Source organism: Bifidobacterium sp. ESL0825 (genome assembly GCF_052606465.1).
Genome location: NZ_CP199589.1, coordinates 173,014 through 288,356, shown reverse-complemented (window position 1 = coordinate 288,356; position 115,343 = coordinate 173,014). Strand labels below are relative to the sequence as shown.

Genomic DNA, 115,343 nt, shown 5'->3' with positions numbered 1-115,343 from the left:
AGCAGTTCCTTCATGTCAGGTGTATCCAGACCCATACAACCCATTCAAGCACGGTCAGGCCCCAGGCCGACACCGCATCCCTGCTGTCAATGCTTTGGCGGACCGTCCGGTTATCATAAGGCGGAACATGAAGGAGCAGGAGCTGGAGCATGGCAACTCATCGCAGGAGCAAGGCGGCGGGGTACGACCCCCGGCAGGTCAAGGAGCACATCGTCGAAACCCCTCTGAACGAGGAGATGAGCAAGTCCTTCCTGGAATACGCCTACTCGGTCATCTACGCCAGGGCCCTGCCCGATGCCCGTGACGGACTCAAGCCGGTCCAGCGGCGGATCATCTACCAGATGGGCCAGATGAACCTCAACCCCGACCGCCCTTATATGAAGTCCGCCAGGGCCGTGGGCGAGGTCATGGGCAAGCTGCACCCCCATGGCGACTCATCCATCTACGAGGCCATGGTGCGCCTGGCCCAGCCCTTTGCCATGCGCCTGCCCCTGGTCGACGGCCACGGCAACTTCGGATCCCTGGACGACGGCCCGGCTGCCTCCCGCTACACCGAGGCCAGGCTGGCTCCTGCGGCCCTGGGCATGAACGCCGACATCGACCAGGACACGGTGGACTTCTCCCCCAACTACGACAACAAGCTCAAGGAGCCCCAGGTCCTGCCCTCGGCCATCCCCAACCTGCTGGTCAACGGGGCCTCAGGCATCGCCGTGGGCATGGCCACCAACATGATCACCCACAACCTGGGCGAGGTGGTGGCCGCCGCCAAATATCTGATGGCCCACCCGGACGCGGGGCTGGACGAGCTCATGCGCTACGTGCCCGGCCCGGATCTGCCCGGCGGCGGAGTCATCGTGGGACGGGACGGCATCCGCAAGGCCTACGAGCACGGCCGGGGGGCCTTCGTGACCAGGTCCGTCACCCACCTGGAGAACGTGACCGCCCGCAAGAAGGCCATCGTGGTCACCGAGCTGCCCTTCATGGTGGGCCCTGAGCGGGTTCTGGAACGCATCTCGGATGGGGTGCGCAACCACAAGCTGGAGGGCATCTCCAGCGCCATCGACCTGACCGACCGGCACAACGGGACCCGCCTGGTCATCGAGATCAAGACGGGATTCGACCCAGGCAAGGTCCTGGGCAAGCTCTTCAAGTACACGCCCCTGGAGGACTCCTTCACCATCAACAACGTGGCCCTGGTCCACGGACGGCCCAGAACCATGGGGCTCAAGGAACTGCTGCAAGTCTGGGTGGAGCACCGGCGCACGGTCATCCATCGGCGCAGCGAGTTCCGCCGCAAGAAGGCCCTGGAGCGTCTGCACCTGGTCGAGGGGCTCCTGCTGGCCCTGGTCGACATCGACGAGGTCATCCAGGTCATCCGCAGCTCGGACGACGCGGATGCGGCCAAGACCAGGCTGATGGCGGTCTTCGATCTGGATCAGACCCAGGCCCAGTACATTCTTGACCTGCGGCTGCGGCGGCTGACCAAGATGAGCCGGATCGAGCTGGAGGGCGAACGAGACGACCTCAACAAGCAGCTGGAGGAGCTGGAGCGGATTCTGGGCTCATCGGCCGAACTGGACCGGGTGGTCATCCAGGAGATGGACCAGGCAGCGGCCCAGTGGGGCACGCCCAGGCGCACGGTCATCCTGGACCAGGAGCCCTCCGGCGACCTGGCCCCCGTGCAGTCGGCAGCCGGCGACCAGCAAACCGCTCAGCAGACCTCGGGCAAGGTCGCTGCTGGCTCCCAGGCTGCATTGCTGGCCAGCGGAGGAACCAGCCGCGGCGGCGACCTGCACATGGAGGACAAGCCCTGCACGGTCATGATGAGCGCCACCGGACTGCTGGCACGCAGCACCCCGGGCGCCCTGGATGCCTGGCGGTCCCGGCCGCGCAACCAGGACCGGGGGCATGACGACCAGGTCATCGCCATATTCGCCACCACTACCCTGGCCACCTACGGCCTGGTGACCACGGCTGGAAGGCTGATCACCGCCCCCGTGGCCGACCTGCCGCTGATCCCGGCCACCGCCAACCCCAACCTGAGCGGGGGCATCGTGGCTGACGAGCTCCTGGGCGGGACCGCCAGCACCGAACCCCAGGCCGACGAGCACGCCGTCACCGTCATCGACATGAACGACTCCGCGCCTCTGGCCTTGGGCACCCGGCTGGGCACGGTCAAGCGCTGGAACCGCGAATCCCCGACCACCATGGACTCCTGGTCGGTCATCGACCTCAAGGGCGACGACCAGGTGGTCTTCGCAGCCCCCTGCCAGGACGGGGACCGGATGGTGCTCATCTCCTCGGATGCCAGCCTGCTGACCCTCACCGGGGACAAGGTTCGCCCCCAGGGCCGCAATGCGGCCGGCATGGCGGGCATCCGGCTGGCCCAGGGCTGCCAGGTCGCCGCCTTCGCGGTCGTGCCGGCCGGAGAGATCGGCTGGACCTATCAGGAGACCGGCGAGGATGGCATGAGCACCCAGGCCGGGGCCGTGGTCCTGACTGTGGCCGGCAACTCCGAGGCCCTGCCCGGCACCGAGAACGGGTCGGCCAAGCTGACCCCGCTGGAGATGTATCCGGTCAAGGGCCGCGGCACGAAAGGCGTGCGCTCCCAACGCTTCCTCAAGGGTCAGGATACCCTGCTGCTGGCCCGGGTGGGCGCCTGGCCCCTGCACGCCAGCACCGCCGCCGGCTCTCCGGTCGAACTGCCCGAAGTGGACATGCGCCGGGACGCCTCCGGCCAGGAGCTGGCAGCGCCCATCGCCTTCGTGGCCTGAGGGCGCTCAGCAAGGGCTCAGTAGAGTGCCATGCCGCCCGGACCGGCCGTGAACCCGGCTGCGGACAGGGCCATGCCCACCGGTTCGCGCATGGTCAGAGGCCGGCCATTGGCATCACTGAAGAGGATGCGTCCCTGTCCGTCCCGGCTCAGCCATGAGGCCAGCTGGGCGAAGGCGGCCTCCAGCAATCCACGCTCGGGCTCACCGAAGACCAGCAGATGATGCCCCTTGGGCGCCGCGTAGACCAGGGCGCGGCCATGATTCTGCACCAGGAGGTTCCCTATCCGCCGAATGGGCCGTCCGCCGCCATCCCCTGATGTGGTCGGCCAGGCAAGAGCCGTGCCATAGAGGTTGGCGGGATCGGTCACGTCCATGACCACGGGTTCGGCAGGTCGCTGCCCCGATCCGCCTTCGCCATCGCTTTTGCGCTCATCCTCTTGGAAGTCCCTGAGCTGGTTGATCACCTCTCTGGGGGCGAACTGGGCGCCGCCGAAGCCGTCGACGATGACCCCTCGCGTCAGCCGGCCGGCCTCCTCCATGCGCCTGCAGACCTGATAGAGGGCCGAGAATCCGCCGGGCAGGGACCGCACCTCAGGCAGCACCGGAGCCAGGAGCCCATAACGGTCCAGGATGGCCTGCTCCTCGTGGACCAGGCTGACGGTCCGCTGGCGGTCACCGTCCTGGATGCCTCTCGATTTGTCGATTGGATCGGGCATGCCCGTCCCCGCTGCAACTGCTGCTGCTCCGCGCTCATCCGCAACCAGGGTCCAGAATCCCTCCGCCGCCGCTGACAAGGCAGATGAGCCGGCCGCCCGCGTCAAAGCCGCGCGTCCCAAGGACCTGCCGCGCCCACGCAGACCATGGGGCAAACGGCGGGCCCTCCCCGAAGGCTGCGGCCCTGATCCCCGGACCAGCCGCCGAACAGGAGCCAGGGAGGCGTTGGTGACCAGCCCACGCCTGACCAGGCCCCAGAGCGAACGGGCCAGGGCCTCCTGGTCGGGGGCCTGAGAATCAGGGGACTCCATGCCATCCCCGCCCCGGCTGGCGCAGGCGCGCAGAAGGCGATCGAAGCGGTAGGCTCCCCCATCGGCCAGCACACCCAGCAGGACCTTTTCCAGATCGCCCGCGTTGCCCGGGTGGCTCGGCTTGCCGATCCCATTTGTGGCTGACGGAGAACCGGCGGACTGTGCTGGAAGCTCTTCATCCAGGTCCTCGGCCAGGTAGAAGGTCATGGCGCCCAGCGGGCCCTCCCCCTGGTCGGACCCCACCCAGACCACCTGGCCCGAGGCCAGCAGATCGTCCATCAATGCGGGACCGTAATCACGCACCCTGGCCGGGAAGATGGCCGACTCCCAGAGTTCAGGCGGCAGAGCCAGCCCCTCCAGCTGCCCGACCACCTCCAGCAGTCCTTCGGCGCCCATCAAGGGCTCCTGGCCCAGGGGTGCCAGACCCTGCCGATGAAGAAGAAAGTCGCTGTAGACATGGCCGGGGACGGGACTGGCCGCCTTGCTGGCCTTGGCCAGGGACCGCGAGCGCAGCCGGCGGAAGACCTCGGGATCCAGCCACCCTCGGCGGGGTTGACCCCCCTTCCATCCAGGCTCGCCGTAGGCACGCAGGTCGGGCCGGGGAAAGACCCCAGTCGTGAGCATTTCGCGAGCGGCCAGGGAACGCAGTCTGTCCTCCAAGAGAGCGCTGCCCAGGCCCAGGTGCCCGGCCAGATCCTCGGTGGTGAATGGCCCATGGACTGCGGCGTATTGCCTGACCAGCTGTTCGAAGGCCTCGCTGTCTGATTCCGATTCCTTTGTCGGCTGGGCGGATGGCTGGATGATGCCAGGGCCCAGAACCGCCGTCAGCCGCCCTGCCTGACCGGCCCATATCCAGCAGTCGCGAGCGCCTAACCTGACCGGAACCACCCTGGACTGGGTCCGCAGCTCCTCCAGCATGGCCCGGACCTGTGCCGGCGTCACCGGTTCGTCCTCCTGCCCGCGCATGCGCCGGCGAATCCCGGCCGGATCCATGGGGCCCAGGGTGCGCAGCAGGTCGGCCAGCCCCTCGGCCCCCCTGGCCCGGGTCCTGGGCGAAAGCCGCTGCAGATCAGCGGTCACCTGGTCGACGGTCTCCTGGTCCAGGAGGTCAGCCATGTCCACCTGGCCGACCATCTGCTCCAGCAGATCGGAGTCGATGGCCAGCATGGCGGCGTCGCGCTCGGCCTTGGGCATGTCGTACTGGTACATGAAGGTCCCCAGGTAGCCGAAGAGCAGCCCTGAGGCCATGGGCGAGGGGGTCCGGGTGGAGGCCGGGACCAGACGGGCGCTCCCCTGCTCCAGGTCGGCCATGAGCTCGCGCAGGGCAGGCATGTCGTAGACGTCCTGGAGGCACTCGCGCATGGTCTCCAGAACCAGGGGGAAGTCATCCTCCTTCAGGGCCGCGTCCAGCAGACGGGAGGCTCGAAGACGCTGCTGCCAGAGCGGCACCCTGCGGCCGGGCTCCATCCTGGGCATGTAGAGCGAGCGGGCTGCGCACTGGCGGAAGCGGGCCTGGAAGAGCGCCGAGCCGACCAGATGACGTCGGACCTCGCGCTCCACCTGATCGGGGGTGAATCCGAATATTCGCTGGTCTTCCAGGAAGGCATCTGTGCCCGGGATCTGCACGACGATGCCGTCCTCCCCCGCCCAGACGGATCCGTCGTATCCGCGCTCGCGGGAGAGCCGGGCGGCGATGGCCAGGGCCCAGGGCTCGTTGACCCTGCGGCCGTATGGCGAATGGAGGATCAGCCTCAGATCGCCCTCCTCGTTGGGGCAGCGCTCGACTACCAGGTGACGGTCGTCGGGCACCCGGCCGGTGGAGGCCTGCTGCTCGGCCAGAAAGGCGGCCAGATTGTTGATGGCTGGACGGTCCAGGCCGTCCTCCAGCAGACGAGAACAGACGGGTTGAGTGAAGCCCGGCCGACCGGAGGCAGTCTGGACCGCCGGTATCAGGCCCTGGGACAGTTCCCTGGCCAGCCTGCCCAGACGACGGCCGAATGCGGGGTCACGGCCGGTGCCCTCCCCGTGCCAGAAGGGCAGTCTGGCGGAGCGTCCCGGAGCGGGTACCACCACCACACGGTCGCGGGTGATCTGCTGGATCCTCCAGGAGGTGGTGCCCAGGGTGATCACGTCCCCCTTGCGGGACTCGTAGACCATCTCTTCGTCCAGTTCCCCCACTCGGCGGGGCTTGCCGCCGGCGGCCTCGGAGGGCATGACCACACTGTAGGAGCCGCGGTCGGGAATGGTGCCTCCGGAGGTCACCGCCAGTCGTTGTGCGCCGGGGCGGGCCGTCAGCGTGCCGGTCTGGTGGTCCCAGACCAGGATGGGGCGGAAGGCGGTGAAATCCTGGGAGGTGTAGGCGCCGCTGAGCATGCCCAGCACCGCCCGGTAGACCTGCTGGTCCAGATGGGCGAAGGGCGCGGCCCGTCTGACCGTGGCCAGCCAGTCCTGCTCCCTGAGCGGTCCCATGGCGGCTGCGGCCACCGTCTGCTGGGCCAGAACATCCAAGGGGCTGCTGGGCATGATGGTGGGTTCGATGTCGCCCTGGGCCATGCTCTCCATGCTGGCCGTGCACTCCAGGATCTGCTCGCGGGTCAGGGGGAAAAGCCTGGCTTGGGATACCCGACCGACCTGGTGATCGGCCCGGCCCACCCGCTGCAGTCCCGAGGCGGTCGACAGCGGGGCGTTGACCTGGATGACCAGATCGACCGAGCCCATATCGATGCCCAGCTCCAGGCTGGAAGTGGCCACCACACAGCGCAGTCTGCCGGCCTTGAGGTCGTCCTCCACCTGGCGCCGGCGTTCCTTGGACACCGACCCATGGTGGGCCATGGCAATGGGTTGGTCGACGCTCTGGCCGGAAGTCCTCTCGGAAGTGGAACCGGTGGCCGAATCGTAGTGGGCGGGCTCCCTGGACTCATCTGTCTCATCGGAGAAACCCGGCTGGTCATGACCTGAGGCCTGCAGATCGGCTTGGTGCAGGTCGTTGAGCCGGGCGGTCAGGCGCTCGGCGAGCCCTCGCGAGTTGACGAAGACCAGGGTGGTGCGGTGGGACAGAACCTGGTCCAGAATGGCCCGCTCGATTGCTGGCCAGATGGATCCGCTTCTTTGGTCGCCCTCCTGACCTGACTCACCTGACTGACCGGGCGGCGCGGCCAGATCGCCCATGTCCTCCAGGGGCTCGATCAGGCGCAGGTCCATGGCTGTGGACGACTTGGGCTGGATCAGACTGACAGGACGGCTGCCACCCAGGAAACGTGCCACCTGCTCGGGCGGCCGGACCGTAGCCGACAGGCCGATCCGCTGCACGGGCCCTCCGACCAGGTCGTCCAGCCGCTCCAGACTCAGGGCCAGATGAGCCCCGCGCTTGTTGCCCGCCAAAACGTGGATTTCGTCCACAATAACGGTTTGCACGTTCTTCAGCGTGCTAGCCGTTTTGGAGGTCAGCATCAGATAGAGGGATTCAGGGGTGGTGACCAGAATGTCCGGCGGATGGGCGGCCAGGGCTCTGCGGCCGCGGGCATCGGTGTCTCCGGTGCGGATGCCCGTCCGGACCTTGGGCGCTTTGCCTCCCTGCTGTTCAAACCGCTCGGCGATGCCTTCCAGCGGAGCCTGCAGGTTGCGGGCCACATCCGTCCCCAGGGCCTTCATGGGCGAGATGTAGAGCACGGCGACCCCAGGCTTCCGGGAGCGCCGGGGCCTGGTCATGAGCTCGTCGATGGCCCAAAGAAAGGCGGCCAGGGTCTTGCCCGAACCGGTGGGCGAAATGATCAGCGCATCGCCGCCTGCGCGGATGGCCGGCCAGGCCTGCACCTGGGTCGGCGTGGGACCCTCGGTGAAGGCCTGACGAAACCAGTCGGCCGTCTGCGGGGAGAAACTGCCCAAGGGATCGCCCATGTGCGTCACACTCCTCTCCCCGCCCTTTCGGGCCTTGCCGAAGGCAGATCAGGTGTCGATCTTGCTCCGGTCGAAGTCGTCGGCATTGTCCACGATGAACTGCTTGCGGGGCGGCACGTCGTCCCCCATGAGCAGAGGGAAGATGCCGGCTGCCTGAGCGGCATCCTCCATGCGGATGCGGCGCAGCATGCGGGTCCTGGGATCCATGGTGGTGTCGGCCAGCTGGTCGGCGTCCATCTCGCCCAGACCCTTGTAGCGCTGCACATCGGGATTGTAGTCGATGTGCTTGGCATGCAGGTCGGCCAGCTTGCCCTCCAGCTCATCGTCCGAATAGGTGTAGATGAACTTCCCCTTGTTCTTGCCTGCCAGGGCGATTCGATGCAGGGGCGGCACGGCTGCGTAGACCCGCCCGTTCTCTATCAGGGGCCGCATATAGCGGTAGAAGAGGGTCAGCAGGAGGATGCGGATGTGGGCGCCGTCCACGTCGGCGTCGGTCATCATGATGACCTTGTTGTAGCGGGCCTGGTCGATGTCGAAGCTGGCCCCCGAGCCGGCGCCGACCACCTGGATGATGGAGGCGCACTCCTTGTTGGTCAGCATCTGGGACAGGGAGGCCTTCTGCACGTTGAGGATCTTGCCGCGGATGGGCAGCAGGGCCTGGAACATGGAGTTTCGGGCGGCCTTGGCCGTACCCAGGGCGGAGTCGCCCTCGACGATGAACAGCTCGGCGATGTCGTCGTTGCCGGGCATGGAATCCGAGAGCTTGGAGGGCATGGAGGCCGATTCCAGGGCGTTCTTGCGCCTGGTGACCTCCTTGGTCTTCCGGGCCTGGACGCGGGCATGCATCTCGCCCACGATCTTCTCCAGCACCTGGCCGGACTGCTCCTTGAAGCCGCGCTTGGAGCCGCTGATCATCTGGCCGAACTGGTCGTCGGTCATCCGGGTGACGATGGGTTTGACCTGGGCCGTGCCCAGCACGTCCTTGGTCTGGCCCTGGAACTGCGGCTCGGCAATGCGCACCGTGACCACGGCCACGAGCCCGGCCAGGACGTCGTCGCGCTCCACCTTGGTATGGGAGTCCTTGAGGTTGACCTTGAGACGGCGGGCGTTGGCCTCCACGGCCTTGCGCACCTGGCGGGTCATGGCGTTCATGAACCCGTCCACGTGCATGCCTCCGCCGGGCGTCTCCACCACATTGACGAAGCTGCGGACGACTGAATCGTAGTCGTTGACCCAGCGCAGGGCGATATCCACCCCGCAGACACGTTCCACCTGCTCGGCGTGCAGCTCGCCATCGGGGCCCACCCGCTGGGTCTCCTCCTGGTAGGTGTCCTGGCCGCTGATCCGCCAGATGTCGCTGACCGGCTCGCCCTTGGACAGGAAGTCCACGAAGTCCGTCACCCCGCCGGTGTGCAGGAACTCCTCCACCCGCTGATGGCCGGACTCGTCCTCCGGCTGCAGCATGGCCCGGTCGGCCCGCTCGGTGGCCGAAAGGTCGGCATCATCCGCCTGCGCATCCTCGGCAGGTTGGTCTTCGGCGCCTTCTTCTGGCCAGTCCCCGCTGTCAGACGGTTCACCAAGGTTCCCCTGAACGTCCTGATCGTCCGGTTCCGCAGCAGGTTCGCCGTCAACCTCCAGGCGCAGGTCCTGCTCGGCGCTTCCTGTGGCGGGGATGCGCTCGTCGATCACGGTGATCTTGAGGCCGGGCACCAGGAAGCTGGTCTGACGCACCCGGTCGATCAGCTGGGCGTAGCTGAACCGGGCCGTCGAGTTGAAAATTTCCGGGTCGGCCCAGTAACGCACCCTGGTGCCGGTCCGGGACTTGGGCACGCTGCCCACCACTTCCAGAGGCGTAGGCCGGTTCTTCCTGGTGCGCTTGAAGGGCGAATCAGGCGAGGGATGCTCCGGATCCGGGTCCTGGTAGGTGCCGGGATGGCCCTGGTGGAAGCGCATCCGGTGGGTCTTGCCGTCCCTGTCCACCTCCACGTCCAGTCGGGAGCTCAGAGCGTTGACCACCGAAGAGCCCACGCCGTGCAGACCGCCCACGGCCGTATAGGAGGAGTTGCCGAACTTGGCGCCGGCATGAAGCTTGGTCAGGACCACCTCCACGCCGGTCAGCCCCGTGCGAGGCTCAATATCGACGGGGATGCCTCGTCCATTGTCGTCCACCTCGATGGAGCCGTCCTGGTGCAGGATGACCTTGATGTGGTCGCACTGGCCGGCCAGAGCCTCGTCCACGGCGTTGTCGATGATCTCCCAAAGGCAGTGCATGAGCCCCTGGCTGTCCGTGGTCCCGATGTACATGCCTGGACGCTTGCGCACTGCGTCCAGCCCATCCAGAACCGTCAGACTGCCGGCACCATAGGACTTTCCCTTATCAGGCTTTTTCGCCACCATTTACCTCGCCGTTCACCTCATGGCGCCCACGGGGACAGGAGTCCTCGCATGGGCGGTCGCTTACGCACCGATGACCATTTCTAGCAAGGAGGCCTCGACAGCATCAGGACCTCCCCGCCGGGCGCAGAGGTCACTGATCCAGGAAGTCCCGCAGGGTCTGCGAGCGCGAGGGATGCCGCAGCTTGGACATGGTCTTGGACTCGATCTGGCGGATGCGCTCACGGGTGACCCCGTAGACGCGGCCGATGTCGTCCAGGGTCTTGGGCTGTCCATCCTCCAGGCCGTAGCGCATCTTGATGACGCCGGCCTCACGGGGGCTCAGGGTCTCGAGAACCTGCTGGAACTGCTCCTGCAGCAGGGAGAAGGCCACGGCATCCGAGGGGGCGATGGCGTCGGTGTCCTCAATCAGGTCGCCGAACTCCGAGTCGCCGTCCTCACCCAGAGGGGTGTGCAGGGAGATGGGCTCGCGGCCGTACTTCTGGACCTCCTGGACCTTCTCGACGGGCATGTCCAGTTCCCTGGCCAGCTCGTCGGGGGTGGGTTCGCGGCCCAGGTCCTGCAGCATCTGACGCTGGACGCGGGAAAGCTTGTTGATGACCTCGACCATGTGGACGGGCACGCGGATGGTGCGGGCCTGGTCGGCCATGGCCCTGGTAATGGCCTGACGAATCCACCAGGTAGCGTAGGTGGAGAACTTGTAGCCCTTGGTGTAGTCGAACTTCTCCACGGCACGAATCAGACCCAGGTTGCCTTCCTGGATCAAGTCCAGGAAGAGCATGCCCCTGCCGGTGTAGCGCTTGGCCAGGGAGACCACCAGTCGCAGGTTGGCCTCCAACAGATGGTCCTTGGCCTTCTTCCCGTCGTTGGCGGCCCACTTGAGCTCGCGGCGACGCTTGAAGTCCATGTCCTCGCCCTCGGTATCCAGCAGATGCTGGGCGTAGAGGCCGGCCTCGATGCGCTCCGAGAGGTCCACCTCCTGCTCGGCGTTCAGCAGGCTGACGCGGCCGATCTGCTTGAGGTAGTCCTTGACAGGATCGGCAGTGGCGCCGGCGGTGACCACACGACGCTTGGGATTGCCTGAGGGGGTGACATTCTCGTCGTCATCGGAATCGTCGACGACAAAGGCGCCCTTGACCTTGGCTGCGAGGGCATGGGCGGCCTTGCGGTCCTCTTCGGCCTCGTCCTGGACCTGGGAGGCCTCATCCTCCTCCTGATCGTCCTCGTCGGGCTCGTCCTCCAGCTGATCCTCGCTCTTGTCCAGCTGGTCGTCGTCCTCCTGATCCTCGAGCAGGTCCTCGTCGGGCTCCTGCTCCTCCTGCTGGAGGATGGGCTTCTCTTCGACCTTCTTGGCGGTCTTGGAGGCCGGACGGCGGTTCGTCTTGGTCGCCGAGGTGCTAGTGGCGGCGCTCTTGCGGGACGCGGTCTTGCGGGACGCCTTGCTGCTGGTCTTGGACCTGGTGGCGGTCTTGGTCTTGCCGGCAGTTGAACTGGTCCGGCCCTTTTCGGTATCCACTGCGGCTGTCTTGGCTGACTTGGTGTCCTTCGTGGCCAAATTCTCCTCCTGGATCATCCCACCCGCCGACACTGCTTTTAGGGCACAGCTCTGGCAAGGTCAAATCGTAGACTCATTAAAGTGAACCACCCCAGGGGGACGATTATTCCCGATTCAGCCCAATTGCCTCCAAGCCGGGTCGATGCCGCGGCCTATCAAGGCCAGGACGATGGCGGCCAGGCTGCAGGAGCGGTCGTCTGCCAGAGCTTTCTGCGCAAACCCCGATGCTCGGGATCCCCCACTCCACCAGTCGACATAAGCCGCGACCGCCAGTGGCTGGGACCGAAACCCCGGCGGAACCTGATCTGCCATAGCTTCAAGCATGGCAAGCCCAGCACGGCAACGGGGCTGGTCCGGCCGTGTTGCGGTGTCCTTGAAGACCGCATCCAGGATGCTGCAGAGCGCCGTCACATTCGATGGATCGTTGGGACGAACGCAAAGATCCATCAGCCGATCGCTGTCCAGGCCAGGCCCGGGTGCCAGAATGGACAAAATAAGCCCGTCGCGTATGGCCAGCGTCTCCTTAATGGCCACGGCCAGGCAGTCGGCCGAGTCGGAGTCCAACCGCTGGCACGCCTGCGGCCCTTTCAAACCAGCGGTCCAGTCTGTCAGAGGTTGCTGGAGCCATCGTCTGTCGGCCTCTTCCACACCCCATCGTCGTCGGCCCTCTCGGTAGTGCTCCACCAGGTCTTTCATGCCGTATTCATGCGCATCGTCCATGCCGTCATCGCCTCCCATCCGCTCCCGGTATGAGCACCGGGAGCCTTGGCACCATCCTGATCCAGCTGGAATCGCGAGGAAAGCCACAACCGATCATGTGGTCAAGTGGTGTCATCCATCCACCATGGTCCTGGCAGCCTGTTCGCTGGGCAGATATGCGGATAGGCTCTAAGGCATGAAAAGCGTGACTGCAGCACGGGTCGAACAGCGCATGGAGGAACTGCTCCAGCGCCGTTGCGACCATCTGATTGCTCCAGAGTCCGGACCGGACCAACCCCTGGATCAGAACCCCTCCCAGGAGGCTTTGCAGGAAGTCATCCTCCAGGCAATCGAGGCTGGCCGCGGCGGCAAACGCCTGCGCGCCCTGCTGCTCTGCGACGTCTGGCGGGCTCTGGAGTCCGAGCAGAATCCTGACCGTGAACAGGCGGTAGTTGACCTTGCCTGCGCCTTGGAGGTCTATCAGACCAGCGCGCTGGTCCACGACGACATCATCGACGGCTCCCCCCGTCGTCGGGGCCGCCCTGCCGCCCATCTGGCCCTGAGTCGGGCGGCTGCCGGAAACGATTCGAGCGGCCGGGCGCCCGCAAAACCTGATGCCCGCGGCGCCGGCCTAGGCATCCTCCTTGGCGACCTGCTGGCATCGCTGAGCACGGACATGGCCCTCCAGGCGGCTGCCAAGCTCCCTCAGGGGGCGGCCATCGGCAGGGCCTTTCAAGCCATGCAGACGGCTGTGGTCACCGGCCAGGTCCTGGACATGGGCATGGAGGAGGCCTGTCTGGACGATCCGGGACGCCTGCGCCGCCAGGCCCTGCACACCATGGCCTGGAAGACCGCCTCCTACACCACCCTGGCCCCGCTGGCTCTGGGCCTGCTGGCCTCTGGAGCAGACCTGGAAGAGCATAAAGAGTCCGTGCGCGCCCTGGGTCTGGATCTGGGTCTGGCCTACCAGCTGGCGGATGATCTGCTGGATGTAACAGGCGACGATCGACGTACCGGCAAACCTGTGGGTGGCGATATCCGCGAGGGCAAGCGGACCGTCCTCCTGGCCGACACCCTGGCCATGGCCGATCCTGACCAGGCCAAGGAAATCCGCCGGCTGTACAGTTGCACCTCCCAAGTCCGCAACCAGACCCAGGTGAATATGGTCCGTGACCTGATGCAGTCCTGCGGGGCCGTAGAGGCCAGCCGTCGACGCATGGCTGACCTGTCCGTCCGGGCCCAGGCCCGAGCCCAGGCCCTGGCCGATCGTCTGCATCTGTCGACAGGGGGCCGAACCATATTCCTCAAGGCCTGCCGACGCTTCCTGCCGCTTGCCACCACCGCCGGGTATCATGAACGTGTATCTTCCATTGATGCCGAGGCCGGTCAGGCCTCCGAGGTGCAGAGGGCCGGACAAGACGAGCATGAGTGAAGCGGACGAGAGGACCAGCGACCGGATTATCGACGGGCGCTACCGCATTCTGCGTGAGATCGCACAGGGTGGCATGGCCACGGTCTACGAGGCCTTGGACCAGCGGCTGTCCAGGCATGTGGCGGTCAAGATCATGCACACCATGCTGGCCCAGGGGCCGCACAGGGCCCAGTTCGAGGAGCGCTTCCGCCGGGAGGCCAGGTCCGCGGCTGCCATCGCCAACCCCCACATCGTCCAGGTCTACGACACGGGCGTCGATCAGGGGCTGGATTACCTGGTCATGGAGTATGTCCACGGCATCAGCCTGCGGCGGGACATGGCCCGGCAGGGCGTCTATCCCCTGAAGGAGACCCTGCGCATCCTGGGCGAGGTCCTGGACGGCCTGGCCTCCGCCCACCGAGCCGGTGTCATCCACCGCGACATCAAGCCGGAAAACATCCTCATCAACGACCGCGGCCACGTGGAGATCACCGACTTCGGCCTGGCCCGCGCCGCCGCCCAGGCCACCCTGTCCTCGACGGGCATGCTCATGGGCACGGCCGCCTACCTGGCACCCGAGACCATCGAGAACAATGAGGCCTCCCCCCAGAGCGACCTCTACGCCGTGGGCATTATCGCCTACGAGATGCTGACCGGCACGGTTCCCTTCGCCAGCGACAATCCGGTGACCATCGTCTTCAAGCACGTCCACGAGGACGTCCCCTCCCTGGCTAGGGTCTGCCCGGGAATCGACCCGTCTGTGGCCGCCCTGGTCTCAGAGATGACCGACCGCTCCCCCAAGCATCGCCCGGATGACGCAGGCAAGGCCCTGGAGAGCCTGAGGAAGGTGGTCAAGGGACTGGACCGACAGGCCATGGACTACGTGCTGCCTGCAGGGGCCGCCGCAGCCGCAGCCAGTGGACAGCCCGAGTCCGCCATCGCCGGAACCTCTGAGCACGCGGCTGCGGCACCCAGCGACGGCGCCGAAGAGGCAGCCACAGACCCGGAGAATTCGGACACGGTTCCGTCTGTGCCCGCCCCGCCGGAAACCGATGCGGAGGCAGCGACCAGACGCTATCGGCTCAACGATGTGGACACCCCCTCCCGAGCCGAGACCACGACCGTTCTGCAGCCTCAGGATCCGACAGCATCTTCCGCCGATGCGAAGATCATGCAGCCAGGCGCTGAAACGGCTCAACCCAAGCACCGGCATCGGGGCTTGATCATCGTGTTGGTGGTTCTGCTGGTCCTGGCCCTGGCAGGAGGCGGCGGTGGCGCCTGGTGGTACTTCCTGGGTCCGGGCAGCTATGTCGCCCTGCCCAAGCCGGATGACGTCTCCTGCTCCGAGAGCCAGGAGTGCAAGGTCGTCGGCGCCGACTTCGCCAAGTACGCCCGCACACTCAAGGTCGCCGGCATCCAGGTCGATACCGCCTATGACTTCAGCGACCAGGTGGCCAAGGGAGCCGTCATGGCCGCGGATCCCGATACGGTCGGAGCCCATATCAGCAAGAGGGGCGGCAGGCTCAAATTGACCGTCTCCAAGGGGGTGCGCCAGGCCACGGTGCCCAAGGACATCCTCACGCCGGAAACACCCAATGGCAAGGATCCGGTGCAGGCTCTGAAGGCAGCCGGGTTCGACAGGATAGACCACGACACCTCCAAGGACCAGTACTCCATGGACATCCCCGAGGGAGCGGCCATTTCAGTGGATCCGGCACCAGGGACCAAGACCCGCCACGATGCCAAGGTCAGCCTGGTCCTGTCCAAGGGTCGCATGCCCGTGGCCATGCCCGATATCGTCGGCAAGGCCAGGGATGAGGCCAAGGCGGCCCTGGAAGCCCTTCGGCTCAAGGTCAGCTACAGCGAGGACTGGTCTGACAAGGTGCCACGCAACCAGGTGATCTCCGCCTCCCACCAGGCCCAGGAGCAGCTGCACTGGGGCGATGTGGTCAACGTGGTGATCTCCAAGGGGCCGCAGTCCATCACCATGCCCGACGTGAAAGGCAAGAGCCAGGACGAGGCCACCAGGATCCTGGAGGGATACGGGCTCAAGGTCAACATCTCCGCTCCCTTGGGCAACCTGACCCACACGGTGCGCATCCAGGACCCCAATCCCGGCAGTCAGGTCAAGGTGCTCAACGATGACGGCTCGCCGGCCGTCGTGACCCTGACTGTGGTCTGAACTGCCGGGAAGTCAGTCCAGTTCCTGGTTGTTCTCATGGTTTTCATGCGCCTTGATGACCTGGGCATACACGTCCACGTAGCGTTGCCCGCTCATCTCCTGGATCTCCTGCATGATCCGGTCGGTCAGGTTGCGAATCTCCTCGTGGGTGAGGCTGTTGACCGGAACGTAGGGCACGGTGATGGGCTTGCCGTAGATGACCTTGGTCCGGCCCTTATGCGGAATCACATGGCCGGGCTCCTGAAGCTGCCTGGTGCCGATGATGGCTGCTGGCACCACCGTCGTCCCGGTCTCGAAAGCCAGCCGCGCCGCCCCGGTGTGCCCCCGGTAAAGCCTGCCGTCAGGGCTGCGCGTGCCCTCCGGATGGATGCCGAAGATGTGCCCGTGCTCAAGGATGGAACGAGCCGTTTCCATGGCGCCCAGCGACTTGGAGCCGCCTGACCTGTCCACGGGAAAGACACCGACCGAGCTGAACCACCACTTCTTGAACTTGCCCTTGATCCCCTTGCCGTTGAAATACTCGGCCTTGCCCATGAAGTGGATCATCCGAGGGCAGGTGATGGGCAGGAGGGCGTCGTCGATGACGGCCAGATGGTTGGAGGCGATGATGGCAGCCCCCTGCTTGGGAATGTTCTCCGTGCCTTCAACGGTCGGTTTGAACCAGGTACGCGCCAACGGACCGAGCAGTTTGACGAAGAACCAGTACAGCACAGAGACTCCTTGGTAGCGAATGCGTGCGGCCGAGGTTACGATGGTTCTATGACCGAGCACAAGCATAACGACGCCGGGAAACAGTATAACAGCGAGGCGGGAACCGGGTCCCCACAGGGGGACGAGGAATGGGCGGACTTCCTGAACTCGCACGCTGACGAGCTGGGTTCCCTGGAATCGTCCAGGACGGCCAAGGAATTCGAGAAGAAGGCTCGAAAGTCCGAGAAAAAGGCAGCGCTGAGGGCCGAGGACCTGAAGCGCGACTCCTTCGTCGGCGGCTCCGGGCCTCGCGATTTCCAAGGCAGCAGCTGGCTGGACACCGACGAGGTCATGGACCAGTCGTCGAACTTTGTGCCGCCCAACCCCGACCTGAGCGACCTGGGCAAAAGGCGGGTGGCCTTCATGATCATGACGGCGCTGGGCCTGGTCTGCTTCTTCCTGACCATCTTCATCCCCCGCTGGTCCGGCTTGACCGGCCTGCTGGCGGGACTGCTCCTGCTGATAGGCATCGCAGGACTGATCATCGACCGGAAGAATTTCCGCGACGATTCAAGCGGGCTCTTCGATGACGACCAACGGCACTACCGGCGATAATGCCGTGTGCCGCCGTATACAAGCCTCCAAAACAGTCGGGCCTCGCTGGCAGAGAGATCAGCCAGCGAGGCCCGAACAGGCTTGGCAGCCGCGAACCTAGACTAAGACCGGACGGGATGCCCGATTCTCTTGCTGGCAGCGGGACTGCGCTTCCTGGGCTCCGTGGATCCAGGCTGCCAGCAGGTCGGCGGCCCTGCCCTGGTCCACAACCTCGGTAGCCAGTTGATAGGCCTGGGCAAACCGCACGTTCAGATCAGCCTCGGGACCGGCGTCGATCTTTGTGCCGTCAGCCACGATGGCCGAGGCCGCATTGAGCAGGGCCGTGGAACGGGAGGGAACCGACTTTCCAGCCAGAAAGTCCCTGACGACGCTGGCGTTGAAGGCCGGATCGCCGCCGCGCAGGTCACCCAAATCCACCGGGTCGAGGCCCAGTTCACGGGTCGGGTCGAAGGAGCGTTCCTCCACCTTGCCCTGGTGGATCTCCCAAATGGAGACCGGACCGGTCGGGGCCATCTCGTCCAGGCCCTCGACCGAGGTGTAGACCATGCCCTCCTGGCCGCGTGAGGCATAGACCTGGGCCATCATGGGGCTCAGCTGACGTTGCGCGCATCCGATGGCCACATAGCGGGGGTTGACCGGATTGGTCAGGGGTCCCAGGAGGTTGAAGACGGTCGGAATCCCTAGCGACGAGCGAACAGGCCCGGCAAACCGCATGGCAGGGTGGAAGGTCTTGGCGAAGACGAAGGTGATGCCGTAGCGGTCTGCCATGGCAGCCACCTCCTGCGGCGGCAGATCCAAGGGCAGGCCCAGCTGCTCCAGGCAGTCGGCGGTGCCGCTCTTGCTGGATGCGGCCCGGTTGCCGTGCTTGACGATTCTGACCCCTGCTGCGGCAGCCACGATGGCACCCATGGTCGACAGGTTGACCGTCGCTGCCCCATCGCCGCCGGTGCCGACGATGTCGGTCACGTCACCCCTGACCTTCAGCGGCACAGCATGGCCCACCATGGCCTTGGCGGCCCCTTCGACCTCCGGGCTGGTCAGCCCTAGGGTGGACTGCATGGACAGGGCGGCGCCCACCTGCACCGGGTCGGCATTGCCGTCCATCAGGTCGTTCATGCACCACTCGGCCTCATCCGCGCTCAGGTGTCGACCGGACACCAAGGAGTTCAGGACGGATTTCCAGCTAAGTGGCCGCATGATGACTCTTTTCCCTTTGAAGAAGCGGGGCCGGATGCCCCGCTGTTTGCTCTAGGTTTACTGCCCTGCCCCTCCCCTGCACAAGGTCATCCCATATTTTGGTCACTTTGCTACCAATATATGGATGCTGGCAATCCAATATATGAAAGCGGCCACCGCCCTTGCGAGCGATGGCCGTCAACCAGATCAGCAACCCTATCTGCAGAAGCCGCTAATGCTTACGCGTACCTGTCATTTCTTCTCGTTCTGACCGTGGCACATCTTGTACTTGCGTCCGGAACCGCAGGGGCAAGGTGCGTTGCGGGGCGTGCCCGGGAAGGTGCGGCCGTCGGCCCAGGGCGAGTGGTCCTCTACGGCCTTGGGCCTCTTATTGGCAGGAACCTTGCCCTCGGCATGGCTGATGGGCGCAGGCCCGACCGGAGCCGGGGCCGAATCCTCGGGAGCCTCAGAGTCCTCGGCGGACGTGCTCAGACCCGACCGGGCGTCAGCAGCATCCTCGTCGGAGTCCTCCTGGAGGCTGCCTGCCGGAGCATCTTCATCACGCTCCTCGGCCGTCTCGTCGATGTCGGTGGTCTCATCCTCGGCGTCAGGCTCTTCAGGCGCCTGGTAGTTGACCTCTTCGGACTGGCTCCCCTCGTTTTCTTCGCGTTCTTCGCGGGCCCGCCGCTCGTTCTCCTGGCTGGCGGCAATTTGCTTGAGGTCCACGTTGAAGAGCAGCTGCACGGTCTGCTCCTTGATGGCGTCGATCATGGAGTTGTACATCTGGTAGCCCTCGCGCTGGTACTCGACCAGGGGGTCGCGCTGACCCATGCCACGCAGGCCGATGCCGTCCTTGAGGTAGTCCATCTCGTAGAGGTGCTCGCGCCACTTGCTGTCCAGGACGGAGAGGACCACCTGGCGCTCCAGCTGCCTTGAGCCCTTCTCGCCCAGTTCATCCTCGCGATCCTGATAGATGGACTCGGCATCCTCCACGATCTTGTCCGCCAGGGCCTTGACGGCCTTGTCACCCTTCAGACCCTCCAGGGAGTCCATGGTCTCGTCCTGGTCGAGACTGATCGGATAGACGGAGGCCAGCGCCTTCCAGAGCCCGTCGGCATCCCATTCCTGAGGCTTGTCCGAGCCGTTCTGCGCCCCATGGATGTATGAAGTCACGGTCTCGCGGATGAAGCGAAGGATGTTCTGGTGGATGTCCTCGCCCTTGAGCACGGCCTGACGCTCGCCGTAGATGACCTGGCGCTGCTTGTTCATCACATCGTCGTACTTGAGCACGTTCTTGCGGATCTCGTAGTTGCGGGATTCAACGGACTTCTGCGCATTGCGCACACCCTTGGAGACGCTCTTGGTGCCGATGGGCTGACCTTCGGGCAGGCTCTTGGAGGACATCATTCGGGCCACCAGCTGGGTGTTGAACAGGCGCATCAGGTCATCCTCCAGGCTCAGGTAGAACCTGGACTCACCGGGGTCGCCCTGACGGCCGGAACGGCCGCGCAGCTGGTTGTCGATGCGGCGGGACTCGTGCCGTTCGGTGCCCAGCACGTAGAGGCCACCCAGCTTGACAACCTCCTCATGCTCATCCTTGACCTGTTCCTTGACGGAATCCAGCATCTTGGGCCAGCGCTTCTCATACTCCTCGGGGGTGTCGTCGGGCGAGTAGCCCTGCTCCTTGAGCTTCTGATCGGCGAGGAACTCCACGTTCCCGCCCAGCATGATGTCGGTGCCGCGCCCGGCCATGTTGGTGGCCACGGTCACGGCCCCCTTGCGCCCTGCCACGGCTACGACGGCAGCCTCGCGCGCATGCTGCTTGGCGTTGAGCACCTGGTGGTCGATGCCGGCCACGTCCAGCAGGGAGGAGACCACCTCGGAGGACTCCACGGATGCGGTGCCCAGCAGGATGGGCTGGCCCTTGGCATGCCGCTTGGCTACGTCCCGGACGATGGCGGCCAGCTTCTCCTTCTTGGAGCGGTAGATCAGATCGTCCTGATCCTTGCGGATCATGGGCTTGTTGGTGGGGATGGGCAGCACGCCCAGCTTGTAGGTGTTCATGAACTCGGCGGCCTCGGTCTCGGCCGTGCCGGTCATGCCCGCCAGCTTGTCGTACATGCGGAAGTAGTTCTGCAGGGTGATGGTGGCGAAGGTCTGGTTCTCGGCCTTGACCTCCACGCCCTCCTTGGCCTCGATGGCCTGGTGGAGGCCCTCGTTGTAGCGGCGGCCCTTGAGCAGACGGCCGGTGTGCTCGTCCACGATCAGGACCTCGCCGTTCTGGACCACGTAGTCGCGGTCGCGCAGGAAGAGCTCCTTGGCCTTGATGGCGTTGTTCAGGTACCCGATCAGGGCGGTGTTGGCAGGCTCGTAGAGGTTGTCGATGCCCAGGTAGTCCTCCACCTTGGTGATGCCCGGATCCAGGATGCCGACGACCTTCTTCTTCTCGTCGACCTCGTAGTCCTCGTCCCTGGTCAGCTTGGGGACCAGCTTGGCAAACTGCCGGTACCATCGGGTCACGTCGCCCTCGGCGGGTCCGGAGATGATCAGAGGAGTCCGTGCCTCGTCGATCAGGATGGAATCCACCTCGTCCACGATGGCGAAATGGTGGCCGCGCTGGACCAGCTCGTCCTTGTCCCAGGCCATGTTGTCGCGCAGGTAGTCGAAGCCGAATTCGTTGTTGGTGCCGTAGGTGATGTCCGCCTGGTACTGCTTGCGGCGCTCGTTGGGGCGCTGGTCGGTGATGATGCAGCCCACGCTCATGCCCAGGAAGCGGAAGATGCGCCCCATGAGCTCGCTCTGGTAGGAGGCCAGGTAGTCGTTGACCGTGACCACGTGCACGCCCTTGCCCTCCAGGGCATTCAGATAGCTGGGCAGGGTGGCCACCAGGGTCTTGCCCTCGCCGGTCTTCATCTCGGCGATGTTGCCCCAGTGCAGGGCCGCGCCGCCCATCAGCTGGACGTCGAAGTGCCGCTGGCCCAGGGTGCGCTTGGAAACCTCGCGAACCGTGGCGAAGGCTTCGGGCATCAGGGAATCGAGGGATTCGCCGTTCTCCAGTCGCTGCTTGAACTTGGGCGTCTGCGCCTTGAGCTCCTCATCGCTCATGGCCGAGATCTGATCCTCGAAGGCGTTGGTCGCCTTGGCCACCCCCTGAAGCTTGCGAATCTGACGACCCTCGCCCATACGGAGGACCTTGTCCAAGACTGCTACCACGTTGCGCTCCCTACCGTTCTTTTATGGCCTTCGCACGCCCTCAGCTGACGTAGGCCCAGACCTTGATTATCTTACGCGAATGCACCGATTTTCTCGAAACCGATTATTCCATAAACCCAACTGCGGCCTTGGCAGCCGGACAAGGCATTGAAGAAGGGCGATTCTCCGCGCGTCAGGCCAATTTGCCGCCGGGGAATCGCCCCACAGTTCAATATCCGCTCGTCTATCCGTTTTGCTGTTACTTCTTCTGGCCTACATGCTCAGGCGTATCGATCTCGAAGACGCCGTAGCTCCATCCGTGCCGGCGATAGACCACCGACGGCCGCTGGGTCTCCTTGTTGACGAAGAGGAAGAAGTCGTGGCCGATCAGCTCCATCTCGTAGAGGGCCTCGTCGATGCTCATGGGCTCGGCGATGTGCAGCTTGCGGCGGATGACGATGGGGGTGTCCCCCACCTGCACCTCGACCGACTGGCCCGGAGCCAGGTCCGAGGCCACGGCGCTCTGAGCGCTGTTGTCGGGGTTGGACTCCTGGCCCTGGTCTCCCTGATCGCCCTCATCGCCTGTCTGATCCTCCACGGGCAGGTCGGCGGGCAGGGGCGGATGCTCAAGTCCCCGGCGGTGGTCCTTGCGGCGGTCGCGGACCCGGCGCAGACGCTGGGTCAGCTTGTCCAGGGCCATGTCCAGTGCGCTGAACTCGTCGGCGCTGGAGGCCTCGGCGCGGATCACGGTCTTGCCGGCCTGGACCGTGAGCTCCACCCTCTTGGCGCTGTCAGCCTGGCGGGGATTGCCTTCATGTGTCAGAACGACCTGGATGCGCTGGGCATCGGGGGCGATGGCCGTCACCCTGTTCATCTTGCTGTCCACAACATCGCGGAACCGCTGCTTGATTTGGGTATGTCGACCGGTAATGACGATCTCCATGGGAATCTCCTTGCACTTGTGAGCGGACGAACCGCTGGTGCGATGGCGGACTTGGTCACCATCGACTGTGCTTCCGATTGTATCCGAAGAGCAGGGCTGACTCACTGATTGAGCTTGAGGCCAGAGCGGGATCCTGGCCGTTGGTCCGGTCGTTCAGTTCCGCTATGCTGAATCCCCGAGACCTCTCGGATGGCCGCGGCCCCTCCTCCTGGGAAGGGCTGAGGAACTTCCGGGCTCCACAGAGCACGATGGCGGATAACGTCCGCCCAGGGCGACCTGAGAGATAGCGCAACAGAGAACAGACCGCTCGCCTGGCAAAGGCGGGCAAGGGTGAAACGGCGGTGTAAGAGACCACCGGGTCGACGGTAACGCCGACCGCATGGCAAGCCTCATCGGGAGCAAGGCCAAGCAGAAGGCATTCAGGGGCTGCTCGTCCCGCCTTCGGGTAGGCCGCTAGAGCCTGGCGGCAACGTCAGGTCGAGATGGATGGCCATCCGTCGTCCGGATTTTCATCCGGTCGATGACAGAACCCGGGGTATATGAGAGGTCTCATCTTCTTCCCCTCAGCTGCTTTGATGCTTGCGATCAGCATAGGGCAGCTAAGGCAGCTATCGAGTCCGTTCTGAAACCAAAATGCAGACGACGTCGCTAATGACGGATCCTTGGGAAATCACCGTTCAACGCATCTCCTCCATGGACACCATCCCCTTGTATAGTGATCGCCATTAATGAAGTCTTTAAGCAAACTAGGCCCAAGCGATTTGATGAAGGATTCGTCTGCTATGCGAGTTACGCAGTAGATGGATACGCGGGAGGCACTTGCCTCTTTGAGACAGATGCTAGCTGATTGTGCTGTACTTCCCGTCACCCAGGAGTCATCGATCAGAAGCACGTGGTGTAAGCAGCTTGCTCGAACAGGACTTGCAATTGAGAAGGCTTCACCATCTAGACTACGGGTCTTGGCCTTGTTGGCCCGCAGCCTCACCTCAGGTAAGAAAGGAATTAGCTTTGCCACTAACTGATGGAGTGGATGATCCTGACCATATCGTTTTGAATTCTTCGTCGAAGGAATCACAGCCCATGCCGTTACAGGTGTGTTCGCCTGAACACCTATGCAAGACAGGTGCCCAAGAATATGCAGAGCAAGTATAGAAGTGACGATTGTTCGGTGCTCCTTGGCAGAAGGCAATTGCTCTTTGTAGTCACGGATGACTTTGTATGTCTGTTCCCAATCTTCAACTGCATAAAAGCCACAAGCAATTTGGTCAGCTAACTGATTCTGGCATTGCTGCCTTTGTGCTTCACGCAAGGTCTGGTTACAGGACCAGCACCTATCATATTGATTTTGCTTGAAACCCCCACAGATTGCACATACATTATCATGCTTTGACTGATAAACGACAGGCTTTAAATAGCTGCCAGCTTTCCCTCGCAGCAACTGATCAAGTCTGATTTTCTGGTTATCCACGTTGATTACCCCATGCCAACATAATTGGCATAAGCGCTTGCTTGGGCAACTATGCCGTTTATTGCGTCTTGCAGGTCACTGTTGACCTCTTGTATCGAGTTGATGGCGTTGGCTACCTCATCCACATTAGATACGACGTAGACATTGGGCTTGTCAACCAAGCGCTTGCCCCATTCAGTATGGTCAACCACGGCGTCGCGCATAATGATCGGGCGGCCATGATGCTGGGCCTGCCGAGCCTGAACACGGGTGCCGGAATATTCATGAGCTTCAACGATAACCGTAGCGATCCCGTAGCCGCTCATGGTGGCATTACGCGCAGGAAAGGTCCACTTCGTGGGCCCCTGCCAGGGCCAGAACTGCGAAAACACTTGGCCGTTATGTTCGATGAGCTCCTGAAGATGACGATTTTTTGCGGGGTAGTACTTCCCTATGCCCGTACCGATGAAAGCCACCGTACGACCATGCTCCTGCAGAGCACGATGATGGGCCTCAGCATCCACACCCAGGGCCAGGCCGGCGATGACAGTCAGACCTTTACTCACGAGCATTGTCGCGACATCAGAAGCGAAATGCAAAGCCTCCTGTCCTGCATTGCGCGAACCGACGACGCTGACACCCAAATCCTGTTGATTGGGGCTGAGGAAACGCCCCTTGGAAAACAGAAACGGAGGCATATCGACGACTTCACGCAGGCTCAACGGATACCGTTCGTCAAGGACCGACACCATATCCAAACCCTGCTTTTCCCAGTTCCGAACCAGAGTTTCAGCCTCTTCGTGGGCCTGCAAGAGCTGCACACGACGTTGCGTGGTAACCGGTACGTCATCCTCTCCCAACAACATCATCTGAGTGCGGTCATCATACTCATCATCCTCATCGGGGTCATCCAGCCGATGATGCTGCGGGTCAAGCTCATGCTCAAAGACTTGGATAGCGCTACCCTGGCGTACAACCTTTTCAGCGATGGAGCTCCAGGTGTCACGAGATTTGTCAATGGTTCTGAGCAGGGCTACAAGTGCTGCATTTTCCTGCAGAAGTTCACTCTTTTCGAGCATCCGACACCTCACCTTCTAGCAAATTCAAAGCAGCAATTGTCCGCTACATCAAGCCTAGACGCTGTTTGTGAAAGCGAGACCAAAGGTCTTGAGACGTGATTCACGCATACGGACTGGAATGGTTCGAATGGCAGACATCCAGCCGGAGCAGCTCGGGAATACAACCATAGCCGCATATTGCTTTGCTTTCCTTCACTGTGAAAACCGATAAGTCCATGGCACACCTCAATCGAGAGGGTCGTCAGAAACGAAAAGGTCGGCTGCCACCTGGTTGAGGAGGCCGGGAGAGTGGCCCTTGCGCGATCCAGCACTCCAGAATCGCCGTTTACGCACTTTGAGATCAAGTCCGGCTGTCTTCCGGGCCACCTTGCGACCGAGCTCGTAGGCGGAGTCGACGAAGAGTCCCTCACGAGAGGCCTGAGCGACTACCTGCGCAGCCAGCCCCCGATCCAAACCCTTGCGGGTCATCTCCGAGAGCACACCCCGCTCCCCCATGGTGCGATGCAGACAGGAACGCAGAAGATCCTGGGCATAGTCCCGGTCATCCAACAGGCCCAACTTGGTCAGCCGGTCGATCACCTGATCGACCACGTTCGTATCAAACCCCTTGTCGACCAGACGGCGGGCCAGAGCCCCGCTTGAACGGGCCGCCGCATCCAGCAGGGTCAGAGCAACCTCCCGGCAAGCATCCGCATCATCGGCATCTGCTCGCGGAGCTACAGGCGCGGACCCACCGCCAAAGCCGCCGGCACGTGGGCGACGGCCACGACGGCGGGTTCTTCTATCGGAACTACGGGCAGAACGGCGACCACGAGAATGGCGACCTGCCAGGGATTCATCACCCATATCGGCATTGGCAGCACTGTCTGCATCTTCCAGACTGCCTCCGAATCGGGCGCCATGCCCAAGACCCAGGACAGGAGACTGCACCAGGCGGCTGTCCTCCTTGAAGCTGTCATCCTTCTGCTCAAGGGCAGGATCAAGGACTGACACCGACTCTGCTGGAACAGGCGCACCCGCAGAGTCTGGCTGCAACTGGTCCGACCGAGGATTCTTCGACTCTGTGCTGGAGCCGGCAGGATCCTCGGTCTGCGCCAGTCGGACTGGATTTTCCTTGAGGAAGTCCTCGGCCGAGATCATCAGGTCATGCAGCCTGGGCCGTGGGCACAGTGCTGTTGATGTCGACGGGAGCCGAGTCGTCTTCCTTGCTGTCTTGGCCAGCATCAGCCTGGTCGGCCTTGTCGTCCTCGGAGGGAGCGGGAATAAGGCCGAAGGCGACCTTGACCTTATCTTCGATCTCCTTGGTCAGGCCGGGGTTGTCCTTGAGGAACTGACGGACGTTCTCCCTGCCCTGACCCAGCTGATCGCCCTCATAGGTGAACCAGGAGCCCGACTTCTTGACAATGTTGGTCTGCAGGGCCATGTCCAGAACCGAACCCTCCTTGGAGATGCCCTCTCCGTAGAGAATGTCGAATTCGGCCACCTTGAAGGGCGGGGCCATCTTGTTCTTGACCACCTTGACCTTGGTGCGGTTGCCCACTGCCTCGTCGCCGTTCTTCAGCGTCTGGATGCGGCGGATGTCCAGGCGGACCGAGGCGTAGAACTTCAGGGCCTTGCCGCCGGTGGTGGTCTCCGGGCTGCCGAAGAAGACGCCGATCTTCTCCCTGAGCTGGTTGATGAAGATGGCTGTGGTGTTGGCCTGGGACAGGGCGCCGGTCATCTTGCGCAGGGCCTGGCTCATCAGCCTGGCCTGCAGACCCACATGGCTGTCGCCCATGTCGCCCTCGATCTCGGCCTTGGGCACCAGGGCGGCCACCGAGTCGATGACGATGACATCCAGGGCGCCCGACCGGATCAGCATGTCGGCGATCTCCAGCGCCTGCTCGCCGTTGTCCGGCTGGGAGACGATCAGGGAGTCCGTGTCCACACCCAGCTTCTTGGCGTACTCGGGATCCAGAGCGTGCTCGGCATCGATGAAGGCCGCCACTCCACCGCCGGCCTGTGCATTGGCCACCGCATGCAGGGCCAGGGTGGTCTTGCCCGAGGATTCCGGACCGTAGATCTCGACGATGCGGCCGCGGGGCAGTCCGCCGATGCCCAGGGCCATGTCCAAGGCCAGGGACCCGGTGGGAATGACCTCCACATCCTGGGCAGGCTTGTCGCCCAGACGCATGGCCGAACCCTTGCCGAAGCTCTTCTCCACCTGCGCGAGGGCCGTGTTCAAGGCTGCCTGGCGACGGGGGTCGATCCCGCCCTCTTCTTCCTTCTTCGCCTTGCCACTGTTGCTCTGACGTGCCATATGGCTCTCCTTCTTCGTAACCGACCTCACGATGACGACATCCTGATTGACGACCTCACGATTGACAGCCTATCCGCCGTCGGAACCTGTCTGCGGTCCCGGCGCCCGATGTGGTCGAACGTGCCGATGGTCACCGGACCATGGGTATCAGTATACCCGACCATGCGAACAAATGTTCGAAAATCGCCTGGAATGGAAAATAAATTCGCGGAGGATAAAACCCGCCGATCAGGCTGCCGGCAGGGGCGGCGCATTGTGGTCCTTTCCCCAGCGCCGGGAGTCGGGAATCTCCATCTGATCGCAGAGCACGTTCCAGACCACGCGCGGCTCCACACCCGCATCCAGGGCCTCTATTACGGTCATGGCATCCAGGGCGGTCAGCCTTTGGTCACGGGCCAGACTGCGTCCGTAGACCCGGCCGAAGACCTCCTCCAGCAGCTGCCAGAATTCCCGTTCACGCACCCGACATCACCTTTCGTCCAAAACCCACCCTGTCACACCCCTTCTACGGTAGCAACCGACAGTCAGCAGAAGAGGGCGCCTGGTTCCTCAGAACCGGACGCCCTCAAGAACGGTCCGCCGGGTCAGCCGACCGGACCTGACATGCTTACTCCTGAGTGGACTCCAGGTAGTCCGCCACCATCCGCAGTGTCTGCGGCACACCCAGGCCCAGCGCGTCGGCGATGGAGCTCAGCAGTTCGGAGCTGGCCTCCTTCTGGCCGCGTTCCACCTCGGACAGGTAGCCCAGGGACACGCCGGCCTTCTCGCTGACCTCACGCAGGGTCTTGTGATCGTTGGTCCTCAGCTCGCGCAGCACGTGGCCCAGGGCCTCGCGCAGGGAGACGGTATGGGTGACGGCCCGGCCGTCATTGGTGGAGGCTGCCCGCTGACGGCTGGCTTCCATGCCGTCCTCCTCCATCCACATCTTGTTCAGGTTGGCCTGGCGCTCCTCCTTGGCCTTCTTGGCGGCCTTGGCACGGATCACCTGCTGCTGGGCGAAGACGACGGCACGACGCTGGGCGGGCGTCAGATCACGAACCCGCGCATTGCGCTCCACTCCGGGTGCGGCCGGCTTGACATCATAGGTATCGTTGGTTCGAGTCATCACGGTCTCGGTGCTGGCCATAGCAGCCCCTTTCGCCATTATCGTGTTCAACTTCTTACACACTGACCAACAGACGAGTCGTTGAATTATTCCAGGGGAGGAACCCGAAAGGCCCGCTTTGTGACCAAGGTCACGTATACACAAGGTCCGGTATCGGTTAGGAGAAGCGACCTATCGCATCAGGCCGTCAGCCGCGCGAGTGCAGGGCCCGATCCAGCTGGTCCAGAATCCGCATGACCGTGCCCCGGCGCACCTGTTCGCGGTCGCCATCCAGATGCAGCTCGTAGGCATAGGTCCGGTAGGCGTGGGACTGCAGGCCGGTCTCGATACGCCGACCCATCACCCGGACGGGCAGGGCCAGACCGATGTAGACCAGCCCGGCGGGATCATCCCCGTCAGGGCCCGGCCCGGCCACGCCTGTAGTGGCCATGCCGATGACCGTATCCTCATGACCCGGCCTGGTGTAGAGCCTGGCCGTGCCCTCGGCCATCTCCTGGGCGACCCGTGGATGGACCGCACCCTGGGTGGCCAGCAGGTCCTGGTCCACCTTGAGGATGGCGGCCTTGGCGGCGATGTCGTAGGTGACGGCCGACCCAAGGAAAACGTCTGAGGCCCCGGGAATCCTGACGAAGGCATCGGCCAGCAGCCCCCCGGTCAGCGATTCGGCGGCGGCCAGCAGCAGGCCCGAGTCACGGCAGGTGTCGATGATCCGTCCAGCCAGGTCGTCGCAACGGCCCTGCACGCTCTTGCCGATCATCGCCGCATCCCTATCACGTATTCCGCCCCCGAGTAGAGGCAGAGGGCCAGGGCCACCAGGATGACCACGCGTGTAGTCACCAGATACCAGGGCCAGACCGGCGACAGGGGCACCATCAGCATGCCCAGGCCGATGCATTCAAACAGGGTCTTGTACTTACCGGCCCGAGAGGCGGCGATGACCCGGCCCTGCTTGTTGATGACCAGGACCCGCAGCAGGGTGATGCCCAGTTCCCGCACCAGGAAGAGCACGGTGACCCACCACCAGAGCTCGCCGAAGACGGAGGCCACAATCAGCGCCGAGCAGATCAGCAGCTTGTCGGCAATGGGATCCATGAGCTTGCCTAGCTCGGTCACCTGGTTGTACCGGCGGGCCAGCCACCCGTCCAGCTTATCGGTCGAGGCGGCGAGGATGAAGAGCACGGCGGCGGTCCACCGCAAGCCGGGCCTGCGCTCGCCCCAGGGACCGGCCATCAGGTCCAGGGCGATGAAGACCAGGACCAGGAGGATACGGGTGTAAGTGACCAGGTTTGGGGGTGAATTCCATCCTTCGAGAAGCCTGCGCCTCTCACGACCGGTCTCTGACTCGGCATGCTCCTGCATTGCCACTCCTTATACGCGATACTCGTGCGCTCGGGCCGTCCAGCAAGAGATGCCAGGCGGCAGTTTCATCATAACGGTAGACCAGGCCCAGCTTTTTGGGCCGATGTTCAGCCCTGCGCTTGCTCATCCGGGGCGGGATCCATGGAGGGGGCGTCGCCTCGGATGAAGGCCAGGGCCTGCTGCAGCTGCGGCGGCTGGATGAGCACCTCGCGGGCCTTGGAACCCTCCGATGGCCCTACGATTCCCCTCGACTCCAGCAGATCCATCAGCCTTCCCGCCCTGGCGAAGCCCACACGCAGCTTGCGCTGGAGCATGGAGGTGGATCCGAACTGGGTGGTCACCACCAGCTCGGCCGCCTGGAGCAGCTCGTCCATATCGTCGCCGATCTCCTCCTGGATCTCGTTCTTGTGGTCGGCCTTGTCGGCCATCTGCTCGATGTCCTCGCGGTAGTGGGGCTTGCGCTGGGTGCGCACATAATCCACCGCCTTGCGGATCTCGGACTCGGAGACCCAGGCCCCCTGGACGCGGGTGGGCTTGGCCTGGCCCATGGGCAGGAAGAGGGCGTCGCCCTGGCCGATCAGGGTCTCGGCGCCGGTGGCATCCAGAATGACCCGGGAATCCGTTGAGGACGATGTGGCGAAGGCCAGCCTGGAGGGGATGTTGGCCTTGATCAGGCCGGTGACCACATCCACCGAGGGCCGCTGGGTGGCCAGGACCAGGTGGACGCCGGCGGCACGCGCCAGCTGGGTGATCCGCTGGATGGAGCTCTCCACGTCGTTCTTGGCCACCATCATCAGGTCGGCCATCTCGTCGACCACCACGACCAGGTAGGGATAAGGGGCCACCTTGCGGTTGGAGCCGGCCGGGGCGTGGACCTTGCCCTCGCGCACGGCCTTGTTGAAGTCCTTGATGTGCCGGAATCCGAAGAACTGCAGGTCGTCGTAGCGGGCGTCCATCTCCTTGACCACCCACTCCAGGGCCTGGGCGGCCTTCTTGGGCTCGGTGATGATGGGCGTGAGCAGGTGGGGGATGCCGGCGTAGGCGCTCAGCTCCACGCGCTTGGGGTCCACCATGATCAAGCGGACCTGTTCCGGCGTGGCCCGCATGATCAGCGAAACCAGCATGGAGTTGATGAAGCTGGACTTGCCCGAACCCGTGGCGCCGGCCACCAGCAGGTGGGGCATCTTGGTCAAGTCGGCGGTCACATAGTGGCCTTCCACGTCCTTGCCCACGGCGGTCATCATGGGGTTGTCGTCCTGCTTGGCCTTGTCGGAGCGCAGCACGTCGCCCAGGTGGACGATCTCGCGGTCCACGTTGGGAATCTCGATGCCGATGGCCGACTTGCCGGGGATGGGCGACAGGATGCGCACGTCCGAGCTGGCCACCGCGTAAGCGATGTTGCGCTGAAGGTTGGTGACCTTCTCCACCTTGACGCCCGGCCCCAGCTCCACCTCGTACTGGGTGACGGAGGGGCCGCGCAGGAAACCGACCACCTTGGCGTCCACGTCGAACTGCTGGAAGGTCGATTGCAGGGCCTTGATGACCGCGTCGTTTGCCGAGGTCCTGACCGCGTGGGGCTTGCCCTTGACCAGCAGGTCCGTGCTGGGCAGCACATAGGGCCGGCTCTCGTCCACCTGCCGGTCATCGGAGGCACCTGACGCGTCTGCAGCCTGGGCTCCGGCCGTATGATCGCCTGCTTCCGGAGCGGGCTGGGCGTCCATCTGCACGGTGTCGGCAGCAGCTGCGGCAGCGGCCCATGGATCCGAGGCCCCCACGCCGGACAGCGCGGCCGGATCCACCTTGGGATGCCCCTGCTCCCTGGCATCCAAGAGCGCAGCCGTGGCCGGGGCCTCTACAGCGGGCATGTTCTGTGTGGACACCTGGTCACCCTGGTCAGCCCCCTCCAGCGAGGCCGCCTGGGAGAAGGGCTCGTCAGCCTCGTAACGCTCGAGATGGGTGTCCGTGTCCTTGCCGATGCGGCCATGCAGCAGGCGGCTGAACCAGCCGGCTACCCCGCCACGGCCGGAATCCTGGGCATCCTCCTGGTCCGACTCCTGATGGGCGGGCACGCCGGGCGCCAGAGGCAGGGTGTCATCCCCCAGCCTGACCTCGTTGGGAGCGGTCTGCGCCGGAGCCGAGTCGGAGGCATGGGTCCTCTTGCCGCGCAGCAAGGCGACCAGGTCGCTCATATGGAATCTGAAGGTGATGAAGAGGCCGAAAATAGCCACGAGGACGAAGATGATGACGGCGAAGACCTTGGACAGCCCCCAGGCCAGCGGCGAACCCAGGAAGAACCCCAGAAGGCCGCCTGAGCCGCTGATGGCCCTCATGTCGAAGCCTCGATGGTCCGAAGCCATGAGCACGTCCAGAATGGAGCAGACCGACCAGAGCACCACCATGAGGCCGCCTACCACAGGCAGGTTGCCGGCCTCGCGCCCGGTGTAGCAGACCAGCCGGAAGGCCGCAAAGAGCAGGACCACCGGCAGGATGATGCTGCAGAGCCCCAGAACGCCCGCAGCCAGGGCATGCAGCCCCCGCCCCAGGAAGCCATTCACGCGGAACCATTCGCTGGCACTGAAGAGTACGGCCAGGATGACCAGCACGAAGCAGAGCCCGTCCTTGCGGTAGGCGGAGTTGTCGCCGTTTTTGCCGGCCACGGCACGCACCAGGGATCCCAGGCCCCGGGGCAGGGCCAGCAAGGCCTTGTGCCAGAAGGGTTCCGGGTCTTGGCTGTCCTTGGCTGCGGTCCGGCCGCGACCGCGTGCGTCTGCTTGCTGCTTACGTGTCATAACCCTTTCAGCCTACCCAGAACCCCGGTCCGCGCCGGGCCCGACGGGTCAGTGTGCACAACTCTTTCAGACGGTGGGCCGCCAGGGCTAGCATCGTTGGCATGACACCAGCCGAACGTCAGAGCGCCGTGGCCTTCGCCCTGCGCAACCTGCTTCTGGATGACCGTCAGCCCGGCCCTTCGGCCCTTCAGACGGCCAGCGACTTTGTGGCGGGCAGAAGGCAGGCCGAGGCTCTGGCCGACCAGGCCCGGCGCTTGGAGGCCAAGGCGGCTGCCCTGACGGATGCCCTCTTTCTGCGGACCATCCTGGTCTGTCAGCGACCCTGGGCGACCGAGGGCGATCTTGCGGAGCTGCGGGCCATCCATCGCCGACTGCTTCCCGGCCTGCCGGAAGAGCGAGCGCTGCGCCGACCCCAACCGGGGGACGACGCCAGCCTGTATCCGGCGACCATGCTGGAGCAGGGAGCTGCGGCCATCGGCCAGGAGCTGGCAGCCGAACGCAACCTGACCAGCCTGGACCGTCCGGTCTTCGTGAAGCGCCTGGCCCACTACTACGACGAGCTCTCCTGCCTGCACCCCTTCGCCGACTGCGACGGCATGACCCTGCGCATCTTCCTCTCACGCCTGTCCCACGATGCCGGGTGGGACCTGGACTGGGGACATGCTGATCCGACCGCCCACCGCCGGGCCATCCAGCGAGCGCTCCGAGGCAGCACCGATGACCTGCAGGCCCTGATTGCGGGCATGGTCCGCCCGGTCAACCCAACCCGAATATTTCTGATCGCCGGATGGGACCAGGGCCCAGCCCACTGAATTGGCAGCCTCAGCCCGGCAGCCTCAGCTTGGCAGCCGCTCGTTGCCGCTGCGCTTGGCGGCCTCGATGATCTGGGCACTCTGATTGATCAGTTCTGTCGCCCCGGCCTGGTCGTGGTCGCGGACGCGCCCCCAGTATCGTATTTTGAGCTGCACATACCGCTTCCGTGCCCGCAGGCCGGCCATCCGCTGGTCCAGCCGCCGTCCCTGCTCGGCCAGGAGCTCGATCTGCCGTCCGGCGGCCTCGGCTCCCGCCGCACGGTTGCCCAGATACTCCCGCATGTGCTCCAGGGACATACCCGTGGCGCTCAGGCAGGAGATGGTCTCCAGCAGGTCCAGATCCTCCTGGCTGTAGCAGCGGTGGCCGCTCGAGGGGTCCCTGGCGATGGGCGGAATGATGCCGATGGTCTCGTAGTAGCGCAGGGTGGTCTCCGGCATCCCCGACATGAGCGAGGCCTGGCGGATGGTGTACCAGGGCCCGGATTCCAGGTCGGCCTGGGGCTGCGTGATGGTGGTCATACCCGTTCAGCCTAGGAACTTCAAGTACTTGAAGTCAAAGCGCGCCCAAATGGTGTCTGGTCACCCTCTCCTGATCCGACTGGTCGGCCTGGGCGTCCGCCTGGTCGAAGCGGCCTTGGTCGGCCTGGTCCACCAGGTCCAGGGCCTGCCGGGCCAGGTCCGGGGCCAGGGCATTCAGCCAGTGGATGCGCGGGTCCCGGCCGAACCAGCCCATCTGCTTGCGGGCCAGACGCTTGGTCTTCTGCGCTATCAGACCGAAGGCGGCATCCAGGTCGGTGCGGCCGTCCAGGTAGTCCAGAATCTGTTGATAGCCCAGGGCGCGTGAGGCCGTGGTCCCCAGGCGGTTCCGCAGCCCCCGCACCTCGTCAACAAGCCCCTGGTCCCGCATGGCCTGGGTGCGCTGGTCGATTCTGCGGTCCAGCTCCTCCCGGGGCAGGTCCAGTCCCAGCTGCAGGGCGGGCAGCAGGTAGCGGTACCGGGGCAGGCTGGCCGAATAGGGCCGTCCGGTAATCTCCATGACCTCCAGAGCCCGCACGGTCCGCCGCACATTCCGAGGGTCCATCCGCTCCGCAGCCTCCGGGTCCCGCTCCTGCAGCTGGCGGAAGAGCAGACCGGGTCCCTCCTCTTGCGCGCGCTCCTCCAGCCTGGCCCTGACCGCCGGGTCGGTGCCGGGGAAGGACAGATCGTCGATGACCGCCCGGGTATAGAGCCCTGAGCCACCGACCAAGATCGGCCGGATTCCCTGGGCCCGCAGGTCGGCTATCAGGGACCGGGCCATGGCCTGGAAGCGGGCCACGCTCATGGCCTCTTCCGGCTCGATGATGTCGATCAGGTGGTGGACCACCGCCTGCCGCTCCCCTACCGAAGGCTTGGCCGTGCCCACATCCATCCCCCGGTACATCTGGTAGGCATCGGCATTGACGATATGTGCCTCCTGGCCGCGCTCCTGGAGTGCCTGTGCCAGGGCCACGCCCAGGGCGGTCTTGCCCGAGGCTGTGGGACCCACGATGGAGACGATGCGGGGTTCAGCGGACGTCATAGACCTGCCCCGCCCGGGGATCCGGGTCAGCGATCAGATAGTGGGGCCCGGCCTGGGTGACGGTGCAGGTGACCAGGTCCCCGGGCTTTGGCGCAGGCATCCCCTGGGGCACGCCGACGTGGACCAGCACCCCGGTGCGCTCGTGCCCGGTCACCCGATGGGTGCTGCCGTCGTGCCGGCCGTGCCCGTCGCCGATCAGCACCTCCACCTCTTTGCCCAGGAAGGCCTGCATGTGCTCCATGGTGATGGACTCCTGCAGGGCCTGCAGCCGCTCGAACCGGTCCTGGACCACGGCCTTGGGCAGCTGGGGCATGCGCGCGGCAGGCGTGCCCGGACGCGGCGAATACTCAAAGATAAAGGCCGACGAGAAGCGCGCCCGGCGCACTACATCCATGGTGGCCTGGAAGTCTTCCTCGGTCTCCCCGGGGAAGCCCACGATGATGTCGGTGGTGATCAGGGCATCGGGCATGGCGGCCCGCACCTTGTCCAGTATCTGCAAAAAGCGCTGGGACCGGTAGGAGCGCCGCATGGCCCGCAGAATCCGGTCGGAGCCCGACTGCAGGGGCATGTGCAGCTGGTGCATGACCGTGGGTGTCTCGGCCATGGCGGCGATCACATCGTCGGTGAAGGCCGCCGGATGGGGCGAGGTGAAGCGGATCCGCTCCAGCCCAGGCACCCGGCCGCAGGCCCGCAGGAGCCGGGCGAAGGCGTAGCGGTCCCCCGTGGACCAGCCGTAGGAGTTGACGTTCTGCCCCAGCAGGGTCACCTGGCGGGCCCCGGAGCGCACGCAGTCCTCAACCTCCTGCAGGATGTCTTCCATGGACCGGTCCCGCTCCCGCCCCCGCACCGAGGGCACGATGCAGAAGGTGCAGGTGTTGTTGCAGCCGACCGATATGGACACCCAGGCCTGCGAGCGCGAGGCCCTGACCGCCGGCAGCCGCCCGGGCAGATCCCGCAGCTCCTGCGTAACCCCCACTTGGGGCCGCCCGTCCTTGCGGGCCTTGTCCAAAAGGCCGGGCAGCGAGCCGATGTCCCTGGTGCCGAAGACCGCATCCACCCAGGGCGCCGCCTTCACGATCCGCTCCCGGTCCTTCTGGGCCATGCAGCCGCCCACGGCGATGCGCGTGTCGGGCTTGTGCTGCTTGAACCTGTGCCAGCGCCCGATGGTCCCGTACATGCGCTGGGTGGCGTTGTCGCGCACGGCGCAGGTGTTGAGCACCATCACGTCCACCTCGCGCGCGCGGACCTGCTCGGGCGTGGCCTGCTGGTAGCCCTGGGCCCGGAGCACCCCGGCGATCCGCTCGGAATCGTGCTCGTTCATCTGGCAGCCCAGGGTCCGCACATAGTAGACGCCCCTGCTGTCCTTACGCTGAGCGGTCGCGCTCATGCCCTCGCCTGCTTCCATAAGCCATGATTGTATGCGCAGGTCGGGTCCCGCGGCCATCGGGGCCTGTGCGTACCATGAGTCATGGTTACGAACGGCGGCATGGGAGGTTCATGTGATACTCGACCGTAACAGTGCCATGAGCGCATCCGAAATGAAGCAGCGACTGTCCGACCTGGACGAAAAGGACCGTCCCAAGCTGGACATCGACGAGATAACGGAATTCGTCAATCTCATGCAGACCTACGAGGGGGCCATGTACGAGATTTCGACCAAGCTGGACGTGCTGGACACCGAATTCCAGGTCCGGTTCAGCCACAACCCCATCCACCACATGGAGCGCCGGCTCAAGAGCGTGGACTCCCTGATCGGCAAGCTGCACCGCAAGAACCTTCCCGTCACCATCCCCTCGGTGCGCGATCACATCTTCGACGTGGCCGGCGTGCGCGTCATCTGCAACTACCGGGACGACGTCTACTCGGTCTCCCGCTACCTCTCCGACCAGTCGGACATCCAGGTGCTGAGGGTCAAGGACTACATCCGCAACCCCAAGATGAACGGCTACCGCAGCCTTCACGTCATCTACGCCGTGCCGGTCTTCCTGACCTCGGGCCCCCACTACACGCCGGTCGAGGTGCAGTTCCGCACCATCGCCATGGACTACTGGGCCTCCCTGGAGCACCAGCTGCGCTACAAGTCCGACCTGCCCGACGCCCGCCTGGCCGAGCATTCGCAGACCCTGCTGGACTGCGCCCGCTCCCTGCAGAACATCGAGGTGCAGATGCAGTCCATCCACCGCGACATCTCAGGTTCGCCCCAGGAGCAGGAGGCCGACGACGAAGCCATCAGCGGCAATGCCGATTAGCTGAATCGTCACAAATCCTTTACCATAGAGACCAGGCCAGGTGGAAGGGTTGGGGCTTCCGCCGGGTCCCAGGAGGAGGCCCCGCCTTCAAGGTCGGGTCTCCTCCTGTACCACCATCCCTCAGAAGTCGAAGTTGTCGGGATCCGCACCGGTGCGCTCGTCCCTGTTCATGGCGGTGATGGCCTTCATGTCCTCATCGCTCAGCTCGAAGTCGAAGACCTGCGCGTTCTGCTCGATCCGCTCCTTGTGGGTGGACTTGGGGATGACGATGACCCCGCGCTGCAGGTGCCAGCGCAGCACGATCTGTGCCGGGGAGCGGTCGTAGCGCTCGGCCATGGCCTTGAGCCTGGGGTCGGCCAGCAGGTTGCCGCCGGTGCCGCCCAGGGGGCTGTAGGCCTCCACATCCACGCGCAGGGTGCCATGGCAGTAGTCGATCAGGTCGTCGTTGACGAACTGGGGCGAGGACTCGATCTGGTCGACCGCCGGCTTGGTGCCGCTGATGGTATGCAGCTCGTCCAGGTGGTGCTTCTGGAAGTTGCAGACCCCGATGGCCCGCACCCGCCGCTGGGTGTAGAGCTCCTCCATGTCCTCCCAGGCCTGCTGCCAGCCCTTGGCGGGCCAGTGGATCAGGTAGAGGTCCAGGTAGTCCACGCCCAGCCGGTCCAGGCTCTCCTTGAAGGCCTCCTTGGCCCGCCCTGCACGGATGTCGTCATTCCAGAGCTTGGTGGTCAAAAAGACATCCCGCCGGTCAACCCCGGAGCGGCGCAGCCCCTCCCCGACGGACTGCTCGTTGCCGTAGATCATGGCGGTGTCGATGTGGCGATAGCCCGCCTGCAGGGCCCAGGTGACGGCCTGGCTGGTGGCCTCGCCATCAGGTGTTTGGAAGACCCCGAGACCCAGCTGGGGAATGCTGACCCCATTGTTGAGGGTAATGACGGTGTCGGTGACGTTTCCGGTCATATAGTCATGCTCCTTATCGGCCGATCAGCGGCCGTGACGTGTTGTCTGTTCATTCTATCTGCCAGGCAAGATGGGAGGAGTTGTTGCTTAAGGCCTGCCGCCGTGCATTTGCATCTCGTGTGTTGTCGGCGGGCTGGGTGGTAGGGTGAAAGGCGGGGGATGTCGAGAAGACGGCTGGCTTCGCCATTGGCTCCTGCGATTTGATGCAGGGTTGGTGCTGGCAGGCAGAACTTGAGTAGGCAAACGGAATTGATTCCGTTTGGTGTTTGGTGAAGGGGTTTGGTTTGATGCATCTGGTTTCCCGTCTGCGCCGCATCCTGGCGATGGCTGTCGTCCTGCTGGGAATGCTGGCGGGCCTGGGCGTCGCATCCGCCCAGGCGGCGGATGCTCCTGTCCTCACCGGGGGGGGGTCGTCAGACCCCTCGCGTAGCTAACGGAACCCCCGGCATTCTCCCCAGCAGCGCACCAGAAACTCCACTGCCCTCGCCATCGCCAATACAAGCCACCACACCGTTAAGCCCCGCAACACCGAGTCCAAGCGCTCCATCATCGACGACAAACAATACAGACGGCACAGACTCCGCTCCGGCTAAATCAGCCGAAAAGACAGATAATCAAGCTTCTCGTATAGTGCGCTTCGACCCTGTCAACGGCAGCAAGATAACACAATCGACTGTGAAGACCGGCACTCTCGCCACTCCCCCGCAACAGAACCCAGTGCGCGAGGGCTTCCGGTTCGACGGGTGGACGCTTGACAACCAGCCCTTCGACTTGCAGACCCCCGTCCTCCAGGACACGACCCTGAAAGCCCAATGGACGAAGACCACGGACTGGACACTGAGCCCTGATCATGGGCCCGCCTCCGGCGCCCGGCTGACCATCAGCCCGCCCAACCTGCAGGAGCCTCAGTTCGCCAGCATCCAAGCCGCAGGCGGCCAGATCCTCGGCCTGGCCGGCGACGGGCGGATCTACACATGGACGCAGGACAGCACGCCCAAACAGGTGCCCTCCCCTGCTCAAGCATCCGACCGGTTCCGCTACCTGCAGGTTGCAGCCGGCAGCCGATCGCAGGCCGCCCTGGGATCCGACCAGCAGATATACATCTGGACCAGCGGACAAGCGGCACCCACGATTATCAACTCCAATCAGAATGCCAGGTTCACCAGCATCAGCCTGAACGACGACCTCCTGCTGGCGGTGGACCGGCAGGGCCGGGTCCACGCCTATCAGGCCAGCAATGCCGACAGCCAGAACCCGGAACTTATACAGCAGGCCGCCATCAGCCTGCCCGGAAAAGCGCAGGCCGTCACCGCCGTCGCCTCCGCCAGCCGGATCCTCATCGTGGACGCTGACGGGCAAGCCTGGACCTGGGAGATGAGCAAGACCGGCAAAACCAAACCCGAACGCATCAAGCAGGACCCGGGCATGCGCATCGTCCAGGCCCAGGCCCTCAGCCAGGGGTTCCTCCTCCTGGACGCGGACGGGCAGGCCCGGTACCTGCCAGACGGCACTGCCGCCATGATCCAGCTCAGCCTGCCGGACGGCGCGCAGGCCAGCTCGACCGCCGCCAACAAGGACCAGGCCGTCATCACTGATGCGGACGGCCATGTCTGGGCCTGGCAGCCCGGCAAGACCCCTAAGCGCGCGGACAGCAGGAACCAAGCCTACGTGCAGGCCGCCGCTGCCGGCAGCAGGATCGCCGCCATCAGCAGGCAGGGCGGCATGCTCGCATGGAGCCTGGACGGGCAGGGCCAGCCCGGCAAACCCGACAGGCTCGACACCACTGCTGCGCCCATCCTGGAATCAGCCAGCCTGGACGGCCACGCATTGCCGCTCAGCAGCAGCAACGGCTCCTGGCAGGCCGACATGCCCGCCCGCAAGCCTGGGCCAGCTGTCATCCTCATCACCGGCAGGCAGGATGGGCAGCCTTTCGCCAGGAGCCTTGCGTACACGGTCGACCAGCCGTCGGCACGGGCTGCCGAACCAGGATCCGCGTTCACTGTCCGCTTCGACACGGGCGGCGGAAACCCCATACCAGCGGACCAGCATGTCTCCGCCCCGTACGGGAGGGCGAAACGCCCCTCACCCGACCCGGCGCGGGAGGGCTACCTGTTCGACGGATGGTTCACCGGGGATGTCGCCTACGATTTCAGCAGGCCCGTCGACAAGGACCTGACCCTGACCGCCCACTGGACGCCCGCAGGCATGAACACCAAGTGGAGCATCAGCCCTGATAAGGGCAGCCAGCTGGGCAGGGAACCCGCCACCATCACCCCGCCAGACAACGCCAGCCGTGGCATCAGATTCAGCCAGATCAGCGCATCAACAAACGGCGGTTTTTCCTTGGCGGTGGGCAGCGACGGGAACGCCTACGCCTGGGGATACAACTACTATGGCCAACTCGGCGACGGGACGAGAGACGACAAGCATGCGCCGGTCATGGTGAGGACGCCCGACCGGAAGACGTACCCGGACCTGCCAGCGGACTTCACCTACCTGCAGGTCAGCGCCGGAGCCCAGCATTCCTTGGCCGTGGGCAGCGACGGCAACGCCTACGCCTGGGGATACAACTACAGTGGCCAGCTCGGCGACGGGACAAGCAGCAACCGGAATACGCCGGTCAGGGTGAAGACGCCCGACCGGAAGACGTACCCGGACCTGCCAGAGGACTTCACCTACCTGCAGGTCAGCGCCGGAGTCTATCATTCCCTGGCCCTGGGCAGCGACGGCAACGTTTACGCCTGGGGAAACAACGGCAATGGCCAGCTCGGCGACGGGACAAGCAGCAGCCGGAATACGCCGGTCAGGGTGAAGACACCCGACCGCAGCACGTACCCGGACCTGCCAGCGGACATCACCTACCTGCAGGTCAGCGCCGGAGTCGATCATTCACTGGCCGTGGGCAGCGACGGGTACGCCTGGGCATGGGGATGCAATTTGTATGGCAACCTCGGCAACAGCAGCAGCTCCACTTTTAATCCTGTCCCTGTGCGCGTGCGTGACCCCGCCAGCCCCGGGGACGCGAGCAAAGGACTGCAAGCCACGCAGGTCAGCGCCGGATACCATCTTTCGCTGGCCGTGGGCAGCGACGGCAACGCTTGGGCCTGGGGATACAACGGCTATGGCCAGCTCGGCGACGGGACAACCACCACACGGTATGCGCCGGTCAGGGTGAAGACGCCCGACCGGAAGACGTACCCGGACCTGCCCAAGGATTTCACCTACATGCAGGTCAGCGCCGGATGGCAGCATTCGCTGGCCCTGGGCAGCGACGGCAACGCCTACGCCTGGGGAGTCAACGGCAATGGCCAGCTCGGCAACAACAGCAGCGCCGGCTCTTCGTCTGTTCCTGTGCGCGTGCGCGACCCCGCCAACCCCACCGACAAGAGCCAAGAACTCAAAGCCGCACAGGTCAGCGCCGGATACGCTCATTCGCTGGCCATGGGCAGCGATGGCAACGCCTGGGCATGGGGATACAACTACTATGGCCAGCTCGGCGACGGCACCAGAAACACCAGGTTGGTTCCTGTGCCGGTGTCGTTCAACCTTGCTCTGGTGATTACCGGCGTCAGGTTCGACCAGAACCCCGTGTCAGAACTGACGCGCGGCGATGGCGGCAGCGTCAGCGTGACAACGCCCGCACACGCGCCGGGCATGGTCACGGTCAGCGTGGACTACACGCTGGGCGGCGCACCCCAAACGCCGGACACATCCCTCAGGTACACGTACCTGCCTGCAGGCGTGCTCCCCAAGGCAGGAGGGGAAGGCATCCTGCTCGCCCTGGCCACGGGCATGACCGGCATGGGCGGGATCCTCGCCTCGCGCCGCCACCGCAGGGAAACACACCAATTGCTTCACGCTTCGCACGAGTAAGAGCGGCCGGGCGGCGTATCAATCCCCCCGCCCCCGGCCCTACATAGGGGGAGCAGGGAGGAACGTGTCACTGAAGGCTCAACCCCAAGAGAGCCGACACTTCCCTCCCGCGCCCCCACCACACTCCGCCCAGCCTGCAAAGTCTGGACGGCACATCAGGAGAGGGGCAACCGCCATGGCGGGATACGGGCATGCAACCACCCCGCCATGGCGGCCATCCCCGCCCGATCCTAGCCAGCCCCTTTCATGCAATCTCATAATTGCCCTAAACAGCCGACTATACCCAATTACTGCAATCACAGCCGTCGGGCGTTTGGATCCGGCTTGTGTGTTGCTTGTCAAACCGGTGGTATGGTGAAAAACAGGGGTAACGGGAAGACGGCTGGCTTCCGCCACAGTTCCTGCAATCCGGTGCAGGGTAGGCGTTGAAAGACAGGACAGCTTTCCGGCAAACAAGACGCTTTTAAGCGAGCCGCTGGCTCCGCTTGGTGTTGGTGAAGGGGTTTACGAGTCATGCATCTGGTTTCCCGTCTGCGTCGCGCGTTGGCGATGATGACCGTCCTGCTGGGCCTGCTGGCAGGCCTGGGTGTCGCGTCCGCAAACGCGGAGGACGCTCCTGTACTCACCGGGGGGGGGGGTCGTCAGACCCCTCGCGTAACTAAGCAAACCCCCGGCATTCTCCCCAGCAACGCAAAAAACACTCCACTGCCCTCGCCATCACCGCTGACACTTTCCTCGCCACTGAGCTCCACGACACCAAGCCCAAATACCCCGCAATCGTCAACAAGCAGTCCGGACAACACAGGATCCGCTTCAACCAAGCCATCCGATACCGATGATCACACTTCACACATAGTGCGCTTCGACCCAGCTGACGGGAACGCGCCTACTCAATCAACCGTGAAAACCGGCACGCTCGCCGCTCCCCCGCAACAGAACCCAGTGCGCGAGGGCTTCCGGTTCGACGGATGGACACACGACAACCAGCCTTATGACTTCCAGACCCCCATCCTCCAGGACACGACCCTGAAAGCCCAATGGTCGAAGACCACGGACTGGACGCTGAACCCTGATCATGGGCCCGCCTCCGGCGCCCGGCTGACCATCAACCCGCCCAGCCCGCAGGAACCCTACTACGTCAGCGTCCAAGCCGCAGGAGACCAGACTGTCGGCCTGACCGGCGACGGCCGCATCTACACATGGACGCAGGACAGCACACCAAAACAGGTGCCCTCCCCCGCCCAGGCCCCCGACGGGTTCCACTACCTGCAGGCCACGGTCGGCAGCCGATCGCAGGCCGCATTAGGATCCGACCAGCACATCTACACCTGGAACAGCCAACAAGCAACACCCGTGATCCTCGACACCAGCCAGAGCAGCAGGTTCACCAGCATCAGGATGAACGATGACCGGCTCCTGGCCGTGGACTGGCAGGGCCAGGTCCACACCTTCCAAGACAGCCAGACCGGCAGCCAGAATCCGCACCAGAAGCCCGTCGAGCAAACCACAACCAGGCTGCCGGGGCAGGCGCAGGCCGTCCTCGCCGCAGCCTCCGCCAGCCGGATCCTCGCCCTGGACGCAGACGGGCAAGCCTGGACCTGGGACAAGAACAACACCGGAAAAGCCGAACCCGCACGCATCAAACAGCAGCCCGGCATGCGCACCGTCCAAGCCCAAGCCCTCAACCAGGGGTTTCTCCTTCTGAACGCGGACGGGCAAGCCCGGTACCTGGCCAACACCGCAGCCGATTCCACTGCCGTCAACCTGCCAGAAGGCATGAAAGCCAGCTCGGCCGCCACCAACAATGACCAGGCCATGATCGTCGGCAAAGGTGGCCGCCTCTGGGCCTGGAAGCCCGGCAAGGCGCCCATGCGCACGGACAACGGGGACCAGCAGTTTGTGCAGGCAACAGCTGCAGGCAACAGGATCATTGCTATCAGCAGGCAGGGCGACATATACAAATGGAGCCTGGACGAGCAGGGTCAGCCCGGCAAGCCAGCCAGACTCGACACCAGCACCGACCCCACCCTGGAATCAGCCAGCATGGACGGCCAGCCACTCAAACTCAGCAAGACCAGCAGCATCTGGCAGGCGGAAATCCCTGCACGCAAGCCGGGTCCAGCCGCCATCACCATCACCGGCAGGCAGGACGGCCAGCCCTTCACCAGAAGCCTCAACTACACGGTCGACCAGCCGCTGACACGAGACGACCAGCAGAGCACGACCCACACCGTCACCTTCAATGCGGACGGAGGAAGCCCCGAACCCGCAGACCAGAACATCTCAGACCCCTACGGCAGGGTAAAGCGCCCCACCCCCGACCCGGCGCGCGAAGGCTACCAGTTCGACGGATGGTTCATCGGGGAAGTCGCCTACGACTTCAGCAAGCCCGTCACCAAGGACCTCGCCCTGACCGCCAAGTGGACCGAAAGCGGGAACGACAAGTGGAGCATCAGCCCTGACAAGGGCAGTCAACTGGGCAACGAATCCACCACTATCGCCCCGCCAAACACCAGCCGGGGCATCAGGTTCAGTCAGATCAGCGGATCAAAATACGACGGTTATTACTCCTATGGTTTTTCCTTGGCTGTGGGCAGCGACGGGAACGCCTACGCATGGGGAAACAACGAATATGGCCAGCTCGGCGACGGGACGAAAACCAACCGGACCACACCGGTCATGGTGAAGATGCCCGATCGCAAAACGTATCCTGACCTGCCGGCGGACTTCACCTATGTGCAGGTCAGTGCCGGATACTACCATTCCCTGGCCGTGGGCAGCGATGGATACGCCTACGCATGGGGAAACAACGACAATGGCCAGCTCGGCAATAAGACCAGCGGCGGGTATTCGACTGTTCCTGTGCGCGTGCGCGACCCCGACAGCCCCTACGATAAGAGTAAAGGACTGCAAGCCGTACAGGTGAGCTGTGGAACCTATCATTCGCTGGCCGTGGGCGCCGACGGGAACACCTACGCGTGGGGATACAACAGCTCTGGTCAGCTCGGCGACGGGACGAGCAACAACTATCGGTATACGCCGGTCAGGGTGAAGACGCCCGATCGCAAAACGTATCCTGACCTGCCGGCGGACTTCACATACGTGCAGGTCAGTGCCGGATACGAGCACTCGCTAGCCGTGGGCAGCGACGGATACGCCTACGCATGGGGAAACAACGAATATGGCCGGCTTGGCAACAATAGCAACGATTACTATGCAGATTCGTCTGTTCCTGTGCGCGTACGCGACCCCGCCAACCCCACCGATACGAGCAAAGGACTGCAAGCCGTACAGGTGAGCTGTGGAACCTATCATTCGTTGGCCGTGGGCAGCGACGGATACGCCTACGCATGGGGAGACAGCAGCAATGGCTCCCTCGGCAACAACAGCAGCGTTCATTATCCGAATCCTGTTCCTTTGCGCGTGCACGACCCCGCCAACCCCTACGATACGAGCAAAGGACTGCAAGCCGTACAAGTGAGCGGCGGATACTATCATTCACTGGCCGTTGGCAGCGACGGATACGCCTACGCCTGGGGATACAACGCCTTTGGCCAGCTTGGCAACAGCACCAGCAACTCTTCAACTGTTCCTGTGCACGTGCGCGACCCCGCCAACCCCACCGACTCGAGCAAAGGACTAAAAGCCACACAGTTCATTGCCGGAGACCATCATTCGCTGGCTGTGAGCCCAAACGGATACACATACGCCTGTGGATACAACGCCTTTGGCCAGATCGGCGACCGCTCCACCTATAATGCATATGTTCCTGTGCCGGTGGTGTTCAACCTGCAGCTGGTGATCACCGGCGTCAAATTCGACCGGACTGTCGTATCAGGCCTGTCGCATGGCAAAGACAATAGCGTCAGCGTGCTCACGCCAATACACGTGCCGGGCACGGTCACGGTCAGTGTGGACTACACGGTGGGCGGCATACACCAGCAGCCCGATACTTCCCTCAGATATACATACCTGCCTGCAGGCGTGCTCCCAAGGGCCGGCGGGGAAGGCATCCTGCTCGCCCTGGCCACCGGCATGACCGGCATGGGCGGGGTCCTGGCCTCGCGCCGCCACAGGAGAGAACGGCACAGGCTATTGCACACTTCACACGAGTAAGACAGGCCGGAGGCGGATCAATCCCCCCACCCCCGGCTTACAACGGGGGCGCACGAAGGAATGCCACATGCAAGGCTCATCCCCAAGAGAGCCGGCACTCCTCTTGCGCCCCCACCACCACAATACTGACCGATTACTGCGGTCAGGAACTGAGAGCAGATGCACGCCCTGCCTCTGCAATGGGAAGAAGGAAACTTGGGCAAACCGATCAAGCGGCACAGAACTCCAAGTCCGCTCGGTCTTCGTCCGTGCTCTCAGTTCCAGATAACTGTTGTTAACAACTACTTTTGCTCAACCAAAAAATTCATTGTCGTCGATGACTGACCCGGCTCGTTTGTGTTGTCTGTGGGTCGGGTGGTAGGGTGACAAAGGGGGATGTCCAAAAGACAACTGGCTTCTGTCAAGATTCGCGCAATCTGTTGCACGGACTGACGTTGAGCATTGGGCAACTTTCCGACAGGAGAACGTTAAGGCTATAGGCAAGCGGTGTTTACTCTGCTTGTGTTTGGTGAAGGGGTTTTGGTTTCATGCATCTGGTTTCCCGTCTGCGTCGCATCCTGGCGATGATGACCGTCCTGCTAAGCCTGCTGGCAGGCATGGGCGTCGCATCCGCCCAGGCGGACGCTCCTGCCCTCACCGGGGGGGGGGTCGTCAGAGACCCCTCGCGTAGCTAAGCAAACTTCCGGCATTTCCTCCAGCAACGCAACCAGCACACCACTACCATCACCAATACAAACCACCACACCATTAAACCCAACAGCAAGTCCAGAAACCACGTCATCGACGACGGGAACACCCGGCAGCACAGGCTCCGCCCAGGCCAGACCAGCCGAAAAGAGGGATGGTCAGGCTTCGCACACAGTGCGCTTCGACCCGGCCGACGGCAGCAAGCCCACCCAGGCGACCGTGAAGACCGGCACCCTCGCCGATCCCCCGCAGCAGAATCCTCAACGTGAGGGCTTCCGGTTCGACGGGTGGACATACGACAACCAGCCTTTCGACTTGCAGACGCCCATCCTCCAGGACACGACCCTGAAAGCCCAGTGGTCGAAGACCACGGACTGGACGCTGAACCCTGATCATGGGCCCGTCTCCGGCGCCCGGCTGACCATCAGCCCGCCCAACCTGCAGGAGCCTCAGTTCGCCAGCATCCACGCCTCAGGAGACCAGTTCCTCGGCCTGACCGGCGACGGCCGCATCTACACATGGATGCAGGACAGTACACCCAAGCAGGTTCCCGCCCCCGCCCAGGCTCCCGACGGGTTCCGCTACCTGCAGGCCGCAGCCGGCAGCCGCCGGCAGGCCGCCCTGGGATCCGACCAGCGGATCTACACCTGGAACAGTCGGCAGGCCACACCCACAATGCTTGACACCGGCCGAAACACCAGGTTCACCAGTATCAGCCTGACCGGCGAGCGTCTCCTGGCGGTGGACCGGCAGGGACAGGTCCACGCTTTCCGAGACAGCCAGAGCACGAGCCCGAAGCCCGACAAACAGGAAACAATCAGTCTGCCCGGAAAGGCGCAAGCCGTCACCGCCGTCGCCTCCGCCAGCCAGGCGCTCATCGTGGACGAGGACGGGCAAGCCTGGACCTGGGACACGAGCAAGACCGGAAGCGTCAAACCCGAACGCATCAAGCAGCAGACGGAAACCCGTATCGTCCAGGCCCAGGCCCTCAACCAGGGGTTCCTGCTCTTGGATGCAAAGGGACAGGCCCGGTACCTGGTCGACGGCACAACCAGCCCCATAGCCTCCGGCCTGCCGGACGGCGTGCAGGCCAGCCGGATCACCGCCAACAAGGATCAGGCCGTCATCACTGATACCGACGGCCACGTCTGGGCCTGGAAGCCCGGCAAGACACCCATCCGCGCGGACGACGGGAACCAAGCCTACGTGCAGGCCGCCGCTGCCGGCGGCAGGATCACCGCCGTCAGCAGGCAGGGCAGCATGCTCGCGTGGAGCCTGGACGGGCAGGGTCAGCCTGGCAAGCCAGCCAGACTCGACACCAGCACCGACCCCACCCTGGCATCAGCCAGCATGGACGGGCAAGCATTGACGCTCAGCAGGAAAGACGGTTCCTGGCAGACGGAGATGCCCGCCCATAAGCCCGGGCAAGCCGTCATCCTCATCGCCGGCAGGCAGGATGGCAAGCCTTTCACCAGAAACCTCGACTACACGGTCGACCAGCCGCTGACCAGAGACGACCAGCAGGATTCCACCTACACGGTCCATTTCAACGCGAGCGGAGGAGGCCCGACCCCACAGGACCAGAGCATCCAGCCGGTCTACGGCAGAGTCCAGCGCCCCACGCCTGATCCGACGCGCGAAGGCTTCCAGTTCGACGGATGGTTCACCGGGCAGGTCGCCTACGATTTCAGCAGGCCCGTCACCACAGACCTCACCCTCACCGCCCACTGGACGCCAGAAAACGCAAGCAACATGTGGAGGATCAGCCCCGATAAGGGCAGCCAGCTGGGCAATCAGACTACCTCCATCACCCCGCCAGACAGCGCCAGCCGAGGCATCAGGTTCAGCCAGGTCAGTGGCGGAGGTTACGTGATCGCTGATCTGACGGGGTATTCGCTGGCTGTGGGCAGCGACGGGAACGCCTACGCCTGGGGCAACAACAAGTACGGCCAGCTCGGCAACGGCACGACCACCCAGCGGAACACGCCCGTCCCGGTGCCGAAGCCTGCAGGCACACCCAAGGATTTCACCTACGTACAAGCCTATGCCGGCGGCTACCATTCGCTGGCCATCGGCAGCGACGGGTACGTGTACGCCTGGGGGCTCAACGACCACGGGCAGCTCGGCAACAACACCACATCCAATTCATCAACCCCCGTGCGCGTGCACGGGCCCGGCAACACCGGCGAAGGGCTGAAAGCCATCCAAGTCGCCGCTGGAGCCTGGAACTCCATGGCATTGGCCGCCGACGGCACCGTATACACCTGGGGCAGCATAAACAAAGGATGGGGCTATGACTGCTCCAGCCCGCAGACCGTGCCCATAACGGTCAAGGATCCTTCGGATGCGAGCGGCGTCCTCCACGCCGTGCAGATCAGCACCAGCTGGTCCTTCGACATGGCCCTCGGCCAGGACGGGTACGTGTACACATGGGGCTACAACGCCAACGGCCAGCTCGGCAACAACACCAGCGACGGTGCCAGCACCAACATCTTCCACCCCACCCCCAGCCGCGTGTTCGCCACCGGCAAGTCCACAGCCGCAGCAGGCCCCTGGCTGAAGGCCGTCCAGGTGAGCGCCGGCGGCTGGCATGCACTGGCCATCGACGAAGACGGGAACACCTGGGCATGGGGATACAACGGCCATGGTGAGCTCGGCAACGGCACCACCACCGGAGATCCTGTCCCCGTGCGAGTGCAATACCCTAAGGACGCAGGCACAGTGGCTGCCACGCAAATCAGCGCCGGATTCTATCATTCGCTTGCACTTGACAAGGAGGGGAACGCCTGGGCATGGGGACGCAACGACTATGGTCAGCTCGGCGACAACACCACCAGTGACCGGCATTCCCCGGTGAAGGTGCTAGCGTCCGCGCAGTCCACAAGCTCAGCCGAACCCTGGCTGAACCCTGTGCAAATAAGCGCAGGATGGCAGAATTCGCTGGCAGTAGGCACGGATGGAGTCGCCAAAGCATGGGGAGACAACCAGTACGGCCAGCTCGGCAATCCCAATGCAGGAAGTCGAAGTCTGACCCCTGTGCCGGTGTCGTTCAACCTGATGCCGGTGATCACCGGCGTCAGGTTCGACCAGACCCCCGTGTCAGGCCTGACGCGCGGCGACGGCGGCAGCGTCACCGTGACAACGCCCGCACACGCGCCGGGCACGGTTACCGTCAGTGTGGACTACACGCTGGGCGGCGCAGGAAGCACGCTGACCGACACCTCCCTCAAGTACACGTACCTGCCTGCAGGCGTGCTCCCCCGAGCCGGAGGGGAGGGCATCCTGCTCGCCCTGGCCACCGGCATGACCGGCATGGGCGGGGTCCTGGCATCCCGACGCCACCGCAGGGAAACACACCAATTGCTTCACGCTTCGCACGAGTAAGAGCGGCCGGGCGGCGTATCAATCCCCCCGTCCCCGGCCCTACATAGGGGGAGCAGGGAGGAAACGTGTCACTGAAGGCTCAAACCCCAAGAGAGCCGACACTTCCCTCCCGCGCCCCCACCACACTTCCGCCTGTGGGGATACAGGCAGACCTCTCTTGTTTCCGCCCAGGAAGGGAGATGAACACAGCAGGGCAGGCAACAGGGCTTACCACCCGGACAAGCCTGGCCGCCGCCTGTTCTCCCCGTCCTGGCATAATTCCGTAACGTCAGCTGCCTAACTCGTTGTCTTCGGACGGCTGGCTCTAGCGTATGTGTGTTGTCTGCAAATCGGGTGGTAGGGTGAAAAGCGGGGGATGTCGAGAAGACGGCTGGTTTACGCCATGGCTCCTGTAATCCGATGCAGGGCTGGCATTGACAGACAGCACGGCTTTCCGACAGAAAGAACTTTATTAGACAAGCGGTTTTGATCCCGCTTGGTGTTTGGTGAAGGGGTTTTGGTTTCATGCATGTGGTTTCCCGTCTGCGTCGCATCATGGCGATGATGACCGTCCTGATCAGCCTGCTGGCGGGTCTGGGCGTCGCATCCGCCCAGGCGGACGCTCCCATACTCACCGGGGGGGGGGGTCGTCAGACCCCTCGCGTAGCTGAGCAAACCCCCGGCACTCTCCCCAGCAACGCCACCAACACTCCACTGCCATCACCCTCACCGATACAAACATCTACTCCATTAAGCTCCACAACACCGAGCCCTGGCACCCCGTCATCGCCGACGGATGCTACCGGCAGTGCAGAATCCGCTTCAACCGAACCATCCGATAAGACAGATGATAAGACTTCGCATACAGTGCGCTTCGACCCGGCCGACGGCAGCAAGCCAACACAATCAACTGTGAAAACCGGGACTCTCGCCGCTCCCCCGCAACGGAATCCTGTGCGCGAGGGCTTCTTATTCGGCGGGTGGACTCATGATGGCCAGCCTTTCGACTTCCAAATCCCAATCCTCCAGGACTCGACCCTGAAAGCCAAGTGGATCAAGACCACGGACTGGCGGCTGAGCCCGGACCACGGACCCGCCTCCGGCGCACGGCTGACCATCAGCCCACCCAGCCCGCAAGAACCCTACTACATCAGCATCCAAGCCGCAGGAGACCGGTTTGTCGGTCTGACCGGCGACGGTCGCATCTACACCTGGACGCAGGACAGCACACCTAAACAGGTACTTTCTCCCGTCCAGGCTCCCGACGGGTTCCACTACCTGCAGGCCGCAGCCGGCAGCCGATCGCAGGCGGCGCTCGGATCCGACCAGAAGATCTACGCCTGGAACAGCCAACAGCCCACACCCACCATCCTTAACTCCGATGGGAACATCCAATTTACCAGCATCAGCATGAACGATGACCGGCTGCTTGCCGTGAACCAGCAGGGACAAATCCACACCTATCAGGCCAGCGATGCCGACAGTCAGGGTCTGAACCTGAAATTCACAAAGCAGGCCGCAACCAGCCTGCCCGGGCAGGAGCAGGCCGTCCTCGCCGTCGCTTCCGGCAGCCAGACTCTCATCGTGGACGCGGACGGGCAGGCCTGGACCTGGGACGCAAACAACACCAGGAAAGCCGAACCCGAACGTATCAAGCGGGACCCGGACATGCGCATCATTCAAGCCCAGGCTCTCAGCCAGGGGTTCATCCTCCTGGACACGGACGGGCAGGCCTGGTACCTGGCTGGCAACACTGCCAGCATGACCCCGGTCAGTCTGCCGGACAGCGCACATATCAGCAGGATCACCGCCAACAGGGACCAGACCATGATCGTCGGCAAGGACGACCATGTCTGGACCTGGAAGCCCGGTGAAGCACCCAAGCGCGCGGACAACGGGAATCAGTCATACGTGCAGGCTGCGAGCATCGGCAGCAGGGTCACCGCCATCAGCAGGCAGGGCAGCCTATACAGGTGGAGCCTGGACGGGCAGGGCCAGCACGGCGAGCCAGCACGGCTCGACACCACACAGGCGCCCATCCTGGAAACAGCCAGCCTGGACGGCCAGCCGCTCAAACTCACCAGGAACAACGACTCATGGCAGGCGCAGATGCCCGCCCACAAGCCGGGACCAGCCGCCATCACGATCACCGGCAGGCAGGACGGCCAGCCCTTCACCAGAAACCTCAACTACACGGTCGACCAGCCGCTGACACGAGCCGCCGAACCACGATCCACGCTCACGGTCCACTTCGACACGGGCGGAGGAAAACCAGAACCAGAAGACCAGAGTTTTTCCACCATAAACGGGAAGGCGAAACGGCCCTCACCCGACCCGACGCGCGAAGGATATCTGTTCGACGGATGGTTCATCGGGGAGGTCGCATACGATTTCAGCAAGCCCGTCGACAAGGACCTGACCCTGACGGCCAAGTGGACACCGAACAGCACGTGGAGCATCAGCCCGGACAAGGGCAGCCAGCTAGGCAGGGAATCCACCACCATCACCCCGCCCGACACAAGCCGGGGCATCAGGTTCAACCAGATCAGCGGAGGAAAAAGTTCCAACAACAGTTTTTCCTTGGCTGTGGGCAGCGACGGGAACGCCTACGCATGGGGAAACAACTACTATGGCCAGCTCGGCGACGGGACGAAAACCGACAGGACTACGCCAGTCAAAGTGAGGAAACCTACAAACGCACCTGCGGATTTCACCTACGTGCAGGTCAGTGCCGGATGGGATTGTTCGCTGGCCGTGGGCAGCGACGGGAACGCCTACGCATGGGGATTGAACAGCTCTGGCCAGCTCGGCGACGGGACAACCACTCAAAGGACTACGCCGGTCAAAGTAGGGAAACCTACAGGCCTCACCTACGTACAGATCAGCGCAGGAGACGATCATTCGCTAGCCCTGGGCAGCGACGGCAACGCCTACGCATGGGGAAGCAACACCTATGGCAAGCTCGGTGACGGGACAACCACTCAAAGGACTACGCCGGTCAAAGTAGGGAAACCTACAGGCCTCACCTACGTGCAAGTCAGCGCCGGATGGCAGCATTCGCTGGCTCTAAGCAGCGCCGGGAACGCCTACGCATGGGGATTGAACAGCGATGGCCAGCTCGGCGACGGGACGAAAACCGACAGGACTACGCCAGTCAAAGTGAGGAAACCTACAAACGCACCTGCGGATTTTACCTACGTACAGGTCAACGGCGGAGGCGATCATTCGCTGGCCATGGGCAGCGACGGGTATGCCTACGCATGGGGATACAACAACTATGGCCAGCTCGGCAACAAGAGCTACAGCAATTCGACTGTTCCTGTGCGCGTGCGCAACCCCGCCAAGACCAACGATACGAGCAAAGGACTGCAAGCCGCACAGATTATCGCCGGATTCAATCATTCACTGGCCCTGGGCAGCGACGGATACACCTACGCATGGGGATGGAACAACTATGGCCAGCTCGGCAACACCACCACCAGAGATTCGTCCGTTCCTGTACGCGTGCGCAACCCCGCCAACCCCACCGATACGAGCAAGGGGCTAAAGGCCGTACAGCTCAGCGCCGGAGAATATTATTCGCTGGCCCTGGGCAGTGACGGAAACGCCTACACCTGGGGTGCCAACGGCAATGGCCAGCTCGGCAACGACACCACCAAGGACTCGAATATTCCTGTGCCGGTGGTGTTCAACCTGCAGCTGGTGATCACCGGCGTCAGATTCGACAGCAATGCCGGCACGAACCTAACGCGCGGCGATGGCAGCAGCGTGACCGTGCTCACGCCCGCACACCAGCCGGGCACGGTCACCGTCAGCGTGGACTACACGCTGGGCGGCGCACCCCAAACGCCAGACACCTCCTTGAGGTACACGTACCTGCCCGCAGGCGTGCTCCCCCAGGCAGGCGGGCAGGGCATCCTGCTCGCCCTGGCCACCGGCATGACCGGCATGGGCGGGGTCCTCGCCTCGCGCCGCCACCGGCAGGAAACACGCCGACTATTGCACGCTTCGCACGAGTAAGAGCGGCCGGGCGGCGTATCAATCCCCCCGCCCCCGGCCCCATACAGGGGGAGCAGGGAGGAAACGTGCCAATCAAGGCTCATCCCCAAGAGAGCCGACACTTTCCTCCCGCGCCCCCACCACACTCCGCCCAGCCTGCAAAGTCTGGACGGCACATCAGGAGAGGGGGCAACCGCCACGGCGGGATACGGGCATGCAACCACCCCGCCATGGCGGCCACCCCCACCTGATTCCAGCCAGAGCAAACACCCTTTATACCGCCAAATCGGCCATGTAGACTTGAATAAGACGACCATCCGCCATAGGCGGGAAGACAAGGAGGAGCAGATGGCTTTCAACGGGAATCCGCGGCCGCAGGCCCCATACGGTCAGTACACACAGCAGCCGATGCCGACCATGCAGGGTGGTGAGCCCTACGGCATGGGCTCGCCCATCGACACCAACGCAGCATACAGCTTTGAAAAGGCGGAACGGGTCTCCATGTCCCGCGCCTATGCGGAGATGGCCGTCGGCCTGCTGGTCACCGCCCTGACGGCCTATCTGACCGCCCGGACCGGACTGCTCCTGGCCTTCATGCAGGCCACGGGCACCCTGGGGTGGATCGGCATGGCCGTGGTCCAGGTGGCCTTCGCCATGATTCTGAGCTTCCGGGTCATGCGCATGCGCACCTCCACCGCCCGGGTCATGTTCTACCTCTATGCGGCCCTGATGGGCTTCACCCTGAGCACCATCTTCATGACCTACTCCCTGCCCTCCATCATGCTGACCCTGGTGATCACCGCAGGCTTCTTCTTCGTCCTCAGCATGCTGGCGCTGACCACACGGCGCAACATGCTGGGCATGGGGTCCATCTTCATGGCCGGCCTGCTCATGCTGATTCTGGTCGAGGTGGTCATGCTCTTCGTGGCCCCCTCCAACACGGCCCTGCGCGTGGTCTCGGCCATCGGCATCATCCTCTTCGCCGGACTGACCATGTATGACGCCCAGCAGACCAGGGCCATCTTCGCCACCTACCGCAGCCAGGGGCCGGAGGCCATCAAGCGGGTCTCCATCCTCTGCGCCCTCAACCTCTACCTGGACTTCGTCAACCTCTTCCTCTACATCCTGAATCTGGTCGGCGACCGCAACTGACAAAAAGAAAATCCCCGCCCCTGGCATTGGGACGGGGATTTTTTGTATCTTCAGGCCTCCTGGCCGGCCCTGGACAGCAGCCCACGCAGTACGTACTGCAGGATGCCGCCGTTGCGGTAGTACTCGGCCTCGCCAGGGGTGTCGATGCGCACCTTGGCCGCGAACTCCACCCTGCTGCCGTCGGGCCGCTGGGCCCGCACCTGGACCTGCTCAGGCAGGGAGCTGTTGAGCTCATCGACGCCAACCAGGTCGTAGGTCTCCTGGCCGTCCAACCCCAGGCTCTGGGCCGACTGACCCGCTGGGAACTCCAGCGGCAGCACGCCCATGCCGATCAGGTTGCTGCGGTGGATGCGCTCAAAGGATCTGGCTATGACGGCCCGCACACCCAGCATCCGGGTTCCCTTGGCCGCCCAGTCCCTGGAGGAACCCGTGCCATACTCGTTGCCGGCCAGTATCACCAGGGGCGTGCCCTGCCTGGCATAGTCCTGCGCCGCCTCGAAGATGGTCGTCTCCTGGCCGTTCAGGAAGTCGTAGGTGAACCCTCCCGGGCGCACATCCAGCCCCGCCGAGGCCAGCAGCTGGTTGCGCAGGCGGATGTTGCCGAAGGTGCCCCGGACCATGACCTCATGGTTGCCGCGCCGGGAGCCGTAGGAGTTGAAGTCCCTGGGGGCTATGCCGTGCTCCTGCAGGTAGCGGCCGGCCGGCGCGTCGGCCTTGATGGCCCCTGCGGGCGAGATGTGGTCGGTGGTGACCGAATCCCCCAGCAGGGCCAGCACCCGGGCCCCGTGTATGTCCTCCAGGGGGTCGGGCTGGGCCTTCATGCCATCGAAGAAGGTCTGGCGGCGGATGTAGGTGGAATCCTGATCCCAGTGGAAGAGCTCGCCCTCCGGCACCTCCAGCTTCCGCCAGCGATCATCCCCGCCGAAGACGTCCGCATAGTCGCGCAGGTACATGTCCCGGTCCAGCGCGGTGCCCACCACTGACTCGATGGCCTCCTGGGAGGGCCAGATGTCCGCCAGCATGACCGGCTGGCCCTGGCTGTCCCGGCCCAGGGGGTCGTGCCAGGGGTCGAAGTCCATGCTGCCCGCCAGGGCGTAGGCCACCACCAGGGGCGGCGAGGCCAGGTAGTTCATCTTCACATCCGGGCTGATGCGCCCCTCGAAGTTCCTGTTGCCCGAGAGCACGGCCGTCACCGTCAGGTCATGATCGGCGATGGCCTGGTGGATGGCCGGGTCCAGGGGGCCGGAGTTGCCGATGCAGGTGGTGCAGCCGTAGCCGACCAGCTCGAAGCCCAGGGCGTCCAGGTCCTTGCTCAGGCCGGTCCTGTTCAGGTAGTCCGTCACCACCTGGGAGCCTGGAGCCAGCGAGGTCTTGACCCAGGGCTTGGGCTTGAGGCCCCGGGCGCGCGCCTGGCGGGCCAGCAGACCGGCGGCCACCATGACCGAGGGGTTGGAGGTGTTGGTGCATGAGGTGATGGCCGCGATGACCACATCCCCGTCCCGCAGGCTGAACTCGCTGCCGTCGGCCTTCTTGACGGGCACAGCCTGGCCGTCGCTGTCCCTGTCCTGGTCGCTGTAATCCTTCAGGTCCCGATGGAAGGTCTGCTGGGCCTGGTCCAGCAGGATGCGGTCCTGGGGCCGGCGGGGGCCGGCAATGGACGGCCGCACCGTGGACAGATCCAGCTCCAGCACCTGCGAATATTCGGGTTCGGGGCAGTCGGCATCCTCCGGGTCCATCCACAGCCCGTTGGCCTTGGCATAGGCCTCCACCAGGCGCACATGGTCGTCGCTGCGGCCGGTCAGACGCAGGTAGTCCAGGGTGATTCGGTCGATGGGGAAGATGGCGCAGGTGGAGCCGAACTCGGGGCTCATGTTGCCCAGGGTGGCCCGGTTGGCCAGGGGGACCTGGGCCAGGCCCTTGCCGTGGAACTCCACGAACCGGCCCACCACGCCCACCTCGCGCAGCATCTGGGTCACGGTCAGCACCACGTCGGTGGCGGTGACACCTTCGGGAATGAATCCGGTCAGCTTGAAGCCCAGGACCTGAGGCACCAGCATGGAGATGGGCTGGCCCAACATGGCCGCCTCGGCCTCGATGCCGCCCACGCCCCAGCCCAGCACGCCCAGGCCGTTGACCATGGTGGTGTGGGAGTCGGTGCCCACGCAGGAGTCGGGATAGACCAGGGCCGGCCCCTCCCCTTGGGTCCTGTCCCTGCGCATGACCACCTGGGCCAGGTACTCCAGGTTGACCTGGTGGATGATCCCAGTGCCCGGGGGCACCACGCGGAAGTTCTGGAAGGCCTGCTGGCTCCAGCGCAGGAAGCGGTAGCGTTCACTGTTGCGCCGGTATTCCATGTCCATGTTGTGTTCCAGGGCGCCGGGCACGCCCGAGCTGTCCACCTGGACGGAGTGGTCGATGACCATCTGCGCGGGGATGAGCGGGTTGACCAGGGAGGGGTCGTCGCCCAGGGCTTTTACAGCATCGCGCATGGTGGCCAGGTCGACCATGCAGGGCACACCGGTGAAGTCCTGCATGAGCACCCGGGCCGGGCTGTACTGGATCTCCCTGTCGGGCTGGGCCTTGGGGTCCCAGTCCAGCAGCTGGTCCAGCTGGTCCCGGGTCACCGTGGTCCCGTTCTGGTGCCGCAGCAGATTCTCGGCCAGGATGCGCAGGCTGTAGGGCAGGTGGTCGATGCCCGGCAGGTCGCTGATCCGGTAGTATTCGAACTCCTCGGAGCCCACCTTGAGCTTGGAGCGACCGGCATCTTGTGCGGATTCTGACATGCACCACCCCTTCCTTGGACGCTCGGGCCCTGCCCTGGCGCCCATGTGGACCGGCGGCGGGAGGACCCCAGGCCGTCAGTGACGCTTATCTGTGCTTGTGAGGTTCATTCTTAGCGCCCATGTGTTACCTGGCGGATGTAACGTGCGCATGCCGGATAGCCCAGGACGGCCAGGACCATGAGCAGGGCTCCCGCCAGGGCGAAGGCCACGGTGGCGGCCAGGGCCGGACCAGTGGGCAGGCTGATGGCGAAGAACCGCGCCACCATGGGGATCAGGGCCCCAATCACCCCGGCTGCGGCGAAGCAGAGGACCAGCAGGCCCCTCCAGGAGCGCAGGGGCCGGGCCACCTGGGTCAGGACCAGCACGCCCATGCAGAAGAGGACGATGGCGCAGACCGACCGCCAGCGCCCCAGGTCGCCGGGCCGGGCCAGGTCCAGACCCAGCAGGCCGGGCAGGCTCCAGGCCGCCGCCAGCACAATCAAGGCCGTGGCGATGCCCGAGGGCAGGGCGAAGGCGACCACACGCTTGAGGAAGCCGGGCCGGTAGCGCCTGGTGTTGGGGGCCAGCGCCAGGAAGAAGGCCGGGGTGCCGATGGTCAGGGCGCCGATGTAGGTGATGTGCCGGGGCAGGTAGGGGAAGGGGATGCCGGTCAGAACCACGCCCAGGGAGATCAGGGCCGAGTACACGGTTTTGACCAGGAAGAGGCCGGCCACACGCTCCATGTTGGCCATGACCTGCCGGCCACGGGCCACCACGTCGGGCAGGTGGGAGAAGCGCGAATCCACCAGGACCAGCTGGGCCACGGCCTTGGTGGCGGCCGCCGCATTGCCCATGGCGATGCCCAGGTCCGCCTCCTTCAGGGCCAGGGAGTCGTTGACCCCGTCGCCGGTCATGGCCACCGTGTGACCCTTCAGGTGCAGGGCCTGGACGATGGCCTTCTTCTGGTCGGGCAGGACCCGGCCCAGCACGTCCACGTCCTCCAGCACCTCGGCCAGGGCTGCCGTGTCCTCGGGCAGCTGGCGGGCATCCATGGCCCTGGGGGCCCGGTCGCCGGTCAGGCCCACCTTGGCGGCGATGGCCGCCACCGTGGCCGGGTTGTCGCCCGAGATGACCCGGCAGCGCACGCCCTGCTGGCGGAACCAGGCCAGGGTCTCGGCAGCGTCGTCGCGGATGTGCTCCGAGCAGGTGATCAGGGCCAGGGGCTTCAGGTTCCCGGGCAGGTCGGGGCTGCTGGTGAAGTAGTCAGGCTGGTCGGTGCCCGGGTACCCGTCGGGGGCGGCCAGCATCAGCACCCGGTAGCCGTGGTCGGCCAGGTCGGCCACCTGCCGGTCCACCTGTGCCCAGCTGCCCGCCTGGGATGCCAGGAGCACCTCCGGGGCGCCGAAGTACCAGATTCTTCCGGACTGGTCGGCCACGGCGCTCCACTTGCGGGCCGAAGAAAAGGGCAGGCGGCTGACGGCCCTGCCCGGGTACAGGTCGTCCATCCCCTTGAGGATGGCCCGTCCGGTGGCGTTGGGGCTCTCCTCCGCGCAGACGTCCACCAGGGCCTGCCGCAGCTGCTGGGCCGGCAGATCCTCGGCCAGCGGGTGCAGGTCGTCGTAGACGATGCCCCCGTCGGTGATGGTGCCGGTCTTGTCCAGGTTCAGGGCATCCACCCGGGCCAGGGTCTCCACGGACTCCATCTGCTGGACCAACGTTTGATGCCGGGCCAGGCGGATGGCGGCCAGGGCGAAGTTCAGGGAGGTCAAGAGGACCAGACCCTCGGGGATCATGCCCACGACCCCGGCCACGGCAGATACCACGGCCTGCCGCCAGGCTCCGGTGGCCAGGGCAGTCTGGAAGCCGCCCACGGTCCGCATCTGCGTGAAGATGAGCAGCAGGCAGAGGGGGATGACCACTATGGTCATGACCTTTAGGATGGTGTTGATGCCCTCGTTCAGGTCGGAGCGGACCTTCTTGTAGACCTTGGCCTTGGCCGTCAGCATGGCGGCGTAGGAGTCGGCGCCCACGGCAGTCACCTGGGCCAGGGCCATGCCCGAGACGGCCGTGGAGCCCGAGTAGACCTGGTCCCCCGGCTTGTGCTTGACCGTGCGCGATTCGCCGGTCAGCATGGACTCGTCCAGCTCCAGGCCGTAGGTGTCGATGATCTGCGCGTCGGCAGGCACCTGGTCCCCGGAACGGATCCAGAGCAGGTCCCCCTTGACGATGGCATCGTGGGGCACGGTCAGGTTGCGCCCATCCCTGCGCACCGTATAGTCGGAGGCCACCAGGATGGACAGCCCGTCCAGGGTGTGCTTGGCCTTGAGCTCGGTGGCCACGCCGATGCCGGTGTTGATGATGATGATCAGGCCGAAGACCGCGTCCTTCCACTGCCCGGTCAGCAGGACCACCACCATGGCGGTCAGGATGATTCCGTTGAAGAGGGTGAAGACGTTGTCGCGGATGATCTGGCCCAGGCTGCGGGAGGTTTGGTCCTGGGAGACGTTGACCAGGCCCTGGGCCTTCAGCCGCTCCACCTCCTGGGGGCTCAGCCCCGGCCGGTCGGTCTCCGGAAAGCCTGTGTCCGCCGTTGTGCTCATCCTTGGCCCCCCTCTCAGTCGGCGCTCAGGCGCACGGCCATGATCCTGGCATGCGGTCCGTCGTCCACAATGGTCTGCAAGGCGTCGGCCAGCAGGGGCGCATGTGGATTCCCGGCAGGATCCACCGGGTGGACCGTAGCCGCATAGTAGAGCCTACCCGGGTCAGGGGTCCAAGCCTTGGCGCTTTGAGCGAACTCTACCACAGGGATGCCCGCCTTCCGGGCTGCTTTGAGGGCTGGGGTCCAGTCGCCGGCTCCGGGCCGGCGGATCAGAATCAGGCTGACCCCGCGGTTGACGGCATCCTGCACGCCATCCTGCTGATCGCTGGTGGACTGCGCTGAGGAGAAATAGCCCTTCATCCGCTCCGCCTTCAAGGATGCCAGGATGCGGCTGTCCAGACCGGCATCCGGGTCCTTGCCGCCCTCCTGCGGGCAGCCAATCAAAGCCACGAGCGTGTCAGAGCGATCCACGCCGTCGTGGGGCACGGTGCCCTCATGCCAGGAGTCGCCCACGGCCCTGTCCTTGGGGGCGCAGCCGGTCAGCATGGCCAGGCCTGCCAGCAGGGCGACCGCCAGCAGCAGACCAGCCAGCCGCCTGACCACTGCCAAGACCCGCCCGGCACGGCTCATGTCAGCGCTGCCTTCCCGCCGTGCGGGTGAAGACCGCCACGGTCTCCACGTGGTGGGTCATCGGGTAGATGTCAAAGGCCTCAAGGTGCTTGGGGCTGTAGCCCAGGGAGATCAGGGTGGCCGTATCCCTGGCCAGGCTGGTCGGATCGCAGGCCACATAGATGATGGTCCCCGCCCCGCTGGCAGCCAGCAGTCGGCAGACTCGGGCCTTGGCGCCGGCCCTGGGCGGATCCAGCAGGATCAGGTCGGGATGGCCCAGCCCCTTGGGCGCACCGCCAGCCAGGACCTTAGCCACGTCCCCTCGACGCAGTACCACCCGGTCCAGGCCGGCCTGCTTCACGTTGTGTTTCGCGCTGGCAATGGCTCCAGCGGATCCCTCCACGGCCAGGAGCCGGGCCCGTCCGTCGGCCAGAGCGGCCAGCGGCAGGGTGAAGAGCCCTGATCCGCTGTAGAGGTCCCAGATGACCGGTTCGGCAACCCCGTCCAGGGCCTGCCTGGCCTGGTCCAGGACCGCCTTGGTCAGCACGACCGGTGCCTGACGGTGGACCTGCCAGAATCCGTCGGCCCGGACCTGGTATTCAGGCCCTCCTCCGGCCTCCAGCCGCTCTGTCAGCAGGCGGCTCCCCTGGCTCAGGCGTCCATCCACCAGCAGCGCGAAGTTGTCGCCGACCGGTCCCCCGTCGCGCGGCTGGGGCACGGCCAGGCGTATGCGGGCACCGGCGGGCAGGCCGCCCTCCCAGATGCCCAGTTCGTCAGCCTGATCCAGCAGCTCCTGGGTGGCCAGGGGCATGGTCTGAATCGGCAGGCGGTCATGCGATCCCCGCCGACGCATGGAGGGGCGGCCCTGATCGTCGGCCACCAGCTCGATTCGGGTCCTCCAGTGCAGGCCGCCCAGCTCTTCATCGCCCGGTACCCGGCCCACCGGCACCTGGACGTCCACCCCGCCCAGACGGGCCATCTGCTGACCGATCAGATCGGCCTTCCAAGCTAGCTGCCCGGGCAGGCTGACGTGTATCAGATCGGCCCCGCCAAGGCCGCCGCCCCAGGCCAAGGGTCCAGCCAGGGGCCAGGCGGGTTGGCGGCGATCAGGGCTGGCCTCCAGCACCTTGGTGACCTCGCCCGTGGCGAACCTGCCGGCCCGGCCGTGAGGCTCGTCCAGGAGGACCTCCACCAGCTCCCCGGGCAGGGCGAAACGGACGAAGACCACCCGGCCGTCCTCCAGGTGGCTTACGCAACGGCCCTGGTCGGCATAGCGTTCGATGCGCAGACGAACCCTGGTCTCAGTCATGATCGGCATGAACCTCCTGGTCAGCCTGAACCTGGTCAGCCTGGCGACGATGGTAGGGCCCGCCGATCAGCAGCCAGCTGATCCAGATGCCCAGGGCAAACAGGGGCAGGCCCAGAATCAGGCGTGCAGCGCCCAGAAACCCAACGGAACCGGCCAGGTAGAGCGGCACCTGAACCAGCAGGCGCAGCGCGAAGACGGCGATCCAGACCAGGGTGGCCTGGGTGTAGGCCCGGACCAGGTCCGGTTCACTGCGCCAGGAGTCCAGCCACTGCCTCCACCCGGAGACCACAGGCCGGCGCAGGTACTCCACCAGCAGGCCGATGCCGGGCGTCCGTGCCAGCAGCGAGGCCCCGAGAACGATGATCCAGAATCCGTTGGTCAGAAATCCTGGCAGATAATAATTGCGGGCATCCCGGGTCAGCCATGCGGCCACCAGGCAGATGCCCACCGAGAGCAGACCGGTCAGCGCACCCAGAAAGGACTGCCGCTGGACCAGGCGAATCAGGAGCTGCACAACGGCCAGGGCCGCCGAAACCGCCACGGTCAGCCCCAGACGGCCGGTGGCCAGGAAGAAAACCAGAAATACCAGCCCCGGCAGCAGGGACTCGACGATCCCCCGCCATCCGCCGATGGCCTCCATGACGGAGAAGTCGTCGTCGGCCAGCGCCGCCAGCCCGGAGTGCTTCTGCTTCACAGCCTTAGCGGACCTCCGAGAACATGGGTCCGCGCGACAGGGTGGTCTTCACCTCGGTTTGCTGGTCCGAATCGAAGGGGCCCTCCGGCCTGCCGGGGATCTGCGCGCTCTCATCGTCCTTGGACTCCGGGTCTTCGGCTTCTCCGCGGCGCTGGTTGGGGGTGACGGGCGCATGCATGGGAACCAGGTCACGGGGGGCCAGGGGCTCATCGCCACGGACCACCACCAGGTCGGCCAGGTAGCCGTCGAGCACATCTTTCTCCTTGCCGCCCTTGGCTGCAGGGCCGGAGAAGATGCCTCGCAGCATCCAGCGGGGTCCGTCGATGCCCACCACCCGGGTCAGCATGTTCTTGCTCTTGACCTTGACGGGCAGGGTCAGCTCCTTGCCGAAGACGCCGTCCACCTCCTTGCAGGAGGGGTTGGCCTTGAGCAGGTCGGCCCGGACCTCGTCCCAGAGGCCCAGGGACTTGGGGGCCGCAAAGGGCTCCAGCTCCAGACTGGAGGACCCGTAGGTGATGGTGGCCCCCAGCACGTCGCCGGTCTGCGAGTTGGCCTTGAGCCTCAGCTCGCTGCCCTTGAGGAAGGGCAGCATCAGGGCGCCGATGTCCAGGTACTCGTCGGTGTCAGGGGCATCGGAATCCAAGCTGTCCCAGGGGCCCTTCCCGCTCTGCTCGGCTTCGTCCTGCTCTGCAGCCGTCTCATCGCGGTCCGCCTGAGAGGTCTGGTCGGATTTCTCCGTGGACTCGTCGAGCTCCTTGGACTCCTCGACGGCCTCCTCAGCCTGCTTCTTGGCGTGTTTCCTGCCGAAACCGAACAATCCCATGATGCCTCATTTCCTTGTGAGTCTGTGCAAAGGATGACTAGTCAAGACCCAGGCGCAGCTTGCCGCCGGGGATGGCGTCCAGCAGATCCTTGGTGTACTGGCGCTGGGGGTGGTCGAAGACCTCGTCCGTGGTGGCGTGCTCCACCAGCCGGCCGTGCTGCATGACCACCACCTCGTCTGCGATCTGCCTGACCACGGCCAGATCGTGGGTGATGAACAGGTAGCTGAGCCCCTGCTCGGCCTGCAGGTCGTTGAGCAGCCGCAGCACCTGGTCCTGGACCAGCACGTCCAGGGCGGAGACGGCCTCGTCGCAGATGATCACATCCGGATTCAGGGCCATGGCCCGGGCGATGGCGATGCGCTGACGCTGTCCGCCGGAGAGCTCGTTGGGGTAGCGCCCCATGACCGACTCGGGCATCTCCACCATGTCCAGCAGCTCCTTGACCCTCTTCTGCCGGGATTTGGCGTTGCCGATCTTGTGGATGCGCAGGGGCTCCTCGATGGAGCGGTAGATGGAGTACATGGGGTCCAGGGAGCCGTAGGGGTTCTGGAAGACCGGCTGCACGTGCCGGCGGAACTCCATGAGCTCGTGGCTGCCGAAGCCGGCGATGTCCTGGCCCTCGTAGGTCACCCGGCCCGAGGTGGGCTTGAGCAGGTGCAGGACCATGTTGGCCACGGTGGACTTGCCGGAGCCCGACTCCCCCACGATGGCCAGGGTGGTCCCCCGCTTGACCGAGAAGGAGACGTCGTCCACGGCCTTGAACATCTCCTTGCGCCGGGGCAGCCTGAACTCGCGGGTCAGGTGCTCCACGGTAATGACGTGCTCGCTGCGCTCCAGGGTGCTCTCGCCCTTGACGTGGTGCTCGAGCAGGTCTTCAGCATCCTGGCCACGCTGCTTGGCGGAGATGATGCGCTGGGAGGCCAGCGAGGGCGCGGCCTGAACCAGCCGCTTGGTGTAGGGGTGCTGGGGGTGCTGCAGGACCTCCAGGCTGGGCCCGGACTCCACCACCTGGCCCCGGTACATGACCACGATGTGCTGGGCGCGCTCGGCTGCCAGCCCCAGGTCGTGGGTGATGAAGAGCACGGCGGTGCCCAGGGATTCGGTCAGGCTGCGCAGGTGGTCCAGAATCCGCTTCTGGACGGTCACATCCAGTGCGCTGGTGGGCTCGTCCGCAATCAGCAGGTCGGGCCGGGAGGCCAGGCCGATGGCGATCAGTGCGCGCTGGCGCATGCCGCCCGAGAACTCATGCGGATACTGCCGGGCCCTGGTGGCGGCCTCGGGCAGCCCGGCCTCCGACAGCAGCCCGGCGATGCGGTCGTCCATGTCCGAACCGGTCACATGCTCCTTGGCCAGCGTCCAGGCCGCATCGTCATCCACACCGGCGTCGATCAGGGACTTGGCCACGCCCCAGCGGGTCTCGGAGCCCACATCCCACTCGGCCTTCAGGGCCTCCATGGTCTGGTCCACGTCGGCGACCCCGGCATCGCTCAGGGCCTGGCGGGCGGCCTGGAGCAGGCCGGGCAGGTCCTTGGAGGAGATGAAAAGCTCGTCGTCCGACTTCTTGAGCGTCACCTCTTCGTCGCTGGCCAGGGCCTTGGCCAGCCGGGAGCGCTTCTCCCGGGAGACATCCATATGGTTGGCGGTCAGCGCCTCCTTGACCTGGGAGCCGATGCGCCAGACCGGGTTCAGATTGCTCATGGGATCCTGCGGGACCAGACCCACCTGGGAGCCGCGCAGCGCCTCATAATCCTTGCGGTCCAGGCCCACCAGCTCGCGGCCATTGAGCCGGATGCTGCCTCCGGTCACCTTGCCGGTGCCGGGCAGAAGGCCCAGCACAGCCATGGCCGAGGTGGACTTGCCCGAGCCGGACTCCCCCACGATGGCCACCCACTGGCCGGGGTAGACATTGAAGGAGGCGTCGCGAACTGCGTGGACGGTGCGCCCATCGGCGGTGAAGTCCACCTGCAGGTCCCGCACGTCGAGCAGAGGCTGCTGCTCCTGATTGGTGGTCATGTTCTTGTCTGCTTCAGTCATGCTTCCTCCGCTCAGGCCGTTCTGCTCTTGGGATCCAATGCATCCTTGACCGCGTCGCCCATCATGATGAAGGCCAGCACGGTGATGGCCAGGGCTGCGGAGGGATAGAAGAGGACCGAGGGGTTGGTGGTCAGGAGGTTCTGGGCCGTCGAGATGTCCCCGCCCCAGGAGACCACGGTGGATGGCAGGCCGATGCCCAGGAAGCTCAGCGTGGCTTCAGAGACGATGTAGGTGCCCAGCGACATGGTGGCCATGACGATGACCGGGGCCAGGGAGTTGGGCATGATGTGCCGGAAGAGGTTGCGCAGGGGCGTGGAGCCCAGGGCCGTGGAAGCGGTGTTGAACTCCAGGTTCTTGGCCTCCAGGACGGCGCTGCGGGTGATGCGGGCCATGTTGACCCAGCCGAAGAGGGTCAGAGTCAGGATGATCTTCCACAGGGAGGTGGAGGTGCGGAACATCTGCAGGAGCACGATGGCGCCCAGGATCATGGGGATGGCGAAGAAGATGTCGGTGATGCGGCTGAGCACGGCGTCAACCCAGCCCCCGAAGAATCCGGCGATGGCGCCGATGAGGCCGCCGAAGACGGTGACCAGGATGGTGGTCATGATGCCGATGGCCACCGAGGTCCGGGCACCGTGGATGACGCGGCTGTAGACGTCGCAGCCCTGCAGATCGAAGCCGAAGGGGTGCCCGGGCCGGCCGGGCTCCAGGGAGTCGGACAGGCTGCAGGCCATGGGGTCCTGCCTGGCGAAGAGGTTGGGGAAGAGGGCCACCAGGATGACCACGATCGCCAGGATTGCGGAGATGATGAAGAGCGGGTTGCGCCTCAGGGTCTTCCAGGCGTCGGCCCACATGCTGGTGGGCGGCACGTCCTCATCCACCGAGTCCACCTCGCGCAGGGGCGTCTCGTCGATGGGGGCCACGAACCGCTCCTGGCCCGGCAGGGGGTCGGGGAAGTAGACGCGGGCCTGGCTTTCGTTCTGTTCGCTTGACTCGTTCATTGCCGTTTCACTCATAGTCGGTCCCTCTCCCTCACGCATACCGGATCCGCGGATCGAGCACTGCGTAGAGCAGGTCGACCAGGAGGCTGGTGATGACGAAGATCAGGACCAGAATGGTCACGATGGAGACCACCAGGGTGCCTTCGCCCCTCAGGATGGCCTGGTAAAGGGTGTTGCCCACACCCTGGATGTTGAAGATGCGCTCGGTGATCATGGCCCCGCCCATGAGTCCGCCGATATCGGCGCCCAGGTAGGTGACCACGGGGATCAGGGAGTTGCGCAGTACGTGCCGCACGATGACGGACCGATTGCTCATGCCCTTGGCCCGGGCCGTGCGCACGTAGTCCTCGGAAATGTTGGAGGTGATCTCCGTCCTGGTCAGACGGATGATGGAGGCCATGGACACCGACCCCAGCACAATGGCCGGCATGAGCAGATCAATAAAGCCCGGATTGGCCCCGGCTGTGGCCGGCAGCAGATGCCATTTGACGCCGAACAGGTACTGCAGGATGAAGCCGGTGACGAAGGTAGGCACCGAAATCAGCAGCAGGGAGAGGACCAGGATGATGTTGTCCGACCACTTGCCCTTGGTCAGGCCGCCGATGATGCCGAAGATCACGCCGAAGACGCCCTCGAAGACGAAGGCCATCAGGGCCAGCTTGATGGTCACCGGGAAGGCCCTGCCGATCACGCTGATCACGGGCTGGCCGGCGAAGGTATTGCCGAAGTTCAGGGTCAGCGCGTTCTTCAGGAAGAGCACGTACTGCACGATGAAGGGCTTGTCGAGATTGTATTCCGAACGTATCTGTGCGGCAACGGCCTGATTGACCGGCTTGTCTCCGAACATGGCGGCCACAGGGTCGCCGGGAAGCGCGAAGACCAGCGCGTATATCAGCAGTGTCGTGCCGAGAACGACGGGGATCATCTGCAGAATACGTCGCAGAAGATATTTTCCCATCGGCTATTCTCCTTTGTCATCCGCGACCGGGATCGGCATGGGGATCGGGGCCGCCGCAAAAATTCTTGTTTGAGTCTACCAGCACACCTCAACAGGGGTGCAAAGACGCCAAGGCCGGCGCGGAGTGGATCCTTCCGTGCCGGCCCGGGCGATGTCAGCTCTGAGGTGCGGGATTCAGTCTCCCGTCACCTCACTTGCTGAGGTTGTAGTAAGCAGGGACACCCTTCCAGGTGAAGGAGAATCCTTGGATGTTCTTGGCGGCCACGCCGTTGGAGTTCTGGTAGTAGAGCGGGACTGCGGGCAGATCGCGGAAGAGCAGCTCCTCGGACTGCTGGTAGATCTTGTTGGCCTCGTCGATGCTCTTGGCGGAGGCTGCCTTGTCCATCAGGCCGTCGAACTCGGGGTTCTTGTAGTCGCCGTCGTTGGACCCGTTGCCGTTGGCTGCCGAGCTGGCGAAGTTGCTGGACAGGTAGCTCTCGGGCGAGGGGTAGTCGGGCTGCCAACCGGAGCGGAAGGCCGAGTCGGTGAACTTGCGGTTCTGCACGTTGGAGCGGAACTCGCTGAAGGTGGGCAGAGGGTTGCCCGAAGCCTGGATGCCCAGGGCGTTCTTGATGGAGTTGGTGACGGCGTCATAGATCTCCTTGTGGGCGCCATCGGCGTTGTAGGCGATCTTGAAGCTGTCGCCCTCGCCCCAGGGGGAGATCTTGTTGGCCTCGGCCCAGAGCTCCTTGGCCTTGGACGGGTTGTACTTGAGCACATCGGATCCCTTGATGCTGGTTGAGTAGCCGGGGATGACGGGGGCGGTGAAGTCGTGGACCTCCTTGGCGGTTCCGGACAGCACCTTCTTGATGATGGTCGGCCGGTCGATGGCCATGGAGATGGCCTGGCGACGGAGCTTGCCCTCCTGATCCTGGCCGAAGTGCTTCATGTAGGTGGGGATGGTGAACATCTGGATGACCGAACCCGGATCGTTGATGGCCTGGACCGTGTTATCGGTCTGGAAGGTCTTGCGAGCCGAGGCGGGCAGGGTGTCCAGCACGTCCAGGTTGCCGGCCTGCACATCGCGGTAGGCTGCGGTGGCATCGGTGTAGGAGCGGAACTCGACGCCGCCGTTCTTGACCTTGATGCCGCCCTTGTAAGCGGGATCCTTGACCAGCTTGATGGACTTGTTGTGCTCCCAGGACTGGAACTTGTAGGGTCCCACGGTCACCGGCTTCTCGCCGAAGGCCTTGGTGTCCTTGTAGAAGGACTCGGGCAGGGGCGCAAACGCGGTATAGCCCACCTGGATGGGGAAGGTGGAGGAAGGCGAGGTCAGATCAACGGTGAAGGTCTTGTTGTCGATGACCTTGAGGCCGGACAGCTGGGCATCGCCAGGGGTGCCCTCCTTCTGCAGGTCGTCATAGCCCTTGATGTTGGCGAAGAAGCTGGAGCCCAGCTGCTTGTTGGCGATGTCGGCCGCCCAGGACCAGGCCTTGGTGAAGGACTGTGCGGTGACCGGGGTGCCATCCGAGAACTTCCAGCCGTCGTTGATGGTCACGGTGTACTGGGTGTTGTCCTCGTTGGCCTTGATCTGCTTGGCGATCTCGTTGACCGGCTTGCCCTTGTCGTCAAAGCGGACCAGCTTGGAGAACATGACGTCGATGGGGTTGCCACCCCCCACCTCGTTGGTCATGCTGGGGATGAGCGGATTGGCCGGCTCAGGGTTGAAGACCGAGATGACGGCGTTCGAGCTGCCGCCGTTGCTCCCCTGGGCAGAGGAGCCGGATCCGCCGGATCCGCCGCAGGCGCCCAGCGTGAGCGCCATGACGCACAGTCCGGCGCCCGCAATGGTCAGGGCCGATTGCTTCTTCATATATCTTGCTCTTTCCTTTGGTTGGTTTCCCGAACCGCCAATCATCGACGGCGGTTCATGCCGTTTCCGGCACGATCATTACTGGTCCTTGGACAGCTCCGGGAAGATCGGATAGCCATCCCAGCCCAGACGCATCCCATGGACCTTCTTGGCGGAGGCGCCAATGTTGTTTCCATAATAGAGCGGAACCGCTGGCATGTCCTGTAGAAGGATCTCCTCAGCATTCTGGAAGAGCCTGTTGGCCTCGTCGGTGTCCTTGGCCTTGGCAGCCTGCTTGAGCAGGGCGTCGAACTTGGGGTTCTTGTAGTCGCCATCGTTGGATCCGTTGCCATCGGCCGCCGAGCTGGCGAAGTTGCTCATCAGATAGCTCTCAGGCGATGGATAGTCGGGCGACCAGGAGGATCTGAAGGCCGCATTGTTATAGAGGCGCTTTTTGATGTTGCCACGGAACTCGCTGAAGGTGGGCACGGGAGTGGCCTCGGCCTTGATGCCCAGCGTGTTCTTGATGGAGTTGGCCATTCCGTCGTAGAAGTCCTTGGCTCCGCCATCCGAACTGTACAGCATTTGGAAGCTCTTGTCGGCCGGCCACTTGCTGATGGCATCGGCCTTGGCCCAGTACTCCCTGGCCTTCTTGGCGTTGTACTTGAGGTTGTCCGAACCCTTGAGACCTTTGGCATAGCCTGGGATGGTCGGCGCGGTGAAGTCGGTGGGCTGCACGCCCAGACCGCCCAGGACCTTGTCGATCAGCATCTTCCGGTCAATGGCCATGGAGATGGCCAAGCGGCGCAGGTGGCCCTCCTGATCCTGGCCGAAATGCTCCATCGTGGTAGGAATGGTGAACATCTGCAGGCTGGAGCCAGGCTTGTTATAACTCTGAACCATGCTGTCGGTCATGAAAGTCTTGACAGCGGAGGTGGGAATCCTGTCGATCACATCCAGGTTGCCCGCCTGCACATCGGAATAGGCGGAACCCAGGTCAGTGTAGACCTTGTAGTCGATGCCGCCGTTGCGGACCTTGACCTCCCCGCCGTATTCGTTGTTCTTGCGAAGCTTGATCATGACGTTGTGCTGCCAGGACTCGAACTGGTAAGGACCCGAGCTGACCGGGTTCTCCCCGTAGGCCTTGGGATTCTTATAGAAGGATTCAGGCAGGGGCGCAAAAGAGGTATAGCCTACCTGAATGGGGAAGGTGGACGAGGGCGAAATGAGGTCCACGGTGAAGGTCTTGTCATCGATGACCTTCAATCCGGAGAACTGGGCATCCGCAGGCACGCCCTGCTTCTGCAGGTCATCAAAGCCCTTGATATTGGAGAAAAAGCTGGCGTTCAGCTGGCCGTTGGACACATTGGCGCTCCAGGACCAGGCCCTGGTGAAGGACCTGGCTGTAATAGGGGTGCCATCCGAGAACTTGCGCCCGTCGACCAGGGTGACCTTGTACTGGGACATGTCGTCGTTGCCCTTGATCTCCGAGGCCAGATCGTTGTGGGCCTTGCCCTGGTCATCGAAGCGGATCAGCTTGGAGTTGATGGCGTCCACGACCTGTCCGCCGCAGCTTTCCGCGGCGCTGCTGGGAATGAGCGGGTTGGCCGGCTCGCACCCATGAACCGACACCACGGCGTTGTTGCTGGTCTGGTCGCTGGACGACTGCTCGGCACCCTCGGTATCGGTACTGCTGCCGCCACTACCGCAGCCGCTGGCCAGAAGCGCCAAGGCACAGATGAACGCTGACACCACTGTGAGCTGTGAACTCTTCTTCATTCCTGCTGCTCCCTTTAGCTGGTTGCCAACATTGCGCCTATGATCCCGAAAGTCTTTGACTGATGTTCAAGCTAGAATACGCCATATTCTGATACCAGGATGTTTCCCGAGACAAGTCGTATCTCATTTGCCGGATTTCAGGCCCTTGGAAAAGCCTGCCTGTACCGGGCCCGCAGCTGCTCGATGGAGACGTGGGTGTAGCGCTGGGTGGTCCGCAGGGAGGAGTGGCCCAGCATCTCCTGAACCTCGCGCAGGTCGGCTCCCCCATCCAGCATGTGCGTGGCGGCCGAGTGCCGCAGGGCATGGGGGGCGATGTCGGGCACCCCGGCCTGACCGGCCGCCTGATGGACCACCTTGCGGACCTGCCGCTGGCCAACCCTGCCGCCCAGCTGACCCAGGAAAAGGGCCTGACCTGCCTTGCGGGCCGATTTGGCCGTTGAGCCCGCCAGGACCGGCCGCCCCTCCCCCAGCCAGCGATCCAGGGCGCGATCGGCGGGCAGGCCATAGGGCAGGACCCGCTCCTTGGAACCCTTGCCCAGAACCTTTACGGTGCGGCTGTGCCGGTTCACGTCATCCAGGTCCAGCCCGCAGAGCTCGGCCACACGCATGCCCGTGGCGTACAGCAGCTCCAGCATGGCCGCATCCCGCACCTGCAGGGCAGCCTGAACCTCCTGGTCCTCCCGGGGCTCGACCGGATCCTGGTCGACCGTATCCATCAGGGTGCGGGCCTGGTCGTGCGTCAGGATCCGTGGAAGGTGCTCGGACTGCTTGGGGCTGCTCAGGGCCAAGGTGGGGTCGGTCTTGATCCGGCCGTGCCGGCTCAGCCAGCCGAAGAAGGACCTCAGTGCGGCCGTTTTCCGGGCCATGGTCGAACGGGCGTGGGTCGATGCCTCGTGGGCCAGCCAGGACCTGATGGTGGCCAGGTCGATCTGCGCGGGGTCATCGATGCCGTGCAGATGCATCAGATGCAGAAAGCCCGACAGGTCGGCCCGGTAGGATCGCACGGTGTTGGGGCTCTTGCCTGCCACCCGGGAAAGATAGTCGGTGAAGTCCTGCAGATCCTGATCCACCGATGGCGCTCCCTTCGCTTGACTGTGCAGTATGTGCAATACAGTTTAGGCGCTTTCACCCTCGTCGCAGCCGCAGGCGATACTGGCCCAGGAGGTGGATGGCCATGCGTTTGCCAGCAGCCATACCGGCCGGAGCGCGGCTGGTGGTCAGGATCGCCCTGGGGTCGGACCCGGAAGACGGAAGGCCCAAGTTCCGCGACTACGTGGGCCATGTGGTCGACTGGGACGGACGGCGGCTGATCCTGGACAGGGACCCGGCGGCCAATGGGTCGCGTCCCGGGGAACGTGTGACCCTGCCAGCAGCAGACATGGTGGCCCTGAAGCCGGTCCCGGAACGCCGTTCGCCCCGCCCGGACCCGCCTGATCTCAGTCGATGACCGGCGGGTGCAGCACCCGGGCCCGGCTGGTGGTCAGGAAGGCCGAGACCTGCTCGCCGCGCAGGGCTGAATCCAGCAGCTCCTGCCGCCAGTTGCCCTCCTGCGGATCCAATTCAAGGTCGGTGGTGGGCATCTGCTCCCGGTCGCCCAGGGCGGCCTTGTAGCGCCGGAAGGGGTCCGCCTGGAGGAAGAAGTCCCGGCGCTTTTCATCGGCCTCCGGCTCCTGGTCCCGCAAGAGAGAGGCCATGTCCTGCAGATTCTCGGCCAAATCATCCAGCAGGTCGGCCACCTGGCCGGCGTTCTCCTCCACCATGGCCCGGGTCCGCTCAGGATCGGTCAGGGCCACACGGGTCATGTCCCGCCAGGATCCGGCCGCCAGGGCCGAGGCCACTCGGCGGTCAGGCGACTTCGTCAGCATGTTGGCCAGGGCGGTGGCCACCACGTGGGGCATGTGCGAGATCAGTGCCGCAGCCCGGTCATGGGTGGCATCGTCCAGGGCGATCAGCCGGTTGCCCAGCCCCTGGGTGACCATGTCGGCCACGGTCAAAAAGCGGCTGTAGTCCGTATGTTCATCGACGCAGAGAGCCCAGAGGGCATCTTCCAAGAGGGCCGGGTCCGAGTCCTCATAGCCGGAGCCTTCGCTGCCGGCCATGGGATGGGCGCCTACGTACCGATCGGCCAGACCGGCCTGCTCGACCTGACGGCGGACCGGCCCCTTGACACTGCCCACGTCGGTCAGGGTGGTGCCTCGGGTCAGCACCGGGGCCAGGGCCTTGAGCACCTCGGGCATGGCCCGCAAGGGGGTGGCCAGCACCAGCACGTCTGCCTTGCCCTTGGCCAGCTCCTCCAGGGTGTCCACACAGTGGATCCCCTGGCTGCGGGCCTGCTCGTAGGGACGGTCATTATGGTTCCATGCAATCACGAACCGGCCCCGGGCGGCCAGGCGGCGGGCCAGCGATCCGCCGATCAGACCCAGCCCCGCCACGGCGATCTTGTGGGCCGAGGTCAGCACCGGCGAGGCGGCCATGCCCGCCATGGGGTGCATGTGCTCGGGCCCTGACAGGTCCATGTGTGGAAAGGGTGCGGATTCATCTACCATAACAACTCCTTGCTGATCGTCTCGGTGTCGGGGTCCTCACCCCGGAAGGCCCCCGCCCTGGGCAGCATCCATTCACGGATGGGGGGCGCTGGATGCGGGGTGCGCGGATGGACCGCCAGGGTCTTGAGCCAGTCCCCCCTGTCCAGCAGGTCGGCCAGCACCTGATGGAGCCCCTTCTGCCAAGGCGCAGCGTCGATGCTGGCCACGAAGCTGTAGGTCCCGTCGTGCCCCTTGATGGGCCGGGACATGAATGAGGTCATGTTCAGGCCCGCATCGCGCAGGCGGTCCAGCAGGTTGGCCAGCACGCCCGGCCCCGTATTCAGGGGGATGAAGGTGACGATGGACTCGAAATCCCCGCCCGGCGCCAGACGGCGTGCCAGCCAGGCTGCCTGGTCCCGGGCAGCCAGCAGCAGGAAGTCGGTGCGCGCGCCTTGATAGTCCTGCACCTCACGCCGGTAGGTCTCCAGTCCGTAGAGGCTCCCGCAGATGCGAGGACCCAGAGCCACCTGATCGGGGCCCAGATCACGGCAGGCCGCAGCGTTGGAGTTGGCCGTCACCGGATTGAAGCCGGTCTCTGTGATGAAGCCCTTGCACTGGGCCAGTCCATGGGGATGGGCGGCGACCTGGCGCAGGGGATCATGGTCAGCCCGGACGAAGGCGTCGAAGACGATGGGCAGGCGGACCATGCCGAAGCCCGCTACCGACTGAGCGTCGATCAGGGCATCCATGTTGGGCACCACATGGCCCTCCACGTTGTTCTCCCAGGCCAGCACTCCCCAGCCTCGGCCCTCCTCCACGGCGGCCACGATGGCAGCCGCATCCGAGCAGGGGCGCAAGTCAGCCTTGCAGTCCAGCCTTGTCTCCATGAGGTTGGCTGCCTCAAGAGCGGCCTGATGGGTGAAGGTCCCCTCGGGACCCAGGAAGTGCAGGGGAATCCGGTCGGGTTCAGTCGCCGGCTTTCCTGACGGATCCTGGCTCATGCTGATCGCCCCTGACGACGCAGGGGACCGTCAGCAAACCAGGAGGCCGGCAGGCAGATGGCCAGGGTCTGGATCAGGACCAGCCCGCCCATCCAGAGAAAGACCGCATACTTGGCAAAGAATGTGGGGAAGTCGGCGTAGGGCATGAGCACGTCGCCGCCCGGCCCCCGCATGGAAAGCAGCCAAACCATGACCGTCGAAGCCACCAGATGCAGTGCCAGACCCATGGTGCCACTGTCGCAACGGACCCACCAGGCGGCCAGGGCCACCAGCAGATAGGCCAGGACCATCCCCCAGGGCAGACCCTGGGCGGCCCCGGAGCGCTGGACCAGGGTTCCCAGCACGCCCACCGCCAGACCGATGGGCAGGCCCAGCAGGCAGCGGAAAGGACTCCTCTTGCCGGACTCACGCGCCGAATGGGAGGGGGCTTGGTCCTTGGATTTGGAAACCTGAGACTTCATGGGTTCCAGACTAGTCCGACCCGGTCACCGTGGGGCGGCCGGGTCGGACTGAATCTGATTGTGAGAACAGGATTACTTCTTGTTGGCCCTGCGCTGACGGGCGTTCCACTTGTACCAGGCATCCCTGTCCAGGATGATCTTGCGCACGCGGATGGACTCGGGGGTCACCTCCACGCACTCGTCATCGTTGGCGAAGTCCAGGGACTCCTCCAGGCTCATGTCGATGGGCGGGGTCAGGGTCTCCAGCACGTCGGCGGTGGAGGAACGCATGTTGGTCATGTGCTTCTCCAGGGTGATGTTGATGTCCAGGTCGCCGGGCTTGTTGTTGATGCCCACGATCTGCCCTTCATAGACTGGCGACTGTGGCTTGACGAAGAACTCGCCCCGGGCCTGGAGCTTCTGCATGGCGTAGGGGCTGGCCTTGCCGGATCGGTCGGAGACCATGGATCCGTTCTGCCGGGTCTTGATGTCGCCCGCCCAGGGGGCGTAGCCGGCGGAGATTGAAGCGGAGATGCCGGTGCCGCGGGTGGCGGTCAGCAGGGCGGTGCGGAAGCCCAGCAGGCCACGGGAGGGCACGGTGAACTGCATCCTGACCCAGCCGGAGCCGTGGTTGGTCATGGTCTCCATGCGGCCCTTGCGGTCGGCCATGAGCTGGGTGACCGCGCCCATGTACTCCTCGGGCACGTCGATGGTGTCGGACTCCATGGGCTCCTGAAGCTTGCCGTCCACGGTCTTGGTGACCACCTGGGGGCGGCCCACGGTCAGCTCGTAGCCCTCCCGGCGCATCTGCTCGGCCAGGATGGCCAGGGCCAGCTCGCCACGGCCCTGGACCTCCCAGGCGTCGGGCCGGTCGGTGGGCAGCACCTTGATGGAGACGTTGCCGATCAGCTCGCGGTCCAGGCGGTCCTTGAGCATGCGGGCGGTCAGCTTGTGGTCCTTGCCCTCGGTGCCGGCCAGGGGCGAATCGTTGGTGCCGAAGGTCATGGAGACGGCCGGGTCGTCCACGTGGATCAGCGGCAGGGGGCGGGGGTCGTCCTGGTCGACGATGGTCTCGCCGATCATGATGTCTTCCACGCCGGCCACAGCCACGATGTCGCCGGGGCCGGCCTCGTCCACTGGCGAGCGCTGCAGGCCCTTGGTGCGCAGGATCTCGGTCAGCTTGAAGTTCTCGATGGATCCGTCCACGCGCGACAGGCCGTACTGGCGGCCCTTGCTCAGGGTGCCGTTGTAGATGCGCACCAGGCCCAGGCGGCCCAGGTAGTCGGAGGCGTCGATGTTGGTCACATGGGCCTGCAGCGGGGCGCCCTCCTCGTACTCAGGGGCGGGAATGTTGGTCAGGATGGCCTCGAAGAGGGGCTCCAGATCGTCGTTGTCGGGCACGGCGCCGTCGGCGGGCTGATTGACGGAGGCCTTGCCTGCCTTGGCTGCGCAGTAGATGACCGGCAGGTCCAGGAGGGAATCCAGATCCAGGTCCACTCCCTCCTCGCTCACATCCTGGGCCAGTCCCAGGAGCAGATCGGTGGACTCGGAGACCACCTCGGAGATGCGGGCATCGGGACGGTCGGTCTTGTTGATGACCAGAATGACGGGCAGCTTGGCCTCCAGAGCCTTGCGCAGGACGAAGCGGGTCTGGGGCAGGGGCCCCTCGGAGGCGTCCACCAGCAGGACCACGCCGTCGACCATGGAGATGCCGCGCTCCACCTCGCCGCCGAAGTCAGCGTGGCCTGGGGTGTCCACCACGTTGATGGTGATGCCGTCGGGCTGGCCCAGCTTGGCGGCCAGGGGGCCTGTGTACTTGACGGCGGTGTTCTTGGCCAGGATGGTGATGCCCTTCTCCTTCTCCAGGTCGTTGGAGTCCATGACCCGGTCGGGCACCTCCTCCCGCTCGGAGAAGACGTGCGACTGCTGCAGCATGGCGTTGACCAGGGTGGTCTTGCCGTGGTCAACGTGTGCCACAATCGCCACATTTCGTATATCGCCGCGTACCGCCATCAAAACCTCATTCTCGTGAATGCTATCCCGGAATTGGACAAACAGAGACAAGTGTAACCGCCTTGTGTGACAGGCGTTCACTCCTCCTCGCCCTGGGGCGAACCTTGGACTGGATCCGGAGACTGAAGCTGGTCGGACAGCTCCTGGCGGGCCTGGGCCAGAGCCGAGTCCTCGTCGGGCAGGAAGGGGGCCAGGGAGGGCAGATCCTCCAAGGATTGCAGGCCCATCCGCTCAAGGAAGAGGTCGGTGGTGACCAGCAGCGCGGCGTGGGTCTGCTCGTCCAGGCCCTCCTCGCGGACCAGGCCGCGCACCAGCAGGGCCCGGATGACCCCGTCCGAATTGACTCCGCGGATCTGCCCCACCTGGGCACGGGTCATGGGCTGGCGGTAGGCCACGATGGCCAGGGCCTCCAGGGCCGCCTGGGAGAGGCGTGCTGTCTGGCCGTCCTTGACGAAGGCCGCCACCACGGGCTGGTAGGCGGCTCTGCTGGTCAGCTGCCAGCCCCGGGCGGTCCGACGCAGTTCGAATCCTCGGTCGCCATAGGACTCGGCCAGCGATTCCAGGGCGGCATTGACCGGATCCGGATCCACGGCCAGCACCCGGGAGAAATCCTCTGCGGTCAGCGGCCGGTCCGTGGCCACCAGAATAGCCTCCAGGCAGGCGGCCAGCCCCCCGGGAAAGTCCTGCACGTCAAAGTCCACGTATTCGGGACGGGTATCGGGAGCCGAGGTTTGGCTCATGCAAAGTCCCCCTCACTGATCAAGGCCGTTTCCGGCTCCTGTGTCGGCCCAACCCAGCGCAGGTAGAGCGGCTGGTAGGGGCCATCCTGACGGTACTGGATCAGTTCCTGCCTGAAGAAAATCAGCACGGCCAGGAATCGGGCCACCACCTGCGCCCGGCCCTTGGAGGAGGCGACCAGATCGGCGAAGGCCACCGGCTGCCCGGGCTGTGCCAGCAGGGCCTGGCGAACCTGGTCGGCCTCCTTGTTCAGGTCGACCAGGGGCACGTGCAGCTGGTCCAGACGAACCTGGGAGGCCGGAGCGTTGACCAGGGCGTTGGCGCAGAGCAGGGCCAGATCCTCTGGCTTCAGGGTCCAGACCAGATCAGGCAGCAGATGGGCCAGCTGGGGCTCCAGATGGCCGGGGTGCGGGTAGCGGCCCGAGTTGGCGGCCAGCCTGGCTCGAAAGTCCTGCCCTGCCTGCTTGAAGGCCCGGTACTGCAGGAGCCTGGCGAAGAGCAGATCACGCTCCCGGAGGGCATCCATGGAGGCCTGGTCGCGCATGGACTCGTCCTCCACAGGCAGGAGGGCGGCGCTCTTGGCCTCAACCAGAACCGAGGCCACGTCCAGGAAGGCGCTGGCCTGGTCCAGCCCCTGACTGAAGTCCAGGGTGCGCACATAGTCCAGAAACTCCCCGGTTATGGCGGCCAGCGAGACCTCCGTCAGTGAGAGCTTGCGGTTGGCCAGCATGCCCAGCAGCAGGTCGAATGGCCCCTGGTAGACATCCAGGTCGACGGCAAAGCCGTCCGCTGATCCGCTCACGCCACGATGCCGCGGGCGATCAGCTCCCGGGCGACCTCCCGATACTCCTTGGCGGTCTTGTGCTCGGGGGCGAACATGGTGATGGGCTCGCCGGCCACCGTGGCATCGGGCAGCTTGATGGACCGGCTGATGATGGAGTGCAGCACCTTGCCCTTGAAGGCCTCGTAGATGCGCTGAAGCACCTCGTCCGAATGCAGGGTCTTGGTGTACATGGTGACCAGCACCCCGTAGATCTGCAGGTCGGGGTTGATGCGGCTGCGGACCTTCTCTATGGATTGCATGAGCAGGGCCACGCCGCGCAGGGCGAAGAACTCGGCCGCCACGGGAATGATGACCCCGTCCGCAGCAGTCAGCGCGTTGACGGTCAGCAGGCCGAGCGAGGGCTGGCAGTCGATGATGATGGCGTCATACTCCTGCTGCAGGGGCCGGATGGTGGCCGCCAGGGCCTGCTCCCTGCCGACCTCGGTGACCAGCTGAATCTCGGCTGCCGACAGGTCAATGTTGGCCGGGATGATGTCCAGGCCGTCAAAACGGGTGTGCCGGACCACCTCGTGAACATCCAAGGAGGTGTCGAACATGGCGGTGTAAATGGTGTTGTCCACGCTGTTGGCGTTGATGCCCAGGCCCACGGTGGCCGCGCCTTGGGGGTCGAAGTCCACGATCAGCACCCGTCGCCCATACTGGCACATGGCCCCGGCGATGTTGATGGATGAGGTGGTCTTGCCCACGCCGCCCTTCTGGTTGCACATGGCGAGGACACGGGCCGGACCGTGCTGTTTCAAAGGCTCCGGGGCAGCGAACGTCTCATACTCGCGCCCTAACAAATCCGTAGGCATGCCTCTACCCTATCAAGTTTCCGTCCGCTTTCGCGGGTTGGCGGGTCAGCGGGCGCGGGGATGGGCCGTCTGGTAGGTCTCCATCAGGGCCTGGGGGCTGACGTGTGTGTAGATCTGCGTCGTGGTCACCGATGCATGGCCCAGCAGCTCCTGGACCGAACGCACATCGGCGCCTCCCTCCAGCAGATGAGTGGCGAAGGAGTGCCGCAGGGTGTGGGGGTGCAGGGGTCTGTTCAGCCCTGCCCGGCGGCCGGCATCCCTGACCACCTGCCAGACGGTCTGCCTGGTCAGCCGCTTGCCCCGCTTGTTGAGGAAGACGGCACGCAGCTCCCTGCCCTTGGAGGCTCGATCGCACAGGCTGGACCGCCCCAGATTCAGGTAGGCCTGCATGGCCTGGCAGGCGTAGGAGCCCATAGGCACCAGACGCTGCTTGTCGCCCTTGCCGGTCAGGCGGACCACCCGCTCGTCAAGGTCCATGTCCTCCAGATCGGTGCCGACGGCCTCCGAAACCCGGCAGCCGGTGGCGTACATGAACTCCAGCAGGGCCTTGTCCCGCAGGACCACCGGATCCTTGGACCCGCCCATGGCGGCCACATCCAGCAGCCGGGTCACCTGGTCCACGTCCAGCACATCCGGCAGGGCCGAGGTGCCCTTGGGAGCCTTGACGGCACGAGAGACATCCTGGTCGGTCACCCCCTGCTTGAGGGCGAACCGGTGCCACTCATGGACGGCGGCCATCCTCCGCGAGCGACTGGCTGGACTCTCGTCGGCCAGATGGGCCAGAAAGCCCTCCACATCGGCGGTCTGAATCTGCTCCAGGCTGGTGATGCCGCGGCCGGACAGCCAGTTGATGTACATGGTCAGATCGGACCGATAAGCCTTGACCGTGGCGGGGGCAAGACCCCGCTCCAGACCGGTGTAGGCCAGGAACTGATCCAGCAATGCAGTCAGCCCCTCCTGATGATCACCGTCCACTACTGCTTAACCTCCGGTTCTCTTCATCAGTGCTGGTCTTTAGGCCATATTCTAGCGCTCAGCTCCCCTGTTCCCGTGCTTCCAACGCGCCTGGGATCGAGATGGCCGATATCAAGATGGCCGATCAAGAGACCTCCTGGATCAGCCCCTGGATCCCTTTTTGCTGAAGAATCCGCCGGTAGGGGCCGGCCTCCCTGCCGATGATCCGGTCGATGGCGTGCATGCCCAGCAATTCGACCGGCGCATTGTCATCGGTCAATACCCTCCCCTTGGCATCCCCAACCGTGCTCAGTCGGGAGCTGACCTGCTCCATCATCTGGGACAGGTCCGGATCAGGGCTGACCCTGGCGGCCGCCTCCGCTAACAGGTCGGAACCCGGGTAGTCCCCCATCGCCTCCTTCTTGCCCTGGCTATCCCCTCCTGGTCCCGAGAAATCCTCGGAAGAGGGGCGGCGCGCAAAGAGCTCGCGGTTGGTGGTCTGGGGCACGTCGGCCGTCAGGATGGCATCGGATCCGAAGACCCTGGTGATGGTATTGGTCAGGGCCGCATTGATGGACCCCTGGCCGTCGTCGATCATGTTCATGTTGACCACCATGACTCCGCCCGGATTCAGATGGTTCCTGACCAGGGCGAAGAACTCGGTGGAGCTCATCTGGAAGGGGATGGTGATGTCCTGATAGGCATCGACCATGATCAGGTCGTAACGCTGGCGACTGGCCGCCAGCCAGGCTCGGCCGTCGTAGGTGGAAACCGGAATATCGGCGGGCTGATCAAAATACTTGATGGCCAGGTTGCTGATGGCCTGGTCGATCTCCACCCCCTGGACGGCCATCCGTGGGTAGTACCGCCTCAGTTGCCGGGCATAGGTCCCGGTCCCCATGCCCAGGATCAGGGCCGAGCGGGCCTGATCAGCCATGAGCGGCGCCGCCAGGGCTGTGTCGTAGTACATGCCGGTCATCCCGGGGTGCTTCATGGTCACCGACTGGACGCCGAAGAGGACGTTGGTGGAGAGGATGGTCCTGTCCGCCAGGGTTTTAACCTGCAGGTAGCTGTAGATGGACTCGCCCTCGTAGGCCAGGCCTTTCTCCCAGAAGGCGAACCCCGTCATCGGCGACAGGGCTGCCGAGACCACAAAGGCCACCGTGGCGATCAGGCAGGCCAGGCGGTGGGCATGGGAGGAAAGAAAGTAGACCAAGGCCACCAGGAGCAGTATCCCGGAGAAGATCAGAAAGGTGACGAAGGTCCCCACGGCCGGGATGGTCACAAAGGTGGGCAGGAAGGTGCCCAGGATGGATCCTACGGTATTGCAGGCGCTGAGCCGGCCGACCACCGAAGCGTTGTCGTCCAGGGAGTCGGTGGCGCTCTTGACCAGGCCGGGGGTGATGGTCCCCAGGAGGAAGAGGGGCGGGACAAAGATGATCAGGCAGGAGATGAAGGCCGCCAGGACCAGGAAGTTGGTGGAGACGGCCACGATCAGCAGCCCCGAGATCAGGATGATCAGGTACTTGCCGACCAGGGGGATCAGGGCGATCCAGACCGCCGCGGCCATAATGCACAGGTAGAGCCTGTCCGGGTCGGGGTTCCGGTCGGCCCAGCGGCCGCCGACGACGGCACCCAGGGCCAGGGCGATCATGATGGTCCCGATGATGATGGTCCATACGATCTGGGAGGACGAGAAGTAAGGAGCCAGCAGGCGGGAGGCCCCCAGCTCGGCGGCCATGACGGCCATCCCCGAAAAGAACTCCGTCACATAGAGAAAGATCCGCGATCGAAGGATGGGGCGTGATTGATTGATCCTGGCCGGCTTGGATCTGCCGCTGCTCGGCGACTGACTGGCCTGACCTGCCGATGCTGCCGAGACAGCCGATGCGTCTGCGCTGTGATCACTGTTCATGGCGGCTCCCGGCATCATTGTCGTCAATCAACTTACCGTCCCCATGAGGAATGGTCAAATATGCAAAGAACCCCGCGAAAGGCAGGGTTCTTGCAGTAGGGTGTTCAGGTCCGCTGATCAGGCAGCGACCGGAGCGTTCACATCGGCAGGCAACGCCTTCTTGGCCTCAGCCACGATGGCGTTGAAGGTGTCGATGTCGTTGACGACCAGGTCGGCCAGGGCACGGCGATCCAGCTCGATGCCGGCCAGGCGCAGCCCCTGGATGAAGCGGTTGTAGGTGATTCCCTGGGCGCGGCATCCGGCGTTGATGCGCTGGATCCACAGCTTGCGGAAGTCGCCCTTGCGGGCCTTGCGGTCCCGGAAGTTATATGTATATGAATGAAGCAGCTGCTCCTTGGCCTTGCGGTAGAGACGGGAGCGCTGGCCACGGTAGCCTGACGCCCGCTCCAGGACGACCCGACGCTTCTTATGCGCGTTGACTGCCCGCTTGACTCGTGCCATAGATATTCCTCAGCTTTCTAAAATCTCACTCGACGCGACAGCACCCGCTCAGCGGGCCAGCATCCTCTTCATGTTCTTGGACTGGGTCGGAGCGAGCACCTCGTCAGTGGACAGGTGACGACGCTTCTTGGCCGACTTGTGCTCCAGATTGTGGCGCATACCGGTCCCGGCGTGCATGAGCTTGCCCGAACCCGTGGTCCGGACGCGCTTGGATGCGGCGGAGTTACTTTTCATCTTCGGCATTGCTGCCCTCCTTGGATTTCATCTGCTTGGGAGAAGTATTGTTGTCGGCCTTGGCAGCCAGATGGGCCGCCTGACGGGCCTTGCGCTCGGCACGGGCCTGGCCGCCCCGCCGACGCTGCTCGGACTGGGTATGGACCTTCTTGCCCTTGGGCGACAGGGTCATGATGATGTTGCGCCCCTCCTGCTTGGGGGCGAACTCGATGGAGCCCAGATCCGCGACGTCGTCAGCCAGCTTGCGCAGGAGCTCCACGCCGCCGATGGGCCGGGACTGCTCGCGCCCACGCAGCATGATGGTGACCTTGACCTTGTCTCCGGCGGACAGGAAGCGGCGCACGTGCCCCTCCTTGACCTCGAAGTCGTGGTCGTCGATCTTCAATCTGAAGCGGATCTCCTTGATCTCCGACATGCTCTGATTGCGGCGCGCCTCACGAGCCTTGATCTTCTCGTTGTATTTGAACTTGCCGTAATCAATGAGCTTGGCGACCGGAGGCTTGGCCTTGGGCGCAACCTCGACCAGGTCAAGGTTGGCCTCCTTGGCCAGGTTGAGGGCGACGGAGGTCGCAATGATTCCCACCTGTTCGCCGTTGGGACCGATCAGGCGTACCTGAGACACTCGTATATCGTCGTTAATCCTTGGTTCGTCGCTAATGATGACTCCTTCTCAAATACCACAACATCCACTGCCAGGCGAAGAACCCATAGGTTTCGAACATGACCGCCGCTGCTGTATGGCAACGAAACCGCCAATGCCTGCACCGTACGTGATGACGGGCAACCGTCATCAGCGCAGGTCGAACCCGAAGCCATGGAAGGCTCCCAGGTGGGATCATCCGCTTTCTTGATTTCTCAAGCCGAATAGCAGTATAACACAGGCCTCAGGACAGACCCCTAGGCTTGAAGGTCCAGCAGCTCCGGCTTGGTTCCGTCGTGGATGAAGTAGACGTCATACCAGGTCAGGAAGGAGTAGACGGTCCAGATCTTGCGGCGGGCGTCGTTGCGCTTGGCGTAGTTGTCGTCCAGCATGCGCAGCAGGGCCTCCTGGTCGAAGAACTCGGAGACCCATTCCTGCTCGAACATGCTGCGGACCAGCCGGTAGTAACGCTCCTGATGCAGCCAGTCCCGGATGGGCACGGGGAAGCCCAGCTTCTCCCTGGCGGACCACTCCCGGGGAATATGACGGTCGGCAGCCTTGCGGAAGGCGAACTTGGTGTTCTGATCAGTGATCAGGTATTTGGTGGGCACCTTCTCGGCCACATCCATCAGCTTGCGGTCCAGCAGGGGCACCCGCAGCTCCAGGGAGTGGGCCATGGTCATCTTGTCGGCCTTGAGCAGGATGTCCCCGGGCATCCACTGATGCATGTCCAGGTACTGCTTCTTCTTGAGCTCGGACAGGCTGCGCCCCTTGAGCCGGGCGTAGATTCGCCCAGTGATCTCAGAGACACGGGGAGCCTTGCGGTAGGCCGGCTTGAGCAGCCTGCCGGCCTCGTCCTCGTCGAAGACCTTGGCCTGGCCGATGAAGCTCTCCTCGGCGGGGGCCAGGTTGGCGTAGAGGTGCCAGGCCCCGTGGAAGTGCTTGCCCTTGGCCCAGCGTCCGATGGCATACCGGGCCTTGCGGGGCAGACGGCCCAGGAGACGGGTGACATCCTTGATGATCCGCGAGCGCGTGTGCACGCCGTAGTCTATATAGCCTGCGAAGAGCTCGTCGGCGCCCTCCCCGCTCAGGACCACGCGCAGGTCTCGGCTGGCCAGCTCGGAAAGGAAGAAGAGCGGCACGCAGGAGGGATTGGAGTCAGGTTCGTCCATATACCACTGAATCTGCGGGAAGTAGCTGAAGGCCTGGTCGCCGTCCAGGGACTCGGTGGTGTTGTTGAGCTTGAGTATAGAGGCCAGCTCGCCAGCCTGGTCGGACTCGTTGTAGGTCCCCTTGCCGAAGCCGATTGAATAGGTGTGCCGGGGGCGTGCCAGGGCGGCGACATAGCTGGAGTCCACCCCGGAGGAGAGGAAGGAGCCCACCTCCACATCGGCCACCTGGTGCGCCTTGACCGAATCCTGGACGGTCTGGTCGATGGAGTCGACCAGGTCCTTCAGGTCCTGCTTGCTCTCCCCAAAGGCCGGGTCATAATACTGGTGGATGTCCATCTTCCCGTCCCGGAAGGTGAACCAATGGCCCTCGGGAAGCTTGAATACGCCCTTAAAGAAGGTCTCCGGAAGCGCCGGGTACTGGAAGGTCATGTAGGGACGCAGGGCCTGGGTGTTGAGCTCCTTGTGGAAGTCCGGATGCTGCAGGAGGCTCTTGATCTCCGAGGCGTACATGAAGGTGCCGCCCATCCGGGCGTAATAGAAGGGCTTGATGCCGAAGTGGTCCCGGGCCCCGAAGAGTTCGCCGCGGCCGCGGTCCCAGATGACGAAGGCGAACATGCCGCGCAGGCGGTTGACCACCTGGTGGCCCCACTGCTCGTAGCCGTGCAGGATGACCTCGGTGTCGGACTCGGTGGAGAAGGTGTGCCCCAGGTCGATCAGCTGGCGGCGCAGTTCACGGTAGTTGTAGATCTCCCCGTTCATGGTGATGGCCATGGAGGAGTCCTCGTTGAAGATGGGCTGGTCGCCGCCCTGCAGGTCGATGATGCTCAGGCGCCGAAAGCCCAGGGCCACCCGCTCATCGACGAAATGCCCCTCGTTGTCGGGGCCTCGGTGGGCGATGATGTCCGTCATCCGCTTGAGCACGGCCGTTTTTTCCTCGGCAGAGGTGTCGTTGACGAACCCAGCAATTCCGCACATTGGCATGACTCCTTATCAATCCACCAGCAGTCCACAATAGCCTAAAAGGGCAACAGGGAACAGACCGGCCTCATGCGTGGACTGCGCCGGAACCCCATGGGTCAGAAGCTCCGGCGTGTCACTGGAGGCAGAACGGTCAACGGCTAACTTGGTCTACCAAGGGCAGGTAGTCGCCGTAGCCCTCCTCCTCCATCCGGTCCCGCGGCACGAACCGCAGGGCGGCGGAGTTCATGCAGTAGCGCTGCCCGCCACGGTCAGCCGGACCGTCGTCAAAGACGTGTCCCAGATGGATGCCGGTCTGTGCCGTCCGCACCTCAATCCGGGGCCGGCCCAGCAGCTTGTAGTCCTTGCGGTTGACCAGCAGGTCGGGATCGATGGGCTTGGTGAATGCCGGCCAGCCGCAGCCTGAGTCGTACTTGTCCGCCGAGGAGAAGAGCGGCTGTCCACTGACCACGTCCACATAGATGCCCGGGCGGAACTCCCCGTCGTAGGCGTTGGCGAAAGGCCTCTCGGTGGCCGAGTGCTGGGTGACCTCGTAGCTTTCAGGGTCCAGGGACCAGATGCGCTCGATATAGCGCTGGCGTGAGGCGGCGTTGGCGATGGCCTCCAGAGGGATGTGGCAGTATCCGCCGGGGTTCTTGAGCAGATAGTCCTGGTGGGACTCCTCCGCCGGATAAAAGTTGATCAGGGCTTCCACCTGCACAGCGGGGTGACGGCCGGTCCTGCGCTCCAGCTCATCCAGGGCGCGGCGAAAGACGGGCTCCTCCTGCTCGCGATCGTCAGGATCCCAGTAGAGGCCGCTGCGATACTGCCTGCCCCGGTCGTTGCCCTGCCGATCCACCGAGAAGGGGTCGATCAGATCCAGCAGAAGCAGGGTCAGGGTCCGCAGACTGACGCTCTGGGGATCATAGGTCAGCCGCACGCTTTCCACGGCGTCGGTGACACCGCTGCAGACCTGCTCATAGCTGGGGTTGGGCACTGTGGACTGGGCGTATCCCACCTGGGTGTCGGTGATCCCGTCCACCTCCTGGAAGAACCGCTCAATGCCCCAGAAACATCCCCCCGCCAGGACGACCGTGGCCGGGTTGTTGGTCGAAATCTTGTTCTTGTCCATGATTCCTCCTCACATACCGGTGCCTATCGCTAGGTTCAACAGGAGCGGGAGAGCGCCTATTCCACGCCCGTCCCGTCTTGACAGCCTTCTCACATTGTCGACCGGCCTATCCCCGCGGCGCGAGAGAGGATTATCATTGCTGACCATTCCCCAAACGAAGTCAGGAGGCGGGTCATGCTGCGAGCGCAGGAAGAGGCCGACGAAGACACGGAGTCCTCCGGGACCATCCTGGGCTCCCTGGCTGCGGCCTTCCCACGGACCCTGCCCATCATGGCCGGATTCCTGGTGCTGGGAGTCTCCTACGGTTTTCTGATGACCAGCCGTGGCTTCCCGGTGGTCTACCCGGTGGCCATGAGCGCCCTGATCTATGCCGGGTCCATGGAGTTCGTGACCGTGGACCTGCTCATGTCAACCTTCAACCCCTGGGGCGCGCTGATGCTGACCCTGATGGTCAATGCACGCCACCTCTTCTACGGCCTGGCCATGCTGCCGGTCTTTCGAGGGACGGGCCGGAAGAAGCCCTACCTGATCTTCGGCATGTGCGATGAGACCTTCGCCCTGGAGTCCGCCGATCCTCACCCGGCCGGGACCGACAAGGGCTGGTACCTCTTCTTCGTCACCCTGCTCGACCAGATCTACTGGGTGGGCGGTGCCACCCTGGGCGCCGTGCTGGGCAACCTGGCCAACTTCGACACCAGGGGGCTGGATTTCGTGCTGACCGCCATGTTCCTGGTCCTCTTTCTGGAGCAGTGGCGGCAGGCCGAGGCCCGCCTGCCTGCCATGATCGGTCTGCTGGCCTCCTTGGCCTGCCTGCTGGTCTTCGGACCTGATCGGTTCATCATCCCGTCCATGGTGGTCATCCTGGCCATCTTCATCCTCTTGGACTTCCACGGCCAGAGGGAGGCCTCATGACCGCCGCGCAGCAACTGATCACCATAGGCATTGTGGTCCTGGGAACCATGGCCACCAGATTCCTGCCCTTCATCATCTGGCCGGAGGGGCGTCGGCCGCCGGCCCTGGTGACCAGGCTGGGACGTCTGCTGCCCGCCGCCGTCATGGGGCTGCTGGTGGTCTATTCGCTCCGGCACACCAACCTGGCCGGAGGCGACCACGGGCTCTACGAGGCCCTGGCCCTGCTGGTCACGACCCTGATCCACCTGCGCTGGCGGAACATGATGGTCAGCATCGCCTGCGGCACACTGACCTACATGGCCTTGGTGCAGGGGTGGCTGAGCTTCCTGGTCGGTCTGGCTGGTCTGGGATGATGGAAGTGCCTCCAGGGGACGAGTGCAGAAAGAAGACTCTTATGCAGGATGACGATCAGTCGGGCGAGACTGTCCAAGCACCGCTCTGCCGGATCTGGGGCGCAGGACAGTACTTTGGCGAAGAGACGGCACGCGGCGGTCAGGCCCTGGTCATCGCAGCGGACGGAGGGCTGGAGCCGGCCCTGGAGCACGGGGACGAGCCCGAGCTGGTCGTCGGCGACTTCGATTCCCTGCCCGCCGGCAGCCGGAAGCTGCGCACGGACATCCCCCGCCGCGTCCTGCCTGCCGAAAAGGACGACACGGACCTGCTGGCCGCGGTCAAGGTGGGTTGGCAGCACGGTTGCCGACGGTTCCTTATATATGGTGGCCTGGGCGGACGCATGGACCACACGCTGGCCAATCTGAATCTGATCCATCTGATCGCCGCCAGCGGGGGCCGGGCCGAACTCTGGGGTCAAGGGATGCTGGTCACGGCCCTTGCCCCTGGAAGCCTGGACTTCCCCGCCTGGGACTGCCCGCCCAGGTCCATGGTCTCCGTCCTGGCCGCCGACGACCAGGCTCTGGGCGTGGTCGAGCAGGGCCTCAAATACCAGACGGATGGCATGACCATGACCAACCAGGAGGTGACCGGCGTCAGCAACGAGTTCCTGCCCGGCAGACCGGCCCACATAGGTCTGAAACAGGGAGCGGTATTCGTCACCTACCCCACCTCGGCGCCTCAGCCGGTCTGGAGCACCAGCCTGGAGCCCAGGGCCGACCTGGGCTCCCTGGAGACGCGGCCCTCCCGGCGGCTGGCCTGAGCACCTTTTTGACTTGAAACCCCACTTGGAAAGGAAAAACTATGGCAGCATCACCTACAGCCCAGCACCCGCTCTTCATCTGCTACAGCCGCTGCTCAACCTGCGCCAAGGCCCGCACCTGGCTGCGCGACCATAATGTGGACTTCACCGAGCGCGACATCAAGGAGGACCGTCCCACCCAGGAGGAACTGACCGAATGGCTGAAGCTGAGCGGACTGCCCGTTCGACGATTCTTCAATACCTCTGGTCAGGCCTATCGCAGCCAAGGCTTAAGCAAACGTCTGCCGCAGATGGACACGGAGCAGGCTCTGCAGCTGCTGGCCACCGACGGCATGCTGGTCAAGCGTCCCATCCTGCTGGATGGCCGGCGTGTCCTGGTCGGATTCCGTCAGCAGCAGTGGGAGGATTGGCTGGCCGATACGAACGAAAATTCTCACAATTCATGATCGTTTTGTTGCGCAAACAAACAACAAAACCTACCAATTTTTTTGTTCGTTTTTTCCTTGGCAGAACCCGCGTTATCGCTTGCTATAAGTACACAGGGTTCTATAAACTATGAGATGTTATCAGTAATCGGCCATATACGGTCCGGTAATTTTTGTGCTGTATACGGCCAATCTCCAAGGGAGAATTGAATGACAGTAAAGATTGGCATCAACGGATTCGGACGTATCGGTCGTCTGGCCTTCCGGCGCATCTTTGAGCTCCAGGCCCGTGGCGGCGACGCCTCCAACATCGAGGTTGCCGCCATCAACGATCTGACCACCCCGGCCATTCTGGCCTATCTGCTCAAGTACGACAGCACCCAGGGCACCTTCCGTCACGACGACGGCACCCCTGTCTCCGTCACCTCCACCGACACCGCCATCGTGGTGGACGGCAAGGAGTACCCGGTCTATGCCGAGAAGGACGCCAACAACATCCCCTGGGTCAAGAACGACGGCGTGGACTATGTGCTGGAGTGCACCGGCTTCTACACCTCGGCCGAGAAGTCCCAGGCCCACCTGAACGCCGGAGCCAAGAAGGTTCTGATCTCCGCCCCCGCCAAGGACGACACCACGCCCACCGTGGTCTACGGCGTCAACGAGGAGACCCTGAAGTCCTCCGACAAGATCATCTCCGCCGGATCCTGCACCACCGGCTCCCTGGCCGCCATGGTCAAGATGCTGGATGACAACTTCGGCATCCGCATCGGCTACATGACCACCATCCACGCCTACACCGGCTCCCAGATGCTGCTGGACGGCCCCAAGGGCAACAAGCCGCGCAACACCCGCGCCGCCGCCATCAACACCATCGAGCACTCCACCGGCGCCGCCAAGGCCATCGGCAAGGTCGTTCCCTCCGTTGACGGCAAGCTTCAGGGCCATGCACAGCGCGTGGCCGTTCCCTCCGGCTCCGTCACCGAGCTGACCTGCGTCCTGGACAAGAAGGTCACCGTCGACGAGATCAACGACGCCGCCAAGAAGGCCTTCGAGGGCAAGGACTACTACGGCTACAACGACGAGGGCATCGTCTCCTCCGACGTGATCGGTGACACCCACGGCGGTGTCTTCGACCCCACCCAGACCGATGTCAACACCCACGGTGACGACCAGCTGGTCCGCACCGTTGCCTTCTACGACAACGAGTACGGATTCACCAGCAACATGATCCGCACCCTGCTCTACTTCGCCAAGCTGGGCGACTGAGCATCCGGCCGGTTCTTCCGGCCATAACGATTTCGGGGTCCGTTCCCTACGGGGGGCGGGCTCCTTGTTTGTAATCAGCGCCTCCGGGTGAGCGCCCGCATGGCCAGGTCGCAGACCAGGCCGACGACCATGCCCGCCAGAAAGCCGAAGGCCATGACCGCCAGAGGGTTGTTTTCCAGCCATGAGGCGGCCAGATACCCCAGGGTCCACATGTAGATGGACCAGAGCAGACCGGCCAGGGCAGCCAGGGGCAGGTAACGGTTCAGCGGGTACCGCGCCGCGCCGGCCGTCAGATTGACCACGGTCCTGCCCGAGGGCACGAAGCGTGAGGCCAGCGTGAAGAATCCGCCTCCCTGCAGCAGGGCCCTATGGGCCCATGAGGTCACCGCCTTGCCTGCGGCACCACGAAAGACAGCCAGACGATTCAGCGGAACCATCCTCCCCAGCCCATAAGTACAGGCATCGCCGCCTGCGAAGGCCAGGGAACATACCAGAAAGACCAGCACAGGCAGGGGTCGTCCCGAGGCCCGAAAGGCCGAAGCCGTAGCCAGGACCATGAGCTCCGTGGGTATGGGAATGATCAACGCATCCAAAAAGGCGGCCAGGAAGAGCACGGCCAGCCCCCAGCCGCCCGTCACCGCATCGAGCAGCCAGGCATTGACAGCGGTCATGGACCACCCTTTCCGCGCAATGGCGCCAAAGACACCCCTCAGCTTACCAAAACGGTCAGTACCTTAGCATGGAGTCATGAGCAAGAAGAAGCGGGCGGACTCGGATGCCGCGACCCCGGCCATGGCCCAGCTGGAGCGTCTGGGAGTTCCCTTCACCATCCACGAGTATCAGCACAATGCCGACCACATGGACCAGGGGTACGGCATCGAGGCCGCCAAAAAGCTGGGCCTGGACCCGCGCACGGTCTACAAGACCCTGATGGCCGACACGGGCAAGGAACGGGTCATCGGCATTGTGCCGGTGACCGGCCACCTGAACCTCAAACACCTGGCGGCGGCCGTGGGCGCCAAGAAGGCCCGCATGGCCGACAAGGCCGAGGCCGAGCGGGAGAGCGGATATGTCCTGGGCGGCATCTCACCCTTCGGCCAGCGCACCCAGCACCTGACCGTACTGGACCAGGGCGCCCTGGAATTCGACACCATCATGGTCTCCGGCGGCAAGCGCGGGATCAGCCTGGGTCTGGACCCGCGGGATCTGATCCGTGTTCTCAAGGCCAAGACCGCCCCGCTGGCCACCGACTGAGGGATCTTAGCCTTGGAAGCTCAGCCCTGCGGCTGTGGAAGCTTCCTGGATGACCGTGCGGAGCGCAGGGCCGCAGGCAGCACGAAGTGCATGTGCTCGTCAACCGCCCGGGCCCGGGTCACCTGGGTGAACCCTCGGGAGGCCAGGGTCTCCAGCACCCCCTGAACCAGGTCTTCGGGAACCGAAGCACCCGAGGTGAGCCCTACCGAATCCATGCCCTGCAGCCAGACGGGATCCAGCTCGCCCGCATCGTCGACCCGGTGGGCCCTCTGCTCACCCTGACCGGGAAAGCGCTCATCCAGGGCCTGACGGGCCACCTCGACCAGACGCACCGAATTGGAGGAGTTGGCCGACCCCACCACAATCATGCAGTCCGCCTGACCGGCCACCAGCTTGACCGCCTGTTGCCTGTTCTGGGTGGCATAGCAGATGTCTGAGCCTGGCGGCTCCTCTATCCAGGGGAAGCGTCGACGCAGGGCCGCAGCCAGGTCGGCGGTCTCATCCAGGCTCAGGGTGGTTTGGGTCAGCATGACCAAGGGCGTGTCGGGTCCAAAATCCAAGGTCTCAATATCGGCCTCATGCTCCACCAGATGAACCCGGTCCGGGGCCTCCCCCATGACACCCACAGCCTCGTCGTGCCCCCGGTGGCCTATGTAAATGATCCGGTAGCCGTCTCGAACGAAGCGCTGGACCTCCCGGTGGACCTTGCTGACCAGGGGGCATGAGGCATCGACCACGCGCATTCCCCGCCGCTGGGCCTCCTTGACGACCGAGGGGGCGATGCCATGGGCCGAGAAGACCACAGGAACCCCGGCACGAACGGCCTGGTCAGGAATCTGATCCAGCTCGTCCACGAAGACAGCTCCCCGCTGGGCTAGATCCTCGACCACATGCCGGTTGTGGACTATTTGCCGGCGCACATAGACCGGCGGCAGCCCCTGGTGGGGGTTGTCCGCATCCAGGATGGTCTGCACGGTCTGGATGGCACGGTCCACTCCCGCGCAGAACCCGCGCGGATCAGCCAGGATGACCCGCCCATGCCCCTGCGGGGTCGGCTGTTCGCACACGGTGGTCCGAAATCCTGCCACTGCCGCTCCTTATCGATGTCAATCCGGACGGTCCCGGAGATTGCAAGACCATGGTAGAAAGCCAGAACAGCTCCCGGTAGTCCATGCGCCACTCTTTCACCAAGAAGCCAAGACCGCCAAGGCGCTAGGATGGTGGCGTACCAAGCATCAACGGCACTATGGAAGTGGGAGCATGCATACGAACGAGATGATGGGCGGGGCCGTGCCCCGGACCGGACAGCAGTACAGCATCCGTCATGGGGACTACGAGGCGGTAGTGACCGAGCTGGGAGCCATCCTGCGCGTCCTGAAATACCAGGGAAAGGACCTGCTGGCCTCATTCGACCCGGATGGAACCGTACCCTGCAGCAACGGGAACGTGCTGGTCCCCTTCCCCAACCGGATTGAGGACGGCACCTACGACTTCCAAGGCCGCACCTACACCCTGCCCATCGACGAGCACGACCGGCGCACCGCCATCCACGGCTATGGCTACCGCGCCTACTGGCACCTGCAGGCCCTTGCCGAAGACTCCGTCAGCCTCTCCTGGCGGGTGCCCGACATGGCCGGATACCCCTTCGACGTGGTGGTCACCGTCACCTACACCCTGGACGACCAGGGGCTGACCATGACCACCCGGGCCCTGAACCTGGGCGACGAGGCCGCACCTTGGGCCTTCGGCATCCACCCCTGGCTGTCCAACGGCAAGCAGGGCGTCGGTGACCAGATCCAGAAGGACAACGCCCCCTGCACCCTGTCCATCCCCTGCCGCACCCACGTAGTGGTCGACCCGGACAGGCTGCTGCCCACCGGCACCGAGCCCGTCCAAGGACGGACCGATCTGCGTCAGGGCCTTGTGCTGGGCGAGGATGTGGCCTTCGACGATGCATGGACCGATGTGGAGCGGGACGACGACGGCACCTGCTCGGCCTGGTTCACCAGACCGGACGGCATCCGCATTCAGCTCTGGGGCGATGAGACCATCACCTCCTGGCAGGTCTGCACCGGGACCGGCTTCGACGCAGGCATGCGCCCGGCCGGCGTTGCCGTGGAGCCCATGACCGCCTACGCCAACGCCTTCAGAACCGGCCGGAACCTGGTCATTCTGCAGCCTGCCGCCGTCTACACCACCCAGGTGGGCTACCGGGCACAACAGCTCTGAGCGGACCGTCCGGTCGACAAAGGTCACCCCGGTGTGCGATAATCGGCAAGGCTTATAGGTTCATCAGTAGCAAAGGAGTCCAATCATGGGCATGCGCGGACGCAAGCGCAGGGATCGCCGCAAGAAGGCCGCCAACCACGGCAAGAGGCCGAACACCTGATCGTCTGCCCCGGCACCAACGGTGCCGGGGTTTTGCATATATGCATAAAGAAAAACCATGGCTGCATTCGCATGACCATGATCTGTGCAATAGCCTGAATAGCCGGACAGAAGCGATCCTCTGCCAAGAAACAGGCTGGATCTGCTTGACCTTATCTACTTGTCCGTAGCGCGATCCGGGGTTCCCTGCTCCAGTTCATCCATCTGATCGAACATGTGCCTGAGCCGATCCAGCAGACAGTCCGGTGCGCATTCGGGGCGCAGATACCGGCGCAGCTCCTCGATGACCATGCGCTCACGCTCGTCGCAGCAGGATTCCGGATCGAAGCAGTCGCTGGGATCAACGCAGGAAGCATCCCGGTAGATGCGCAGGCTGGTGTGGGTCACCCTGACAGAGCCGCCGTCATCGTAGGCGTAGTGACTCATCTCCACGCGTCCGTCCATGCTCCTGCCCGCTTCCTGATACCCGATCTTCGGGGGCCCTCAATGCCCCTTGTTGCTGATCTCTTTTTTTATACTAGGCCCGGCAGCACCAGTGCCATGGTGTTCCGCTGAGGGCTTGCCTGCAGCCTCACGCTCCTGCTGGTAGCCGCGCTCCTGGGCATAGCGCTCCAGCTCCTGGCGCAACTGCGAGCGCGCACGATTCAGCCGGCTCATGACCGTGCCGATCTTGATGCCCTCCTCGTCGGCCACCTGCTGATAGCTCTTGCCGTCGATGGCAGCATCGATGAAGACCCGTCGGCGTTCCGGGCTGAGCCGGTCCAGGGCTGCCATGATCTCCTCGGGGGCAAAGGTCTCCATGTACTCCTGCTCGGCGGATTTGAGCCCCTCGGACCCGTGCTCCGAAGCCGAGTAGATGTCCCAGTCGTTGTACTCGCCCGTCGAGTCGTTGGCCCTTTGCGGACGCCGCTTGGCCTTATGGTATTGGTTGAAGTAGGCATTGCGTTCGATGGTGGTCATCCAGGCCTCGAAGTTGCTGCCGGGCTGGAAGCGGTCGAAAGCCTTGAATCCGCGCTCGAAAGTGTCCTGGACCAGATCCTGGGCGTCCTCCGGGTTGTTGGTCAGGCGCATGGCCTGGCGGTAGAGCACATCCACCGCAGGCATGGCCAGGGCCTCGAATTGACGTTTTCTGCTTTCGAGTTCGCTGGTATCTGCCACAACCCCTATTGTGCCATCCCCCCTCGCCCGTGGCGGTTTCGACCCGGTCGCGGGCCGGTCGGTCCTCGGTTACCATAATGACGAAGGAGAAATCACGCTTATGGAAAACACCGAGTACACAAGCATGGAGCAGGCGCTCGCGTCCGCCCCGCAGCAGGAGGGGTCGACTCGCCTTGGGGACTCCTGGCTTCTGGGGTTCGACACCGAAACCACGGGCACCAAGCCAGGCAAGGACGGCATTGTTTCGGCCAGCCTGGTTCTGCGCGACCCGACCAAGGGCTACGCAGCGGATGTCGTAGCCACCTGGATAGTCAATCCGCACCGGCATATCAGCAAGGGGGCCAGCCGGGTCAACGGGTTCACCGATGAGCAGCTGGCCACCGAGGGCATGGAACCTGAGCTGGCCACCGAGCAGATGGCCGGGTTCATTGCCCGCGCCCAGGACAAGCGCATCCCCCTGCTGGCCTACAACGCCCCCTTTGACGTGCAGATGCTGGATGGGGACATCGCCCACTGGTGCGCGCAGTCAGTCAAGCCGCTGAGCGAGAGGGATCTGCTGGTAGTGGACCCTCTGGTCCTGGACAGGGAGATCTCCCACCGGTCGGGCCGCCGCACCCTGGGGCTGACCAGCGAGTACTACGGCGTCATCCCCCATGGCAACTTCCACAATGCCACGGCCGATACGGTGGCTGCCGTGGACCTGATCAAGCCCATGACCACCCTCTTCCCCCAGGTGGCCCGAATCACCATGGATTCCCTTATGGACTGGCAGCGGCAGGCGCAGGCCAGGTGGCGGGAACAGTTCAACCAGCACCTGATCTCCCAGGGGCGCCGTCCAGTCACCGACTCCTGGCTCTGAAGCCCAGCTCCCAGGCCGATCCGCTACCTGCTTTTTGCCCATTCAGTCAAGGGGTCGTCGGATTCCCCTGCCCTGGCCCAGAGGCGGTTTAGACTTGTATCTGGTCTCGATCGGGGTCCCCAATCGGGACGGGAACGATTGAAGTGACGAACCTACAGACAAGGGGGAAGCCGGCATGGCGCTGACGATGGCTTCGACTCTGGAGCTGCTGCGCAAACATCATCAACTGCGCGAGGTGATCCAGGGCGACCAGTGGACCTTGAATACTCCAGAAGACACCCAGTCATCCAAGCCCTTCACCGACATCACCTACGACACCCGCCAGGCAGGACCCGGCAGTCTGCTCTTCTGCAAGGGCCGCTTCCTGCCTGAATATCTGGATGCGTGCGACCCCGAGGGACCACAGGCCTACGTGGCCCAGCAGGATCTGTCCGCCCACACCAAGGCCCCGGGGATCATCGTCAACGACGTGCGCAAGTCCATGAGCCTGCTGGCCGCTGCTTTTTACGGGCATCCCCAGGAGCAGCTGACGCTGGTGGGAATCACCGGGACCAAGGGCAAGACCACCACCGCTTACTTCCTGCATGCCATGCTGTCCAGGATCTCCGGAGGTCGAGCGGCCCTGCTCTCCTCAGTGGACAACTGCCTGGACGGTCGCCATTACCAGGAGTCCCAGCTCACCACACCCGAATCGCTGGATCTCTTTCGGATGATGCGCCAGGCGGCAGACGCCGGCATGCGCTACCTGGTCATGGAGGTCTCCTCCCAGGCCTACAAGGTGGACCGTGTCTACGGGCTGACATTCGACCTGGGGGCATTCCTGAACATCTCCCCCGACCACATCAGCCCCATCGAACACCCCAGCTTCGAGGATTACTTCTACTGCAAGCGCCGCATAACCTACAACAGCCGGCAGCTGGTTCTGGGAGCCGATGCGCGCGGAGCCGATCTGATCCGTCAGGATGCCCGCGCCGCCAACGTTCCGGTGACCACATTCGGCGATGGAACCGGGCAGGCCGATTTCCTGGTTCGCAAGGCTCCCGGCCAGGGCGACGACTACTTGATAGGACCCTCCGGCGGAGCCACGAGGCCGGTCAGCCTGTCCATGGACGGGGATTTCAACGCTCTGAACGCGGCCGCTGCCCTGGCCATGCTGACCCGTCTGGGCCTGGAGCCCGATGCCGCCGCAGTCCGGGCCATGGAGAGCGTCAGGATCGCCGGCAGGATGGAACGCTTCAAGGCCGACAACCGAGTGGTCTATGTCGACTACGCCCACAACAAGGCCTCGGTCACCGCCCTGCTGGATTTTGTGGACGAGCGCTACGGAAAGCGCAAACCCCTGATTACCCTGGTCTCCGGTTCCGCTGGCGGCAAGGCCATCGACCGCAGGGAGGGCATCGTCAGCGCCGCCCAGGACCGCGTCGACCGGCTGATCCTGACCGCCGACGACGAGGAGGGGGAGAGCGCGGACCAGGTGGACCGGCAGATGCTGGGCTTCGTGACCAACCCAGACCTGGATGTCCGCATCGAGCCGGACAGGGTCCAGGCCATCCAGCAGGCCTTGGGAGATCCGGGCCGGCCAGGGGACCGTCTGCGTGTCACTCTGGTCATCGGCAAGGGTGAGGAACGTTGGTTCAAGAGGGACAGCGGCCACGTGCCCTATGAGGGCGATGACCACGTAGTGGCGCGCCTGCTGGGCACCGAAAGCTACGACCTGGGAGCCACCGGCGCAGCCCAGGGATGACGATCCTGACAGGACCCTAAGATGGAAAGCCGAATGCCCCGCGGCAGGGCGGGGCGCACGAGCACATGGTAGGTGGTTTCATACAGATGCAAGAATTCCAACCGGTCATACTGGGCAGCGACATCAACGCCTACGGCATGGCGCGCGCCTTTCATGAGGCCTATGGACTGGTCTCCACCGCCTTCGCCCACCAGCAGCTCTCCCCCACCAAGTACAGCAGGATCATCGACGTGCACCTGGTGCCGGATTTCGCCAATCCCAAGGTCTTTGTGCCGGCCCTGAACGACTGGGCCGACGCCTATCACCGGGACCACCCAGGAGCCACCCTGCTCCTGCTGCCCTGCGGGGACACCTACGCCAACCTGCTGGACGCGTTCGGCGATCCCCTGCGCGAACGGTTCGTCTTCAACGCCATCGATGCCAAGCTCAACCGCGCCCTCTCGCTCAAGTCCTCCTTCTACGAACTCTGCGACCGCTATGACCTGCCCCATCCGCAGACCGTCTCGGTGGATGCCGACGATGTGAAAGCTGGTCGCCACCGCAACCTGCCCTTCGACTACCCGGTGGCCATGAAGCCCGCCGACAGCGACGAGTGGCTGGGCATCGACTTCCCCGGGAGGAAGAAGGCCTTCATCTTCAGCAACCCTGAGGAGCTGGACACCATGATCCGCAGGTCCTACCAGGCCGGGTACACCTCGCAGATGGTCATCCAGGACTTCGTGCCCGGGGGCGATGACAACATGAGGGTGCTCAACGCCTATGTGGACCGCCACCACCGGGTGCGCATGATGTTCCTGGGACACCCGCTGCTGGAGGACCCCACCCCAGAGGCCGTGGGCAACTACGCGGCCATTATGCCCGACTACAACCAGGACATCTTCGACCGGATCAAGGCCTTCCTTGAGGACATCGACTACAGCGGTGTGGCCAACTTCGACATGAAGTACGATCCGCGCGACGGCGTCTACAAGCTCTTCGAGATCAATCTGCGCCAGGGCCGCAGCAGCTACGTGGTCACCCTGAACGGCTTCAACCTGGCCCGCTGCTTCGTGGACGACCTGGTCCTGGACACCCCCTTCAACGGACGCACCGTCTTCGGCCGGGGGCACCGCCTCTGGATGGAGATCCCCAAGGACATCTTCCGCAAATACTGCGCCGAATCCGAGGACAAGCGACAGGCCATGGCCATGATTCGCCGCGGAGACTGGGGCACCACTCTGGAGTACGGCAAGGACCGCAACTTCAAGCGCTGGCTGCTGATCCGACACATGTTTTCCATCTATCGGCGTCGTTACCGGCGCTACTTCCGTGACAAGAGGACACTGGCATGAGGAACTTCTTCGTCGTCCTGGGCGGCATGGGCACACTGGCCACCGAAAGCTTCGTGCGGGTGCTGGACCGGATGACCGGGGCGCACAGAGACCAGGACTTTCTGGACTATGTGGTCTTCAACCACGCCACCGTGCCCGACCGCACCGAATTCATCCTGGGCCGCAGCAAGAATGACCCCTTCCCCTACCTGGCCGAGGATGTGCGCCAGGCCACAGCCATGGGCGCCTCCTTCATGGTCATGGCCTGCAACACCGCCCATCAGATTCTGCCCAGGCTCCAGGCCCTGACCCCTGTTCCTATTTTGGACATGCCCCAGGCCACCATCGACTGGGCTGACCGGCACTATCCGGCGAAATCCCATCCGCGCATGGGGTACATGGGCACCGAGGGGTCCCGCCATGCCGCCATCTACCAGGGCCCGGCCGACAGCGCCGGCTACCAGCTGGTGGACCCGGACCAGGCCCTGCAGGACCGGGTGAGCGCGCTGATCTACGACGATGTCAAGGAAGGGCGATTGGACAAGGACCGCTACTTGGGCGTTCTCGATGCCTTCCTGAAGGACTACCGCTGTGACTCGGTCCTGCTGGGCTGCACCGAGCTCTCAGTGCTCAACGAGGCCTACCCCATGCCGCAGCTGCCCATTGTGGACTCCCAGGCCGTTCTGGCAGAGGTCACCCTTGCTCGGGCTCGGGCTCTTCGCGACCGCAACGATTCGGATCCTTCGGATCCTTCAGCCGCTGGGAGATGACGGCCGTCACCCCGTCCCCACGCATGGTGACCCCGTAGAGGGCATCGGCGATGCCCATGGTCCGCTGCTGGTGAGTGATGATGATCAGCTGGGCATGCTCCCGAAGCTGTTCGAAGGCCTTGAGCAGCCTGGTCAGGTTCACATCGTCCAGGGCGGCCTCGACCTCGTCCATGACATAGAAGGGGCTGGGCCGGGCCGTGAAGATGGCCAGGAGCAGGGCCAGGGCCGTCAGCGACCGCTCCCCACCCGAGAGCAGGGAGAGCCGGCGGACCTTCTTGCCGGCCGGGCTGGCCTCGACCAGAACGCCTGTGGTCAGCAGGTCATCCGGATCCTCCAGCCGCAGCCGTCCGCGCCCGCCGGGGAAGAGGGTGGCGAAGATGCGTCCGAAGGCTTGGGCAGTGTCGTCGAAGGCCTCCTTGAAGACCGTGACCATGGTCGAATCAAGATCCTTGACCAGGGCCATCAGATCGTCCCGGGACCCGATCACATCCTGACGCTGCTCGTGCAGGTAGCGGTTGCGGGACTCCAGGGCCTCGTATTCCTCGGTGGCCAGTGGGTTGACCTTGCCCAGGGCAGCCAGGTCCCGCTTGGCCTTGGCCAGCCGCTTCTCCTGCTCCCCGCGCTGGTAGGGCACTGTTTTGAAGGCTGATGAATCTCCGTCTTCCTCCGTCGCTTCCTGGTCCAAAGGCACAGGATTGCCCTCGTCATCCAGGACGGGTACCGGACGATCGGGGCCGTACTCGCGGATCAGCTCCTCTGGCTCCATGCCCAGGTCATCCTGGATGCGCTGGCGCAGGCGACCATCTTCGCCAGCCAGGCGCTCCCGCTCCAGATCCAGACCGTGCTCATCCTGGCGCAGACCGGCCACCTTGGGTTCCAGGGCATCCCTGCTGGCCCGCAGATCGGTCAGCTCCTTGTCGTGGGCCGAAGCCTTGGCCCTGAGCTGATCCCTGCGACGGGCCGCATGCTCCATCCTCCCCTTGATCAGCTGGGCCAGCAGGTCGGCCCTGAGCGCGATCAGCCCCAGGGAGGCCATGCCGGCCTTGCGACGACGGTTTTCCTCGCCTATCCGCTGACGATGGCGTTCGGCCTGGTCGGCCTGATCCCGCAGCAGATCAATCTGCCGCAGCAGGGAGGCGTGCCGCCGGTCGCTCTCGGTCCAGGTCAGCTTGGCCTCCATCTCGGCGGTGCGAGCCTGGTCCAGGGCCGTCTCCAATTCATGCTGCCGGTCTTCCATGCCCTCCGGGTCATCAGGATCAATCCCCCCATCCTCCTGGGCACGGGCCAGGCCGGCTTTCAGGTCTTCCAGTTTGAGTTCGTGGGTGCGCACCTGGTCACGCACCTGGGCCAGCCGGTCCTCCAGATCCTTGACCCCGGCCTGGGCCCGATCAGATTCCTTGCGGGCTGCTGCCAGCTCCCGAGCAGCCTGCTCGGCCTTGACCCGGGCCTCGGTGCACTGGTTGCGCGCCTCCTGCAGCCGCTGCTCAGCCTGCTCAAGGCCGGCACGGGCCGCATCCATCTGCGGTTGCAGCGTTCGGGATTCATCCTGGAGGGCCTCTACCTGCGCCAGGGCCTTATCCCTGCGCGCAGTCAGCGCCAGGTCGCTGGTGGCCGGGGCTGATCCGCCCACAGCACCTACCCGGTCGTAGAGGTCGCCCAGGCGGGTCAGCGCCTGCTGCCATCCGTCCTCCAAGGCACGGCGGGCCTGATCGGCGTCATCGACGGCGGCTGTAGAGGCCAGCAGACTGCGGACAGCCCTCAGCACTCCCTGGGCCTGGTCAGGATCGGCAGGATGCTCCCGCAGATCCACCAGGTCGGCGGCCGACCGCCAGGGGCCATCGCCGGAGCTTATGGCTGTCCCCTTGAGCGGGCCTGATGCCGAGATCAGCGCAGCGCGTCCCAGGCGATCCCGGCGGGCCCGCTCCAGGGTCCGGTCGACCGCCTGGCCATCCTTGGCCACCAGGGCCGAGGCATAGTCATACAAGGCCTGGGCCAGGGGCTCCTCCCAACCCTCCTCCACTCGGACGAAGTCGGTCAGCACACCCAGCAGGGCTGGATCCCCCGCCTGGGACAAGGCCTCGCCGGCGCCGCGATGGTCCAGCGTGTCCGCCAGGGCATCGGCCTTGGCCTGGGCCGATATGGCATCGGACTGGATTCGACGTTCGCGCTCCTGGAGGTCGTTGAGCCTGCTGCGGGCCTGGTCCCTGACCTGACTTGCCTGGTCCAAGGCTTGTCTGCCGTCCTGGTCGGGACCTTCCTCCTGGCTGTCCAGATCCCGCACCCGGCTCCTGGCTCGCTCCAGGCTCTCCTTGACCTGATCCTGCTGACGGGTCAGGTCACGCTCGCGCTGCCTGGAAAGTTCCAGGGCCGATTCCTCCTTGGCCACCAACTGCGCCAGGTCGCCCAGCCGAGCCTGCCGCTTTCTGGCCGCCTGCCGCAGCTCGGTCATGGTCTGCCGGTGGGCGGCCAGCCGCCGCTCCAGATCCGCACGGGCTTGGACACAGCCATCGAGGGCGATCCGGTCGGCTCCGACCTGGCCCTCCTCCTGGTCGGCCTGGCCCTTGAGTTCCTCGGCCCGCCGCCTGAGCACCCCGGGATCATGCCCCTGGTCGGCCACCATGCCGGCCTCCAGCGAACGGCTGCGCTCCCTGGCCAAGGATGCCAGGGACCCGGCCCGCTCACCCAGCTTGGTCAGGTCGTTCCACTGCTGGTTGACGGCCTCCAGGGCCGGACTGGACTGTCGGTCCAGCCCCTCCAGCTGTTCGATGCGCAGCTTGACCCTGGTCAGATCCTCCTGCCCGCTGGCCAGTAGCCCCCGAGTCTCTGCCATCCGCGAACGCAGATCCTCCAGCTTCCTCTGCGAGGTCAGGGCGTCGTCGGCATGGATGCGTGCCTGGGCGTCCCGCAGGCTGACCTGAATCATGTCGGCTCGGCGGGAGACCTTGGCCTGGCGGCCCAGAGGCCCCAGCTGCCGATGAATCTCGCCGATCAGGTCATCCAGGCGGGACAGGTTGGCCTCGGTGTTGGCCAGTTTGTGCAGGGCCCGCTCCTTGCGCTTGCGGTGCTTGAGGATGCCGGCCGCCTCCTCGATGAAGGCCCGATGACCGGCCGGATCAGCCCGCAGGATGGCATCCAGCCGACCCTGACCGACGATCACGTGCATCTGCTGGCCCAGCCCGGTGTCGCTGAGCAGCTCCTGGATGTCCAGCAGGCGGCAGTCGGACCCGTTGATGGCATACTCGGACCCGCCGTTGCGGTAGATGGTCCGGCTGATGGTGACCTCGGTATAGTCGATGTCCAAGGTCCGGTCGGTGTTGTCGATGGTCAGGGTGACCTGAGCCCGGCCCAGTGGCGGCCTCGAGGAGGTGCCGGCGAAAATCACGTCCTCCATGGATCCGCCGCGCAGGCTCTTGGCCCCCTGCTCGCCCATGACCCAGGCCAGGGCGTCGACGATGTTGGATTTGCCTGATCCGTTGGGGCCCACCACAGCGGTGATGCCCGGCTCGAAGCGCAGAGTGGTGGCCGAGGCGAAGGACTTGAAGCCCTTGAGGGTCAGCTCCTTGAGATACATCAGGCGCGCTCCGCCTTAGGTTTGGCCAGATCGGGATTGGGACGCTCGGCCAGCAGTGTGCGGGCGTCGCCGGCGGTGACGAAGCTGCCGCAGATCAGCACGCCGCGGCCATAGCCCACCCCGGTCTGATCCTCGCTGTCGACCATGTCGACGGCGGTCTGGATGGCATCGGGCATCCGGTCGCGCCGGACCACCCTGTCGGGCCCGAAGACCCGCACGGCGACCCGTTCCAGATCCTCGGCCGGCATGACCCGGCCCTTCCAGGAGTTCTCGGTGACCACGACGCTGTCCAGCACGGGTTCCAACAGGCCCAGATAGTCCTCCACCTGCTTGTCGGCCATCATGGAAATCACACCCACCAGCTGCTTGAAGTCGTAGTTCTCCTCGATGGCCGAGCGCAGGGACTGGGCCGCGTTCAGGTTGTGCCCGCCGTCGATGATGATGGTGGGCGAGGTGCGCACCTGCTCGATCCGTCCGGGGATGCGCACCTGGCTCAAAGCCTCGGCCACCAGATCCTGGTCCAGGGCCCCGTTGACGGGGATGACCGTCTCAGCCGCTGCCAGGGCCGCCAGGGCGTTGTGGGCCTGGTGCTCCCCGAACTTATCGATGGGCACATCCTTGTAGAGCCCCTGCGGCGTGCGCAGCGTAGCCACCTGGCCGCCCACTGCGGGCATGCGGGAGACCACCTCCAGCTCGTTGCCATCCCTTAAAAGGGTGGGGGCGCCCTGCTCGCGCACGGCCTGCTCGATGATGGGCATGACGGCTTCCTCATGAGGCTGGGCCCCGACGATGACCGTGGACTTGGGCTTGATGATCCCGGCCTTCTCCCCTGCTATCTGCTCGACCGTATCCCCCAGCCACTGCATGTGGTCCATGTCCACCGGTCCGATGATGGCGGCATCGCCATCGAGGACGTTGGTGGCATCCCAACGGCCGCCCATCCCCACCTCGACGATGGCCACGTCCACGGGGGCGTCGGCGAAGGCCCAGACGGCCATGGCGGTCAGGACCTCGAAGAAGCTCATGGGAGCCCTGCCCTGCTGGGCGAAGCGGTCGTCCACCATGGCGATGAAATCCTCGATCTGCTGGTAGAGATCCACAAACTCCTCGTCTGAGAGCTCCTGGCCGTCGATGGCGATCCGCTCATTGATCCGCTCCAGGTGGGGCGAGGTATAGAGCCCGGTGCGCAGACCGTAGGCCCGCACCAGAGCCTCGGCCATCCGCGCCGTGGACCCCTTCCCATTGGTCCCGGTGACGTGGATAACCCGGAAGCTGTGCTCCGGATGGCCCAGCAGGTCCAGCATCATCCCCATCCTGTCCAGGTCCAGGTTGGGGCTGTCGTGCTCGGTGGGACGCGCCATGATGGCCCGCTCGACATCGCGAATATTCTGACCCTTGCTGTTGGGGTGTTCGAATGACATATTCTGCCTGCGCCTCCTGCTGGCTGTGGATGCTTCCCGCCCATTCTATGCGCGACCGACCCCGATTGAGGGCCGGATCAGCCGACTGTCACATCGGCCGAACGCACTACCATGGAACCAACATAGTCAGAACCGGAATCTCAAGGAGGCTGGACGTGACCGCATCCGCACAGGAGCATCTACAAGGAGACACTGATCCCAAGAACGTGGATCTGGATGAGCAGAACATGGAAGACCGGGTGAACAACCGCACCCTGCGCCCCAACTCCCCCGCCTTCCAGAAGTTCATGACCACCGGGTGGCAGGCCCAGGAGCCGCAAATCGAGCCGCTGGAGTCCAGCAAGTACACGGAGCGCCGCCTGCGTGAGCTGGGACAGCGTTTCCCCGGCGAGCGGCTGGTCATCCCCGCCGGATCCTACAAGACCCGAAACAACGACAACGACTACGCCTTCCGCCCAGACACCACCTTTGCCTACTACACGGGCCTGGGCGAGGACTACGAACCCGGGGCCATCCTGGTCCTGGACCCAGTGGACCCCGAGAGTCCGGAGGCCGCCAAGGGCCTGACGCATACCCCTGAGCTCTTCGTCCATCCCCGGGCCGATCAGTCCACCCGCGACTACTACCGTTCCTCCCAGTATGGGGAGTACTGGGTTGGTCCCCGGGCCGGGCTGCGGGAGCTGGCCATCATGACCGGCATCCCCACCAAGGACATCGCCACCTTCCCTGATGCCATCGCCAAGGACCTGGGACCGGACCAGGGAGCGGTCAAGCTGCGAGTGATCCGCACTGCCGACCAGGAGATCCTGAGCCAGGTGGAGGCCGCCCGCAAGGCCAACGGCATCGGCGGCCCTGACCGCAATGAGGAGGCCGACGACAAGCTCGAGGAGTTCACCTCCGAGGCCCGCATGATCAAGGACGACTACGAGGTCAGCGAGATGCGCAAGGCCATCGCCGCCACCAAGGACGGGTTCGACCGGATCCTGACCCACCTGCCCCAGGTGGTAGGCAAGCCCCGCTCCGAGCGGATGCTGGAGGGCGTCTTCAACGCCAACGCCCGCGAGAAGGGCAACGACGTGGGCTACGGCTCCATCATCGCCTCGGGCAAGCATGCCCCCATCCTTCACTGGATGCGCAACGACGGGACAGTCCAGAAGGGCGATCTGCTTCTGATCGACGCTGGCGTGGAGGTCAACAGCCTCTACACGGCCGACATCACCCGCACCTTCCCCGTAGGCGGCACTTTCAGCCCCCTGCAGAAGCGGATCTACCAGACCGTGCTCAAGGCCCAGCAGGCCGGCTTCGAAGCCGCCAAGCCCGGCGCCACCTACTCGGACATCCACCATGCCGTCATGCGGGTACTGGCTGAAACCCTGCACGAATGGGGCATCCTCAAGGTCAGCGTGGAGGAGTCCCTCTCCCCCCAGGGCCAGCAGCACCGCCGCTGGCACGCCTGTGGATGCGCCCACCACCTGGGTCTGGACGTGCACGACTGCGCGGAGGCCAGGTACGAGTCCTACCAGGGCGCGCCCATCACCCCTGGAATGATCTTCACCATCGAGCCCGGACTCTACTTCAAGGAGAACGACCTGCTGGTGCCTCCGGAGTTCCGCGGCATCGGCGTACGCGTGGAGGACGACGTGCTCATGACCGAGCAGGGACCCCAGTGGCTGTCTGCTGGCATCCCCAAGACCGTAGAGGATGTGGAGGCCTGGATGGCGCAGCGGGCCGCACTGGCCGACCCGGACAGGGACTGATATGCCCACCCCTGACTTCGTGCTCAGACTGCGCCGGTCCATAGGCCATGACCTGCTCTGGCTGAACGGTGTAACGGCCTTCGTCAGCGATGACCAGGGCCGCCTTCTGCTTGGCCGGCGCTCCGACACCGGCCAGTGGGCCCTGGTCTACGGGATCAACGAACCGGGCGAGGACCCGGCTGACACCGTGGTCCGCGAGGTCAAGGAGGAGACCGGAGTGGATGTGATTGTCACCGATCTGGCGGCAGTCACATCCTCCCAAGAGGTGATCACCTATGCCAACGGGGACCGGACCATGTACATGGATCATCTGTTCATCTGTCGGTCTGACCCCAGCGGCAACACCGACCCCTTTGTGGGCGACGAGGAGAGCCTGTCAGTCGGCTGGTTCGAACCCGATCGGCTTCCAGCCCCGCTGGCCCAGACCACTGTGGAACGCATGGCCCGAGCCCGGACCTATCTGGAACGCCTGCATGGCGGAGATGCCCACGCCCTGTTCAGGGTTGGCGGCAGGGAGCTTCCCCCTAATTCCGACTAGTCCCAGGTTGCCATTGGGCCCTTGGACGGGTCAGTCCTCGAAGGGTCAGTCCTCGAAGAAATCCAGCGGATCATCGATGAAGCGGCGCAGGCCTACCAACGCTGCTCCCTTGAGAGCCGGATAGTCGGCCTGGCTGGGGATGAGCACGCGAATGTCCACGGCATCCCGGCCCAGGGTCAGCTGATTGAGCCGATCCTGCAGACGCTGGGCCAGATTTCCCCCGAAGTGCGACCAGAATCCCCCCAGGATGACTGTATCCACGTCGACGATATTGATGGCTGAGGCGATGACCGAGATCATGGCATCGAGCCCACGGTCGATGGCATCGACGGCCTTGGCATCGCCCTGCTGCCAGCGCTGGTAGAGTTCCTCCATGGCCTGGGGCGTGACCGCTTCGGCTCCGGTGGCGATGTCAGCCGCCTCAACCAGAGCCCTACGCCCGGCGTAGGTCTCCAGGCACCCACGGCGGCCGCAACGGCAGGTTGGGCCGTTCAGATCCACCGAGGCATGCCCCAATTCACCGGCGAACCCATGGTCTCCGGTTTCGACGGCCCCGCGACGCACCACAGCTCCGCCGATGCCGATGTCAGTGGAAATGTAAATAAAGGAGTCGGTGGGCGAAAGTGGCCCCTCATCTCCGCCCGCAGGACGCTGGGCTGCGTAGCCGGGAATCTGTGCAAGGGCTGCCAGACGCGCCTCGTTGCCCACTCTGGGGGCTAGTCGACGGACCAGGGGAAATTCCTGCAGATCCAGACGTTCCCATCCCAGGTTGCGGGCCATGAGCAGGGTGGTGTCGCCGCCAACCAGGCCGGGCAGGGCCAGGCCCGAACCCACTGTGCGGTAGTGCCGCCGTGACAGCTTGCGTTCGATGGGCTTGGTCAGTTTCTCCAGTTCAGCGAAGACCCGATCGGGTTCCGCCTCATGCATATCATCCTTGACCCAGGCCGAATCGATCAGGGTCCCATCCAGATCCATGGCCAGACATCCGTAGCCATCGGTGTTGATCTGCAGGCCCAGGCCAGCCCAGCGTCCGTGCGCGATGGACAACGGGGTGCTGGGTCGGCCATGGCTGCTCTGCGAAGTCTCAGGCTCCTCCTCGCGCACCACCCGATTCCGGATCAGAAGCCCTGCCAGGAGCGACATGGTAGCCTTGGTCAGCCCCGTAGCCTTGGCCAGATCCGCCCTGCTGAGCGAGGTAGGCGACCGCAGAATGGTGTCGATGATGACCGAGAGGTTGTGGTTCCTCAGATCATCCTGATTGATAGAGCGCAGGGCAGTCACGGAAATCATCCCTCCAAATCCGGGCGGCAAAACCACCCTACATGCCAGAAACCACCTTTCAGTATCACACATGAACACGCCAAAATCCGCAAATTCAGCTGGAGCTTCCGCCCTCGGATACGTAGGTAGAAGCTAGGAATGAAAATTAACGACGAGCCTTAAACAAGGCCCCGCCCCCTATTCTTCCAAGCATGAAACGAACAGAGGGCGGGGCGAGCCAGGTCAGCAATTACTTCTTGTGACGTTTGCTGATCAAATCATATGCCACGGCGATAATCACAACCAGACCCTTGATGATCTTCACTATGGCGGCATCCGCACCCATAATCGACAGTCCTTGGTTGAGCACACCCATGATCAGTGCACCTACCATGGCACCGGGAATGGTACCTACGCCACCAGCCACAGCCGCGCCACCGATGAAGCAGGCGGCGATGGCGTCCATTTCAAATTCCATACCGGTCTGGGCCGTAGCCGAAGCCAGTCGGGACAAAGTGATGATTGCGGCAATAGCGGCAAGCAGCCCCATATTGAGGAATATCTTGAAATCGACCTTGCGTGTATCGATGCCCGAAAGCACTGCGGCCTTTCTATTGCCACCGACAGCATAGATATCGCGCCCCAGCACCATCCTGTTGAGAACGAACCAGTAGATGCCCACTAGCACAGCGATAATGACCAAGACGATGGGTATACCGCCCTGAGTTTGGTTTCCGGATGAAGCCAGCAGATAGGTTACGAACCCAATGACCAGGGTGGCCAGCACGCACTTGATGATCATCCAGCTCTTCGGCTCAGCCTGCAGCCCGACCCGGATGGTATGAGACCGGCGACGGATCTGCATGACGATAACCAAAAGTATGACCACTGCCCCAACGACCAAGGTCAGCCCATCCAGACCAAACCAGAACCCGAAGATGTTCGGCAGGAAATCCTTGGAGATGGCACGGAACTCACGCGAACGAAGGGGAATGGACTCACCGGCGATCACTGTTGCCAGACCTCGGAAAACCAGCATTCCGCCAAGGGTCGTAACAAAGGCTGGTACGCCAACATAGGCTACCCAGAAGCCCTGCCAGATACCCACAATCAGCCCGAGCGCCAGCATGAGCACAATGGCCAGGAACCAGTTCAAACCCCAGTTCTTCATCATGAAAGCGCCCATGCCGCCAATGAAAGCAACCACAGAGCCCACAGACAGATCGATATGAGTACCGATGATCACCATAAGCATGCCGATGGCCAGAACGAGCACATAGGCATTCTGCTGAAATAGAGCAACGAAATTATTGGGGAAGAGCAGACGCCCTCCGGTCAGCACCTCGAAGATGGCAATGACCACTACCAGTGCCAGATAGATTCCATATTGTCGAGCATTGCCCAGCAAGGTGGACTTAAGAGTGGCCACCTGCGGATTTCCGCTGTCATTGGGCGCTTCAGCGACCGACTGCTTCATTGTTGTTTTTCCTTCCTTGACGCTCATGCGAACACCGCTTCCTCACCGCAAGGGATTTCAGACGTCATGTACCGCATCAGCTCCTCCTGATCGGTGGCATGGGCGTTCAGACATGCCGTAATGATTCCTTGACTCATCGTGTAGATTCGATCACAGATGCCCAAGAGCTCAGGCAACTCGGAAGATATGACCAGAATGGCCGAACCCGAATCGGCCAGCCGGTCGATGATCTCGTATATCTCGTATTTGGCACCCACATCGATGCCACGGGTCGGCTCATCCAATATGAGCACTTTGGGCTCAGTGGACACCCACTTGGAAAGCACCACCTTCTGCTGGTTGCCTCCGGACAGGCTGCTCGCCGGCATCTCTATGCTCGGGGTCTTTGTCCTGAAATCCCGCCGATACTGTTCAGCGATACGTTGTTCACGGTCAAGATCCAAGACACCGTGACGAGACAGGTGTCCGAGGTTGGCCATTGAGGTGTTCTCTCGTATGGAAGCGATCAGGTTGAGGCCGTACTCTTTCCTATCTTCGGTGGCGTAAGCCAGACCCGCGTCAATGGCCGAGCGCACATCAGGCAGGGAAATTTTCCTGCCTTCCATGTATATGTCGCCGCTAGCTCCGACGCCGTACTGGTGACCGAAGATGCTCATAGCGGTTTCGGTTCTTCCGGCACCGATCAGCCCAGCCATACCCACTATTTCGCCAGCGCGCAGGTTGAAGCTGACATCCTTGGCCACCAAACGGTTGGAATCCTGTGGATGGTGGACGCTCCAATGCTCAACACGGAACATCTCCTTGCCGATGTGCGATTCGTGCTCCGGATAACGATTGGTCATCGGTCTGCCGACCATATCGCGGATCAAAGCATCCATGTCCAGGGGGTGCTCCTTATCGACCCGACAATCACTGATGGTTTTCCCGTCCCTGATCACCTGGACGGCATCCGCTGACGCCGCTATTTCGTTGAGCTTATGAGAGATGATGATGGCCGTTATGCCGCGTTCCCTGCGAAGTCGGTCAATCAAGTCCAGCAGATGGAAGGAATCCTCATCATTGAGCGCTGCTGTCGGTTCGTCCAAAATAAGCAATTGAACGTTCTTGCTGAGCGCTTTGGCGATCTCCACCAGTTGCTGCTTGCCCACGCCCAGGTTGGAGACCAGGGTATCTGGATCCTCGTCCAAACCGACCAAGGACATGACGTCCTTAGCCTTGCGGCGTTGCTGATCATCTTGGATGAAGATCCCCTTGGTGATGGGATTGCCCAGAAAGATATTCTGAGCAATCGTCATGTAGGGCTCTAGTGCCAGCTCCTGATGGATGATAACGATTCCCTCGCGCTCCGAATCTCGTATGCTGGAGAACTTGCAGGGTTTGCCTTGATAGATAATGCTTCCCGAATAGGATCCATATGGGTAGACTCCCGACAGAACGTTCATGAGGGTGGATTTACCAGCCCCATTCTCGCCGCAGATGGAGAAGATCTGACCCTGTTGGACCTTGATATTGACATGGTCCAATGCCGTGACCGGACCGAAGGACTTTACAATGTCCCGCATTTCCAAAATCGTGTTTTGAGATGATGTCATTGGTGCCTTCTGAATGTAAGGGCATCCGCACTCAATGAACCTCGGCGAATGCCCGATGACGTTTCGTCACAGTCCTGCGTTTGCAGCGGAGATGTACCCGCTGTCAACCAGTTCCTTCTTGACGTTGTCCTTGTCAACAGAGACCGGCTTCAGCAGAATCGAAGGCACATCCTTATTGTTGTTGTTGAATGTGTCGTTGGTCTTGGGCTTCTGCCCCTTGACCAGTTTCTCGATCAGGGCAGCAGTGGAATCAGCCAGTTTACGGGTGTCCTTATAGACCGTCATTGTCTGTTTTCCGGCAACGATATTGGCCACATTAGCCTTTTCGGCATCCTGACCGGTAATGATCGGATAGTAGTTCCAGCCCGCCGCGTCTACAGCGTTTACAGTACCCATGGCAATTGCATCATTGGGGGCGAGAACGGCATCAAGATGCCTTCCGCTGTTGTAATAGGAATTGATGCGGTTCTCCATCTCGCTCTGCGCGTTTTGACGATCCCAGTTCTGTATGCCGATGCTCTGCCAATCCTCCAGATTCTTGGGAACTCGGCCAGACGGGGACACCAATGACCCGTTTTTAAAATATGGCTCGAGGACCGACCAGGATCCCTGGAAGTAGTATTTGGCGTTGTTGTCTGTTGGCGAGCCGGTCATCAGCTCGATGTTGAACGGCCCTTTTTTGCCACTGTCCAGGCCGAGCTTCTTAACTATGTATTGCCCTTGGAGTTTGCCCACCTCGGTGATGTTGAACGTCGAGTAGTAGTCACAAGCATCGGTGTTCATGATCAGTCGATCGTAGGCAATCACCGTAGCGCCGTTTGATTTGGCTGCCTCCGCGGCCGGCCCTACAGCCGTGCCGTCAATGGAAGCGATGACAACGAAATTAGCTCCCTGATTAGCCATATTCTGAATCTGGGAAGCCTGCAGATCCGTTTTATTGTCAGCAAATTGCAGGAGGACCTTGTAGCCCTTGCCTTCAAGCTGTTTTTTGAGGTTATCGCCGTCGAGACGCCAGCGTTCCAGCTGCTGTTCCGGCATCGAGATACCGACGGTCACATCCGAGGGATTTTTAGCATTTACACCCCCCCCCCCCCCGCAGTCGCGCCTCTTGAGCCTCCGCAGGCACCTACGGACGCGAGCATAACAATCCCGGCCAGTGCACAAACCGCTCGTTTCCAATTGTTCATGGTGGTTCCTTTCTTCGTTGAAGGGTTGTCCCCGACTTGTCCCCCTCGGCATGCCGGATCTCTTCCGGCACATATACTAGCACAAAGTTTATTGATTTGACTATTTCAAGTAATTACATAGGTTTTTGCCGCAGATTATCCTGGATTTAGCAATTCGTGAAGGCACATTAGTATGATGAATTAATGATATTGGTCGGAACAAACACGATCCTCGCTGAAAGGCGATCAAGCAAGGAGGCTGACATGAATGAGATCCTGGTGGCCGGAGTGGACACTTCGACCCAGTCCTGCAAGGTGAGGGTGACCGAAGCCCGGACCGGTCGGCTGGTTCGCTTCGGCAAGGCTCCTCATCCGACAGGCACCAGCGTCGATCCCATGGCCTGGTGGAAGGCATTTCAGGAGGCTTCAGCCCAGGCGGGCGGATTGGACGATGTCTCGGCCCTCAGCGTGGGTGGCCAGCAGCACGGCATGGTATTGCTGGATCGCCAGGGGCGAGTAATCAGGGATGCCTTGCTCTGGAACGATACGCGTTCGGCTCCTGATGCCGACGATCTCATCATCCGGCTCGCCAAGTCCGAAACCGGCGGGCCAAACAAAGACCCGGACCCGGACCTGGCCATGCAGGGCAAGCAAGCTTGGGTACGGGCTGTGGGTTCCTCCCCCGTAGCCTCGCTGACCATCACCAAGGTGGCCTGGGTCAGCCGGATGGAGCCGGATAAGGCCAAGGCCATCGCGGCCATATGCCTCCCCCACGACTGGCTGAGCTGGGTCATCGCCGGCCATGGCCCCGCAGCCGACCCTGGGGCTGAACCCGGGCTGGAGGATCTCTTCACAGATCGTTCTGATGCCTCCGGCACCGGCTACTACGACCCCGCCGCCGACAGCTACCGGCGTGACCTGCTGGCCATGGCCCTCCCCGCTGGCATGGCCGAGCGGGTGATCCTGCCTAAGGTTCTTGGCCCCCACCAGGTCGGAGCCAAAGCCGACCCCCACATCGCCGGCAGGGACGTGCCCGGAGGCTGCATCCTCGCACCGGGCGGCGGCGACAACGCCATGACGGCCCTGGGCCTGGCCATGCAGGTGGGCGACGTCTCCATCTCCCTGGGAACCTCGGGGGTCGCTGCAGCGGTCAGCCCGGTCCCCGCCTATGACATGAGCGCCTCGGTAACCGGATTCGCGGATGCCACCGGCCACTGGCTGCCCTTGGCCTGCACCATCAATGCATCACGCATCCTGGACGCAGGCCTGGCCGCCCTTGGAACCGATTACGACGGTCTGGCCAAACTGGCAGAGAAGTCCTCGCCAGGGGCCGAGGGCATCACCCTGATCCCCTACTTCGACGGCGAGCGCACTCCCAACCGTCCAGATGCCCACGCCAGGCTGGAGGGACTGACCCTGGCCAACACCACGCGCACCAACCTGGCCAGAGCATTCGTGGAGGGCCTGCTCTGCTCCCAGCGTGACTGCCTGGAGCTGCTGAAACGGCTGGGCACCACGGTCTCCAAGATCCTTCTGGTCGGCGGCGGCGCCAAGTCCCCAGCGGTCAGAGCCTACGCACCAGGGATTCTGGGCATGGATGTGCAGTTGCCCCGGCCGGACGAGTATGTGGCCATCGGCGCTGCCCGCCAGGCAGCCTGGACT

Annotated in this window: 85 protein-coding genes, 1 other RNA gene and 3 pseudogenes (2 of these 89 only partly in view); 30 read left to right on the top strand and 59 right to left on the bottom strand. The window is 64.0% G+C overall.

Translation table 11 applies throughout. The annotated features are described in order from the left end of the window. On the bottom strand, nt 1–35 hold the 5' end (the start) of the coding sequence (locus tag ACUIAG_RS01100; protein ID WP_445339892.1) for an alkaline phosphatase family protein. Its footprint begins 1,189 nt before the window's first position; only the first 35 of its 1,224 coding nucleotides appear in the window; the start codon lies at nt 33–35; its stop codon lies beyond the left edge, outside the window. Nucleotides 36–149: 114 nt separating this feature from the next. Here ACUIAG_RS01100 and ACUIAG_RS01095 point away from each other — a divergent pair, with 114 nt between their 5' ends. Next, on the top strand, nt 150–2,774 hold the full coding sequence (locus tag ACUIAG_RS01095) for a DNA gyrase/topoisomerase IV subunit A (protein ID WP_445339891.1): 2,625 nt from the start codon (nt 150–152) through the stop codon (nt 2,772–2,774). A 17-nt stretch (nt 2,775–2,791) separates the two neighbouring features. On the opposite strand, the gene ACUIAG_RS01090 is transcribed toward ACUIAG_RS01095, so the two are convergent. From ACUIAG_RS01090 to ACUIAG_RS01075, 4 genes are all read right to left on the bottom strand, one after another. Continuing rightward, nucleotides 2,792–7,696, bottom strand: coding sequence for an ATP-dependent helicase (locus tag ACUIAG_RS01090; protein ID WP_445339890.1), 4,905 nt, complete (start codon nt 7,694–7,696; stop codon nt 2,792–2,794). A 48-nt stretch (nt 7,697–7,744) separates the two neighbouring features. Beyond that, the gene (locus ACUIAG_RS01085) at nt 7,745–10,093 is read right to left on the bottom strand and encodes a DNA gyrase/topoisomerase IV subunit B (protein WP_445339889.1); all 2,349 of its coding nucleotides are present in this window, start codon (nt 10,091–10,093) and stop codon (nt 7,745–7,747) included. A gap of 130 nt (nt 10,094–10,223) precedes the next feature. Continuing rightward, nucleotides 10,224–11,645: an RNA polymerase sigma factor gene (locus ACUIAG_RS01080; RefSeq protein WP_306222005.1), complete on the bottom strand. Its 1,422-nt coding sequence runs from the start codon at nt 11,643–11,645 to the stop codon at nt 10,224–10,226. A gap of 114 nt (nt 11,646–11,759) precedes the next feature. Beyond that, nucleotides 11,760–12,383 carry a DUF4192 family protein gene (locus tag ACUIAG_RS01075; protein WP_445339888.1) on the bottom strand — a complete coding sequence of 208 codons (624 nt, stop codon included), beginning with the start codon at nt 12,381–12,383 and terminating at the stop codon, nt 11,760–11,762. Between the two features lie 157 nt (nt 12,384–12,540). Between ACUIAG_RS01075 and ACUIAG_RS01070 the strand changes: the two genes are divergently transcribed. Continuing rightward, nucleotides 12,541–13,776 (top strand): polyprenyl synthetase family protein, encoded by a 1,236-nt coding sequence (locus tag ACUIAG_RS01070; protein ID WP_445339887.1) that lies wholly within the window; start codon nt 12,541–12,543, stop codon nt 13,774–13,776. Beyond that, entirely contained in the window at nt 13,769–15,937 is a 2,169-nt protein-coding gene (locus ACUIAG_RS01065) for a protein kinase domain-containing protein (RefSeq protein WP_445339886.1), read from the top strand. The genes ACUIAG_RS01070 and ACUIAG_RS01065 overlap by 8 nt, the downstream gene beginning before the upstream one ends. Nucleotides 15,938–15,949: 12 nt before the next feature. Here the strand turns inward: ACUIAG_RS01065 and ACUIAG_RS01060 are convergent, their stop codons facing one another. Continuing rightward, nucleotides 15,950–16,648, bottom strand: a complete 699-nt coding sequence (locus tag ACUIAG_RS01060; protein ID WP_144085999.1) for a lysophospholipid acyltransferase family protein — start codon at nt 16,646–16,648, stop codon at nt 15,950–15,952. A gap of 48 nt (nt 16,649–16,696) precedes the next feature. On the opposite strand from ACUIAG_RS01060, the gene ACUIAG_RS01055 reads away from it, so the two are divergent. Further along, nucleotides 16,697–17,242 (top strand): hypothetical protein, encoded by a 546-nt coding sequence (locus ACUIAG_RS01055; protein ID WP_313842208.1) that lies wholly within the window; start codon nt 16,697–16,699, stop codon nt 17,240–17,242. 96 nt (nt 17,243–17,338) lie between these two features. Here the strand turns inward: ACUIAG_RS01055 and trpD are convergent, their stop codons facing one another. The 4 genes and pseudogenes from trpD to hpf all read right to left on the bottom strand — a co-directional run bounded on the left by trpD (nt 17,339) and on the right by hpf (nt 22,553). After that, a complete protein-coding gene (gene trpD, locus ACUIAG_RS01050) occupies nt 17,339–18,439 on the bottom strand; it encodes an anthranilate phosphoribosyltransferase (RefSeq protein WP_445339885.1) in 1,101 nt (366 codons plus the stop codon). Between the two features lie 231 nt (nt 18,440–18,670). Further along, nucleotides 18,671–18,901, bottom strand: a pseudogene (locus tag ACUIAG_RS01045) (SEC-C metal-binding domain-containing protein); the annotation flags it as partial. Between the two features lie 129 nt (nt 18,902–19,030). After that, nucleotides 19,031–21,631 (bottom strand): annotated as a pseudogene (gene secA / locus ACUIAG_RS01040) (preprotein translocase subunit SecA); the annotation flags it as partial. Between the two features lie 238 nt (nt 21,632–21,869). Further along, the gene (hpf, locus tag ACUIAG_RS01035; RefSeq protein WP_445339884.1) at nt 21,870–22,553 is read right to left on the bottom strand and encodes a ribosome hibernation-promoting factor, HPF/YfiA family; all 684 of its coding nucleotides are present in this window, start codon (nt 22,551–22,553) and stop codon (nt 21,870–21,872) included. 177 nt (nt 22,554–22,730) lie between these two features. Between hpf and rnpB the strand changes: the two genes are divergently transcribed. Further along, nucleotides 22,731–23,108, top strand: an RNA gene (gene rnpB / locus ACUIAG_RS01030) — RNase P RNA component class A. A gap of 115 nt (nt 23,109–23,223) precedes the next feature. On the opposite strand, the gene ACUIAG_RS01025 is transcribed toward rnpB, so the two are convergent. The 9 genes from ACUIAG_RS01025 to ACUIAG_RS00985 form a co-directional block, all read right to left on the bottom strand. Then, nucleotides 23,224–24,021 (bottom strand): hypothetical protein, encoded by a 798-nt coding sequence (locus ACUIAG_RS01025; protein WP_445339883.1) that lies wholly within the window; start codon nt 24,019–24,021, stop codon nt 23,224–23,226. 5 nt (nt 24,022–24,026) lie between these two features. Beyond that, nucleotides 24,027–25,079 carry a DNA-processing protein DprA gene (locus ACUIAG_RS01020; RefSeq protein WP_445339882.1) on the bottom strand — a complete coding sequence of 351 codons (1,053 nt, stop codon included), beginning with the start codon at nt 25,077–25,079 and terminating at the stop codon, nt 24,027–24,029. Nucleotides 25,080–25,304: 225 nt separating this feature from the next. After that, nucleotides 25,305–26,219, bottom strand: coding sequence for a regulatory protein RecX (locus ACUIAG_RS01015; protein ID WP_445339881.1), 915 nt, complete (start codon nt 26,217–26,219; stop codon nt 25,305–25,307). A gap of 4 nt (nt 26,220–26,223) precedes the next feature. Beyond that, the gene (recA, locus tag ACUIAG_RS01010) at nt 26,224–27,378 is read right to left on the bottom strand and encodes a recombinase RecA (RefSeq protein ID WP_144085993.1); all 1,155 of its coding nucleotides are present in this window, start codon (nt 27,376–27,378) and stop codon (nt 26,224–26,226) included. A 228-nt stretch (nt 27,379–27,606) separates the two neighbouring features. Continuing rightward, the gene (locus ACUIAG_RS01005; RefSeq protein WP_024627845.1) at nt 27,607–27,840 is read right to left on the bottom strand and encodes a DUF3046 domain-containing protein; all 234 of its coding nucleotides are present in this window, start codon (nt 27,838–27,840) and stop codon (nt 27,607–27,609) included. A gap of 145 nt (nt 27,841–27,985) precedes the next feature. Then, the gene (locus tag ACUIAG_RS01000; RefSeq protein WP_373637637.1) at nt 27,986–28,504 is read right to left on the bottom strand and encodes a helix-turn-helix domain-containing protein; all 519 of its coding nucleotides are present in this window, start codon (nt 28,502–28,504) and stop codon (nt 27,986–27,988) included. A gap of 166 nt (nt 28,505–28,670) precedes the next feature. Next, nucleotides 28,671–29,240 carry a CinA family protein gene (locus tag ACUIAG_RS00995; protein ID WP_198189462.1) on the bottom strand — a complete coding sequence of 190 codons (570 nt, stop codon included), beginning with the start codon at nt 29,238–29,240 and terminating at the stop codon, nt 28,671–28,673. Continuing rightward, nucleotides 29,237–29,842, bottom strand: coding sequence for a CDP-diacylglycerol--glycerol-3-phosphate 3-phosphatidyltransferase (gene pgsA, locus ACUIAG_RS00990; RefSeq protein WP_445339880.1), 606 nt, complete (start codon nt 29,840–29,842; stop codon nt 29,237–29,239). The genes ACUIAG_RS00995 and pgsA overlap by 4 nt, the downstream gene beginning before the upstream one ends. A gap of 107 nt (nt 29,843–29,949) precedes the next feature. Beyond that, the gene (locus tag ACUIAG_RS00985) at nt 29,950–32,631 is read right to left on the bottom strand and encodes a DNA translocase FtsK (protein ID WP_445339879.1); all 2,682 of its coding nucleotides are present in this window, start codon (nt 32,629–32,631) and stop codon (nt 29,950–29,952) included. A 101-nt stretch (nt 32,632–32,732) separates the two neighbouring features. On the opposite strand from ACUIAG_RS00985, the gene ACUIAG_RS00980 reads away from it, so the two are divergent. Next, on the top strand, nt 32,733–33,443 hold the full coding sequence (locus tag ACUIAG_RS00980; RefSeq protein ID WP_445339878.1) for a Fic family protein: 711 nt from the start codon (nt 32,733–32,735) through the stop codon (nt 33,441–33,443). 24 nt (nt 33,444–33,467) lie between these two features. On the opposite strand, the gene ACUIAG_RS00975 is transcribed toward ACUIAG_RS00980, so the two are convergent. From ACUIAG_RS00975 to miaB, 3 genes are read right to left on the bottom strand one after another with little or no spacing between them, the layout of a single operon-like run. Next, nucleotides 33,468–33,962: a MerR family transcriptional regulator gene (locus tag ACUIAG_RS00975; RefSeq protein WP_445339877.1), complete on the bottom strand. Its 495-nt coding sequence runs from the start codon at nt 33,960–33,962 to the stop codon at nt 33,468–33,470. 34 nt (nt 33,963–33,996) lie between these two features. Beyond that, nucleotides 33,997–35,001, bottom strand: a complete 1,005-nt coding sequence (gene miaA, locus ACUIAG_RS00970) for a tRNA (adenosine(37)-N6)-dimethylallyltransferase MiaA (RefSeq protein WP_445339876.1) — start codon at nt 34,999–35,001, stop codon at nt 33,997–33,999. Next, nucleotides 34,988–36,406 carry a tRNA (N6-isopentenyl adenosine(37)-C2)-methylthiotransferase MiaB gene (gene miaB / locus ACUIAG_RS00965; RefSeq protein WP_445339875.1) on the bottom strand — a complete coding sequence of 473 codons (1,419 nt, stop codon included), beginning with the start codon at nt 36,404–36,406 and terminating at the stop codon, nt 34,988–34,990. The genes miaA and miaB overlap by 14 nt, the downstream gene beginning before the upstream one ends. 133 nt (nt 36,407–36,539) lie before the next feature. Between miaB and ACUIAG_RS00960 the strand changes: the two genes are divergently transcribed. Continuing rightward, complete coding sequence (locus ACUIAG_RS00960) at nt 36,540–37,250, top strand: GTP pyrophosphokinase (RefSeq protein WP_045924161.1); 711 nt, start codon at nt 36,540–36,542, stop codon at nt 37,248–37,250. Between the two features lie 120 nt (nt 37,251–37,370). Here ACUIAG_RS00960 and ACUIAG_RS00955 read toward each other — a convergent pair whose 3' ends face one another. Then, complete coding sequence (locus tag ACUIAG_RS00955) at nt 37,371–38,210, bottom strand: aldo/keto reductase (RefSeq protein WP_024627855.1); 840 nt, start codon at nt 38,208–38,210, stop codon at nt 37,371–37,373. A gap of 287 nt (nt 38,211–38,497) precedes the next feature. Here ACUIAG_RS00955 and ACUIAG_RS00950 point away from each other — a divergent pair, with 287 nt between their 5' ends. From ACUIAG_RS00950 to ACUIAG_RS00920, 7 genes are all read left to right on the top strand, one after another. Beyond that, entirely contained in the window at nt 38,498–38,644 is a 147-nt protein-coding gene (locus ACUIAG_RS00950; RefSeq protein WP_445339874.1) for a hypothetical protein, read from the top strand. A gap of 241 nt (nt 38,645–38,885) precedes the next feature. Beyond that, nucleotides 38,886–42,083, top strand: coding sequence for an RCC1 domain-containing protein (locus ACUIAG_RS00945; protein ID WP_445339873.1), 3,198 nt, complete (start codon nt 38,886–38,888; stop codon nt 42,081–42,083). A 513-nt stretch (nt 42,084–42,596) separates the two neighbouring features. Further along, complete coding sequence (locus ACUIAG_RS00940) at nt 42,597–46,199, top strand: RCC1 domain-containing protein (protein WP_445339872.1); 3,603 nt, start codon at nt 42,597–42,599, stop codon at nt 46,197–46,199. Between the two features lie 527 nt (nt 46,200–46,726). Next, nucleotides 46,727–46,873 carry a hypothetical protein gene (locus tag ACUIAG_RS00935; RefSeq protein ID WP_445339871.1) on the top strand — a complete coding sequence of 49 codons (147 nt, stop codon included), beginning with the start codon at nt 46,727–46,729 and terminating at the stop codon, nt 46,871–46,873. A 187-nt stretch (nt 46,874–47,060) separates the two neighbouring features. Next, on the top strand, nt 47,061–50,270 hold the full coding sequence (locus tag ACUIAG_RS00930; protein WP_445339870.1) for an RCC1 domain-containing protein: 3,210 nt from the start codon (nt 47,061–47,063) through the stop codon (nt 50,268–50,270). A gap of 504 nt (nt 50,271–50,774) precedes the next feature. Beyond that, on the top strand, nt 50,775–54,269 hold the full coding sequence (locus ACUIAG_RS00925) for an RCC1 domain-containing protein (RefSeq protein ID WP_445339869.1): 3,495 nt from the start codon (nt 50,775–50,777) through the stop codon (nt 54,267–54,269). A gap of 327 nt (nt 54,270–54,596) precedes the next feature. Further along, nucleotides 54,597–55,400 (top strand): Bax inhibitor-1/YccA family protein, encoded by an 804-nt coding sequence (locus ACUIAG_RS00920; RefSeq protein WP_144085540.1) that lies wholly within the window; start codon nt 54,597–54,599, stop codon nt 55,398–55,400. 50 nt (nt 55,401–55,450) lie between these two features. On the opposite strand, the gene acnA is transcribed toward ACUIAG_RS00920, so the two are convergent. From acnA to ACUIAG_RS00860, 12 genes are all read right to left on the bottom strand, one after another. Further along, nucleotides 55,451–58,183: an aconitate hydratase AcnA gene (acnA, locus tag ACUIAG_RS00915; RefSeq protein ID WP_445339868.1), complete on the bottom strand. Its 2,733-nt coding sequence runs from the start codon at nt 58,181–58,183 to the stop codon at nt 55,451–55,453. Between the two features lie 110 nt (nt 58,184–58,293). Continuing rightward, nucleotides 58,294–60,762 carry an HAD-IC family P-type ATPase gene (locus tag ACUIAG_RS00910; protein ID WP_445339867.1) on the bottom strand — a complete coding sequence of 823 codons (2,469 nt, stop codon included), beginning with the start codon at nt 60,760–60,762 and terminating at the stop codon, nt 58,294–58,296. A 14-nt stretch (nt 60,763–60,776) separates the two neighbouring features. Continuing rightward, complete coding sequence (locus ACUIAG_RS00905) at nt 60,777–61,391, bottom strand: substrate-binding domain-containing protein (RefSeq protein ID WP_445339866.1); 615 nt, start codon at nt 61,389–61,391, stop codon at nt 60,777–60,779. A gap of 1 nt (nt 61,392) precedes the next feature. Continuing rightward, nucleotides 61,393–62,679, bottom strand: coding sequence for a class I SAM-dependent RNA methyltransferase (locus tag ACUIAG_RS00900; protein ID WP_445340345.1), 1,287 nt, complete (start codon nt 62,677–62,679; stop codon nt 61,393–61,395). Beyond that, nucleotides 62,672–63,373 carry a DUF3159 domain-containing protein gene (locus tag ACUIAG_RS00895; protein ID WP_445339865.1) on the bottom strand — a complete coding sequence of 234 codons (702 nt, stop codon included), beginning with the start codon at nt 63,371–63,373 and terminating at the stop codon, nt 62,672–62,674. Before ACUIAG_RS00895 ends, ACUIAG_RS00900 begins: the two co-directional genes overlap by 8 nt. 4 nt (nt 63,374–63,377) lie before the next feature. Beyond that, the gene (locus tag ACUIAG_RS00890) at nt 63,378–64,196 is read right to left on the bottom strand and encodes a DUF3710 domain-containing protein (RefSeq protein ID WP_445339864.1); all 819 of its coding nucleotides are present in this window, start codon (nt 64,194–64,196) and stop codon (nt 63,378–63,380) included. A gap of 37 nt (nt 64,197–64,233) precedes the next feature. After that, nucleotides 64,234–66,231 carry a dipeptide ABC transporter ATP-binding protein gene (locus ACUIAG_RS00885; protein ID WP_445339863.1) on the bottom strand — a complete coding sequence of 666 codons (1,998 nt, stop codon included), beginning with the start codon at nt 66,229–66,231 and terminating at the stop codon, nt 64,234–64,236. An 11-nt stretch (nt 66,232–66,242) separates the two neighbouring features. Continuing rightward, complete coding sequence (locus ACUIAG_RS00880; protein ID WP_034524826.1) at nt 66,243–67,232, bottom strand: ABC transporter permease; 990 nt, start codon at nt 67,230–67,232, stop codon at nt 66,243–66,245. A gap of 31 nt (nt 67,233–67,263) precedes the next feature. Continuing rightward, on the bottom strand, nt 67,264–68,190 hold the full coding sequence (locus tag ACUIAG_RS00875) for an ABC transporter permease (protein ID WP_024627150.1): 927 nt from the start codon (nt 68,188–68,190) through the stop codon (nt 67,264–67,266). A 190-nt stretch (nt 68,191–68,380) separates the two neighbouring features. Next, nucleotides 68,381–70,042, bottom strand: coding sequence for a peptide ABC transporter substrate-binding protein (locus tag ACUIAG_RS00870; RefSeq protein WP_445339862.1), 1,662 nt, complete (start codon nt 70,040–70,042; stop codon nt 68,381–68,383). 78 nt (nt 70,043–70,120) lie between these two features. Further along, a complete protein-coding gene (locus ACUIAG_RS00865; RefSeq protein WP_445339861.1) occupies nt 70,121–71,800 on the bottom strand; it encodes a peptide ABC transporter substrate-binding protein in 1,680 nt (559 codons plus the stop codon). A gap of 137 nt (nt 71,801–71,937) precedes the next feature. Next, nucleotides 71,938–72,870 (bottom strand): tyrosine recombinase XerC, encoded by a 933-nt coding sequence (locus tag ACUIAG_RS00860; protein WP_445339860.1) that lies wholly within the window; start codon nt 72,868–72,870, stop codon nt 71,938–71,940. A 104-nt stretch (nt 72,871–72,974) separates the two neighbouring features. On the opposite strand from ACUIAG_RS00860, the gene ACUIAG_RS00855 reads away from it, so the two are divergent. After that, nucleotides 72,975–73,247 carry a DUF6725 family protein gene (locus ACUIAG_RS00855; RefSeq protein WP_445340344.1) on the top strand — a complete coding sequence of 91 codons (273 nt, stop codon included), beginning with the start codon at nt 72,975–72,977 and terminating at the stop codon, nt 73,245–73,247. On the opposite strand, the gene ACUIAG_RS00850 is transcribed toward ACUIAG_RS00855, so the two are convergent. The 14 genes from ACUIAG_RS00850 to msrB all read right to left on the bottom strand — a co-directional run bounded on the left by ACUIAG_RS00850 (nt 73,237) and on the right by msrB (nt 87,660). After that, the gene (locus tag ACUIAG_RS00850) at nt 73,237–74,274 is read right to left on the bottom strand and encodes a prephenate dehydrogenase (RefSeq protein WP_445340343.1); all 1,038 of its coding nucleotides are present in this window, start codon (nt 74,272–74,274) and stop codon (nt 73,237–73,239) included. The genes ACUIAG_RS00855 and ACUIAG_RS00850 overlap by 11 nt on opposite strands. A 65-nt stretch (nt 74,275–74,339) precedes the next feature. Beyond that, nucleotides 74,340–75,326 (bottom strand): prephenate dehydratase domain-containing protein, encoded by a 987-nt coding sequence (locus tag ACUIAG_RS00845; RefSeq protein WP_445339859.1) that lies wholly within the window; start codon nt 75,324–75,326, stop codon nt 74,340–74,342. Continuing rightward, nucleotides 75,323–75,787: an alcohol dehydrogenase gene (locus ACUIAG_RS00840; protein WP_445339858.1), complete on the bottom strand. Its 465-nt coding sequence runs from the start codon at nt 75,785–75,787 to the stop codon at nt 75,323–75,325. The genes ACUIAG_RS00845 and ACUIAG_RS00840 overlap by 4 nt, the downstream gene beginning before the upstream one ends. Nucleotides 75,788–75,859: 72 nt before the next feature. Beyond that, complete coding sequence (gene typA, locus ACUIAG_RS00835; RefSeq protein WP_445339857.1) at nt 75,860–77,779, bottom strand: translational GTPase TypA; 1,920 nt, start codon at nt 77,777–77,779, stop codon at nt 75,860–75,862. A 77-nt stretch (nt 77,780–77,856) separates the two neighbouring features. Next, a complete protein-coding gene (gene scpB / locus ACUIAG_RS00830; protein ID WP_101432176.1) occupies nt 77,857–78,519 on the bottom strand; it encodes an SMC-Scp complex subunit ScpB in 663 nt (220 codons plus the stop codon). Continuing rightward, nucleotides 78,516–79,319, bottom strand: coding sequence for a segregation and condensation protein A (locus tag ACUIAG_RS00825; protein WP_045924143.1), 804 nt, complete (start codon nt 79,317–79,319; stop codon nt 78,516–78,518). The genes scpB and ACUIAG_RS00825 overlap by 4 nt, the downstream gene beginning before the upstream one ends. Then, nucleotides 79,316–80,155: a ParA family protein gene (locus ACUIAG_RS00820; RefSeq protein ID WP_445339856.1), complete on the bottom strand. Its 840-nt coding sequence runs from the start codon at nt 80,153–80,155 to the stop codon at nt 79,316–79,318. Before ACUIAG_RS00820 ends, ACUIAG_RS00825 begins: the two co-directional genes overlap by 4 nt. Before the next feature lie 45 nt (nt 80,156–80,200). Beyond that, nucleotides 80,201–81,130, bottom strand: coding sequence for a site-specific tyrosine recombinase XerD (gene xerD / locus ACUIAG_RS00815; protein WP_445339855.1), 930 nt, complete (start codon nt 81,128–81,130; stop codon nt 80,201–80,203). Nucleotides 81,131–81,254: 124 nt separating this feature from the next. Beyond that, nucleotides 81,255–83,024 (bottom strand): spermidine synthase, encoded by a 1,770-nt coding sequence (locus tag ACUIAG_RS00810; RefSeq protein ID WP_445339854.1) that lies wholly within the window; start codon nt 83,022–83,024, stop codon nt 81,255–81,257. 117 nt (nt 83,025–83,141) lie between these two features. Then, nucleotides 83,142–83,525: a 50S ribosomal protein L20 gene (gene rplT, locus ACUIAG_RS00805; protein WP_015021618.1), complete on the bottom strand. Its 384-nt coding sequence runs from the start codon at nt 83,523–83,525 to the stop codon at nt 83,142–83,144. Between the two features lie 48 nt (nt 83,526–83,573). After that, nucleotides 83,574–83,768 (bottom strand): 50S ribosomal protein L35, encoded by a 195-nt coding sequence (gene rpmI, locus ACUIAG_RS00800; RefSeq protein WP_015021617.1) that lies wholly within the window; start codon nt 83,766–83,768, stop codon nt 83,574–83,576. Further along, nucleotides 83,749–84,420 carry a translation initiation factor IF-3 gene (gene infC / locus ACUIAG_RS00795; protein WP_029676114.1) on the bottom strand — a complete coding sequence of 224 codons (672 nt, stop codon included), beginning with the start codon at nt 84,418–84,420 and terminating at the stop codon, nt 83,749–83,751. The genes rpmI and infC overlap by 20 nt, the downstream gene beginning before the upstream one ends. 236 nt (nt 84,421–84,656) lie before the next feature. Continuing rightward, the gene (asnB, locus tag ACUIAG_RS00790; RefSeq protein WP_445339853.1) at nt 84,657–86,546 is read right to left on the bottom strand and encodes an asparagine synthase (glutamine-hydrolyzing); all 1,890 of its coding nucleotides are present in this window, start codon (nt 86,544–86,546) and stop codon (nt 84,657–84,659) included. Between the two features lie 136 nt (nt 86,547–86,682). Continuing rightward, nucleotides 86,683–87,660, bottom strand: coding sequence for a peptide-methionine (R)-S-oxide reductase MsrB (msrB, locus tag ACUIAG_RS00785; RefSeq protein ID WP_445339852.1), 978 nt, complete (start codon nt 87,658–87,660; stop codon nt 86,683–86,685). 174 nt (nt 87,661–87,834) lie between these two features. On the opposite strand from msrB, the gene ACUIAG_RS00780 reads away from it, so the two are divergent. The 5 genes from ACUIAG_RS00780 to gap all read left to right on the top strand — a co-directional run bounded on the left by ACUIAG_RS00780 (nt 87,835) and on the right by gap (nt 91,416). After that, entirely contained in the window at nt 87,835–88,572 is a 738-nt protein-coding gene (locus ACUIAG_RS00780; protein ID WP_445339851.1) for an AzlC family ABC transporter permease, read from the top strand. Then, complete coding sequence (locus tag ACUIAG_RS00775) at nt 88,569–88,925, top strand: branched-chain amino acid transporter permease (RefSeq protein ID WP_445339850.1); 357 nt, start codon at nt 88,569–88,571, stop codon at nt 88,923–88,925. The genes ACUIAG_RS00780 and ACUIAG_RS00775 overlap by 4 nt, the downstream gene beginning before the upstream one ends. A 41-nt stretch (nt 88,926–88,966) precedes the next feature. Beyond that, nucleotides 88,967–89,725 (top strand): thiamine diphosphokinase, encoded by a 759-nt coding sequence (locus ACUIAG_RS00770; RefSeq protein WP_445339849.1) that lies wholly within the window; start codon nt 88,967–88,969, stop codon nt 89,723–89,725. Between the two features lie 41 nt (nt 89,726–89,766). Beyond that, nucleotides 89,767–90,171 carry an arsenate reductase family protein gene (locus tag ACUIAG_RS00765; protein ID WP_445339848.1) on the top strand — a complete coding sequence of 135 codons (405 nt, stop codon included), beginning with the start codon at nt 89,767–89,769 and terminating at the stop codon, nt 90,169–90,171. A gap of 189 nt (nt 90,172–90,360) precedes the next feature. After that, nucleotides 90,361–91,416, top strand: coding sequence for a type I glyceraldehyde-3-phosphate dehydrogenase (gene gap, locus ACUIAG_RS00760; protein WP_313836979.1), 1,056 nt, complete (start codon nt 90,361–90,363; stop codon nt 91,414–91,416). Between the two features lie 74 nt (nt 91,417–91,490). Here the strand turns inward: gap and ACUIAG_RS00755 are convergent, their stop codons facing one another. After that, nucleotides 91,491–92,087 (bottom strand): DedA family protein, encoded by a 597-nt coding sequence (locus tag ACUIAG_RS00755; protein WP_445339847.1) that lies wholly within the window; start codon nt 92,085–92,087, stop codon nt 91,491–91,493. 76 nt (nt 92,088–92,163) lie between these two features. Here ACUIAG_RS00755 and ybaK point away from each other — a divergent pair, with 76 nt between their 5' ends. Next, a complete protein-coding gene (gene ybaK, locus ACUIAG_RS00750) occupies nt 92,164–92,670 on the top strand; it encodes a Cys-tRNA(Pro) deacylase (protein ID WP_445339846.1) in 507 nt (168 codons plus the stop codon). 20 nt (nt 92,671–92,690) lie between these two features. Here ybaK and ACUIAG_RS00745 read toward each other — a convergent pair whose 3' ends face one another. Then, nucleotides 92,691–93,758: a 4-hydroxy-3-methylbut-2-enyl diphosphate reductase gene (locus tag ACUIAG_RS00745; RefSeq protein ID WP_445339845.1), complete on the bottom strand. Its 1,068-nt coding sequence runs from the start codon at nt 93,756–93,758 to the stop codon at nt 92,691–92,693. Between the two features lie 172 nt (nt 93,759–93,930). Between ACUIAG_RS00745 and ACUIAG_RS00740 the strand changes: the two genes are divergently transcribed. Further along, on the top strand, nt 93,931–94,899 hold the full coding sequence (locus tag ACUIAG_RS00740; RefSeq protein WP_445339844.1) for an aldose 1-epimerase family protein: 969 nt from the start codon (nt 93,931–93,933) through the stop codon (nt 94,897–94,899). 85 nt (nt 94,900–94,984) lie between these two features. After that, on the top strand, nt 94,985–95,059 hold the full coding sequence (locus ACUIAG_RS00735) for a 50S ribosomal protein bL37 (protein ID WP_099327425.1): 75 nt from the start codon (nt 94,985–94,987) through the stop codon (nt 95,057–95,059). A 155-nt stretch (nt 95,060–95,214) separates the two neighbouring features. On the opposite strand, the gene ACUIAG_RS00730 is transcribed toward ACUIAG_RS00735, so the two are convergent. Beyond that, on the bottom strand, nt 95,215–95,502 hold the full coding sequence (locus ACUIAG_RS00730; protein ID WP_313836971.1) for a hypothetical protein: 288 nt from the start codon (nt 95,500–95,502) through the stop codon (nt 95,215–95,217). 39 nt (nt 95,503–95,541) lie between these two features. Next, nucleotides 95,542–96,162, bottom strand: coding sequence for a sigma-70 family RNA polymerase sigma factor (locus ACUIAG_RS00725; RefSeq protein ID WP_313837041.1), 621 nt, complete (start codon nt 96,160–96,162; stop codon nt 95,542–95,544). A gap of 154 nt (nt 96,163–96,316) precedes the next feature. Here ACUIAG_RS00725 and ACUIAG_RS00720 point away from each other — a divergent pair, with 154 nt between their 5' ends. The 4 genes from ACUIAG_RS00720 to ACUIAG_RS00705 all read left to right on the top strand — a co-directional run bounded on the left by ACUIAG_RS00720 (nt 96,317) and on the right by ACUIAG_RS00705 (nt 100,899). Continuing rightward, nucleotides 96,317–97,075, top strand: a complete 759-nt coding sequence (locus tag ACUIAG_RS00720) for an exonuclease domain-containing protein (protein ID WP_445339843.1) — start codon at nt 96,317–96,319, stop codon at nt 97,073–97,075. 175 nt (nt 97,076–97,250) lie between these two features. Continuing rightward, a complete protein-coding gene (locus ACUIAG_RS00715; protein ID WP_445339842.1) occupies nt 97,251–98,819 on the top strand; it encodes a Mur ligase family protein in 1,569 nt (522 codons plus the stop codon). Between the two features lie 86 nt (nt 98,820–98,905). Then, on the top strand, nt 98,906–100,150 hold the full coding sequence (locus ACUIAG_RS00710) for a carboxylate--amine ligase (protein WP_445339841.1): 1,245 nt from the start codon (nt 98,906–98,908) through the stop codon (nt 100,148–100,150). Continuing rightward, nucleotides 100,147–100,899 carry an aspartate/glutamate racemase family protein gene (locus ACUIAG_RS00705; protein WP_445339840.1) on the top strand — a complete coding sequence of 251 codons (753 nt, stop codon included), beginning with the start codon at nt 100,147–100,149 and terminating at the stop codon, nt 100,897–100,899. The genes ACUIAG_RS00710 and ACUIAG_RS00705 overlap by 4 nt, the downstream gene beginning before the upstream one ends. Here the strand turns inward: ACUIAG_RS00705 and smc are convergent. Both smc and ACUIAG_RS00695 read right to left on the bottom strand, forming a co-directional pair. Then, a complete protein-coding gene (smc, locus tag ACUIAG_RS00700) occupies nt 100,823–104,470 on the bottom strand; it encodes a chromosome segregation protein SMC (protein ID WP_445339839.1) in 3,648 nt (1,215 codons plus the stop codon). The genes ACUIAG_RS00705 and smc overlap by 77 nt on opposite strands. Then, a complete protein-coding gene (locus ACUIAG_RS00695) occupies nt 104,470–105,891 on the bottom strand; it encodes a bifunctional folylpolyglutamate synthase/dihydrofolate synthase (RefSeq protein ID WP_045924120.1) in 1,422 nt (473 codons plus the stop codon). Before ACUIAG_RS00695 ends, smc begins: the two co-directional genes overlap by 1 nt. A gap of 206 nt (nt 105,892–106,097) precedes the next feature. Here ACUIAG_RS00695 and ACUIAG_RS00690 point away from each other — a divergent pair, with 206 nt between their 5' ends. After that, nucleotides 106,098–107,648, top strand: coding sequence for an aminopeptidase P family protein (locus ACUIAG_RS00690; protein WP_445340342.1), 1,551 nt, complete (start codon nt 106,098–106,100; stop codon nt 107,646–107,648). Between the two features lies 1 nt (nt 107,649). Beyond that, nucleotides 107,650–108,186 carry an NUDIX hydrolase gene (locus ACUIAG_RS00685; RefSeq protein ID WP_445339838.1) on the top strand — a complete coding sequence of 179 codons (537 nt, stop codon included), beginning with the start codon at nt 107,650–107,652 and terminating at the stop codon, nt 108,184–108,186. A gap of 45 nt (nt 108,187–108,231) precedes the next feature. On the opposite strand, the gene ACUIAG_RS00680 is transcribed toward ACUIAG_RS00685, so the two are convergent. The 4 genes and pseudogenes from ACUIAG_RS00680 to ACUIAG_RS00665 all read right to left on the bottom strand — a co-directional run bounded on the left by ACUIAG_RS00680 (nt 108,232) and on the right by ACUIAG_RS00665 (nt 113,702). After that, nucleotides 108,232–109,467, bottom strand: a complete 1,236-nt coding sequence (locus tag ACUIAG_RS00680; protein ID WP_445340341.1) for an ROK family protein — start codon at nt 109,465–109,467, stop codon at nt 108,232–108,234. Between the two features lie 229 nt (nt 109,468–109,696). Further along, complete coding sequence (gene mmsB / locus ACUIAG_RS00675; protein WP_445340340.1) at nt 109,697–110,923, bottom strand: multiple monosaccharide ABC transporter permease; 1,227 nt, start codon at nt 110,921–110,923, stop codon at nt 109,697–109,699. A gap of 23 nt (nt 110,924–110,946) precedes the next feature. After that, the gene (locus ACUIAG_RS00670) at nt 110,947–112,515 is read right to left on the bottom strand and encodes an ATP-binding cassette domain-containing protein (RefSeq protein WP_445339837.1); all 1,569 of its coding nucleotides are present in this window, start codon (nt 112,513–112,515) and stop codon (nt 110,947–110,949) included. 66 nt (nt 112,516–112,581) lie between these two features. Further along, nucleotides 112,582–113,702, bottom strand: a pseudogene (locus tag ACUIAG_RS00665) (substrate-binding domain-containing protein). A gap of 243 nt (nt 113,703–113,945) precedes the next feature. Here ACUIAG_RS00665 and ACUIAG_RS00660 point away from each other — a divergent pair. Further along, nucleotides 113,946–115,343, top strand: partial view of a xylulokinase gene (locus ACUIAG_RS00660; RefSeq protein ID WP_445339836.1) — the 5' portion only. 108 nt of this gene lie beyond the right edge of the window; only the first 1,398 of its 1,506 coding nucleotides appear in the window; its start codon is at nt 113,946–113,948; the stop codon falls past the right edge of the window.

Excerpts from the sequence above, each read along its gene's own strand:
- msrB (WP_445339852.1), bottom strand. The coding sequence starts at position 87,660 with ATGGACAAGAACAAGATTTCGACCAACAACCCGGCCACGGTCGTCCTG.
- rplT (WP_015021618.1), bottom strand. The coding sequence starts at position 83,525 with ATGGCACGAGTCAAGCGGGCAGTCAACGCGCATAAGAAGCGTCGGGTC.
- ACUIAG_RS00900 (WP_445340345.1), bottom strand. The coding sequence starts at position 62,679 with ATGACTGAGACCAGGGTTCGTCTGCGCATCGAACGCTATGCCGACCAG.
- ACUIAG_RS00980 (WP_445339878.1), top strand. The coding sequence starts at position 32,733 with ATGACACCAGCCGAACGTCAGAGCGCCGTGGCCTTCGCCCTGCGCAAC.
- ACUIAG_RS00720 (WP_445339843.1), top strand. The coding sequence starts at position 96,317 with ATGGAAAACACCGAGTACACAAGCATGGAGCAGGCGCTCGCGTCCGCC.
- ACUIAG_RS00705 (WP_445339840.1), top strand. The coding sequence starts at position 100,147 with ATGAGGAACTTCTTCGTCGTCCTGGGCGGCATGGGCACACTGGCCACC.
- ACUIAG_RS01075 (WP_445339888.1), bottom strand. The coding sequence starts at position 12,383 with ATGGGAGGCGATGACGGCATGGACGATGCGCATGAATACGGCATGAAA.
- ACUIAG_RS00850 (WP_445340343.1), bottom strand. The coding sequence starts at position 74,274 with ATGGCCGCCTCGCCGGTGCTGACCTCGGCCCACAAGATCGCCGTGGCG.
- recA (WP_144085993.1), bottom strand. The coding sequence starts at position 27,378 with ATGGCACGTCAGAGCAACAGTGGCAAGGCGAAGAAGGAAGAAGAGGGC.
- ACUIAG_RS00890 (WP_445339864.1), bottom strand. The coding sequence starts at position 64,196 with ATGGGATTGTTCGGTTTCGGCAGGAAACACGCCAAGAAGCAGGCTGAG.
- ACUIAG_RS00715 (WP_445339842.1), top strand. The coding sequence starts at position 97,251 with ATGGCGCTGACGATGGCTTCGACTCTGGAGCTGCTGCGCAAACATCAT.
- ACUIAG_RS00810 (WP_445339854.1), bottom strand. The coding sequence starts at position 83,024 with ATGAACAGTGATCACAGCGCAGACGCATCGGCTGTCTCGGCAGCATCG.
- ACUIAG_RS00985 (WP_445339879.1), bottom strand. The coding sequence starts at position 32,631 with ATGACACGTAAGCAGCAAGCAGACGCACGCGGTCGCGGCCGGACCGCA.
- ACUIAG_RS00770 (WP_445339849.1), top strand. The coding sequence starts at position 88,967 with ATGCAGGATGACGATCAGTCGGGCGAGACTGTCCAAGCACCGCTCTGC.
- ACUIAG_RS00730 (WP_313836971.1), bottom strand. The coding sequence starts at position 95,502 with ATGGACGGACGCGTGGAGATGAGTCACTACGCCTACGATGACGGCGGC.
- ACUIAG_RS00820 (WP_445339856.1), bottom strand. The coding sequence starts at position 80,155 with ATGCCTACGGATTTGTTAGGGCGCGAGTATGAGACGTTCGCTGCCCCG.
- ACUIAG_RS00920 (WP_144085540.1), top strand. The coding sequence starts at position 54,597 with ATGGCTTTCAACGGGAATCCGCGGCCGCAGGCCCCATACGGTCAGTAC.
- ACUIAG_RS00950 (WP_445339874.1), top strand. The coding sequence starts at position 38,498 with ATGCATCTGGTTTCCCGTCTGCGCCGCATCCTGGCGATGGCTGTCGTC.
- ACUIAG_RS00975 (WP_445339877.1), bottom strand. The coding sequence starts at position 33,962 with ATGACCACCATCACGCAGCCCCAGGCCGACCTGGAATCCGGGCCCTGG.
- hpf (WP_445339884.1), bottom strand. The coding sequence starts at position 22,553 with ATGGAGATCGTCATTACCGGTCGACATACCCAAATCAAGCAGCGGTTC.
- ACUIAG_RS00955 (WP_024627855.1), bottom strand. The coding sequence starts at position 38,210 with ATGACCGGAAACGTCACCGACACCGTCATTACCCTCAACAATGGGGTC.
- ACUIAG_RS00780 (WP_445339851.1), top strand. The coding sequence starts at position 87,835 with ATGCTGCGAGCGCAGGAAGAGGCCGACGAAGACACGGAGTCCTCCGGG.
- ACUIAG_RS00910 (WP_445339867.1), bottom strand. The coding sequence starts at position 60,762 with ATGAGCACAACGGCGGACACAGGCTTTCCGGAGACCGACCGGCCGGGG.
- rpmI (WP_015021617.1), bottom strand. The coding sequence starts at position 83,768 with ATGCCGAAGATGAAAAGTAACTCCGCCGCATCCAAGCGCGTCCGGACC.
- acnA (WP_445339868.1), bottom strand. The coding sequence starts at position 58,183 with ATGTCAGAATCCGCACAAGATGCCGGTCGCTCCAAGCTCAAGGTGGGC.
- ACUIAG_RS00995 (WP_198189462.1), bottom strand. The coding sequence starts at position 29,240 with ATGATCGGCAAGAGCGTGCAGGGCCGTTGCGACGACCTGGCTGGACGG.
- ACUIAG_RS00775 (WP_445339850.1), top strand. The coding sequence starts at position 88,569 with ATGACCGCCGCGCAGCAACTGATCACCATAGGCATTGTGGTCCTGGGA.
- ACUIAG_RS00755 (WP_445339847.1), bottom strand. The coding sequence starts at position 92,087 with ATGACCGCTGTCAATGCCTGGCTGCTCGATGCGGTGACGGGCGGCTGG.
- smc (WP_445339839.1), bottom strand. The coding sequence starts at position 104,470 with ATGTATCTCAAGGAGCTGACCCTCAAGGGCTTCAAGTCCTTCGCCTCG.
- ACUIAG_RS01090 (WP_445339890.1), bottom strand. The coding sequence starts at position 7,696 with ATGGGCGATCCCTTGGGCAGTTTCTCCCCGCAGACGGCCGACTGGTTT.
- ACUIAG_RS01055 (WP_313842208.1), top strand. The coding sequence starts at position 16,697 with ATGACCGAGCACAAGCATAACGACGCCGGGAAACAGTATAACAGCGAG.
- ACUIAG_RS00905 (WP_445339866.1), bottom strand. The coding sequence starts at position 61,391 with ATGAGCCGTGCCGGGCGGGTCTTGGCAGTGGTCAGGCGGCTGGCTGGT.
- asnB (WP_445339853.1), bottom strand. The coding sequence starts at position 86,546 with ATGTGCGGAATTGCTGGGTTCGTCAACGACACCTCTGCCGAGGAAAAA.
- ACUIAG_RS00925 (WP_445339869.1), top strand. The coding sequence starts at position 50,775 with ATGCATGTGGTTTCCCGTCTGCGTCGCATCATGGCGATGATGACCGTC.
- ACUIAG_RS01000 (WP_373637637.1), bottom strand. The coding sequence starts at position 28,504 with ATGGCCAGCACCGAGACCGTGATGACTCGAACCAACGATACCTATGAT.
- ACUIAG_RS00685 (WP_445339838.1), top strand. The coding sequence starts at position 107,650 with ATGCCCACCCCTGACTTCGTGCTCAGACTGCGCCGGTCCATAGGCCAT.
- ACUIAG_RS01015 (WP_445339881.1), bottom strand. The coding sequence starts at position 26,219 with ATGATCTCGGCCGAGGACTTCCTCAAGGAAAATCCAGTCCGACTGGCG.
- ACUIAG_RS01020 (WP_445339882.1), bottom strand. The coding sequence starts at position 25,079 with ATGCTCGAAAAGAGTGAACTTCTGCAGGAAAATGCAGCACTTGTAGCC.
- ACUIAG_RS00960 (WP_045924161.1), top strand. The coding sequence starts at position 36,540 with ATGAAGCAGCGACTGTCCGACCTGGACGAAAAGGACCGTCCCAAGCTG.
- ACUIAG_RS00740 (WP_445339844.1), top strand. The coding sequence starts at position 93,931 with ATGCATACGAACGAGATGATGGGCGGGGCCGTGCCCCGGACCGGACAG.
- ACUIAG_RS00855 (WP_445340344.1), top strand. The coding sequence starts at position 72,975 with ATGCGTTTGCCAGCAGCCATACCGGCCGGAGCGCGGCTGGTGGTCAGG.
- scpB (WP_101432176.1), bottom strand. The coding sequence starts at position 78,519 with ATGAGCCAAACCTCGGCTCCCGATACCCGTCCCGAATACGTGGACTTT.
- ACUIAG_RS00695 (WP_045924120.1), bottom strand. The coding sequence starts at position 105,891 with ATGTCATTCGAACACCCCAACAGCAAGGGTCAGAATATTCGCGATGTC.
- ACUIAG_RS00725 (WP_313837041.1), bottom strand. The coding sequence starts at position 96,162 with ATGCCTGCGGTGGATGTGCTCTACCGCCAGGCCATGCGCCTGACCAAC.
- ACUIAG_RS01070 (WP_445339887.1), top strand. The coding sequence starts at position 12,541 with ATGAAAAGCGTGACTGCAGCACGGGTCGAACAGCGCATGGAGGAACTG.
- ACUIAG_RS00845 (WP_445339859.1), bottom strand. The coding sequence starts at position 75,326 with ATGAGCCAGGATCCGTCAGGAAAGCCGGCGACTGAACCCGACCGGATT.
- ACUIAG_RS00670 (WP_445339837.1), bottom strand. The coding sequence starts at position 112,515 with ATGACATCATCTCAAAACACGATTTTGGAAATGCGGGACATTGTAAAG.
- ACUIAG_RS00865 (WP_445339861.1), bottom strand. The coding sequence starts at position 71,800 with ATGAAGAAGAGTTCACAGCTCACAGTGGTGTCAGCGTTCATCTGTGCC.
- mmsB (WP_445340340.1), bottom strand. The coding sequence starts at position 110,923 with ATGAAGCAGTCGGTCGCTGAAGCGCCCAATGACAGCGGAAATCCGCAG.
- ACUIAG_RS00765 (WP_445339848.1), top strand. The coding sequence starts at position 89,767 with ATGGCAGCATCACCTACAGCCCAGCACCCGCTCTTCATCTGCTACAGC.
- ACUIAG_RS00940 (WP_445339872.1), top strand. The coding sequence starts at position 42,597 with ATGCATCTGGTTTCCCGTCTGCGTCGCGCGTTGGCGATGATGACCGTC.
- pgsA (WP_445339880.1), bottom strand. The coding sequence starts at position 29,842 with ATGCAGGAGCATGCCGAGTCAGAGACCGGTCGTGAGAGGCGCAGGCTT.
- ACUIAG_RS01095 (WP_445339891.1), top strand. The coding sequence starts at position 150 with ATGGCAACTCATCGCAGGAGCAAGGCGGCGGGGTACGACCCCCGGCAG.
- ACUIAG_RS01065 (WP_445339886.1), top strand. The coding sequence starts at position 13,769 with ATGAGTGAAGCGGACGAGAGGACCAGCGACCGGATTATCGACGGGCGC.
- ACUIAG_RS00870 (WP_445339862.1), bottom strand. The coding sequence starts at position 70,042 with ATGAAGAAGCAATCGGCCCTGACCATTGCGGGCGCCGGACTGTGCGTC.
- miaA (WP_445339876.1), bottom strand. The coding sequence starts at position 35,001 with ATGACGTCCGCTGAACCCCGCATCGTCTCCATCGTGGGTCCCACAGCC.
- gap (WP_313836979.1), top strand. The coding sequence starts at position 90,361 with ATGACAGTAAAGATTGGCATCAACGGATTCGGACGTATCGGTCGTCTG.
- ACUIAG_RS00840 (WP_445339858.1), bottom strand. The coding sequence starts at position 75,787 with ATGAAGTCTCAGGTTTCCAAATCCAAGGACCAAGCCCCCTCCCATTCG.
- miaB (WP_445339875.1), bottom strand. The coding sequence starts at position 36,406 with ATGGAAGCAGGCGAGGGCATGAGCGCGACCGCTCAGCGTAAGGACAGC.
- ybaK (WP_445339846.1), top strand. The coding sequence starts at position 92,164 with ATGAGCAAGAAGAAGCGGGCGGACTCGGATGCCGCGACCCCGGCCATG.
- trpD (WP_445339885.1), bottom strand. The coding sequence starts at position 18,439 with ATGCGGCCACTTAGCTGGAAATCCGTCCTGAACTCCTTGGTGTCCGGT.
- ACUIAG_RS01085 (WP_445339889.1), bottom strand. The coding sequence starts at position 10,093 with ATGGTGGCGAAAAAGCCTGATAAGGGAAAGTCCTATGGTGCCGGCAGT.
- ACUIAG_RS00880 (WP_034524826.1), bottom strand. The coding sequence starts at position 67,232 with ATGAACGAGTCAAGCGAACAGAACGAAAGCCAGGCCCGCGTCTACTTC.
- ACUIAG_RS00875 (WP_024627150.1), bottom strand. The coding sequence starts at position 68,190 with ATGGGAAAATATCTTCTGCGACGTATTCTGCAGATGATCCCCGTCGTT.
- typA (WP_445339857.1), bottom strand. The coding sequence starts at position 77,779 with ATGGCGGTACGCGGCGATATACGAAATGTGGCGATTGTGGCACACGTT.
- ACUIAG_RS00935 (WP_445339871.1), top strand. The coding sequence starts at position 46,727 with ATGCATCTGGTTTCCCGTCTGCGTCGCATCCTGGCGATGATGACCGTC.
- ACUIAG_RS00885 (WP_445339863.1), bottom strand. The coding sequence starts at position 66,231 with ATGACTGAAGCAGACAAGAACATGACCACCAATCAGGAGCAGCAGCCT.
- ACUIAG_RS00710 (WP_445339841.1), top strand. The coding sequence starts at position 98,906 with ATGCAAGAATTCCAACCGGTCATACTGGGCAGCGACATCAACGCCTAC.